Origin of the sequence: Citrobacter sedlakii NBRC 105722 (assembly GCF_000759835.1) — a bacterium.
In the GTDB taxonomy this organism is placed as follows: Bacteria; Pseudomonadota; Gammaproteobacteria; order Enterobacterales; family Enterobacteriaceae; genus Citrobacter_A; species Citrobacter_A sedlakii.
In genome coordinates, this window is sequence record NZ_BBNB01000006.1 from 1 (window position 1) to 113,327 (window position 113,327).

Genomic DNA, 113,327 nt, shown 5'->3' on the forward strand with positions numbered 1-113,327 from the left:
CAAAAAAACGTTTGCTGATGCCGACGTTAAGAATACGCGTGGCGCCGAACTCGTAAAAACTCTGGTGATGAGAACCCAGCGGGACAAACACAAAGTCCCCCCGCTCCAGCAGCACACGCTTACCATTAATCTCCTGGTAATAGCGGCCGGTGAGCACCAGCGTAAACTCATAGTAGTCGTGCTGATGCAAGCCGCAGGCGCTCTCTGTCTTGTTATAGATAAAGACGTGGAAATTTTTGCCATTAAACAGTTGCTGTTCGCGGGCGACGGTGATTTCCGGTACGGTAGCGGTAGCCTGCAGTTGCATCATCAACTCCTTACTTGCTCAGCTTCTCGTGAAGCTCTATCAATTCTGACACCAGTTCGCGCGCCAGCATTGAGGTCATCAGGTGATCCTGCGCATGCACCAGAACCAGACTGACTTTCATTTTACCTTCACCCTGATCGCCTTCAATCAGTTTCGTTTGCACCAGATGGGCTTCATTCAGCGCCATGCGCGACTGTTCCATCATCGTCTTCGCCGCCGCAAAGTCGCCCTGCTTTGCCTGCTTCAACGCTGCGTAGGCCAGGCTGCGCGCCTGTCCGGAATTGATGATGAGCCCCATCACCACTTCTTCAAGCTCTTCAGCCTCGGTTTGCGCATCGGTAATGCTATCAAGATCCATCATAAATCATTCCTCTTTGACGACCCGACATGCGTAACCACATGCCGGTTAAAATTTAGAATTTCAGGGCGTTGGCGATGTCTTCTTCGCTTTCTTCTTCATCAATGACGTTCTGCGCTTTGTTAGCCACCACAACAAACGGCAGGTAAATCAACGTCGCCACACCCAGGTTGAACAAGGCCACCAGCAGCGCAGCGACGCTGCCGTTGGTGTTAAAGAAGGCGCCCAGGCCGGTGGGCATGGTCCACGGCGCGATGTTGGTAATCGGCGGGATAATGCCCAGGTAGTACGCCACCAGCGTAATCGCGGCAAGAATCGGTTGTACCAGAATGAACGGGATAAACATCACCGGGTTCATGATAATCGGCAGACCAAACAGAATCGGTTCGTTAATCTGGAAGATGCCTGACGGCAGCGCGAGTTTTGCGACCTGACGATAATCGGCGCGACGAGACGCGATGAAGATAGCGATGATCAGGCCAAGCGTTGCGCCACTGCCGCCGAGGAAAATATAGGAGTCCAGCATCGGTTTTGCCCAGATGTGGAAGGTCTTACCGGCGGCCAGCGCGGCGTCAACGGAACCGTACTGCTGGTAAATAGCGATGTTCTCTAGCGCCCACGGGGTCATAATGCCGCTGTCCAGCGCGGTCAACGCCAGGGAGCCGTGAATACCGAAGAACCACAGCAGCGGAACGAAGATAACATAAGCCCAACCCACCACGCTGCCTAGCGACGCCAGCGGCGTAGAAATGGTATCCATAATGATCTGGTGGAAGTTCGTTCCCCAGGTGGTCAGCGCCCAGGCGATGATCCCCATGATAGAGAGGATAATAAAACCTGGAATTAACGCGGAGAATGAGCGGGAGACAGATGCTGGTACGCTATCGGGTAATTTGATCACCCAGTTACGGCGGACAATGAATGTGAACATTTCCGCAACCACCAAACCGATAATAATACCGGAAATGATATTCGCGCCGCCCAGCCAGTTTGCGCCGACCGCATAGGCTTCACCGACGCTATAGGGCGTAACGGTCATAAATGCCGCGACGGATAATAAGCCGGCTGCCAGGGCGTCGACTTTACGTTCTTCTGCCAGCGCCATACCGATAAAGAACGGCGCCATCAGGGACATAATGCCTAACGTACCGTTGTAGACGTTCCCACCGATGCCTTTCAGACTATTGAGATTCTCAATGGTAGACGCATCCAGCCGAATGCCGAGGGAATAAAAAAACGACCCCTCCCCAAAGCTCAGGAAAACGTTATTAATTAATACAAACATGGCCCCAGCGAGGGTCAACGGCATTAAACGAATAAAACCATTTTTGATTGCATTAACGTGTGGTTGCTTTCCTATTTTTACAGCAAAAGGAAGGAGTACCTTTTCAAGTGAAGCAATGACGTTACTCATAGAAAAATACCCTTAAAAACCGCAATGTGACATTGCGGTATATGTAAATGAAATAACTCTTTGACGGGAAAAAATTAAAATATTAATTCGCAGCGGCTTTTTTAATTGCTGCAACCGCAGCCTTAAGCACGCCTAAACCATCGACTTTGCCATACAGCAGCGAGTCAATCACTTCTACAGGTTTGTCAGGTAACAAACGCTGAATTTCGGGCAACATATAAGCAATTTGCGGTCCTAATAATACGACATCTGCCGCCGGGCCTTTTTCTCCGGCAAGGGTTTCCGGGAATGCTTCAATAATAACCGGTACTTCGTATTTCTCAGCCTGTGCGCGCATTTTCGACACCAGTAAAGAGGTAGACATGCCCGCAGAGCAAAACAGATAAATGTGTTTCTTTTCCATAAAACGTTCCTCAAGTGCGATTATCTGTTAACCAGACACGCCGCAAGTCTCAAACCTGCATCCATGCACTGGACAACTTGCGTAATCGAAAGACTTATTTCTGTGTCTGAAATGAGTATACGGTATCGGACCCGCGGATGGTATTTCCTTGACCAACTAAATTGTCTCTCATTGACCTGACGTTATGACCCCCTTCACATTTCAGGCAAATAATTCGCTCCAATAATTAAGATCATGCCGCTATAAAAAAACCGGCGCAATGGCCGGTTCTTCGTGCTGTTCAGGCTTTAGACAGTCATTACTGCTTCGGAGCCTGGGGGTCGGTGTCATACTCGGCGCAGGTTTGATAGCCAGAGTTAATGACATGCCCGGTATCGTCAAGGGCGACGAAATAGGTTTCAGCTTTACCATCACGTTGACCCAGAATGTAGGTCTGGCAGGTACCGCGAGCATGGATCATGCTGACTTCAGAAGAAGGTTTACCGGCAATCTGTTCAACCTGTGAACGGCTCATGCCTTTTTTCACGTCTTTTACTACCGGCTGAACGAATTGGTCTTTTGTACGATCGTAAGCCGTACAGCCTGCCAGCATAGTCAATACCGCCGCTGCGCTCAGAATTCCTGCTACGTTCTTGTTCATTTTCCGTCCTCTTGTTTTTCAGCGTGTTAAGTAAGCCTGGAATACATCTCCACTTTTTTCAAGCGACCACTCCACACGAAGTTGGTTTCGGATGATTCTAATAAGTCACCAGGATGTCGTTTTAAACGCCACACGGCCCGCCCCGACTTGTCGTTTGCGCGACAAAGGGTTAGCTTTATTACAGACTGCTTTTTTTATTTCATATTGGGGAGGGGTTACATGTCTCTGCAACAAGAGATCATCCAGGCGCTGGGCGCAAAGCCGCACATTAATCCAGAAGAAGAAATTCGCCGCAGCGTGGATTTTCTGAAAGCGTATCTGCAACGCTATTCCTTCCTGAAAAGCCTGGTGCTGGGAATCAGCGGCGGGCAAGACTCCACGCTGGCAGGAAAACTCTGTCAGATGGCGATCAGCGAACTGCGCGAAGAAACAGGTAATGACGCGCTGCAATTTATTGCAGTCCGCCTGCCTTTCGGGGTGCAGTTCGACGAGCAGGACTGCCAGGACGCGCTTGCTTTTATCCAGCCGGATCGTGTGTTGACGGTCAACATTAAGGGCGCGGTGCTGGCGAGTGAACAGGCGTTGCGCGACGCGGGGATTGAACTGAGCGATTTTGTGCGCGGTAACGAAAAAGCCCGCGAACGTATGAAGGCACAGTACAGTATCGCCGGAATGACCAGCGGAGTCGTGGTAGGTACCGACCATGCGGCGGAAGCTATTACTGGCTTCTTTACGAAATATGGCGACGGCGGCACCGACATTAATCCCCTGTTCCGCCTGAACAAACGTCAGGGCAAACAGTTGCTGGCCGCGTTAGGCTGCCCGGAACATCTTTACAAGAAAGCCCCGACCGCCGACCTGGAAGACGATCGCCCTTCTTTGCCGGATGAAACCGCGCTCGGCGTCAGCTACGACAATATTGATGACTATCTGGAAGGCAAAGCCGTCGATCCCGCCGTTGCCAATATCATCGAAGGCTGGTACCTGAAGACGGAACATAAACGCCGTCCGCCCATTACGGTGTTTGACGATTTCTGGAAACAGTAATTTTACCTGGCCGGATAATGTCGCCACGCGCGCTGTCCGGCCAGCCTCCACAAAATCGCCTCTTTTTTACTCTCCGCTGCGCTGCTATACTGGATGAATAACCAGCATCCGGAGTTAACCGTGGTACGGCGTCAATCAGCCCCTCGTCCAGAATTTGAAGCAGCAGCAATTTACAAATACCCCGAACATCTGCGCCCTTTCCTTGATGCGTTGCCCAGCGTACCCGGCGTGTATCTGTTCCATGGCGACAGCGACGCCATGCCTCTGTACATAGGCAAAAGCGTGAATATTCGCAGCCGGGTACTGTCACATCTGCGCACCCCCGATGAAGCCGCCATGCTGCGTCAGTCCCGACGCATTACCTGGATCTGCACCGCGGGAGAAATCGGCGCGCTGCTGCTGGAAGCCCGGCTTATTAAAGAACAGCAGCCGTTGTTTAACAAACGACTCCGGCGCAACCGCCAACTCTGCGCCCTCCAGCTTCGCGGGCAAAACGTTGACGTCGTTTATGCACGCGACGTCGACTTTTCACACGCGGCCAACCTGTTTGGTCTTTTTGCCAATCGTCGCGCCGCGTTGCAGGCCTTACAGACCCTCGCTGATGAACAAAAGCTGTGTTATGGACTGCTCGGTCTTGAGCCGCTGAGTCGCGGTCGCGCCTGTTTTCGCTCAGCGCTGAAGCGCTGCGCGGGGGCCTGTTGCGGCAAAGAAAGCCCTGACCAGCATGCGACCCGCCTGCTGGATTCGTTGGAAAAACTGCGTGTTGTATGCTGGCCGTGGAAAAACGCTATTGCGCTCAAAGAGAGCCGAGCGGGGATGACGCAGTACCACATTATTAATAACTGGCTTTGGCTGGGCGCGGTTGACTCTCTGGATAACGTGTCGACGCTGGTACAAACGCCGGCAGGTTTTGATCATGATGGCTACAAAATCCTCTGCAAGCCCTTGATTTCCGGCACCTGCGAGATCATCGACCTCAGCCCGGATGCTTTAATGAACAGCAGATAACTGGCGTCAGGGTGGAATGGCCTATTGCGGTAAAAAAAACCGCCGGGCCTGTCCATCGCCTCATGGGAGAGGATGAACAAGACCGGCGGTTTTCGGATCCGTTTGCTCAGCGATTACTCAGCAGGTACGGGCATTTTACCGTCTCGCGCCGGACGTTCTGTCAGACGCTTCTCAAAATTGGCATTAAACTGCTTTTTCTGTTCCGGGGTCAGAATGTTGTAGATCTTATTCTGTGTTTCCATGTGCGCCAGCATGTTGGCTTTACGCTGCTCTTCCATTTTTGCGATCTGCGCTTCAGCTTTGGCTTTATCGAAGCTGTCGCTGGCAATGATCGCGTGCATTGCGCGGCGCTCATCTAAAGACGGGCGTTTCATGTCAGCGCGTTTCTCTTTCATGATGTCGCGAATCTGCTGCTTTTGCGCATCGGTCAGATTCAGGTCTTTGAACATCATGTCATGATGCGGACCAAATTTGCCTTTATGGTGCATCATGGGTTTTGCATCCGCTGGCGCGGCGGCGGTGGTTTCGGCTGCGTGAGCCAGGTTAGCAGCGCCCAGAGCCAGGGTAGAAGCAACAAACAGTGCAGTTAATTTACGCATATTCTTTATCCTTCCTTTCAGTTATTTTTTACGGCTTTCTTAACTCTTACCAACAAGAGCCGTGCCGTGTTGACGAGATTAACTTTAGCGGCTTTATCGTCAATTAGTCAGAGTATCGGTAAAACAATGAAAGTATAAAAAACAACTTTTCGCCAATTGTGGAGGAAAAAAGAAATTATGGCGAAGAATGGCAAGAAAAAATGACAAGCGGATGATTTTGCAGGAAATATGAAGAACTATAACTCAGCAATGATGAATAATAAAGCAATTTGCCAGGAATAATCCGTAATATTTCACAGACGCACGATATAATAAGAACCGCAGGCAAAGAGAGCCTGCGGTAAATAGGTCAGTTGATTTTTTCCAGCATCAGTCCGGCGCGTAAACCGGGTGCGACGGCAGGGTTGGGAAAAAGAACGTACTCAACTTCGTGGCGTACAATAACGCGCTCGGCGCCGTCTTCGGCTAACAGTGTGCCTTTTTGAAACGGTGTAAAGTTCAGCGTCTGACGGTCAATATGCAGCACAAATGCTTCGCTGCGTCGCATAATTTGTGATACTACACGATAGCGAACCGGCTGCGCGCCGCTGCGCTTTTCTCCCTTCCCGGCCAGCAGAGCGGACAACGCGTCTGCGGTAGGCGCAAACTGGCGTAGATCGTTTTGCCCGAACGGTAATGCCTTTCCCAGCTCCAGCGTGCAGGAAAGCGCGCCGAAATGCGCTGCGCTAAAATGCGTAAACGTACCGCCTGGTGTTTGATGAAAGACCAGCGCCTCAAGCCCGGCGGCGCCGAGCCAGTCGAGAAAACCGTCATCCCACGGAATCGGACGCTGCGGCAACACGCCAAACCGCAGATGATGAGAACCACGGATGGCGGTATGAAGATCGAGATGCCAGCGGGTCGGGGTTGCTTCCCGACACCAGAAATCCTCCAGGCATCGTTCCAGTTGCCGCGCGCGTAGCGTTTCACCACTTTCTTCAAACTGCTGCCAGCGCCCGCCGAACATCCGGTTCATATCACTGTGACAGTAGCGCTTGCCCTCTGCCAGCGCCTGTGGGTTGCCCAGAATCAGCAACAGCCGCCAGCGCAGAGGGATCTCACCCGCCATTAATCTCGTCAGCAGCGCGCTAAGCATTTCCACCGGCGCCGTTTCATTACCGTGAATACCGGCCGAAATCACTAACGCCCGATCGGTCGCCTTTTCCGGGATCAGCTCAAGGATGCCCGGCGCCGTCTGACGCCAGTGAAAGCCCGGGCCTTTCCCTTCGGAGACCTTCGGTATCACGCCTGCCAGGGTGACAGCAAGGAAATCATCCATGTCGCTCTCCTGCCTGCTGAAACGGATAGACAGAACCAAGTTTCAGCAACTGCGTCAGGGTGTCCAGCGCTTCGCGACCTTCCCGCAGCAACTGCGGGTCCGCCAGGTCTGCGGCGGTCAGCCGGTCGCGATAGTAACGATCCACCCAGTCGTTGAGGGCGGAAAACAGGGTGTCGTTCATCATCACCGCCGGATTCACCGCCCGCAACTCCTCATCGGTCAACACGACCCGCAGGCGCAGACACGCAGGACCGCCGCCGTTGGACATACTTTCACGCAGGTCAAACACACGCATATCGCGGATCGGGTTGTCGCCTTCCAGCAGGTTTGTCAGATAACGCCATACCCCCGCATGTTCACGACACTCCTGCGGCAGCACCAGCATCATCGAGCCATCTTCACGGCTCAGCAGTTGGCTGTTAAACAAATAGGTGGCAACCGCATCGGAAACAGATACCTCTGACGCAGGCACCACGACAGGCGTAAAACCCGGCACGCGGGCGCGCAGCTGGTCCAGTACCTGATCCTGGCTGGCGAAAGCCTGCTCATGGCAAAACAGCACTTGCCGATTCGACACCGCAATAACGTCGTTATGGAAAACACCGAGATCAATCACATCAGGATGCTGCTGGGCAAAAATGCACTGCCGCGGATTAACCTGATTCAGCCGCGCGACCGCCTCGCTGGCCTCACGGGTCTGGCGCGCCGGATAATGAGAAGGCCGGGTCTGATTGCCCTCTTCACGCCCGTACACAAACAGCTGGATGCCAGGATCGCCATAGTTAGCCCCCAGACGACTGTGATTCGCCGCGCCTTCATCGCCAAGCATCGCCACCTGCGGCAGCGCCGAATGAAGCGAAAAATAACGATCATCGTGAAAAATGGCTCGCAGCAGCGCTTCGGTCGTCGGAGCCTCCAGCGATCGGTGAAACTTATTGTTGAGGTTTGCCACCGTCAAATGAACTTTACCATCCAGAGTATCAGCAGACGGTGCGACCGTGGCCGCATTGGCGACCCACATCGGCGACGCTGAACTGACGCTGGAAAGCCACTGCGGCGCGTGCCGGGCCACCTTTGCGAGGATCTGCTCATCGCTACCGCTAAACCCGAGCTGGCGAAGCGCCGGAATAAATGGCCGTTCATGCGGCGGGATCACTGCCTGCGGGTACCCGGCATCGGCCAGCGCTTTCATTTTCTGCAATCCTTGCTTTGCGGCCAGGCGCGGATTCGATACCTGAAAGCGGTGCTGCGTGGACGCCACATTACCAAACGACAACCCGGCATAATGGTGCGTCAGCCCCACCAGCCCGTCAAAATTAACCTCGCGCGCGTTCATAATCCTTCCTCACGAGAGAAATCAAGCCCGGGACTCAGGACGCCCGGCAGCGTCAATGTCGGTGATTCGAGGCTCGCCATCGGCCAGGCGCAGTAATCCGCGGCGTACCACGCGCTGGCGCGATGGTTACCGGATGCCCCCACTCCGCCAAACGGCGCGGTGCTCGCGGCTCCGGTCAGTGGTTTATTCCAGTTGACGATCCCCGCGCGCGCTTCCAGAAGCAACTGGTCAAACTGTGCACGATCGGGCGAGATAAGTCCGCACGACAGGCCAAAGCGTGTCTGGTTCGCCAGCGCTATCGCGTCCTCAAAACGGTCATAACGCCAGACGCCCAACAGCGGGCCAAACACTTCGTCGTCGGGCACATTTGCCACATCGGTCAATTCCACAATCCCTGGCGACAGCAGCGACGTGCCTTCCTCAATCAGACGCGGCGTCAGCAACGTCTTACCGCCAAGCGCCGCCAGACGCTGCCAGGCCATGTAGACGTGCTTCGCCGCCTGCGCTGAAATCAGCCCGCCGAAAAAAGGCTGCGGCTCAGCGTCCCAGCGCCCCGGCTGTAACCGCTGACTCACCTCGACCAGCCGCGCAAGAAAGGCATCGCCCTGCGCCCCTTTTTTGACCAGTAAACGGCGCGCGCAGGTGCAGCGCTGTCCGGCAGTAATAAACGCCGACTGTAAAGTCAGGTGCACGGCGGCGTCGATATCTGCCGGGTTTTCGACGATCAACGGGTTATTTCCCCCCATTTCCAGCGCGAGAATTTTTTCCGGCTGTCCGGCAAGCTGGCGGTGCAGTTGATAACCCGTATTCGCGCTACCGGTAAACAGCAGACCATCCAGATCGTCCTGCGCGCTCAGCGCTTGTCCCGTTTCGCGACCGCCCTGAAGCAGATTCACGACGCCGGGGGGCAATCCGGCCTGCTGCCAGAGTTTGATTACGGCTTCACCGGTCCACGGCGTGAGTTCACTGGGTTTAAAAAGCACCGTATTGCCAGCCAGCAGCGCCGGGACGATATGGCCATTCGGCAGATGTCCGGGGAAATTGTAGGGGCCAAACACCGCCAGCACGCCATGCGGACGATGGCGCAGCGTCGCTGCGCCGTCCGGCAACGCACTCTGCTGCTCTCCGGTACGAGCGTGGTACGCGTTGATCGAAATGGCGATTTTATTGATCATCGCCGTCACTTCCGTGGCCGCTTCCCACCGCGGCTTACCCGTTTCGCGGGCGATAATCGCGGTGAGCTGCGTTTTATTGTTTTCCAGCAGCCCGCCAAACGCCTCTACAATCGCCTGACGCTCGCTAAAAGGACGTTTTGCCCATGCCGGAAACGCCGCGCGGGCAGCGCGAACGGCCTGCAACACCTGATCGGCATCCGCGTCGTGACCTTCCCAAAGCACGTCCCCCTTCACCGGATCGCGTTTAACCCGACGCTCCCCCTGACCGCTCAGCCAGTCACCATTAATCCATAACGTCATACCGTTTTCTCCTCAGCGCAAAGACGGACAAAGCGCACGCTTTCCCCCGCCTGACATTTCAGGGCATCCAGCTGTGCTGCCGTGAGCACCAACCGCTGCGTATCCGGGTCCGCGCGCACCAGCATGACGCGGAAGTTCTGGTAATTCTCATTAGCCACCAGGCAGGCCGGATAATCCCCAGGGGCAGGCTGTCCTTCGACAACCTCCACCAGCCGACTTTTACGAATGGCGCGTACCCGGTCGATGTCACACTCGAGTGTCGGCCCGCCATCGAAAATATCGATGTAGTTACGGTAGCGAAATCCCTCTTTTTCCAGCACCGCGCGGGCAGGCGCCGTCTGCGGATGGACCTGACCTATCACCGCCTGCGCCTCATGGCTGAGAAAATGGGTATAAATAGGATGTTTGGGCATAAGTTCCGCGATAAACGCTTTTTGCCCGGTACCGCACAGGAAATCCGCGCGGCTAAATTCCATTGAGAAAAAGCGCTTGCCCAGGCTTTCCCAGAACGGAGAGTAGCCGTTCTCATCAATGACGCCGCGCATTTCCGCAACCACCTTTTCATTAAACCTGTCGCGAAACGCCGCCATAAACATAAAGCGCGATTTTGACAGCAGATAACCATTGCCTTCTTTGCGCCAGTCCGGATCTAGAAATAGCGTACACAACTCGCTGCTGCCGGTGTGGTCATTACTGAGAAACAGCGTCGGCAGCGCGTTATAGACGTTCAGCTCTTTCGAGGCATGCACCAGCGTCCCTACACGGTAGTTGTACCACGGATCATTCAGCCCGACCGCCACCTCGATGGCGCAAATCCCGCCCACCTCCCCGGTTTCGCTGTCTTCCAGTACAAACACGAACCCTTGTTCACTTTTCGGCAGTTCTCCCCGCCAGGTCTTAATTGAGCGATCGATGCGCGCTGCCAGCGTCGCTTCATTCGCCGGTAACGACGTCAGACCGCCGCCGGTTTTACCGGCAAGCTGCATCAGCGCAGCGACATCACCCTGTTCAGCAGGACGGATTACTCTCATGAGGAACCTCCAGCCTTGATCTGTGCGCAGGCCTGCGCGAAGCGATCCAGCCCAGTGGTCATTTCTTCTTCGGTGACGTTCAGTGCAGGGGCGAAACGTACCACGTTAGCCCCGGCAATCAGCACCATCACGCCCGCTTTCGCCGCTTCCTGCGCTATCTGTTTGGCTTGACCGGCATACCCGGCGTTCAGCACGCAGCCAATCAGCAGACCCAGACCGCGAATTTCGCTAAACAGGCCGGTATGCTGGTTAATGGCGTTCAGGCGCTCAACAAACCCGTCGTGGCGCTGTTTGACGCCGTTCAGCATCGCCGGGGTATTCACAATGTCCAGCAGTTTCCCGGCGACTGCGGTCGCCAGCGGATTGCCGCCGTAAGTGGTTCCGTGCGTACCGACGGTCATCACGCTGGCGCAGGCCTCACGTGCCAGCAGCGCGCCGATGGGGAATCCGCCGCCGAGCGCTTTCGCCGTGGTCAGCAGATCGGGCGTAACGCCGTAATGCATATAGGCGTACAGCTCACCGGTGCGACCGACGCCGGTCTGGACTTCGTCAAAAATCAACAGCGCGTTGTGACGATCGCACAGCTCGCGCAAGCCCTGCAGGAACGCAGGCGTGGCGGGCAACACCCCGCCTTCGCCCTGCATCGGCTCAACGATCACCGCGCAGGTGGTGTCGTCGATCAGGGTGCTGGCGGAGTTAATGTCGTTATATACCGCGTGGCGGATATCCGGCGGCAGCGGCGCAAAGTCCTGAGAATAGGCCGGTTGCCCGCCAGCACTGACGGTAAACAACGTGCGGCCATGAAAAGCATTTTTGAACGCCACAATGCCGCTCTTCTCGCTGCCGTAGCGATCGTGGGCATATTTTCGCGCCAGCTTCAGCGCCGCTTCATTAGCTTCCGCCCCGGAGTTACAAAAGAAAACGCGATCGGCAAAGGTGGCGTCGATGAGTTTTTTCGCCAGCCGCAGCGCCGGTTCGTTAGTGTAACCATTACCGGTGTGCCAGAATTTGCCAGCTTGTTCATTTAGCGCGTCTCGCAGTTCCGGGTGCGCATGACCAAGGGCATTGACCGCAATCCCCCCGGCGAAATCGATATACTCTTTACCCTGCTGATCCCACAAGCGTGAACCTTCGCCACGTACCGGAATAAAAGGCGCCGGGGCATAAACGGGCATCATCCATTCATCAAAATTTTCACGCGTAATTGACTGAGACATAGCAACCTCAACGGTAAATAAAAAGTTATTTATATGTTAATAAATAGTGTGTTTGCGCTGTAAATGTAGATTGCAGGCTTCATGCCAGCCAGCGAAAAAATGCATAAACGGGATGGAGAAACACAAAATCAATGGGTTATAGCCTGTCGATATTCATTTTTACTGCATAAAAAGTGAATATGTTTGCTGGAAAGGTGAATAAATGGATGAAAAACCGCAATATTATGCACATACCAAATATAATTCTGGAAATGTGATCGTCTGCGAAATTTACCGGAAATTGCTGCGCCATTCTGGCGCAATTCGCCCTGAAAGCGGGCAAATGTTGCACCATCGTTAACACCATTCGCATTCATTGCAGGAATCTGGCGACAAGTGGCAGTCAGCCAACGTAAATTCTGCTACCATCCTTGCACTATTCACCCAGCAAAGTGGCAGCGACTATGAAATTTGTCTCTTTTAATATCAACGGCTTGCGCGCCAGACCTCATCAACTGGAAGCCATTGTCGAAAAACACCAACCTGACGTCATCGGCCTTCAGGAGACAAAAGTTCACGATGACATGTTTCCGCTTGAGGACGTGGCGAAACTCGGCTACAACGTGTTTTATCATGGTCAGAAAGGCCATTACGGCGTGGCGCTATTGACAAAAGAGACGCCTGTCGCCGTCCGTCGCGGATTCCCTGGCGACGGTGAAGAAGCGCAGCGCCGCATTATCATGGCGGAACTCCCCTCGCCTCTGGGCAACGTGACGGTGATTAACGGTTATTTTCCGCAGGGTGAAAGCCGCGACCACCCCGTCAAATTTCCGGCGAAAGAACGGTTCTATCAAAACCTGCAGCAGTATCTCGACACTGAACTGAAGCGCGATAATCCGGTATTGATCATGGGCGATATGAACATCAGCCCGACCGATCTGGACATCGGTATCGGCGAAGAAAACCGTAAGCGCTGGCTGCGCACCGGAAAATGTTCGTTCCTGCCGGAAGAACGTGAATGGATGGGACGTTTGCTGAACTGGGGACTGGTGGACACCTTCCGCCACGCGCACCCGGAAACGGTGGATCGGTTCTCGTGGTTTGATTACCGTTCAAAAGGCTTTGATGACAACCGCGGCCTGCGCATCGATCTGCTACTGGCAAGCCAGCCGCTGGCGGAACGTTGCGTCGAAACCGGCATCGACTACGATATCCGCAGTATGGAAAAACCCTCCGATCACGCGCCGGTATGGGCGAAGTTTCACGTTTGATAGAGACCGGTGAACAGCCGAAAATACCTGTTAGCGGGTATCCTTGTCCTTTTCATAGCCGGGTTGATGTGGCTCACGCCCCCCGGCTTTCTCACGCTTGATACGCTCAGGCGCAACCACGCTCTGCTGGTGGACTGGCAGCGCCAGTGGCCGTTGCTTTGCGCGACGCTCTATTTCCTGCTCTATACCGCCGTAGCAGCCCTGTCTGTACCCGGCGCGGCGCTGTTAACCCTGCTCGGCGGCGCGTTGTTTGGTCTGTGGCAAGGGACGCTGTTGGTCTCATTTGCCTCGACGCTGGGCGCCACGCTCGCTATGCTCACCAGCCGTTATCTGCTGCGTGACTGGGTATCGCACCGTTTTTCCCGCCAGATGATGCCGGTGAATCGCGGGATCGCGCGCAACGGCGTCGGCTATCTCTTTGCGCTGCGCCTGATGCCGTTGTTCCCGTTCGTGGTGGTGAATCTGCTGGCGGGAGTCACATCCATTAGCGTGCGCCGCTACTGGTGGGTCAGCCAACTGGGAATGCTGCCCGCCACGTTGGTGTATCTCAATGCCGGCAGGCAACTGGGTCATCTGACATCCATGCGTGACATTATCTCACCCGCTATGCTGGCCGCGTTTGCGCTGCTCGGGCTTTTACCGCTGGCCTCGCGCTGGCTGGCAACACGTTTTTTTCAGGAGTAACTATGCGTTGGGGATGCGTTATTGCAGGCCTGCTGTTAAGCGCTCAGGTTCATGCCGCTGACAGCTGGCAGCAGGTTAAAGAAGAAGCCAAAGGCCAGACAGTCTGGTTTAACGCCTGGGGAGGCGATCCGGCGATCAACCGGTATCTGGACTGGGTCAGCGGTGAAATGAAAACCCATTACGCTATTGACCTGAAAATCGTCCGTCTGGCCGACGCTGCGGACGCGGTAAAACGTATTCAGACCGAAGCCGCCGCCGGGCGGAAAGACGGCGGTTCGGTAGATCTCTTGTGGGTAAACGGCGAAAATTTCCGCACGCTGAAAGAAGCGGGACTGCTGCAAACTCAGTGGGCGGAGACGCTGCCTAACTGGCGTTATGTCGATACGCAAAAGCCGGTGCGGGAAGATTTCTCCGTGCCTACCGACGGTGCGGAATCGCCCTGGGGCGGCGCACAGCTCACCTTTATTGCGGATCGAAACGTCACGCCGCAGCCGCCGCAAAGTCCGCAGGCGCTACTGGCGTTCGCCAAAGCCCACCCGGGTACCGTAAGCTATCCGCGTCCGCCGGACTTCACCGGTACGGCATTTCTCGAACAGTTACTCATCTCGCTGACCCGCACGCCGACAGCGCTAACCGTTGCGCCCGATTCCGCCCGTTTTGCGGAGGTAACCGCGCCATTGTGGCGCTATCTCGACGCGTTGCACCCGTATCTGTGGCGTCAGGGGAAAGACTTTCCCGCTTCGCCGGCGCGCATGGATGCGTTGCTGAACAGCGGTACGCTGCGCCTGTCGCTGACCTTTAACCCGGCCCACGCGCAGCAAAAAGTCGCCAGCGGCGAACTGCCGGACAGCAGCTACAGCTTTGGCTTTTCTGATGGCATGATTGGCAACGTTCATTTTGTGACGATTCCCGCCAACGCCCGTGCCGAAGCAGGTGCGAAGGTGGTGGCAAACTTCCTGCTCTCGCCGCAGGCGCAACTGCGCAAAGCTGACCCGGCAGTCTGGGGCGATCCTTCGGTACTGGACCCGCAAACGCTGCCTGTTGCCGAACGAGAAGCGCTGGCTGCGCGCTCGCCGGGCGGCCTGCCTGCCGTGTTACCTGAACCTCACGCCGCCTGGATCAACGCCCTGGAGCAGGAATGGCTGCGCCGTTACGGTACGCGCTAACGCTGCTGGCCTGGCTGTGCATGCTGGTTGTCTACGCGCCATTAGTGCCCGCCAGCGTACTGCTGATCTCCCCGGCCCTGTCATTCGCGCACTGGCAGGCGCTGTTTGCCGATCCGCAGTTACCGCAAGCGCTGCTGGCCACCGTGGTTTCCACGATCGTCGCCGCCGTCGGCGCGCTGTTCATCGCGCTGGCGATCGTCGTGTCGCTCTGGCCAGGCGATCGATGGCGCCGCCTGGCCGGTCGACTGCCGTGGCTGCTGGCCATCCCTCACGTCGCCTTTGCCAGCGCAACGCTCCTGCTGTTTGCCGAAGGCGGCTTACTCTGGCGCGCACTGCCAGCGTTCACGCCGCCGATGGACAGCTATGGCATTGGACTGGGGGTCACGCTTGCAGTGAAAGAGAGCGCTTTTGTACTGTGGATTTTGACGGTCCTGCTGAGCGAAACACGTCTCAGTGGTCAGGTCATTATCCTCGACTCACTGGGCTACAACCGTTACCAGGCGATGCGTTGGTTGATCCTTCCCTCAATGGCCCCGGCACTGGGCGTGGTGATGCTGGCAGTGGTCGCGTGGACGCTTTCGACAGTAGACGTCGCGATGATTCTCGGCCCTGGTAACCCGCCCACGCTGGCCGTACTAAGCTGGCAATGGCTAAGCCAGGGCGACAGCGACCAACAGAGTAAAGGGGCATTGGCCAGCCTGCTGCTGGTCATGTTACTCGCCCTCTTTGCGCTGGTTGGATATCTGATCTGGCGTATCTGGCGGCGAACATTGCCCTCCGTCAACGGTCTGCGTCAGCCTCACGTTCCGGCCCTGAGCGGAAAGGCGTTGTCGCGCGCACTGCCGCTGACGGGACTCGTGTGCGCGCTTTTGTTGGCTGTGCTCGCGCGAGATGCCACGCCCGACGTCGACGCGTTGCTCAACAGCCTGCAAATAGGCGCGCTCGCCAGCGTACTGGCGCTGGTTATGTTACTGCTCTGGCTGGAATGGGGGCCACGGCACAGGCATCGTTGGGTCTGGTTACCGATCCTGCTGCCCGCGCTACCGTTGGTGGTCGGTCAGTATGCTGTCGCACTGCGCACCGGGCATGACGGACAGTTTTCTACCCTCATCTGGGGCCACCTGCTGTGGGTTGCGCCATGGATGCTTTTCGTACTGCAACCGACCTGGCGGCGCATCGACCCGCGATTGATTCTGGTGGCGCAAACGCTGGGCTGGTCGCCAGTAAAAATTTTCTGCTACCTGAAATGCCCGCTGATGCTGCGCCCGGCGCTGATTGCGCTGGCGGTCGGTTTTTCTGTGAGCATTGCGCAATATATGCCGACGCTGTGGCTGGGCGCAGGGCGCTTTCCGACCCTGACGACAGAAGCCGTTGCCCTCAGTAGCGGCGGCAGCACCGGCATCCTGGCGGCGCAGGCTCTGTGGCAACTGTTGTTACCGTTGCTGGTGTTTATGCTGGCTGCCGGCATCTCAACCTGGGTCGGTCGTGCCCGTCAAGGAATGCGATAATGCTAACTGTTCGTCATCTTTCTCTGTACCTGAAACAGACCCCGTTGTTCGGCCCATTAACGTTTGAGGCGGCAAAAGGTGACATTGTCACGTTAATGGGCCCTTCCGGCTGCGGAAAATCCTCGCTGTTGGCCTGGCTGGTTGGTGCGCTGTCACTGCCGCTGACGGCTTCTGGCGAACTGTGGCTGGACGATCGGCGACTGGATCGGCTGCCCACCGCCGCGCGGCAGGTGGGTATATTATTTCAGGATGCCTTGCTGTTCGATCACTTCACTGTAGGACAGAACCTGCTGCTGGCGCTACCGGCCGCCGTGAAAGGCGCGGCGCGCGAACAGGCGGTACAACATGCGCTGGAACGCGCGGGAATGGCGGGGTTCACGTCACGCGATCCGGCGACGCTCTCCGGTGGCCAGCGTGGCCGGGTGGCGCTGCTCCGCGCCCTGCTGGCACAGCCACGGGCGCTACTGTTAGATGAACCGTTCGCGCGTCTTGACGCCGACCGGCGCGCTGATTTTCGCCAATGGGTCTTTGAAGAGGTCCGCCGCCTGAAGATTCCCGTGGTTCAGGTCACCCACGACCCGGAAGATGTGCCGGCCGGCGGACAGATTTTGCGGCTGACCAGCGCCGTATAAATATGCGCGCATCCTGTGTTAACGCAAAGTTTTTCGCCTCCAGGAAGCAGAAAATGTCGCCCTCTTATCTCAACGTCGGGCAATTCGATGAAACGTGTTTCTCAACTGACCGCGCTGGCAATGGCTTTAGGGCTGGCTTGCGCTTCCTCCTGGGCTGCTGATATGACGCAGGCGCTCACTTTCCACCAGCTCATGCAGAAAAATGGCATCGCCATTGACACCCGCCCCAGCGCTTTTTATAACGGCTGGCCGCAGAGCGCTAACGGCCCTTCCGGCCATGAACCATCGGCACTGAATCTCTCCGCCAGCTGGCTCGACGCCATGAGCGATGAACAGATCGAAGCGTGGATCCAACAACATCACCTTAGCGCCAACACCCCGGTCGCGCTCTATGGCAGTGAAACGGCGATTCAGGCGGTGAAAAACCGACTGGAAAAAGCCGGTCTAAACCCGGTTTCTACGCTCACCGACGCGCTTCAGGATCCCGCTCGCCTCCAGCGGCTGGCGCATTTTGAACAACTGGTGTACCCACAGTGGCTGCACGAACTGCAACAAGGCAACGCGGTCGCCGCTAAACCTGCCGGTGACTGGAAAGTGATCGAAGCCGCCTGGGGCGCGCCGAAGCGTTATCTTATCAGTCATATTCCGGGCGCGGGCTATATCGATACCAACGAAGTGGAAAGCGAGCCGCTGTGGAATAAAGTCCCCGATGCCGATCTTAAGGCGATGCTGGCCAGACACGGTCTTCGTCACGACACGACGGTGATTCTCTACGGGCGCGATGTCTATGCCGCCGCCCGCGTGGCGCAAATTCTGCTCTACGCCGGGGTGAAGGACGTTCGCCTGCTCGACGGCGGCTGGCAGAGCTGGTCTGACGCCGGGCTACCGGTGGAACGCGGGATGCCAGCGAAAGTCAAACCCGCGACGGATTTCGGCGTGACTATTCCGGCGCAGCCACAGCTGATGATCGACACACAGCAGGCGCGCAGACTGCTGCACAGGCAGGACGCCTCGCTGGTCAGCATTCGCTCCTGGCCGGAATTTATTGGCGCCACCAGCGGGTATAGCTACATTAAGCCAAAAGGCGAAATTGCCGGCGCGCGCTGGGGTCATGCGGGCAGCGACTCCACGCATATGGAAGATTTCCATAACCCGGACGGCACCATGCGCAGCGCAGACGACATTGCCGCAATGTGGAAGCAGTGGAACATTCTGCCGGATCAACAGATCGCTTTTTATTGCGGCACCGGCTGGCGCGCTTCGGAAACGTTTATGTACGCCCGGGCGATGGGGTGGCAGAACGTGTCGGTGTACGACGGCGGCTGGTATGAATGGAGCAGCGATCCGAAAAACCCGGTTGCCCGTGGCGAACGGGGTCCGCAAAGCAGCCTGTAACCGCAAATGGCCGGATGCGCGCATGGCCCATCCGGCGCAACCTTATTTCTGACGCTGAATCGCTTTCAGGGTCTGGTATCCACTCCAGATTCTGGTGAACGTGGTCAACCAGCAGAGCGCGCCAAAGATCCACGCCAACGGCGCAAAACAGGCCGGAAACAGACAGCACAGCACAAAAAGCAACAGGGTTTCCGTCCCTTCCGTTAGCCCGCCCAGATAATAAAACGATTTATGCGCGTAACCGGGATTATCGATATTGTGTTTCGCCGCGAGGGCGGCAAAGGCAAGAAAACTGCTGCCGGTGCCAATAAAAGCAAACAGCAGCCAGCCGCCCGCCAGCGCGTTTTGCTCCGGCTGTGCGAGGATAAAACCAAACGGCACCAGCGCGTAAAACAGAAAATCGAGCGAAATATCGAGAAATCCCCCCGCGTCGGTCAGTCCCCTGCGCCGGGCCAGCGCGCCGTCCAGCCCATCCAGCAGTCTGTTCAGCACGATGGCGACCAGCGCCGCAAAATACCATCCCAGCGCGAGAAACGGCAGCGCCAGTACGCCGATGGCAAAGCCAAACAGCGTTACGCCGTCCGCTGACACCCCTGGTTTGTCGAGCAGCCCGGCGCAACGGTGCAAAAACGGTTTGCAGCGCGGATGCAGATGACGGTCAAGCACGCGGCGCTCCTTTCAGGCTGTCACACAAGCCCTGTGAGGGGATATCCAGCGCGGCGTTAAAGCGCGCCGAAAGATTCTGAAACGCCAGCAGCGCGGTCATTTCGCTAATCACCTCGTCTGTAAAATGCGCCGTCATTTGCGCCTTTAGCGCGTCATCAACCTTCGGCGGCGTCGCGGTGACGGCTTCAGCATAGGCCAGCGCCACGCGCTCCTCCTCGCTAAACAGCGCGGACGTCTGCCAGTTTGCCACCGCCAGCACTTTATCCATCGCGCCACAGCGCTCCGCCAACCTCAGGCTGTTCGCATCAACGCAAAATGCGCAGTGACATATCTGAGAAACGCGGGTCATCAACAGCGCGCGCATGTCCGGCGTCAGCCGCGCCCGTTTGCGCTCCAGAAAACCGACAAACAGCGCCACCAGCCAGAACAGAAACGGCATCCGCCCCCACCAGCGCGTCGGGTGCAGTACCTCACCGTAATGTTTTTTCTGGGTTTGAACCAGCGGCTTAAGCGGTAAAGGTAAACGGGTCAGCGGCTTAACCCACGATTGCGGATCGTTCAAGGGAAACTCCTGGGACTTCAGGTCAAACAAAGATAACGATAGTATGTCACTTTATCCCGTTAGACATTGATGAATATGATGAAAACCCTCGACGTTGTCGCCGCCATTATCGAGCGTGATGGCAAAATATTGCTCGCCCAGCGCCCTGCCCATGCGGATCAACCTGGGTTATGGGAGTTTGCGGGTGGAAAAGTCGAACCTGGCGAAACACAGCCGCAGGCGCTTGCCCGTGAGTTACAGGAAGAACTGGGTATCTGCGCCACTGTCGGAGCCTACGTTGCCAGCCATCAGCGTGAAGTTTCGGGCCGCATCATTCACCTGCATGCCTGGCATGTTCCGGCATTCAGCGGCGCGTTAACCGCCCATGCGCATCAGCGGTTGGTATGGTGCGAGCCGCACGTCGCACAGGAATATCCGCTTGCTCCCGCCGATATTCCCCTGCTCAAGGCGTTTATGCTTTTACGCGACGCCAGACCAGCGGATTCGTGCTGATCGTTTTTTCATCGCGCTGACACTGCAACAGCACACCCTCCACTTTAATCACCGCGCCCTCCGAATAATACTGATCCTGATAAATGCAGCAATGTAGACAGGGCTGCACACGTTGGCCACCCGTACTGAACACCTCCGGCGGCACGTTGACCTCGACCTGCGGGTGAGAGATCGGGTTAGCTGTCGCGGAAAAAGCGAGGGTCATCACGGCGGCGGCGAGGGCGAAAGCGCGCATAGAAATTCCTTATTATTGCGGGACTGTTCTCACTATAACGGTCTTTCATGGCGAAAACTTTAATCCCGCCCGTCATCGCTTTTTGTTATGACCCACGCCCGGTTATTAATTTGCTTAGCGGCACCATTTTTTTCTTGCTTCCCGTCACATTCCTGGTGGTATAGTCAAAAACTGCAAATACATATTCATTAAAAACACAATTACAATCGTTTAAATATAAGGTTTATCTATGGATCAGACACGCTCTCTGGAATCATTCCTCAACCATGTACAAAAGCGCGACCCGAATCAAACCGAGTTCGCGCAGGCCGTTCGCGAAGTGATGACCACCCTGTGGCCTTTCCTTGAGCAAAATCCCCGTTACCGTGAAATGTCGTTGCTTGAACGTTTGGTTGAGCCAGAGCGTGTGATTCAGTTCCGCGTAGTGTGGCTCGACGATCGTAATCAGGTGCAGGTCAACCGTGCCTGGCGCGTCCAGTTTAACTCAGCGATCGGCCCCTATAAGGGCGGCATGCGTTTCCACCCGTCCGTTAACCTCTCGATCCTTAAATTCCTCGGCTTTGAGCAAACCTTTAAAAACGCGCTGACTACCCTGCCAATGGGCGGGGGTAAAGGCGGCAGCGACTTCGATCCAAAAGGCAAAAGCGAAGGCGAAGTGATGCGTTTCTGCCAGGCGCTAATGACCGAACTGTATCGCCATTTGGGTCCGGACACCGACGTGCCGGCGGGTGATATCGGCGTCGGGGGGCGTGAAGTGGGCTTTATGGCCGGGATGATGCGCAAGCTGTCCAATAACAGCGCCTGTGTGTTTACAGGTAAAGGTCTTTCGTTCGGCGGCAGTCTTATCCGCCCGGAAGCCACCGGTTACGGCCTGGTCTATTTCACTGAAGCGATGCTTAAACGTCATGGTCTGGGCTTTGAAGGTATGCGCGTGGCGGTGTCCGGTTCCGGCAACGTGGCGCAATATGCGATTGAAAAAGCGATGGAGTTTGGCGCCCGCGTCGTCACCGCCTCTGACTCCAGCGGTACAGTGGTTGACGAAAGCGGCTTTAGCAAAGAAAAGCTGGCGCGCCTGTGCGAAATCAAAGCAAATCGTGACAGCCGCCTGTCCGCGTATGCCAAAGAGTTTGGCCTGACCTGGCTGGAGGGTAAACAACCGTGGTCAGTCCCGGTGGATATCGCCCTGCCTTGCGCGACGCAGAACGAGCTGGATGTCGACGCCGCGCGCATGCTGATCGCCAACGGCGTGAAGGCGGTCGCCGAAGGGGCCAACATGCCAACCACCATCGAAGCGACCGATCTGTTCCTGGATGCGGGCGTACTGTTTGCTCCGGGTAAGGCGGCAAACGCTGGCGGCGTGGCGACCTCCGGTCTGGAGATGGCGCAGAACGCCGCGCGCATGAGCTGGAAAGCGGAAAAAGTGGATGCGCGCCTGCACCACATTATGCTGGATATTCACCACGCCTGCGTGGAGTACGGCGGTGAAAGCAAGCAGACTAACTACGTGCGCGGCGCGAATATCGCGGGCTTCGTGAAAGTCGCCGACGCGATGTTTGGTCAGGGAGTGATTTAATTCTTCCCCAACGAACTAGATGCCTGCCTCTGCTGATGGCGGGCTTTTTTTCGCCGCTCGCTTACGCGGCGCACCCTTTTTCTTCTCGCTGCTACCGCCGCCGCTACCCGGCGCGACGATCCCGCGGAAGCGACGCACCGGCGTGGACTTCGCCTGGTCGATCAATTGGTACAACGTACCGATTAACGGCTGCATAAAATCCTGATAGCGGCACTGTTTTTCACTGATTTGCGTCAGAATAGACTCCCAGTGCGCCGTCATGTCCGGACGGGTCGCCATCTCCGGCAGCGAATGGAACAGCGCCTTTCCGGCGTCAGTGGAGTGAATATAGCGCCCTTTCTTGGTGAGGAAACCGCGCTTAAACAAAAGCTCAATGATCCCCGCGCGGGTCGCTTCCGTACCCAGCCCGTCGGTGGCGCGGAGGATCTTTTTCAGATCTTTGTCCTGCACAAAGCGGGCAATCCCCGTCATCGCCGACAGCAGCGTGGCATCGGTAAAGTGGCGCGGCGGCTGGGTCTGACGTTCAACCACTTCACCCTTCTCGCACAGCAGTTCGTCGTCTTTCGCCACGACCGGCAGCGGCGTCCCGTCGTTTTCTTCGTCTCGCTCTTTGTTACCAAGCAGCGTGCGCCAGCCCGCTTCCGCCAGAAACCGCGCTTTGGCGACAAATTTGCCTTTGGCGATGTCGAGTTCGATCACACACTTACGGAAAACGGCGTCCGGGCAGAACTGCATTAAGTACTGGCGCGCGATCAGGCTATACACCTTCGTTTCATTGTCGGTAAGGTTAATCGACGCACTGCGCGCGGTAGGAATAATGGCGTGATGCGCATCAACCTTCTTATCATCCCAGCAGCGGTTGCGGGTATCAGGGTCAATGACCGGCTGCGGTAACAGATCCGGCGCATGTACGCCGATGGCGTTCATCACCGCATGGCGTCCGGCAAAGTGTTCCTCCGGCAGATAACGGCAGTCAGAACGCGGATAGGTGATCAACTTGTGGGTTTCATACAGCTTCTGACAGATATCAAGCACGTTTTGCGCGCTCAGGCCAAAGCGCTTTGCCGCCTCAATCTGTAACGCAGAAAGCGAAAACGGCAGCGGCGCGGATTCCGATTCCCGTTTATCGTTATAGCTGGTGACAATGGCCGGTTGACCGTTTATCCGATTCACCACATGCTCCGCCAGCGGGCGATGCAGTAAGCGCCCTTCTTCATCCTGATATGGCTCGCAGGCGTCGCTCGGCTGCCAGATGGCGGTAAACCGTTCGTCGACGGGGGTAACGATGTGCGCCTTCACCTCGAAGAAATCTTTTGGAATGAAATGCTCGATCTCTTCGTCACGACGCACCACCAGCCCGAGTACCGGCGTCTGCACGCGCCCAACCGACAGGACACCCTGATACCCGGCGTTACGTCCAAGAATCGTGTAGGCGCGGGTCATGTTGATACCGTACAGCCAGTCGGCGCGCGCACGCGCCAACGCCGAGACGCACAGCGGCACGAACTCACTGTTCGACCGCAACCGGTCAATGGCGCGCTCCACCGCCTGCGGGTTGAGATCGTTGATCAGGCAGCGCTGCACCTGCTGGCGTTTTTCCGGCGCCAGTTGCAGGTAGTCAAGCACTTCATCCACCAGCAACTGACCTTCGCGATCGGGGTCTCCGGCATGAATGACCTCACTGGCCTCGTGTAAAAAGCGCTTAATGACATTGAGCTGTTTGGTCACCGACGGACGCGGCTGCAATTGCCACTTTTCCGGCACAATGGGCAGATCAGAGAGGGTCCAGCGCGCATAGCGGCTGTCATACGCGTCGGGCTGCGCCTGCTCAAGCAGATGACCAATACACCAGGTCACCACCTGACCGTTTCCACATTCAATAAAGCCATCGCCTTTGCGGTGCGGCTTCGGCAGCACGTCCGCAATGGCGCGGGCCAGACTCGGCTTTTCGGCAATAAACAACCGCATTGAATTAACGGATCTCAACCATGGCACGACCGCCACGCGCGTCAACCAGTTCGCCAATCGCCGTCAGGTCGATGCCGAACTCTGCGGCGGCGAGTTTCACCTCGTCGACCGCATCCGGCGTCACCGCCAGCAGCAGACCGCCGGAGGTTTGCGGATCGCAAAGCAGATCGCGCACTTCACGCGGCATCTCGCCCATCAGATGCCCGTAGCTGGCAAAGTTTCGCTCGGTTCCGCCCGGTACGGCGCCAAGCCGGATATACTCCTCGACGCCCGGCAATTTCGGGATCGCGTCGTAGTGAATTTGTGCCTGAACGCCTGCGCCCTGACACATTTCGCTGAGGTGGCCCAGCAGGCCGAAACCGGTCACGTCAGTCATCGCCTTCACGCCGTCAATGTCCGCAAAGGCGGCTCCGGCAATGTTCATTCGACACATCACTTCCGTCGCCAGCCCCTGGTGTTCGGGTTTAAGCAGTGATTTTTTCTCTGCGGTGGTCAATACGCCAATACCCAGCGGCTTCGTCAGGAAGAGTTTGCATCCCGCCCGCGCGGTACTGTTTTTCTTCACCCGTTCGGTCGGCACGATGCCGGTGACAGCCAGGCCAAAGATCGGCTCTGGCGCGTCGATGGAATGGCCGCCCGCCAGCGCAATCCCCGCCTCACGGCAGGCGAAACGTCCGCCTTCGGTAACTTCGCGGGCGATATCGGGCGACAGCGTGTTGATGGGCCAGCCGAGGATGGCAATCGCCATAATCGGTTTCCCGCCCATCGCAAAAATATCGCTAATGGCGTTGGTTGCCGCAATACGGCCAAAATCAAATGGGTTATCGACGATCGGCATAAAGAAGTCAGTGGTGCTGATCACACTGGTGCCGTTGCCGAGATCGTAGACTGCCGCGTCGTCGCGGGTCTCATTGCCCACAAGCAGGTTCGGGTCGACAAACTTCGCCTGCTCGCTGTGCAGAATGGTTTCCAACACTTTGGGGGAAATTTTACAACCGCAACCCGCTCCGTGGCTGTACTGCGTTAAACGAATAGCGTGCTCGCTCATGGACATCTCCTGTCATTGCAATCGGGCTATGGTAGCGCTCATTCCCTGATGTGGTAAGAGAGAGTGTCTGAATTCCGGCGTCTTTGCTCAGAATCCAGACAGTTTTGCGGATTATTTTAAAAAACGGTCACGAATGGCGCGGTATCCGGCACGTTAATCGTCGTTGAGGCTTTCAGTTGCGGCGTGCCAAGATAAAGAAAACCGACGATCTTATCCTGCGGCCGGCAGTTAAACGCGTCACGAACCACCGGGCTTTCGGTGAGCGCGCCGCTGCGCCAGATACCGCCAAAACCCTGGGCCACCGCCGCCATCTGCATCGCCATCACCGCGCATCCGGCGGACATTTCCTGTTCCCAGACCGGTACTTTATGATTTTCCTGGCATTTGGCGACCACGGTAATAATCAGCGGCGCACGGAACGGCGCGCTGCGGGCTTTCTCGATCGCTTTTTCATCACCGTCAGCGGCGATGGCCCCTTTTTCCAGGACGGCGCTGAAGCGCTCGCGTCCTTCGCCCTCAATCACAAAGAAGTGCCAGGGTTGCAGGGTCTTATGATCCGGCGCGCGCATTCCTGCCCGCAGGATATTCTGAAGTTGCTCACCGGCAGGGGCAGGCTCTGCCAGACGAGAGGCGCTACGACGGTTAACAAGTAATTCAAGTGCATCCATTTGGTTAACTCCTGTCATGGTGAATATTCACAAAATTAACACGAGAGCAGAATTTGTTACAGCGCAGACGGTGATTCCTGCTGACAACTGCCTGTCGGGTCATTAGGATAGCCTCATCTCATACATCCTGACCGGATGTAGTATTGGTAATGATTGGGAGAAGACATGCGAACCTTGTGGCGATTTATTGCCGGTTTTTTTAAATGGACGTGGCGACTGCTCAATTTTGTCCGCGAAATGGTGCTTAACCTGTTCTTTATTTTCCTGATCCTTGTGGGTGTCGGGATCTGGATGCAGGTGAACAACGGGAATTCGGGGGAGAAAGTCAGTCGCGGCGCCCTGCTCCTGGATATTTCCGGGGTGATCGTCGATAAACCCTCCAGTACCCATCGTTTAGGCGTGCTTGGTCGTCAATTGTTTGGCGCAAGCTCCGATCGCCTGCAGGAAAACTCCCTGTTTGATATCGTCAATACGATCCGTCAGGCGAAAGAAGACAGCAACATCACCGGCATCGTCATGGATCTGAAAGATTTTGCCGGAGCCGATCAGCCGTCGATGCAGTATATCGGTAAAGCGCTGCGCGAATTCCGCGACAGCGGTAAGCCGGTTTATGCCGTTGGCGATAACTTCAGCCAGGGCCAGTATTATCTGGCAAGTTTTGCTAATAAAATCTGGCTTACGCCACAAGGGGCTGTCGATATTCACGGTTTTGCCACAAATGGCCTGTACTACAAATCGCTGCTGGATAAGCTGAAAGTGTCTACCCACGTTTTCCGCGTCGGCACCTATAAATCCGCTGTTGAGCCCTTTATTCGCGACGATATGTCTCCCGCCGCACGTGAAGCGGATAGCCGCTGGATTGGCGAGCTGTGGCAGAATTACCTGAATACCATCGCCGCCAACCGTCAAATTCCGGCTCAGCAGGTATTCCCTGGCGCGCAAGGTGTACTGGACGGGCTGACAAAGGCCGGCGGCGACACGGCGAAATATGCCCTCGACCATAAGCTGGTGGATGCGCTGCTCACCAGCACTGAGATGGAAAAAGCCCTGACCAAAGCATTTGGCTGGAGCAAGTCTGAAAATAACTATCGCGCAATCAGCTATTACGATTATTCCCTGAATCCCCCTGCGGACACCGGTAGCGCCATTGCCGTGGTGTTTGCCAACGGGGCGATTATGGACGGCGAAGAAACCCCGGGGAACGTTGGCGGCGACACGACGGCCTCGCAAATTCGCGACGCCCGACTGGATCCGAAAGTGAAAGCCATCGTCCTGCGCGTCAATAGCCCGGGAGGCAGCGTGACGGCTTCAGAAGTGATTCGCTCTGAACTGGCTGCGGCAAAAGCTGCCGGTAAACCTGTCGTGGTATCGATGGGCGGCATGGCGGCATCCGGCGGCTACTGGATCTCCACACCCGCCAGCTACATTGTGGCGAACCCAAGCACCCTGACCGGCTCTATCGGGATCTTCGGGGTCATTAATACCGTTGAAAATAGCCTCAACGCTATCGGCGTACATACGGACGGCGTGGCCACCTCGCCGCTGGCGGATATTTCGATGACCAAAGCTCTGCCGCCGGAAGTGCAGCAGATGATGCAGCTAAGCATCGAGAATGGCTATCAACGTTTTATCACCCTGGTTGCCACTGCACGCAAGTCAACGCCTGAGCAGATTGATAAAATCGCCCAGGGCCACGTCTGGACCGGGCAGGATGCGAAGGCCAACGGTCTGGTCGACAGTCTGGGCGACTTCGACGACGCGGTGGCGAAAGCCGCGGAGCTGGCGAAACTCAAACAGTGGCATATCGACTACTATCAGGATGAGCCGACTTTCTTCGACAGGGTGATGGACAGCATGTCCGGTTCGGTACGCGCAATGCTGCCGCAGGCTATTCAGGCGATGCTTCCCGCGCCGCTGGCCTCTGCCGCCAGCACGGTGAAAGCGGAAGGCGACAAACTGGCGGCGTTTAACGACCCGCAAAACCGTTATGCGTTTTGTCTGACCTGCGCTAACGTGCGTTAAACGGTGATGCCGGATACGTCGCGCAAGCGTCGCTATCCGGCACAAAAACACTCTTCACTTCGTAAGATCATCGCCATGCAGAAGAAATCTATTTACGTTGCCTATACTGGCGGTACCATCGGTATGCAGCGTTCTGAACAGGGATACATTCCGGTTTCCGGTCACCTTCAACGGCAACTGGCATTGATGCCTGAATTCCACCGTCCGGAGATGCCGGATTTCACGATCCACGAATACGCCCCGCTGATGGACTCCTCCGATATGACGCCTGAAGACTGGCAGCATATCGCGAATGACATCCACGCTAATTACGATGAATATGATGGTTTTGTGATCCTCCACGGCACCGACACCATGGCGTTCACCGCGTCCGCTCTCTCGTTTATGCTGGAAAATCTCGGTAAGCCGGTTATTGTGACAGGGTCACAAATCCCCTTAGCCGAGCTGCGTTCCGACGGACAAATTAATTTGCTCAACGCGCTGTACGTCGCCGCTAATTATCCGATCAACGAAGTTACGCTGTTTTTTAATAATCGCCTTTACCGCGGAAACCGCACCACAAAAGCCCACGCTGACGGCTTTGACGCCTTTGCTTCCCCTAACCTCCAGCCGTTGCTGGAAGCCGGGATTCATATTCGTCGTACGGGCACTCCACCAGCGCCGCAGGGCGATGGGCCATTTATTGTGCACCCTATCACGCCGCAACCGATCGGCGTGGTCACGATTTACCCGGGGATCTCTGCCGGTGTGGTGCGAAACTTCCTGCGCCAGCCGGTAAAAGCGCTGATCCTGCGCTCCTATGGCGTCGGCAACGCGCCGCAGAATAAAGAATTTCTTAAAGAGCTGAGCGAAGCCAGCGACCGTGGCATCGTGGTGGTAAATCTCACCCAATGTATGTCAGGTAAAGTGAATATGGGCGGCTACGCGACCGGGAACGCGCTGGCGCATGCCGGGGTGATTGGCGGTGCGGATATGACTGTTGAAGCCACGCTGACCAAGCTGCACTATCTGTTGAGCCAGGGTCTGGACACCGCGGCCATTCGCGTGGCAATGACCCAGAACCTGCGCGGCGAACTGACGCCAGACGACTAAGGAGGATCCTGTGACCCAGCGCGCTCTGTTACTGGTTGATTTACAAAATGACTTTTGCGCGGGCGGCGCGCTTGCCGTACCCGAAGGCGACAGCACTGTGGATGTCGCCAACCGACTGATAGCGTGGTGTCAGGCGCGCGGCGAAGCGGCGATCGCCAGCCAGGACTGGCATCCGGCGAATCACGGCAGTTTTGCCAGCCAGCACCAGGTGGAACCTTACTCGCAAGGCCAACTCGATGGGCTGGCGCAAACCTTCTGGCCGGATCACTGCGTACAAAACACCGAAGGCGCGGCGCTGCATCCGCTGTTAAACCAGAAAGCGATCGCAACCGTATTTTACAAAGGCGAGAATCCGCAGGTTGACAGTTACAGCGCTTTTTTCGATAACGGGCGCAGACAAAAAACGGCGCTGGACGACTGGCTGAAGGCGCACAGTATTACGGAGCTGATCGTCATGGGGCTGGCGACCGATTACTGCGTGAAATTTACGGTGCAGGATGCGCTCCAGTTGGGCTACCGCGTAAACGTCATTACCGACGGCTGCCGCGGGGTGAATCTGCACCCCCAGGACAGCAGCTATGCGTTTATGGAGATGGCGGCGCAAGGCGCTACGCTCTATACGTTGGATGACTGGGAAGAAACGCACCGCTGATGTGATGGCCGGATGGCGCTGCGTTTATCCGGCCAACGTCTCTCCCCCTCGCATAAAAAATCCCGTTTGTCTTCCGTCACATAAAGTGAACTGTATCGCAGCGGCAACGACACGCGGGTGCTACTCTTTGATGGCTGTTTTTTCGCCACGCCATTTCCGTGGCGTGTTTGCTTTTTAAACGTCAAAGAGGATCGATTATGAAACGTTTGCCTTTGCTGGCAGCATTACCCCTGCTCTGCGCGTCCGTCGCGTCCGCCAGTTCAATGATGTCCGTTGGCTATTTTAACGGCGGCGGGGACGTCACCGCCGGACCGGGCGGTGATATTAATAAGCTGGACGTGCGCCAAATCACCCACCTGAACTACTCCTTTGGCCTGATCTATAACGGCGAAAAAGAAGAAACCAATGTCGCGCTGAAAGATCCGGCAATGCGACATCAGATCTGGCTGTCGCCAAAAGTCCAGTCGGACCTCGCCCAGCTTCCCGTTCTGCGCAAACAAAACCCGAATTTGAAGGTGCTGTTATCGGTAGGCGGCTGGGGAGCGCGTGGATTCTCCGGCGCGGCGGCCACACCGGAAACCCGCGCGGTATTTATTCAGTCTGCGCAGGAGATTGTTAAAAAGTATGGTCTTGACGGAATCGATCTTGACTGGGAATACCCGGTCAACGGCGCATGGGGGCTGGTAGAAAGCCAGCCAGCGGACCGGGATAACTTCACGTTGCTGCTGAAAGAACTGCGCCAGGCGTTCGGCAAAGCCAAACTGGTGACCATTGCCGTCGGGGCGAATGCGGAAAGTCCGAAAAGCTGGGTAGATGTGAAGGCCATTGCGCCGCTGCTCGATTATATCAATCTGATGACGTATGACATGGCCTATGGCACCCAGTATTTCAACGCCAACCTGTACGATTCAAAGGCGTGGCCAACGGTGGCCGCTGCCGACAAATACAGCGTGGACTTTGTGGTCAATAACTATCTTGCCGCCGGACTTAAACCGCAGCAGATGAATCTTGGCATCGGTTTTTATGGCCGCGTTCCCAAGCGTTCCGTGGAGCCAGGAATTGACTGGAGCAAACCGGACGCGCAGAAAAATCCTGTCACCCAGCCCTATTTCGGCGAGCAGGAAGTGGCGTTGTTTCGCTCGCTCGGTATTGACCTGAAGAAAGATACCTACGTGAAGTACAACGATATAGTGAAAACCTTTCTTAACGATCCGCAAAAGCGGTTTACCAGGCACTGGGATGACGACGCGAAGGTTCCCTGGCTGTCGGTAAAATCCGCTGAAGGCAAAACGCTGTTTGCCCTCTCCTACGAGGATCCGCGTTCGGTGGCGATCAAAGCCGACTACATCAAAAAACGCGGACTGGCGGGCGCGATGTTCTGGGAATATGGCGCGGATGATAATAACCAGTTAGCAAAACAGCTGGCGGAATCCTTAGCGATTACTCCGTGATCCGGTGAGACGCCCCAGGATTTATTGTGGGGCGTCTCCCGCACTGTGCGACGCCGTGTCATTCGGGTTAAGATTGGCGTATCCGCTGCGGTATTTTTACGCCGCTTTTTCTTTCTCGACAGGAGGCATGGGGCTTATGGCTTTTATCCCTAAAAATTACGCCCGTCTGGAAGTGGGTTATCGCGAAAAGGCGCTTAAGCTCTTCCCCTGGGTTTGTGGACGTTGTTCACGTGAATTTGTCTATTCCAATCTTCGTGAGTTGACGGTACACCATATCGATCACGATCATTCCAATAACCCGGAAGATGGCAGCAACTGGGAGATGCTGTGCCTGTACTGCCACGACCACGAGCATTCAAAATACACGGAAGCCGATCAGTACGGCTCAACGGTCATAGCGGGAGAAGATGCGCAAAAGAGCGTCGGCGAGGCAACCTACAATCCTTTTGCCGATCTCAAGTCGATGATGAACAAGAAGTAACCCTTCACGCGTTCCGATCAACACCCGACGGCGCATGCTGTCGGGCGTTTTGCGGTATCAGGATTTAAATGTCGCGATCGGTTTCGGCGCAATACCGAAATCTTCTTTCAACTGCTGTTTGCTTTTCATCACCATCTGACCGTTGGTGTCGATGGTCATGTGTTGCGCGTCAGTGTTGTGCCGCGCCTGCCAGAGCATCACCAGTTGCAGACTGTTATCTTTTTGCTCGGGCGTCAGCGCCACGCCGTCCGGCCATTTTCCCAACTCAACGGCGGTTGATAAGCGCTGATACACTTCCGGCGTCATGCTGTTAATGATCTCATCAAGATTCATACGCTCCCCTCCTGTGGAATAAATTGCTGAATCGATTCTTCAACCCTTCACCTGATCGCCATTTTCATCGTCGGTAAAGCTCAGGGAGGCCGAATTAACACAGTAGCGCTCCCCGGTCGGCTGTGGGCCATCCGGAAAGACGTGGCCCAGATGGGCATCACAATTGCCGCAGCGAATTTCGATGCGTTGCATTCCGTGTGAATCGTCTTTCAGGTAGCGGATCGCGTCTTCGCTCAGCGGCTCGTAAAAGCTCGGCCAGCCGCAGCCGGAGTCGTATTTCGTTTGGGAGGTAAACAGCGGCGCGTCGCAGACCAGACAGTGGTACACGCCGTCACGCTTGTTATGCAATAACTGCCCGGTAAACGGCGGTTCGGTACCGTGATTCTGCGTCACGTAGAACTGCATTTCAGTCAGGTTTTTCTTCAGATCTTCTGCGGAAGGTTTGTTCGCCATTTTGCTCGTATCTCGCGTTTGGAACACTCACATTGCGTCACCGATTCTAACAAAACATTAACACCTCAGTCGCAACTTTTGTTCTAAACTTGATCCTTGCGAAATGGCAGCTCGTGAATCGTGATGAAAATCACATTTTTATCTCAGTTGCCCTTTAAAATTCGGGGCGCCGCCCCCATGTGGTTTCAAGCCCAAAGGAAGAGTGAGGCGAGTCAGCCGCGCAAAGCTTGTGCAGAGGATTGATTTGTCGCAATGATTGACACGATTCCGCTTGACGCTGCGTAAGGTTTTTGTAATTTTACAGGCAACCTTTTATTCACTAACAAATAGCTGGTGGAATATATGACTATCAAAGTAGGTATCAACGGTTTTGGCCGTATCGGTCGCATTGTTTTCCGTGCTGCTCAGAAACGTTCTGACATCGAGATCGTTGCAATCAACGACCTGTTAGACGCTGACTACATGGCTTACATGCTGAAATATGACTCCACTCACGGTCGTTTCGACGGCACCGTTGAAGTGAAAGACGGTCATCTGATCGTTAACGGTAAAAAAATCCGTGTTACCGCTGAGCGCGATCCGGCTAACCTGAAATGGGACGAAGTTGGTGTTGACGTAGTTGCTGAAGCGACCGGTATCTTCCTGACTGACGAAACCGCACGTAAGCACATCACTGCTGGCGCGAAAAAAGTGGTTCTGACGGGTCCTTCTAAAGACGACACCCCGATGTTTGTTAAAGGCGCTAACTTTGACAAATATGCTGGCCAGGACATCGTTTCCAACGCATCCTGCACCACTAACTGCCTGGCTCCACTGGCAAAAGTTATCAACGACAACTTCGGCATCATCGAAGGTCTGATGACTACCGTTCACGCGACCACCGCGACTCAGAAAACCGTTGACGGCCCGTCTCACAAAGACTGGCGTGGCGGCCGTGGCGCGGCTCAGAACATCATCCCGTCCTCTACCGGCGCAGCTAAAGCTGTCGGTAAAGTTCTGCCGGAACTGAATGGCAAACTGACCGGTATGGCGTTCCGCGTTCCGACTCCGAACGTATCCGTTGTTGACCTGACCGTTCGTCTGGAAAAAGCTGCTTCTTATGAAGAAATTAAGAAAGCAATCAAAGCTGCTTCCGAAGGCGAAATGAAAGGCGTTCTGGGCTACACCGAAGACGACGTTGTTTCTACCGATTTCAACGGCGAAGTATGCACTTCCGTGTTCGATGCTAAAGCAGGTATCGCACTGAACGACAACTTCGTGAAACTGGTATCCTGGTACGATAACGAAACCGGCTACTCCAACAAAGTTCTGGATCTGATTGCTCACATCTCCAAATAAGTTGAGATGAAGCCATAAATTGTAAGAGCGACTCCGGTCGCTCTTTTTTTTGTCTGAAATTAAAGGATTGCGTGATGATTACTAAAATTTTTGCTCTTCCGATAATCGAACAAATCACCCCTGTTCTGTCGCGCCGTCAGCTGGACGAACTCGAACTGATTGTTGTCGACCACCCGCAGGTCAAAGCCTCTTTTGCTCTTCAGGGCGCGCATCTTCTCTCCTGGAAACCCGCTGGCGAAGAGGACGTTCTGTGGCTGAGTGATATCACGCCGTTTAAAAACGGTGTCCCCCTGCGCGGCGGCGTTCCGATCTGCTGGCCCTGGTTTGGTCCCTCCACACAGCCGGGTTTTCCTTCCCACGGTTTTGCCCGTAACCTGCCCTGGACGCTGAAAGCTCACAATGAAGATGACAACGGCGCGGTGCTAACCTTTGAACTGCAAAGCAGTGAAGCGACCCGTCAGTACTGGCCGCACGACTTCACCCTGCTGGCGCGTTTTAAAGTGGGTCAAACCTGCGAAATCGAACTGGAAGCGCATGGCGATTTCGAAACAACATCCGCCCTGCACACCTATTTCAACGTTGGCGATATCGCGGCGGTGAAAGTAAGCGGTCTGGGCGATCGTTTTATTGATAAAGTGAACGATGCGAAAGAAGATGCGTTGACCGACGGCGTTCAGGCGTTCCCGGATCGTACTGACCGCGTTTATCTGAACCCGGAAGCATGCAGTGTGATTCACGACACCGCGCTAAACCGGAATATTAACGTTATCCATCATCACCATATCAACGTTGTTGGCTGGAACCCGGGCCCGGCGCTGTCCGTGAGCATGGGCGACATGCCGGATGATGGCTATAAAACGTTTGTCTGCGTCGAGACTGCGCATGCCAGCGCACCGCAAAAAGCGACGGAAGAAAAACCGTCCCGTCTGGCACAGACCATTCGCGTTGCGAAACGCTGACGGTAGCTGCGGCTGAACCTGGTCAGCCGTCATCTGGTCTGTAGGTTTATTACCGTTTTCGTCACACCATATCCAGCGCGGTTTTCCCCGTTGGCGCTGGATATGCCTTCTCCAGAGCGGCAATTTCGCCGGCGGACAGCGTCATCGTCAGCGCCGCCGCATTTTGCTTCACGTGCTCTACGCTTGCCGCTTTCGGAATCGCCATCACCCCCTGATGACTGATCACCCAGGCCAGTAAAACTTGCGCTACGCTGGCGTGATGCGCCTGCGCGATCGCCTGCACCTGCGGGTGATTAAATAAACCGTTGCGCAGACGGCCGGCCTGCGCCAGCGGACTGTAGGCCATCACAGGAAGGTGTTGCTGCTGACACCATGGCAGAAGATCGTATTCGATACCGCGCGAAGCCAGATGATAAAGCACCTGATTGGTGGCGCAGGCTCTGCCGCCCTCCACTTTCCACAGCGCCTGCATATCGTCGTAATCGAGATTCGACACGCCCCAACGGCGGATTTTACCCTGCGCCATCAGCGTCTCCATCGCCTCGACGGTCTCCGCAAAAGAATAGCTACCCGTCCAGTGCAATAAATAGAGGTCCAGATAATCCGTATTGAGCCGCCGCAAACTCGCCTCGCAGGCGGCAATAGCTTTCTGCCCTCCCGCATTCCAGGGATAGACTTTCGACACCAGAAACACCTGTTGACGCAATCCTCTCAGCGCCTCGCCAACCACTTTCTCCGCACCGCCGTCGGCATACATCTCCGCAGTGTCGATCAGCGTCAGCCCAGCCTCCACGCCCGCTCGTAGTGCAGCCACCTCCGCTTTGCGCATGCCAGCGTTTTCGCCCATATACCAGGTGCCCTGGCCGATTGCCGCCAGCGGCGGATGTCCGGCAAATACAATCTGTTTCTCTGTCATCGCACTCTCCTCCGTCATGCACTACCGTAAAGCAAAACAGGGCGCAAGCGCCCTGTTTTGATGCACAAAATGCATTGTGATGATGCACAATCAGAATTTATAGGTGATCCCGGTGGAGATCAGACCGGTCCAGGATTTGTCGATCATCGGGCTGTCGGTAATTTCATCAGACAGGCGGGTATAGCGCGCCGTGCCGTAAACGTTCCAGTCGCCCAGGAAGTTGTAACTGGCGCTCAACTCCAGATACGGGTTCCAGCTGTCGTTCGGGTTATAGTCACGCAGACCGCTACGGGCAGACTCTTTACGTGAAACACCGTAGTAGTATTCGTTCTGGTTTTCGCTGTTCCACTCAACCCCGATGCCTGGCGTCAGCGTTAAACCGCCGTTGGTGTAGCGGTACAGCCAGGCGAGATCCCAGACGATGCCGTTACTGTTGTCCAGCGTATCGCCTGACAGCATGGTGCGCAGAAAACCGTATTCCGTATTATGCACATACGACAAGCCCGCCATCACGGTGCTCTTACGTTTGTCCAGACGACGCATTTGATAATCATCGCTGTCGCCAGGCTTGAAGTACATCGGCGACCAGTAGGCGGTAATCGACAGTTTATCGGTCGTGTCATTCCACAAATAGTAACCGCCGCCAAGACCACGGAACCAGAAGTTATCGCCTTCATAGTTAATAACCGGAACCGGATAAACGTCAGCGTCATAGTCCTTATAAGGGTGTTCAACCACACCAACGCCTGCGCCCAGCGTCAGGTTGCTTTCAGCGTGCGCTACCGTAGCAGACGTTGCGATAAGCACGCCAAGTGCCAGAAGTTTGAGTTTGGTCACAATCCATCATTCCTTATTCAAATGTTTCGCGGCAAAAGTGTAACCGCCAATACGCAACAACCCAACTATTTTACAAATAACTGACAGAATGTAACCGTTTAATTTCCCTGGCAGAGATGACAGTCTGCTTGCAGCCGCGTGAATAACGCATGATCTTCTGCTGTTTTATTTACATTAGCTATGCACTTTTTGTGGATGAGTTATTGATATGCCATTGAAATTCATTTGCTCCCACAGGCAAGTTTTGCAAATGCCATCTACGCTTAAATTTAGAAGGTGTATCACCGGGCACGTTGATCTCCTGCTTAGCAAGATGGCATGAGAGTTGCTGTTTTTTCTGATGAGACAGTAAGTGACGTCGTTCAGTTTACCTCTTCCGGGAGCCTCTACTATTCATATGAACGGCTCTTAACCTGTGCTAAAAAACGAAAGGACGGCATACCATGAATATATTCGATCACTATCGCCAGCGCTATGAAGCTGCCAAGGACGAAGAGTTCACACTGCAGGAATTTCTTACCACTTGTCGGCAAGATCGCAGTGCTTATGCCAATGCGGCAGAGCGGCTATTGATGGCTATCGGTGAGCCTGTCATGGTCGATACTGCCCAGGAACCTCGACTTTCCCGACTCTTCTCTAACCGGGTCATCGCCCGCTACCCGGCGTTTGAAGAGTTCTATGGCATGGAAGACGCGATTGAGCAGATTGTCTCTTATCTGAAACACGCGGCTCAAGGGCTGGAGGAGAAGAAACAGATCCTGTATCTGTTGGGGCCTGTAGGGGGCGGGAAGTCGTCGCTGGCCGAGCGACTGAAATCGTTAATGCAGCGGGTTCCCATTTACGTACTGAGCGCGAACGGAGAACGCAGCCCGGTCAACGATCATCCCCTGTGCCTGTTTAACCCGCAGGAAGATGCCCAGATTCTGGAGAAAGAGTACGGCATCCCCCGCCGCTATCTTGGCACCATTATGTCGCCGTGGGCGGCGAAACGACTGCACGAGTTCGGTGGCGATATCACTAAATTCCGCGTGGTGAAAGTCTGGCCGTCGATTCTGGAACAAATCGCCATCGCCAAAACGGAGCCGGGTGATGAAAACAACCAGGATATCTCCGCGCTGGTCGGCAAGGTGGATATTCGTAAACTCGAGAACCACGCCCAGAACGACCCGGATGCTTATGGCTATTCCGGCGCCCTGTGCCGCGCGAACCAGGGGATCATGGAATTCGTCGAGATGTTTAAGGCGCCAATTAAGGTGCTGCACCCGCTGCTGACCGCGACTCAGGAAGGGAACTATAACGGTACCGAAGGGATCTCCGCCCTGCCGTTTAACGGTATTATTCTTGCCCACTCGAACGAATCGGAATGGGTGACCTTCCGTAATAACAAAAACAACGAAGCCTTCCTCGACCGTGTTTACATCGTGAAGGTGCCGTACTGCTTGCGCATTTCCGAAGAGATCAAAATCTACGAGAAATTGCTTAATCACAGTGAGCTCACCCATGCGCCCTGCGCGCCGGGCACGCTGGAAACGCTGTCGCGTTTCTCGATCCTGTCGCGTCTGAAAGAACCGGAAAACTCGAGCATCTACTCCAAAATGCGCGTTTATGACGGTGAAAGCCTGAAAGACACCGACCCGAAAGCGAAGTCTTACCAGGAGTACCGGGACTACGCTGGCGTGGACGAAGGAATGAACGGTTTGTCGACCCGCTTCGCGTTTAAGATCCTCTCGCGCGTGTTTAACTTCGATCATGCGGAAGTGGCGGCCAACCCGGTGCATCTGTTCTACGTACTTGAGCAGCAGATCGAGCGTGAACAGTTCCCACAGGAGCAGGCCGAACGCTATCTTGAGTTCCTGAAAGGCTATCTGATCCCCAAATACGCCGAGTTTATCGGAAAAGAGATTCAGACAGCTTATCTGGAATCGTATTCTGAGTACGGACAGAACATTTTTGACCGCTATGTCACCTATGCCGATTTCTGGATCCAGGATCAGGAGTACCGTGACCCGGATACCGGTCAACTGTTTGACCGCGAGTCGCTGAATGCTGAACTGGAAAAAATTGAAAAACCGGCGGGGATCAGCAATCCAAAAGATTTCCGAAACGAGATAGTCAACTTTGTTCTGCGCGCCCGGGCGAACAACAGCGGGCGTAATCCGAACTGGACCAGCTATGAAAAACTGCGCACGGTCATCGAGAAGAAAATGTTCTCTAATACCGAAGAGCTGTTGCCGGTCATTTCGTTCAACGCCAAAACGTCGACCGATGAGCAGAAGAAACACGACGACTTTGTCGACCGGATGATGGAGAAAGGCTATACCCGTAAGCAGGTGCGTTTACTGTGCGAATGGTATTTGCGCGTACGTAAATCGTCATAAACCGTTGCCCGGCGGCGCACGCTTGCCGGGCCTATTACAACGTTCCGTAGGCCGGAGACGCGCGAGCGTCCTTCGGTATCTACAGACACTGCGTGTTGGCAAATGCAGTACGGGGGGCATATGACCTGGTTCATAGACCGACGACTCAACGGCAAAAACAAAAGCACGGTTAACCGCCAGCGCTTTTTGCGCCGTTATAAAGCGCAAATCAAACAGTCGATCTCCGAAGCCATCAACAAGCGTTCGGTGACCGACGTAGACAGCGGTGAGTCTGTCTCGATTCCTACGGAAGACATCAGCGAACCGATGTTTCATCAGGGACGCGGCGGCCTGCGCCATCGCGTACATCCGGGTAACGATCACTTTGTGCAGAATGACCGCATAGAGCGGCCACAGGGCGGTGGCGGCGGTTCCGGCAGCGGACAGGGTCAGGCCAGCCAGGACGGTGAAGGGCAGGATGAATTCGTCTTCCAGATCTCGAAAGATGAGTATCTCGATTTGCTGTTCGAAGACCTGGCGCTGCCAAACCTGAAGCAAAACCAGCAGCGCCAATTGACGGAGTATAAAACACATCGCGCGGGATATACGTCAAATGGCGTTCCGGCCAATATCAGCGTCGTTCGCTCGCTGCAAAACTCGCTGGCGCGGCGCACGGCGATGACCGCCGGTAAGCGTCGCGAACTGCATTCGCTGGAAGAAGAATTAGAGACCCTCAGCAAACGCGAACCGGCGCAACTGCTGGAAGAAGAACGCCTGCGTAAAGAGATTGCCGAACTGCGGGCGAAAATCGAGCGGGTGCCGTTTATCGACACGTTTGATCTGCGTTACAAAAATTACGAAAAGCGTCCCGATCCTTCCAGCCAGGCCGTCATGTTTTGCCTGATGGACGTCTCAGGCTCAATGGATCAGTCTACCAAGGATATGGCGAAGCGCTTTTATATTCTGCTTTATCTGTTCCTGAGTCGGACCTATAAAAACGTGGAGGTCGTTTATATCCGCCATCACACCCAGGCGAAAGAGGTCGATGAGCATGAGTTCTTCTACTCGCAGGAAACCGGCGGGACGATCGTTTCCAGCGCCCTGAAGCTAATGGATGAGGTGGTTAAAGAGCGTTACGATCCCGCACAATGGAACATCTATGCCGCGCAGGCCTCGGACGGCGATAACTGGGCCGATGACTCCCCGCTGTGTCATGAGATCCTGGCGAAAAAACTGCTGCCGGTGGTGCGTTACTACAGCTATATCGAAATCACCCGCCGCGCGCACCAGACGCTCTGGCGCGAATACGAACATCTGCAGGCGAGTTTTGACAATTTCGCCATGCAGCATATTCGCGATCAAGACGATATTTACCCGGTGTTCCGTGAGCTTTTTCATAAGCAAGGCGCCACCAGCGCCAGTTAAACAATGACCCGCCAGGCAAATCTGCGCCTGGCGGGTTCATTTATTCTCTGTTACATCCTCTCCTTCCGGGGTCATTAGGTTGAAACTGGCGCGTGTGATAAAATAGAGTGTCTGACCAGGAGAGTTGCTGTTTATCATGAAATTGCCGCACAAAGCGCTCAGGCTCTTTATTTCTGCAAGCGTTGTTGTTTTAACCTCCTCGTTTCTGATTTATGAGCTTGTCAATAGCCACAAAATGATGAACGCCTATATGCGTTATCTGATAGAAAAGGCCGACTCCTCTTTTTTGTATGACAAATATCAGAATCAGAGTATCGCCGCTCACCTGATGCGAACCTTTGCCAGCCCACAAAAAACGCCGCCGCCAGAAAAACGTCGCGCGATTTGTCAGGCTTACGAACATGTGAATCAGGTATATGGCCTGAATTTGACGCGCCATAACTACCCGGCGCTTCACGGTACGCTACAAACGGCCTCAGCAGACTGCGAACAGATTGCCCCCGAAGCATTACGCTTAACCGCGTTTGATCGGGCCGTCCTGGTGAACTATAAACAAGCCGATTACGGTAACGGGTTAGCCACCCGGGAAACAAAATTCCGCTATTATCTGGATCTGCAGGACCACTATATTTATTTCTATCGACGGGTTAATACACGTCAGTTCGCCATGCATCACTGGCATTTCTTACAAAAAGGCTCGCTAGGAATAAATATGGCGGATATTGACGGTGTGTTTACCGGACGCACCGTGCTGTCGAGTATTTATCAGGACGATCGCACCGAACTGAACGTGATGAGCTTTTTAACGCCGGTCTACCTCGACGGCACGTTAAAAGGGATGGTCATGGTGGATATTAATAAACAGAACTTGCAGAATATTCTTTATCCCCACGATCGCCCCCTTGTCTGGCGCTATCTGAATGCCGCGGTGACGGATACCGATTCCGGTAAAACCATTATTATCCATCAGAGTGAAAATAATCTTTTCCCGTATGTCCGCTACGTTGTTGATCTCCCCGGCGGGCTCCATGTCGCACTGTCGCTCGATATTCTCTACTTCCTGATGTCGGCGTGGAAAATTTTTCTTTTTTACCTGATAGCCACCGCCCTGCTGCTTAATATGGTCAGGCTCCATTTTCGTCTTTATCATAACGTGACGCGGGAAAATATTAGCGACGCGATGACCGGTTTATACAACCGTAAAATTTTAACGCCCACCCTTGAACAGCGGTTGCAGCGGTTCGTCAGCGCGGGTACGCCGGTCACCTTCATTGCGATCGATCTCGATAAGCTTAAGCAGATCAACGACACCCAGGGACATCAGGAGGGCGATCGGGCCATTACCCTGCTGGCGAAAGCGATCGAGGCGTCAGTGCGCAAAAGCGACTATGCCATACGGCTGGGGGGCGATGAATTCTGCGTGATCCTGATCGATGCGGAACCTGACATGGCCGCGCGTTTACCAGAGCGAATCAGCCAGCATCTGCACACCGTCGCGCCGGAAAAAGCGATCCGTTTTTCGTCAGGCGTATACAGCATGCAGCCGGACGATACGCTTCATGACGCCTATAAAGCCTCGGATGAACAGTTGTACCGCAATAAACAGCAAAACCATCAGCGTTCGTGATAGTCTTTTAGCCTGTTTTTTCGCGCTAACAGGAGTGAAAAATGAGCGAATTAGTGAAGGGCAGCGTAACCCATCAGCGTTTGATTGATTTGCTGTCGCTGGAAGGCGCGCGTTATCGCATTGTCAGTCACGAAGCGGTGGGTAAATGTGAAGCCGTGTCGGAAATTCGGGGAACCGCACTGGGTCAGGGCGCAAAAGCACTGGTCTGCAAGGTGAAGGGCAACGGCGTGAATCAGCATGTGCTGGCGATCTTACCCGCCGACCAGCAAGCCGATCTTTCGCTTCTCGCCACCCATCTTGGCGGACTTCGCGCATCACTCGCCAGCCCTGCCGAAGTGGATGCGCTCACCGGCTGCGTGTTCGGCGCTATTCCACCGTTTAGCTTTCATCCGCAGCTTAAGCTGGTCGCCGACCCGCTGTTGTTCGAACGGTTCGATGAGATCGCCTTTAACGCCGGCGTGCTCGATAAATCGATAATCCTTAATACCCGCGACTACCTGCGTATCGCCCAGCCTGAACAGGTCGCTTTCCGTCGCCTAACCTGAGCACGTCGCTGTTTCGCCGCATTATGCATTTGCCAGAAATGGCCAACCGGGATGAAAAAAGTCTGTTCACTCACGCGTTTGAGCGTAGAGTTAACAGGCTTACTTTTTTTGGCAAGGAAACCACGATGTTTGATGTCACTCTGCTGATCCTGCTCGGACTGGCAGCTCTGGGCTTTATCAGCCATAACACCACTGTCGCCGTTTCAATTCTGGTGCTGATCATCGTCCGCGTTACCCCTCTCAACGCTTATTTTCCGTGGATAGAAAAACAGGGGCTAACCATCGGGATTATTATCCTGACGATTGGCGTTATGGCCCCCATCGCCAGCGGTACGCTTCCGCCTTCCACGCTTATCCACTCCTTTTTGAACTGGAAATCGCTGGTCGCCATTGCGGTCGGCGTAGTGGTGTCGTGGCTCGGCGGGCGCGGCGTCACGCTGATGGGCAACCAGCCGCAACTGGTCGCCGGTCTGCTGGTGGGTACTGTGCTTGGCGTGGCGCTGTTTCGCGGCGTCCCGGTGGGACCGCTTATCGCCGCCGGTCTGGTCTCGCTTATTGTCGGGAAGCAGTAGTTAATCCCGTCAGATAACGGCCTGGGGTCTGGCCCAGGCCTTTTTTAAACATCGAAATAAACGCCGTCGTGGAGTCATACCCCAGTAACTGCGCGACCTGCTGCACGTTATTTCCGTCCACCAGCGCCCTCAGCGCGAGAATAAGCTGCAACTGATGCCGCCACCGGCGAAAGCTGAGGCCGGTCTCTTTGACCACCAGCCTGGCAAGATTACGCTCGCTCATGGCAAAGGCATCCGCCCACTGTCCCAGCGTTTGCCAGCGGGCGGGTTCGCGCGCCATCGTGTCGACCATCCGGCGAATTTTAGGGTGGGCGGAAACCGGTAGCTGCAATTGCTCCTGCGGTTGCTGTGGCAGTTCGTCAAACAACACCTGGGTCAGACGCCGGGTGGGCGGCTCAGCCCGTTGGCTGTCGCTACGCGTCGCCAGCGCCAGAATAAGTTCCCGGCAAAGCGGCGTAATTTGTAACGTGCAGCAGCGATCCGGCAGCGTCACCGCGTCCGGTTCGATAAACAGAAAACAGAGCTCCGCGTTGGCCGTCGCATGGTTACTGTGCGGAATACCGCCGGGGATCCAGACGCCGTACTGCGGCGGCACCATCCACATCGCCCGCTCCACCTCACAGGTAATCGCGCCGTGCAGCGCCATAATCAGCTGCCCCTTACGATGCTGGTGCAGCTTACTGAACAGTTCCTCAGGCTGCACCCGAATACGAAATGCCACGGCAGGGTCATGGTGAAGATCGGGTTCATATCCATCAAGTCGCAGGCTGTACATCATTTTGTCCGTTTTTAGCGATAAACTGTCATTTTAGCTTGATTTGTTATTCCGGCAAACGCGGTATGGTACGCCCTCACCCGTTGATATGAGATAACAATGACTTTTTCTTCACCACGCGGCAAACACAGCGCCCTGATGATTGCGGGCATCCTGATGATTGCCACCACGCTACGCGTGACCTTCACCGGCGCGGCGCCGTTACTGGACGCGATTCGCGCGGACTACCACCTCACCACCGCCCAGACCGGCCTGTTAACCACTCTGCCGCTGCTGGCTTTTGCGCTGGTTTCACCACTGGCCGCAAACGTTGCCCGGCGTTTTGGGATGGAGCGCAGCCTGTTTATTGCGATGCTATTGATTTGCGCCGGTATAGCCGTGCGCTCATGGCCTTCCGCCCCGCTGCTGTTTGCAGGAACGGCGGCGATTGGCTGCGGCATCGCGCTGGGCAATGTACTGCTGCCAGGACTGATCAAGCGCGATTTTTCACAGCATGTCGCCAGACTGACCGGCGCCTACTCTCTGACGATGGGCGCGGCGGCGGCATTAGGTTCCGCGCTGGTGGTGCCGCTGGCGCTGAGCGGTTTTGGCTGGCGCGGCGCGCTGTGTACGCTGATGATTTTTCCCTTACTGGCCCTTCTGATTTGGCTACCGCAGTGGCGCAACGCCGCCACTGCAACCCTGACCTCCTCCCGCACCTTGCGCGCACGCGGTATCTGGCGCTCCGCGCTGGCCTGGCAGGTGACGTTGTTTCTTGGTATTAACTCACTGATCTATTATGTGATTATCGGCTGGCTGCCCGCGATATTAATCAGTCATGGTTTCAGCGAAGCGCAGGCGGGTTCCCTGCATGGTTTGCTGCAACTGGCGACCGCGGCGCCCGGTTTGCTTATTCCACTTGTCCTGCACCGCTTTCGCGACCAACGTTGCATCGCCGTACTGGCATCGCTGATGTGCGCCTGTGGCGCCGCGGGATTGTGGTTCATGCCCGTCCAGGCGGTTGCGTGGACGCTGCTATTTGGATTCGGCTCGGGAGCCACAATGATCCTCGGGCTGACCTTTATCGGCCTGCGCGCCAGTTCCGCGCATCAGGCCGCGGCGCTCTCTGGTATGGCGCAGTCCGTTGGCTATTTGCTGGCGGCCTGCGGACCGCCGCTGATGGGAAATATTCATGATGCGCAGGGCGACTGGCAGCTCCCGCTGTTGGCTGTCGCGGCGCTGGCGGTGCTGATGGCGGTGTTCGGCCTCTATGCCGGACGCAACAAGGAGATTGCCACAACGTAACGTATGGCCCCCGAGATTGCCGGACGACGACGCCCTCCGGCAGTTGAGGTTTACCCCCGCGCGGCGCGCAACATCGCCTGAACGAGCGGAACCGGTTTACCCGCCAGCGCGCCACGTTCATGCTGGAACAGCGTCGCCACAAAAAACGGATGCGTCACCAGCTCGACCGCGCGGATATCGCCATTGTCATCCCAGCCGGTCACCCGCAGATCGCCGCTTTCCAGCTCACGGGCAAACGCGTCCGCAATACCATAGTTACAGTGATAGCCTTCCGTAATGATCGGCTGACCATAGGCTTTGGCGATCAGCGTATTGGCGCGCAGTTCAATTGCATCCGTTTTTTCGACCAGCGAGCAGGTCAGCGGCATAATAACCATCCGCCCTTCGGTGTCGGTTTCAGCATGCGCCGCATCGTGCCAGCCCAGCACGTTACGGGCGTATTCCACTATCGCATGTTGAAACCCTCCGCAGGTTCCCAGGAAAGGAATGCTGTTTTCCCGGGCATAGCGAATGGCGGTCAGCGCGCCGTCGGTATTTTGATAAGGACTGCCCGGCACGACCCAGATTGCGTCATACCCCACCAGATCTTCTGCGCTGTTAATTTCCGTACTGGCAAGCCAGTCGTAATCCGCGATCAGCTCAAGGACCGCGGCGGCATCGTCGATGGCCAGGGGAATCGCCTGATGCGCCGTGACGCTGGCGTTATAATCACCGACCAGCGCGATCCGCAGCGTATCTTTTACAGGGGATATTTCCATGAAGAATTCCTTACGTCAGAGCAATTGGGGACAACATAAGGAACCTCAGCCTACCGATCTTTTCCCGCTATCACAATCCCTTAATTTAGGGATGGCGAGCCACGAAGTGCTATAGTGGTAACGTTTTTTTCGTTTTGACGCCTGAATCATGATGAAAAGTAAAATACTGATTAGCGCATGCCTGATGGGGTTTAAGGTTCGCTATAACGGTAGCGAGAAAACCCATTTAAACGCAGTGCTTTCGCGTCTGCAGGAAGAACAACGTCTGGTCGTTCATTGCCCCGAACTGGCCGCTGGCATGCCGGTACCCCGCCCACCGGCAGAAATTGTCTTTGCCAATGGCGATGCAGTCATGCAAGGGCGCGCAAAAGTACACGAAAAGACCGGCAACGATGCCACCGCGCATTATCAACTTGCCGCCTGGCTTGCCCTTCGCGCCGCGCAGGAAGCCGGATGTGTTGTCGCGTTACTTACCGATGGCAGCCCCACCTGCGGCAGCCAGTTTATTTACGACGGCACGTTTAGCGGCAAACGTCATCCCGGCATGGGGGTCGCTACCGCGCTGCTGCGTCAGCACGGCATTACCGTTTTTTCCGACCAGCAGTTAGCTGACTTTTGCGCCTGGATTGAAGAGAGAGATAAACATGAAAATTCAGTGTAAGCGCGTTTATGAACCCGCAGAACAACGCGACGGTTACCGCGTGCTGGTGGATCGCTTGTGGCCGCGGGGCATCAAAAAAGCGGATCTCGCTTTTGATGAATGGGTCAAAACGCTTACCCCGTCGACCGAACTGCGTAAGATGCTTCATGCCGCAACGATTGATTTTACGCACTTTGCCGGGCTGTATCGTGCGGAACTCGCCGCCGAGCGCCAGGAAGGGGAACGGCTGGCGAAGATTGCCCGTCAGCAAACGCTGACGTTACTGTACGCGGCCAAAAACGACGAACAGAATCACGCCCTTGTGCTGGCGGACTGGCTACGCGAGCTGTGATTCGCGGGCATTGACTGCATCAGGCTGCGCGTCGGGTAACAGTGGCATCAGGTGCTCCGCACGTACCCAGGCAAACCCCTGCTGCCCATTCGCGGCAACCACATCGCCTGTCACCAGCCAGAGCGCCCGCGGCGTCTCTTTTGGCAGCATGGTCGTAAAGCCATTTACCGGGTTGATAAACACCTCGCCCGGTTGACACAGGTGAAACAGTTCTACCGACTTGCCAATATTGCAACGTCCGGCGGACGTTTTCGCGCCAATAATCATCGCCAGCGTGCCTGGCTTTAACTGGAACATACTTCTCTCGTTACGCTCTTGTACTGTAGATTAAGACTAATCCGAGAGATGATAGCCTGCCAGGCCCCTGTTGTCACTTCGTGGATTGCGGATGATCGCGACGCCACAGTTCCCATTCGTCAATGACTTCGCCGCCCGGCAGTTTGCAATCGGAGCGCACGCCCTGCGGGCTTTGCACCGGCACTAACGTCCCGCCTTTTTGCTCACAATAGACCGCCGCAGGGTTTGCCATCCCCACCTTCGGTGGCTTTGGCGCATCAGGTTGCGATGCCGTCGTACAGGCTGATAATAAACAGGCGCATGACAGCGCGATAAGCAGTGATTTCATATTCCCTCCGTTAACGGTGATAGCGCACTAGCGTACCGCGACTGCCTTCCGGTCACCATGTTTTCCTGCGTCGTCGTTAAAAGCGTGCGGACATTCTCTTTTGTCACTCATTAACCCCTGTTATCCTTGCGGTTCTTTGCATACTTCTGACAGGTGATCGCATGAGACTGGGCATTCTGTTTCCCGTCGTCATTTTTATTACGGCCGTGGTTTTTCTGGCGTGGTTTTTTATCGGCGGCTATGCCGCGCCGGGAGCATAATTCATGAAAAAACAACCCTAATAATGATCGCCGTAGCGATGGTCGCTGTGCTGGGAACCGCGTTAGGCTGGTGGTGACGCTGGTCTAAATGACAAAGGCCACCCTGAGGTAGCCTTTTGTCTGCAAATTTTACCGTTTAGCTTTTGATTTTTCTGTAGATAACCAGCACGACAATCGCGCCGATTACCGCGACCGCGAAGCTGCCGAAGTTAAAGCCGTCCACTTTCCCGAAGCCCAAAAGCGTGCTGATCCAGCCGCCGACGACGGCGCCGACGATCCCCAGAATGATCGTCATGAAGAAACCACCACCATCCTTACCAGGCATAATCCACTTCGCCAGAATACCTGCAATAAGACCAAAAATAATCCATGAAAGAATGCCCATTTTTTCCTCACTTATGTTTTTACGTTAGCGGTTTAGTCGCCGTTAAAAAGCATAGCACATCATCAGGAAATTGAAATTTGTGATGAAAATCACTTTATTTACCCTGCGTTGTTCTCCTACAAAAGTTGGGGTTGCATATTCAAATGATAAAGATTATCTTTCTCATTACTGAATAGTTGAGCAAAAAGCTCAGGTATTCAGTACGACATTGCTCACATTGCTTCCAGTATTTCTTGCCCGCCTCTGTGCGGGCTTTTTTTTGACGTTGCCTCGTCATTTATGTCGAACGGGCTGTCATTTCCTCCCCCTTCCTGTTCCAGAACCGCGCCACTGCGGGTTTCTTCATTCTGGCACGCATTATGCTTATCGCCATGCGTCATAATGACAATCCGAAGCGTCGGCGACAGTGCTGACGCTTCCTCTACAATTCGCGCTATTTCAGCATTTAACAGGTCTGTTATTGATGAAAAAAATCACCAGTGTGTGCCCCTACTGCGGGGCCGGGTGCAAGCTCAAGCTTGTTGTTGAAAATAACAAAATCATCCGCGCCGAAGCGGCTGAGGGTGTGACCAACCAGAACCAGCTCTGCCTGAAAGGTTACTATGGTTGGGACTTCCTGAACGATACCCGCCTGCTGACGCCCCGTCTGACTCGCCCCATGATCCGCTATGAAAAAGGCGCTAAATTTACCCCGGTCAGTTGGGATGAAGCCATCCGCTACACCGCGCATCGTTTGCTGGCTATCCGCGATACCTTTGGTCCACGCGCCATTATGACGACCGGTTCTTCCCGCGGGACGGGGAATGAAACCAATTATGTCATGCAGAAATTCGCCCGTGCGGTTCTTCATACCAACAATGTGGATTGTTGCGCCCGCGTATGCCACGGTCCTTCCGTCGCCGGACTTCAGGAAACCCTGGGCAATGGCGCAATGAGTAACGCCATTAGCGATATTGAACATTCCAAATGCCTGCTGATCTTTGGCTATAACTGTGCGGACTCTCACCCTATCGTGGCGCGCCGGGTCATTAAAGCGCGTCAGAATGGCGCAAAAATTATCGTCTGCGATCCTCGCCGTATTGAAACTGCCCGCATTGCCGATCAGCATCTGCAGCTTAAAAACGGGTGCAATATGGCGCTGGTTAACGCCTTTGGCTACGTGCTGATTGACGAGCAGTTATACGACAAAGCGTATGTGCAGCAGCATACAGAGGGCCTGGATGCCTACTGGCAGACGGTGAAAGACTATTCCCCTGAAGCCGTGGAACATCTGACTGGCGTTCCGGCTTTGCAGGTGCGCCAGGCAATGCGCACCTTTGCCGCCGCCCCTTCGGCAACCGTGATGTGGGGAATGGGCGTGACGCAGTTCGGCCAGGCGGTTGACGTGGTGCGGGGGTTATCCAGCCTCGCTTTGTTGACCGGTAATCTGGGGCGCCCTTACGTCGGCGTCGGACCGGTGCGCGGACAGAATAACGTTCAGGGTGCCTGTGATATGGGCGTGTTACCTAATCTGTTCCCGGGGTACCAGAGCGTGACCGATCCGGTTATTCGTCAGAAGTTCGCCCATGCCTGGGGTATCAATCCTGAGCGGATGGACGAACGCGTCGGGACGCGCATCACCGAAGTACCGCATCTGGCGCTGGAAGGTAATATCAAAGCCTACTACATCATGGGAGAGGATCCGCTGCAAACAGAAGCTGATTTGAGCCTGGTTCGCAAAGGCTTCGAGGCGCTGGATTTTGTCGTGGTACAGGATATTTTCATGACCAAGACCGCAGAGATGGCCGACGTCATTTTACCGGCAACCTCCTGGGGCGAACACGGCGGCGTATTCACCTGTGCTGACCGCGGCTTTCAACGTTTTGAAAAAGCCATTGAACCGACCGGTGACGTGAAGCGCGACTGGGAAATTATCAGCCTGCTGGCCAGCGAAATGGGGTATCCCATGCATTATGACAACAATCAGCAAATCTGGGATGAGATGCGCGAACTGTGTCCGCTGTTCTATGGCGTAACGTACGAAAAAATGGGTGAAATGGGACACGTACAATGGCCCTGCCCGGACCTCGATCATCCCGGAACGCCCTATTTGTACGCCAACAGTCGCTTTGACACGCCAGACGGCAAAGGCAAGCTGTTTGCCGCACCGTGGCGCGCGCCTGCGGAAATTCCGGATGAGACGTACCCGATGGTGCTCTGTACGGTACGCGAAGTGGGTCACTATTCCTGCCGCTCGATGACCGGGAACTGTGCGGCGCTTCAGGCGCTTGCCGATGAGCCGGGCTATGTGCAGATTGCCGCCCAGGACGCACAGGAACTGGGGATCCGCCATCGCGATCTGGTGTGGGTCAGTTCGCGACGCGGCAAAGTGATCAGCCGGGCCGATGTCTCAGAGCGCATTAACCGCGGCACGGTGTATATGACCTACCAGTGGTGGATTGGCGCATGCAACGAACTGACGCAGGACAACCTCGACCCTATCTCAAAAACGCCGGAAACCAAGTATTGCGCGGTGAAGGTAGAAAAAATTACCGATCAACAGTGGGCTGAACGATACGCCGCGCAGACCTACAGCGAGATGAAAATGCGACTGTGTGAGGCGATCGCCTGACAGCGTTTGCACCTGAACCCGCAGTGCGGGTTCAGGCCGCGTTCAATAGCCGACGTGCTGCGGCTCGCCCAGCGACAGCACGCGCGCTTCCCGCCGTTTATCCTTCCGCATAAATCCCAGCGTGATAAAAAACAGCCCTGCCATAAAGGGCAATTCATACAACTCTTCAATCAAATCGGTATAGTTGACGTCGTGCAAAAAGAGCGGAGCCAGCAGACGGTGATGTTCGACAGTATCCGAAATCAAAAACGAACAGGCTGTCAGCGCAAACAGCCACACGGGAAGCGGTTCCTCACGCAGACGACGCGCAATCTCCCGGCGCAGTGAAGCAGACAGGCAAACCGGTAACACCAGCGCGGCAATCAGTATGACCGAGATCCCCCGAAACAGTATTCTGGGTTCGTCAGGAAAATAATCGCGTCCCCAACTGGTGCTTCGCCCCAGCAGCACTACCCACCAGACCACCGCCCATAACCAGAACTGTTTCGCGCCTTCAGGTCGGGAAAGCGGTCGGATATACCAGGCGGTGAACAACGCGCCAAACAGTAGCCATAGCGCCTGTCCGTTCTCAACCCACGCGACAAGCGCGCCATGAAAAAGCGGCAAATGCCAGTTTGCGGTGAACGGGATCGCGACGGCAGCTAGCGTAAGAAAGCCGGTTGTGGAGGAAAAACGTGCGTCAAGTTTCATGGGTATCAGTTCTGTTAAGGTTCTGTTACCCGATCATAAATTTTACGAATATTCTTACCTTAGCAATCCATGCGGTGAACTTAAGGTTTTCTTAAGGTTTCGTTTCAATTCATTTCTGTGATGTGTCAAACATTGCGAAAAGACAAAAAAAACCGTACTGCATCGCCTGTATGCAGTACGGTTGTTATTTCCGACGGTCTTACCAGCCGCAGACGTCGTGCTCGTTTTCCGTATCGTATGAACGAACCGTATTCACCAGATCTTTGACCACCTCAGCGGCCACTTCCGGCACCAGCAGGGTCATCGGCGCATCGGTTTCATAATCGACAGACACACCATTGCTGTTATTCGTCACGCTGACGGTATAGGTTGCTTTTCCCATGATTATTTCTTCCCGGTATGAATGACTTTTCGTTGGTTTGCGCTTTCCAGCAGAACCTCCGGCGCGACGAAAAAATCGATATTGAAATAGGTGTCATCGGTCATCACTTCGATGTTGTGCCACTTTTCAGGTGGAAAAACACCAAACTGACCGGCTTCGATGATCATCACTTTTTCCGGTTCCGGACTGTGTTCATCGGCATAGCCGAGATATTTGACCGCCCCCTGCATCACCGACAGGCGGGGATACACCCCCGGTCGGGTTCCTTTATCAAGGTGGCGTTCGAAAATTCCGGCAGGCGCGGTCTCTTTATTCCAGAACGGCGTGGAGCGCGTATGGATATGGTTTTGTGGAATCTGAAGCATGTTCTTCCCTCATCCAGTCGATAGATGCGGTTGTGTTTAACCCGCTGTTCCAGAAAGGTTACGCCTCATAACTGGCATTTTAAATACACCAAAAGGGGCACATGCTTCTTTTCCACTGTCGGGGCGACACGCCTACTTGTGCGCCTCGCCCCATGATATCATCTACCCGGCGGGATGAGCGGATTGCCGTATTGTTTCAGCCAGCTCTCTGCTAACTTTTTAGTGGCGTAATCGTTCAGATGCCCAACGTCACGGTACAACGGGATCCCGTTAATTTCTGTTTTGCAGATTCCGTCAGGGCATTGCACCCTTTTTGGATCGATAACGATCAGAGATGGAAACTTTGCCTGCAGCGTTGCGTACATTTTTTCTGTCCACACCGCCGGATTGATTTGCGGCTGCGGATTACAGGATTGATGTTCATACTCGCCCCGTGTTTTAAAATGCTCATAGAAACAAGTCAGATAATTTTCCGGCATCGGGAACATGCTTTTCACAAGAATCGGCTGCGCGCCAGCATCGATAATGGCTTGTACAGCCTGCCCGGTCGCGCGGGTCACAATATTTATGGACTCAGTTTGTGATGGGGTATCATTAATATGATCTCTCACCCTGAACGCCGCATAGTTTTCCCATACCTGAGAAATGATGACGTATTTATACTTATGGCTTCGAATAGCGTCATAATATTTTTCGACGTTTTCGTGGCAAATCTGATAATGATCGCCTTTATAAGTATATAAATCATCATGGTATACGTCCGGAATCGCCAGACACAACGAAGTCGCTTTCATATCCACAGCAACTTTTGCATTTTTTCCCATGACATCAAAAAAATTCCAGTACTGATTGGAATGCGAATCGCCCATCAGTATCGCACGTTCTGAAGACGTTTTATCCCCTACCACACACGCCATATCGGTTCCTGATACATTCGCATTCATACAGTCCTGCCGCTGTTTTAACTTTGTCTCTTTCAGAACGCTATTGATATGATGAAGCGTCTCACCAAACCGGAGATAACTAAAACCATCAAAATGCTTGCTGACAGGGATCAAAACGATAATGGCGAGCAGTGGCGCGACCAGCAAGATAATCAGCGTTTTTTTCAAAGACTGCCGGGGCTTTCTATAGGGTTTTTCAACAAAATAGTATGATCCCACCGCTAAAAGAATAGACAAACACAGGCCTGCCAGTCGGGCATAGACATGGGTAATCCCTATATAGTGCAATGTCGCGAAAATAGGCCAGTGGAAAAGATACAGTGAATACGAGATTTTACCGAGCCATACGAGAGGGGAGAATGATAAGCAATTATTGATTAGGATATTTTCCCGGGAGCCGCTAAAAATCACTATTGCTGTACTGAGACAAACCGCCAGCGTATAAACGTTGGGATAACCCAGAATGACATCCGTTCTGAAGCTGATAGTAAAAATAACAAAAATCGCAAGCAGTGAAATAATATTAAGCGCAACTATATTTACTCTCTTTGCCAATGGCAGATAAATACATACGCAGACACCAAGCATAAATTCAAAGAACCGGGAAGCGAAAAAATAATAGGTTTTCGTCGGCTGTGCAGACGTATAATGCCAAGTAATTGCGATACCCACTACCGTTATCAGCAGCGAGCCGTACTTAATCGTTCGCTCATTTGTTTTCTTACGGAAAAAATAATAAATAATCGGAAAAAAAAGATACCATTGCCACTCAATAGACAGTGACCAGGTATGAAGCAATAACATCGCGTTCGAGTCAGGCGCTGCATACGCGGTCGTTTCATCACCAAAATAGCGGTTTGAGACGATCAGTAAGGTCTGTTTTATGCTTTTAAGAAAAGGTGCGTAATCTTCAGGTAACCAGAATACCGAAGCCAGGACGAAACAAAAAGCCATCATCGCCAGCATAGCAGGCTGCAAGCGCCATAGCCTGCGTAGGTAAAAGTCGCTAAAGCTAAATTTACCCGCATCCATTCTGTCTTTGATTATCGAGGCAATGAGGAAGCCAGAAATAACGAAGAAAATATCAACCCCAATAAAACCGGATGCGAATACTGTAAACCCGGCGTGAAATAGCACCACCAGCAATACGGCAATCGCCCTGATGCCGTCAATATCTGAACGATATTTCATCCATTACCCTGCCAATAAAATATAAAGCACGGATTTTACACGAGTTTATTTAAAAGTGAACCGCTATGGCTCACTGTTTCTCTGCGCTTCCGATACAAAAAAGCCCGCTGTATAGCGGGCTAACAGATTTACGATTGCAGCGTTGCCAGTCGTGCCGCGAATCCGACGAAAATCAGGCCGATCAGTGAATTTCCCACCTTCGCCAGTTTCTTTTTTGTGCGGATGTACTGGGTGACAAACGCGCCGGAGAGGATCAGGAAAGTCAGATAGCAAAAGCTCACCACTTCCAGCGTGGCCGCCAGAATGAAAAATGACAGTCCCGCGTGCGGCGCGTTAACATCAATAAACTGCACAAAAAAGGAGACGTAGAAAAGAATCGCTTTTGGATTGGTCAGGCTCAGTACGAGCGCGCGTTTAAAAATCGCACCGAAAGGCACGGCGTCTTCAGAGGCCCCACTGCCCTTTGATTTAAGCGTGGACCAGAGGATCTTCGCGCCAAGATAAAGCAGATAAAACGCACCGAGATACCGCACGATATTAAACAGCACCGGCGTGGTTTTAATCAGCGTCGCAACGCCCGCATAGGCTAAAAACATCAGCACCGCATCGCCAATAAACACACCGCTCGCGGCAAGATAGCCGCCCTTTATCCCTCGCCCGACGCTGTTTTTTAAAACAAATATCGTATTCGGCCCCGGCACTAATACAATAAAAATCGCCCCCACCAGATAGGTCCAGTAATTCAGTACGCCATACTCTGCAAACACGTTAACCTCTTCCTGAAACAACACATACGCTTAGCTGCGAAACAATATGCTAACCAATGCACCTGATGATGGAAAGGGAAATCCCTTAAACGGAGGTTCCGCGTTGGCGGGTGTTTTATCTGACGACCAGCAGATCCGATACGCGCGTAGTGTAGCGGGGAGAGAGCATCTCCCGTTTCATTTGCCACTGCTGGGTGGTGCCTTGCCCGGCAAAATAGAGCGTTCCCCTTCCCTCTTGCGCATTAAGCTTATCCAGCACGCTCATCAACTTTTCACTGCCCGGACGGGGTGCGTTATCGTCAAACAGATTAAGCTGCGCCACGCCCTGGCTGAAAAAGTCGCCAAGCATCACACCCGCTTTTTGATAACGGTGACCGTCACGCCAGATCGCGTCCAGACAGCGGATCGCCGCGTTAATAATGTCCCGGCTGTCATGCGTTGGCGTCAACAATTCGACCGAGCCATAATTGCCGTAATATTTTTCATTTTCCGCAAACGGACTGGTTTTCACAAAGGCGGAAATATGCCGACAGTATTGATGCTCCGCGCGAAGCTTTTCCGCCGCGCGCGTGGCGTGGCTGCAAATGGCCTGACGCATCTGCTCGTAGTCACTCACCCGCTCGCCAAAAGAGCGGGAACAGATAATCTCCTGCCGGGCGGCTGAAAACTCCTCCAGCGCCAGACACGGTTCGCCGCGCAACTCGCGCACCGTTCTTTCAAGCACCACGCTGAAATTTTTCCTGATGAAGCGAATATCCGTCTCCGCCAACTGCAGTACGTTTTCGATGCCCATCGTTTCCAGCTTTTTCGCAATGCGCCGCCCAATGCCCCACACCTCGCTGACCGGCATTAACGCCATTAGCTTTCTCTGGCGATCCACGTTCGACAGATCCACCACCCCGCCTGTCTGCGGCCACTGCTTTGCCGCGTGGTTCGCCAGCTTCGCCAGCGTCTTGGTTGGGGCGATCCCGACACCAACCAGCAGATGCGTGCGCTGCAGCAGCGTGCGGCGAATCTCCATGCCGAAATCGGTCAGATCCCGGCAATGGCGTACCCCCGTCAGATCGCAAAACGCTTCATCGATACTGTATATTTCCACGCGCGGCGTCAGCTCTTCCAGCGTGGTCATTACCCGGTTAGACATATCGGCGTACAGTTCGTAGTTGCTGCTGAAGCAGACGACGCCATAGCGACGAAACAGATCTTTTTGCTTAAAGTAGGGATCGCCCATTTTCACGCCCAGCCGCTTTGCTTCTGCGCTTCGGGCGATGACGCAACCATCGTTGTTTGATAACACGGCCACTGGCTTACCTTTCAGATCCGGCCGGAAGGCGGTTTCGCAGGATGCGTAAAAGGAATTCACATCCACCAGCGCAAACATGATTACTTTGTCGCTTTGATGATGTGCGTAACCACGCCGAAAATATCCAGCGTATCCTCACTGCTCACGCGGATAGGCGACCAGGCGCTGTTCATCGGGTTTAACTGCACCGTGGGCCGCAGCTGTAGCTGCTTTACCGTAAACTCCCCTTCAACTGCCGCAATCACAATGTCACCGTGCGTCGCCTGAAGCGCGCTGTCCACCACCAGCAAATCCCCGTCGCCAATACCGCCCTCAATCATCGAGTCGCCAGCGGCGCGGACAAAATAGGTTGAACTGGGATGCTGAATAAGCAGTTCGTTAAGGTCGATCCGTTGTTCCACATAATCTTGCGCGGGAGAGGGAAATCCGCACTGAACGATATCGGCAAAAAGCGGAGTCGTTACAATCTGGCGCAAGTCAACGGGTCTGTAGAACATCATCATCACACATCCATATATTTACTGTATTTATATACAGTAGATTTAAACAAAGGCGAGATCAAGCGGCGAACAGCGCGTGTTGGCGGGCGTTAAACTGCAGCATGTTGATTTTATTTATTTACGGGGAGAAAAAAATTTTGTACGGCTCATTCGAATGATTATAAAAGCGCCAACTGAAAACCCGTCGGCATGCGACGGGTTCACAGGATTTAATGATGCAGCATTTCATCCACCACGGCCTGGGCCTTAAGCTGGTAAGGATAATAGGTTGGCCAGTTATCCATCTCTTCCAGCAGCGCCTGCTGTGAGGTATTGCCCATAAAGATATGGAAATGGCTCGACTTGCGCGGAGCGATGATATGATCGCTAAACTGCACATATTTCGGCGCGTTGCTGTTCGCCTCTTTGCACTCAAACAGATAACGGACGCCTTTCTTACCCGAGGTATAGGTGAGGATCTTGTGTCCAGCATAGTCATATTTACAGGAGGCGACCTGATCGCCGGTATGGAACTCCATCACGCCGTTTTCAATACCGATCGTTTCGACATCCGTTGCATATCCTTTGCGGTAATACGCTTTTATTTCCTCTGCTGATTTACGCTTATCTTTCTCTGCTTTCTGCGTAAACACCGGATCCAGTTCGCCGCTGACCAGATACGGGTAAACGGATTGCCACATACCGTCCCAGTCGGTCAACGCCCTGTCCCGAACGTTTTTATCGTCGAATACGCCTTCTGCCGCTTTCTGTTCCACCTCTGTCAGCGGAGCGCCATGTGAATGGTGACCGTGTGCGAAGGCATAACCGCTCGCCAGCAGCATTCCCAGAAACAGCGATAGTTTTTTAAAACGAATAACCACAATTGCACCCTCAGTTCATCCATAAAGATGCAATGTTATATTATAACAAAAGAAGATATTCAACTGTCCCGATGAAAACAACGAGGAAAAGCAGGCCGAAAATCAACGGCCACCGCGCGGGTGGCCAATGGCAGGAGGCTGTCAGGCAGCCATCTTCAGGCAGGCGTCGGCGCACGCATTGCAGGCCTGGGCGCACGCCTGACAGTGTTGGTGCTCATGTCGGGCACATTCCTCGGCGCAGGCCTTGCACAGGTCCACGCAAAGACGACACGCCTGACTGAGATAATCGCTGTCCAGGGCCATAAATTGCGCCGCCAGACGGCACATTGCGGCACACTGGGTATCCAGACGGATACACGCTCTCATCATATCGATATCTTGTTCATTCAGGCATGACGCAGCACAGTGATCGCATGCTGCCGCACACGCATAACACATATCAATACATTCACGGTGTTCTTGCTGCATAACTCACTCCTTATTTTTGTCAGAGGAGTAGATAAGTCTGCACAAAATTTCCCACCTCGCCAGGCGGTAAGGCGCATTCACTTTTTTCCGAATAGCAGAATCCTTTTCCATTTCGTGTCGGCAATCACATATTCCACGCCCCGTTGTCCAGAACTTTGATCGGGTCACTTTTTCTACAAAAACCGAATTCGGTATGATGGAGGCGGACATAAAAAACAGGAGGTAATACTATGTATCGTTCTGTTCTGGTTCCAATTGATATCTCTGAATCCGATCTGACCCGCCAACTCATCCCCCAGGTTGAGGCGCACACCAAAGCGGCAAAAGTCCACTTCCTGGCGGTGATCCCGTCAGTCCCCTTCTATGCTTCCATGGGGCTTGCCTACTCCGGTGAATTACCGGACAGGAACGGTTTACAGGCCAAAGCCTTGCAGAAGCTGGAAGAGATCGTGAAGCAATTCACTATCCCTGAAGGCAGAGTGCAAACGCACGTGGTGTATGGTCCACCTAAAGATCAAATCCTGAAGGTGGCGGAGGCGGTGAGCGCCGATCTGGTGATTATTGCCTCGCACCAGCCAGGCATCTCAACCTATCTGCTGGGCTCAACCGCTGCGGCCGTGGTTCGCCACGCGCACTGCCCGGTGTTAGTGGTACGCTGATCCCCGAACGGGAGTCCGCTGGCTCCCGTTTATTCGGCCTTTACAATCCAGTCCCGAAAGATTTCCATTGCCGGGGTCACTGGCTTCGATTTCAGGTGCGTGAGCCAGTAGCTGCCCATATCGACTTCATTAGCAAAAGGACGCACAAGCTGCCCGCTCGCCAGCTCACGGCTGAACATTTTTGCCGGAACCAGTGCCGCGCCGCCGCTCTGGATGACCGTTTCAACCATCAGGCGCGATGAGTCGAACATTGCGCCATTGATTCGCTCAGCGCTAACCCCTGCGGCCGCAAACCAGGTATCCCATTCATCTGCCCGGTAAGAGCGTAAAAGATTCTCTTGCAGGAGATCGGCGGGATGCGACAGTCGTTGCGCGGTATCGGGCGAACAAAGCACCGTCAGCGGCGCCTCGCACAGCATTTCGTTATGGGTGGCGGGCCACTGACCGCTACCAAAGCGGATGGCGAAATCCAGCCCTTCTGCGGCCAGGTTTACCACGTTGTTATTGGTGCGCAAACGCAGATCGACAAACGGATGCGCTTGCCGGAATTGTTCAATGCGCGGTAGCAGCCAGCCAACAGCGAAAGTCCCAACCGCCGCGACGGTGAGCACCTCACGGTATTCTCCTCCTTCAAACTGGCGAAAAATGGTGTCGATTTGCCCAAACGCATCGGTCAGCACCGCAAACAGCGCCTGCGCTTCATCCGTCATCTCCAGCCCTCTGGGCAGACGCTTGAACAGCACCCGGTTCAGGCGATCTTCAAGTATTCGTACCTGTTGGCTGACCGCCGCCTGCGTTACGCAAAGTTCAAGCGCGGCGCGCGTAAAGCTCAAATGACGGGCGGAAGCTTCAAAGGCGCGTAGCGCATTGAGAGGAAGATGAGAACGCATCGAAAAGACTCATAAGATTTTCTTTTGTCCAGGGTAAATTCTTCTCGCTTGTTAAGCAAGCGCTGAATGGAGATAGTGCATCACGCCGGCAACCGGGAAACATTTTATTTTTATTGATGTCTCTGGCCTGGATATTTCTGCACCAAAAACAAAAGTGTCCTTATTTACCCATTCATTGACGATTAAGAAGGTTTTGTATGCTTAAAGAACGGTTTCGCCAGACGGTATTTATCGCTGCCGCTGTTATGCCCTTCATTTTTAGTAGCACTTCACTGCATGCGCAGGCGACGTCAGACGTGCAGCAGGTTCAGAAAAAGCTGGCGGCGCTGGAAAAGCAATCTGGCGGACGCCTGGGCGTGGCGCTGATTAATACCGCGGATAATTCGCAGGTGCTGTACCGCGCAGACGAGCGTTTTGCGATGTGCAGCACCAGTAAGGTCATGACCGCCGCCGCGGTATTAAAACAGAGTGAAACCCATGACGGTATTTTGCAGCAAAAAATGACCATTAAAAAAGCCGATCTGACCAACTGGAATCCCGTAACAGAGAAATATGTGGGTAATACGATGACATTAGCTGAGCTAAGCGCAGCGACGTTACAGTACAGCGATAATACCGCCATGAATAAACTGCTGGCGCATCTTGGCGGCCCCGGCAACGTCACGGCGTTTGCACGTTCCATTGGCGACACGACGTTTCGTCTCGATCGCAAAGAGCCGGAATTAAACACCGCCATTCCCGACGATGAGCGCGACACAACATCGCCGCTGGCCATGGCCAAAAGTCTGCGTAAACTCACGCTGGGCGACGCGCTGGCAGGTCCCCAGCGCGCGCAGCTTGTCGACTGGCTGAAAGGCAACACCACCGGGGGCCAGAGCATTCGTGCCGGCCTTCCTGCACGCTGGGTGGTGGGCGATAAAACCGGGGCGGGTGATTACGGCACCACGAATGACATTGCGGTGATCTGGCCGGAAGACCGCGCCCCGCTGGTGCTGGTAACCTATTTCACACAGCCACGGCAGGATGCGAAATGGCGTAAAGATGTCCTGGCCGCGGCGGCGAAAATTGTGACGGAAGGAAAGTAATTTCTCTGAACAGAACCCTGCGCAGACACCTGACGGTGTCTGTGCGGAAAACAGCGCTTCGCTGGAAAATTGGTCTACACTAAAAAATGTGTGAATTCACTCTCACCAATCAACCTAACAAGGATGCGCGATATGAAAAAAATTGCTTTCGCTACCACACTGCTTGTCTCAGCCTTCTCTTTCAGCGCCATTGCCGCTGACCAGGTTTCAAAAGAAGAAGTTGATCATTTTAAACTGGAAAAAGTGGGGACGGTAAACGTTTCGCAGAGCGGCGGAGCCATCTCCTCACCAAGCGATCTGCGTGAAGAACTGTCGAAACTGACGGATGAAAAAGGCGCCAAATATTATCACATCGTCGCTGCCCGTCAGCATGGCCCGAATTTTGAAGCGGTCGCCGACATTTATAAAGATGCGAAAAAATAAGCCCGTCGTGAACAGTATTCACCTGCTGGTCTGACAAAAGAAAAAGGCCCGGACAAATGTCCAGGCCTTTAAAATTTGGGCCGCCATCGAGGCCTCGAACCCCGTTCCCTACAACAAAAGTCGTTCGCTCTTCCAGATGAGCTAATGGCGGTTAGCCGTTTATCATTATCTGATTGAGAATTTACTCATCAGTGATAACGGGCTGAATAATACATAACTCAAATTAACCCTGCAAGAGCTAAAGTCCTTTTGAAACGCCTTTAATTCACTGTTTGCTTATTATTTGCGCGCCGATAGCAAATCAAAAGCGCATCCGTATCCCAACAACACCCTGAATGGGTTCCTCAATATGGCGACCCTGTCGGTAATTCATTTCACCATACAGCGTGGCGGTGCGAGTTACGTCGGCAGACAGACCCAGGCCATACTTACCGGAGGTACCGTTAAGATTATTATCAAAACGATTCACATTATTGATTACCGTGCGATTCGATTTTGCTAATTCCTGTTCAACCTCAACCTGAATGTATGGCGCAATAACAGTGTCATGGCAGGAAAAATGGCCTCCCGTGCGTATACCCATCCCGGCAATAAGAGAACGCGCCGCGCCTGTCTTCGCCCTCATCCCGTTTGACAAACGAATATCCGCATCATTAATTTGCGTCCCGGTAAGGCGAAAAAATGGCTCAACGGTGATGGTATCATCCGGCTGGAAAAGTATTCCGCTTTCAGTCGCGGCGCTCAGACCATATTGATGCCATTCTCCCGTTGCATTACCGCCATTGGTCATACGCACCCTGAGGTTATTATTTAATCTATTCGCTTTAACCACGCCATCAATATAAACGCCGTTGTGATGATACCAGGTGGCGTAGCCGCCAATACCGTAACTGTCCACATGGCTTTTTCCGCCCCGGGCGTGCAGGACATGATTTTTGGTCAGCGTGATAAACGCGCCGCTGACAAGCGTTCCATCCTGATATTCCGCCATTCGGTCTCCGCCCAGTTCCAAACCGTTTTGGTGCAGCGTATATTCAGCACCGCTACTGACCGAAACGTGGCTCTTTTTACCCAGATAATGGCCCCGGACATTCCCCTCGCCCGCCTTTCGCTCACGGCCTGAGTGATTACGGTAACTGCGCAGGCCGTCCATTTCTGAACGCATAACATTCAGGCCGACGGTCGCCAGGCTCAGGACTGCATCCGTAGAGGGGGTCGTAATCAGCGAACCGCCGCCATTGCCATTGTTATTCCCATTATCTCCTTCGCTGCCGCCGTCGCCCTCGTTGCCCTCGTTATCTTCATTATCTTCATCGCCTTCGTTACCTTCATTGCCATCGGTCATCGCGCCGAGATACCAGACATTGCCGCTGTAGCCATCCTTATTCTGTTGATGATACAGCGTATAAAGATACGTACCGCCATCAATCGCGGCTGAGCGATGATAATTAGCGCTCACCAGAGAAAATTCCGCTTCACCGCGTTGATCGTGAATAAGATTCACCGTAAGGTCCCTGTCGTCGGCGATTTCATGCCCCGAGTCAAAAACCATGATAGTAAAGCTGCCAGCGCCCTGACCTATCTCGACAAAATTCGCGTTCTTTTTAGCCAGCGATGAGTTAAATAAAAAGTGACCTGAGCCGCTAAGATTATCAATGGTCAGAGCCGCATATTCGCCGTCACTGTCGAGCAGAAAACTTACGTTTCCTCCCTGGAGAGTGAGATTGCCGACATAAGCCGGGTCCAGATCCGCGGTGTCGTTATCAATGTCGGTAATGTACAGCGTACCGGCTAGCGTGATGTTATCGGCTACTGCACCGGCATCCATATAGACGCCTCCCGCCTGCCCGACATTCATAAAACCGGTCGCGCGTGCGCCATCATATAAATAAGAACGACCGCCATTGATTGTGGTGTCATTAATAATGGCATTATTCGACACCGACTGGATCCCGGCGTCAATCCTCGTTCTGTCCGCATAACCTTCGCTATAAACGATCTGATGGCCGCCGTTAATATGCGTGTCTTCGGCCTGCGAGCCGAAATAAATATACTGGCGCGACGTATCATTAAGCTGCGTTTTTTTCGCCGTGGAGGCGGAAAAGTAAACATACTGAACGCTGTTATCATTCAGTATCGTATTTTCCACGAAGCCCGGCGCCCAGGTCTGGAATTGAAGCGTCTGAACACTGTTTCCGTTGAGAGTGGTATTCACCGCCAAACCACCGGTAAGCTGCTGACGAGCCGTTCCGTTAAGGGTTGTACCTTCTGCAACCGCATTTAAGCCAGAAATATACTGCGCGCCGTGATTAATCGTGGTGTCTGTCACCCGCGCGCTGTCACTCAGGTATTGTGAAGAGCCTTCCTCTATCGTTGTGTTTTTTGCATGCGCGTTATCCTTGAGCCATTGCTGCCCGCCGTTATTGAGCTGAGTGCCGGTGATTAGCGCATTTTCATAACCATACTGGCGTCCGCCGCTCCCCTGAACAACGGTATCCACCGCTTCAGAATAAACGTTTTGCGTACCATTGCTGTTGATAATCGTCCCCCTGGCAACGGCGTTATCTCTGACATTTTCAAAACCTTTATCGTTAAGAACCGTACCGTAAGACGTGGCGTTATCCTGTAATTCTAAAACACCACTAATTTTTTGCGGAACAGACATTTCGACAACAATATTTTTTACGACAGCATCTCCATTGTATATTACTGTCTCGCCAGAAATGAGGCAGTTAATATTACAACGCTCATTCGTCGTTTCTGTTTCTACAGGAATTAATGATACCGCCCCGACAGCGGGCGACAACACCGCAAAACCGCAGGCCAGCGTAGAGGCAACAACATGATGAATAAGAGTGCTTGCGGAGGTATTTGCTGACCATCCTTGTGTGTTCATTTCATTTCTCACTTCAGGGACGCCACGGCAAAACCTGATATAATAACAGTAAACCAGACGTATCCTTTCATTAAAAGACAATTGACCTGCTGCGCATAATCACGCACGGGAGGGAATAAAAACCAATGACAGGCTTAAATCAAACGCGTCCATCTAAACACAGATAATGTAAACCAATAGTAAACCGTGACCTGCGCAACAAGGCAAAATAATACGGAAATTCCTTATTAACACAGCAACATTTCTCGAATTATGTTGCTTATACCGTATTCGCGACAATAAAAAACGAGAACCTTTTGGCTCTCGCTCTTATTAATTCCAGAAAGTAAGGTAGCGTAAAATGTGAAGACGCCGTTTACAGCGCCTGTGTCGTCGGACGGAAAATAACCTCTTTCACACCGACATCTTCCGGCTCGCTGATAACAAATGCCACCCTGCGCGCAGAGGTGTCCGGAGGGATACCGACTTGAGTACCATAATCCTGATTAGCCGCTTTTCATCACAAAAAGGAAGGGAAATAAAAATGCAAAAAGGCTCCCGGCGGAGCCTCAATTATTTTCGGTAGTCTACCGGTGTCTGACCGGAACGAATGTACTGTGTAATATTGTCAAATGTCACCATGACAGATTTGCAAAAAATGCATTTTGCGCCGAAAGGGTTTTTCTCGGTAACATCAAAAGCAGAGGTTCTGTACTGAGAACCATGACAACATGGACATCTGAAGTGGATATGAGGAGTCATAACGGTCACCTTAAAGTGCGGGCCTCTGGGGCCTTGGTCTACGCTAAATTCGACGTCCTGATCCTCATTTAACGTTTTAAAATTGTCGCTCTGTATTGCAGAAGAAGGGACAAACACATCTTTGCTGCCATCAGCCGGAGCAATAAAGCCGAAACCTTTTTCAGCGTTGAATTCTTTTACTAAGCCTGTCTTTTTAATTGACATGATCGATACCTTAATTTGGGCCTTCCGGCGTACAGGTTTTTACAGAAACGACGAAGTGAATAGTGGGAAGACTCAAAGAAGGGACAAAGAGAATATACCTGAAATGAGAACTGCTTGAGTAAACAACTTTATAGATCGTTTGTTCTTAAACCGATGATGTCATTAACGCATGGACGTATCCGTTAAGCAATGTTTATTTTAGCCATCCGGATATCCTTATAGCCAGAAAATAACTCTGGCGTTCTCTTTAAGCACGTGTATAGTGCACCCTGTAATTAGCATTAAGGAATTTGTTTGTCCCGTAAAATGACAGGAATTGTCAAAACCTTTGACTGCAAAAGCGGTAAAGGTCTAATCAGCCCCTCCGATGGCCGCAAAGATGTTCAGCTTCACATTTCCGCACTCAGCCTTCGCGATTCAGAAGTACTGACCCCTGGGTTACGCGTTGAGTTTTGTCGAATAAACGGTCTGCATGGCCCTTCAGCAGCGAATGTTTATCTTTCGTAATCTGTATTAACACCTTTCGCCCAGGAAAAACCGTGGTGCATCATTAGCCATTCGCTAACAGCCCGCAGTCAGTCTATACCTGGCAGACGTTATCGGAAAAATAAAAAACGGGAACCACTGGCTCCCGTTATGGTGTAACCCAGAATCTGAATTACATATTGGCGATGATCGCGTCACCAAACTCTGAACATTTCAGCAGCTTAGCGCCTTCCATCAGACGTTCGAAGTCATAGGTCACGGTCTTCGCGGCGATCGCCCCTTCCATGCCTTTAACAATCAGGTCTGCGGCTTCGAACCACTGCATGTGGCGCAGCATCATTTCAGCAGAAAGGATGATGGAGCCCGGGTTCACTTTATCCTGACCTGCGTACTTCGGCGCGGTGCCGTGAGTCGCTTCAAACAGCGCGCACTCGTCGCCAATGTTCGCGCCCGGGGCGATACCGATGCCGCCAACCTGCGCAGCCAGCGCATCGGAAATATAGTCGCCGTTCAGGTTCATACAGGCGATAACGTCGTATTCCGCCGGACGCAGCAGGATTTGTTGCAGGAACGCATCGGCAATGACGTCTTTAATGACAATCTCTTTGCCGGTGTTCGGGTTCTTGATTTTCACCCACGGACCGCCATCGATCAGCTCGCCGCCGAACTCATCGCGCGCCAGCTGGTAACCCCAGTCTTTAAACGCGCCTTCGGTGAACTTCATGATGTTGCCTTTATGGACCAGGGTCACGGAGTCACGATCGTTAGTGATCGCGTACTCGATTGCCGCGCGCACCAGACGTTTGGTTCCTTCTTCAGAACACGGCTTGATACCGATACCGCAGTGCTCAGGGAAGCGGATTTTTTTCACGCCCATCTCTTCGCGCAGGAATTTAATCACTTTCTCAGCGTCCGCTGAGTCCGCTTTCCATTCAATACCTGCGTAGATGTCTTCAGAGTTTTCACGGAAGATAACCATGTCGGTCAGTTCCGGGTGTTTAACCGGGCTTGGGGTGCCCTGGTAATAACGCACCGGACGCAGGCAAACGTACAGGTCAAGTTCCTGACGCAGCGCAACGTTCAGAGAGCGGATACCGCCACCAACCGGGGTAGTCAGCGGGCCTTTAATCGCCACGCGGTATTCACGAATCAGATCCAGGGTTTCAGGGGGCAGCCAGACGTCCTGACCATAAACCTGGGTGGATTTTTCACCGGTGTAAATTTCCATCCAGGAGATTTTACGCTCACCTTTATAGGCTTTCTCGACCGCGGCATCGACCACTTTGAGCATGGCAGGGGTTACATCAACACCGATACCGTCGCCTTCGATAAACGGGATAATCGGATTCTCAGGAACGTTGAGTTTGCCGTTTTGCAGGGTGATCTTCTTACCTTCCGCCGGAACAACTACTTTGCTTTCCATTCACCTCTCCTTCGAGCGCTTCTGGTTTGCTCGTCTGTCATCGCGCTGCATGTGCCATTGCGTCCTGCTGCACGAATGCGTTAGAGCAATTTTTTGTTAATGTTTTGTAATGAGCATGTCAATACTACCCTAATGTTCGCCGCCATGAAAGACGCTCGTGATTAGGCTATAATGCGGCAATTGCTATAATCTGAAAATACCATGCAGAAAACTTCTTTTAGAAATCACCGGGTTGAGCGATTCAGCTCGCGACAAGCCACTAAGCGGCGCAAAGAAAACCAGCCAAAACGCGTGGTTTTATTCAATAAACCTTACGATGTTTTGCCACAATTTACTGACGAGGCCGGACGGCGCACCTTAAAAGATTTTATCCCCGTACAGGGGATTTATGCCGCAGGCCGTCTGGACCGGGACAGCGAAGGACTGCTGGTGCTGACCAACGACGGCGCGCTACAGGCGCGCCTGACGCAGCCGGGCAAACGCACCGGCAAAATCTATTTTGTGCAGGTTGAAGGCGACCCTACGGCGCAAGCGCTGAACGCGCTGCGCGATGGCGTCACGCTGAACGATGGCCCCACCCTGCCCGCCGGCGTCGAACTTGTCGCGGAGCCTGACTGGCTGTGGCCGCGCAACCCGCCGATTCGTGAGCGGAAAACCATCCCCACCCGCTGGCTGAAGATCACCTTATATGAAGGGCGTAACCGGCAGGTGCGGCGTATGACCGCGCACGTCGGGTTTCCGACGCTGCGTCTGATTCGCTATGCCATGGGGGATTACACGCTGGATAATCTCGCTAACGGCGAATGGCGAGACGTCACCAATGCAAATAAAGGATAAAGTATGTTCAAACCACACGTCACGGTTGCCTGCATCGTCCATGCAGAAGACAAATTTTTAGTGGTCGAAGAAACGATAAACGGCAAAGCGTTGTGGAATCAGCCTGCCGGACATCTGGAAGCCGACGAAACGCTGGTGCAAGCGGCGGCGCGCGAGCTGTGGGAAGAAACCGGGATTAAGGCGCAACCTCAATACTTCATTCGTATGCATCAATGGATTGCGCCCGACAAAACGCCCTTTCTCCGCTTTCTGTTCTCTATTGAACTTGCCAATATGTGCGACACTGAACCGCATGACAGCGATATCGATTGCTGCCGCTGGGTCAGCGCAGAAGAGATTCTTCGCGCCCCGAACCTGCGTTCGCCGCTGGTGGCCGAAAGTATTCGCAGCTATCAGCGGCCAGAGCGTTATCCACTGGACATGGTCGGTGAATTTAACTGGCCGTTTACTGAGGGTGTCAACTAAAAGGGGTGCGTGATAGAATACGCCGCCTTGAAGTTCAATGTCGTGAGTATTCCAATGTCAGAAAGCCCAAAAAAAGTGATCGTCGGGATGTCCGGCGGTGTCGACTCTTCCGTTTCCGCCTGGCTGTTGCAACAACAGGGTTATCAGGTAGAAGGCCTGTTCATGAAGAACTGGGAGGAAGACGACGGTGAGGAATACTGCACCGCGGCGGCCGATCTGGCTGACGCGCAGGCCGTCTGCGATAAGCTCGGCATTGAACTGCACACCGTTAACTTTGCCGCAGAATACTGGGATAACGTCTTTGAGCTGTTCCTTGAGGAGTACAGAGCCGGACGTACGCCAAACCCGGATATTCTGTGCAATAAAGAGATCAAGTTTAAAGCGTTCCTCGAATTCGCCGCAGAAGATTTAGGCGCTGACTTTATCGCCACCGGCCACTACGTGCGCCGCGCTGATGTGGACGGCAAAAGCCGTCTGCTGCGCGGGCTCGACGGCAATAAAGACCAGAGCTACTTCCTGTATACCCTCAGCCATGAACAAATCGCGCAAAGCCTGTTCCCGGTAGGCGAACTGGCCAAGCCGCAGGTGCGTAAAATAGCCGAAGATCTGGGCCTGGTGACGGCAAAGAAAAAAGACTCCACCGGCATCTGTTTTATCGGCGAACGTAAGTTCCGCGAGTTTCTTGGCCGTTACCTGCCGGCACAGCCGGGTAAAATCGTTACCGTAGACGGCGAAGAGATTGGCCAGCACCAGGGGTTGATGTATCACACGCTGGGGCAACGTAAAGGACTCGGCATCGGCGGCACCAAAGAAGGGACCGACGATCCCTGGTACGTGGTCGATAAAGACGTTGAGAACAACGTCCTGGTTGTCGCGCAGGGCCATGAACACCCGCGCCTGATGTCCGTCGGCCTGGTGGCGCAACAGTTGCACTGGGTCGATCGCGAGCCGTTCACCGGCACAATGCGCTGCACGGTGAAAACACGCTATCGCCAGACTGACATTCCGTGCACCGTGAACGCGCTGGATGACGAACGCATCGAAGTGATCTTTGACGAACCGGTTGCCGCGGTCACGCCGGGCCAGTCGGCGGTCTTTTACCGTGGCGAAGTGTGCCTCGGCGGCGGCATTATCGAACAGCGCCTGCCGTTGCCGGTCTAATTTTTACCTCTTAAATACAAGGAAGCAGTGAACGTGGCAAAAAATTACTATGACATCACCCTCGCCCTGGCAGGTATTTGCCAGTCGGCACGCCTGGTGCAACAACTGGCGCACCAGGGACATTGTGATGCCGATGCGCTCCACGTCTCACTGAACAGCGTCATTGATATGAACCCCAGCTCAACGCTGGGGGTGTTCGGCGGTAGCGAAGCCAATCTGCGTCTCGGCCTGGAGACCCTGCTCGGCGTGCTCAACGCCAGCAGTCGCCAGGGGCTAAACGCAGAGCTAACCCGCTATACCCTGAGCCTGATGGTGCTGGAGCGCAAACTCTCCGCCGCCAAAGGCGCGCTGGATACCCTGGGCGATCGTATTAATGGCCTGCAGCGCCAGCTGGAACACTTCGATCTTCAATCGGAAACGCTGATGAGCGCCATGGCCGGCATTTATGTCGACGTCATCAGCCCGCTGGGACCGCGTATTCAGGTGACGGGTTCCCCCGCCGTACTGCAAAGCCCGCAGGTGCAGGCCAAAGTGCGCGCCTCGCTGCTGGCAGGGATTCGCGCCGCCGTGCTCTGGCATCAGGTTGGCGGAGGCCGCCTGCAGCTCATGTTTTCCCGTAATCGCCTGACCACTCAGGCAAAACAAATTCTTGCTCATTTAACCCCGGAGTTGTGATCTATGGAATTATCCTCACTGACCGCCGTTTCCCCTGTCGATGGACGCTACGGCGATAAAGTCAGCGCGCTGCGCGGGATTTTCAGCGAATACGGTTTGCTGAAATTCCGCGTACAGGTAGAAGTACGCTGGCTGCAAAAACTGGCCGCGCACGCAGCGATCAAGGAAGTTCCTGCTTTTGCTGCCGACGCAAACGGTTTCCTCGACGCTATCGTGGCAAACTTCAATGAAGAAGACGCCGCGCGCATTAAAACCATCGAGCGCACCACCAACCACGACGTCAAAGCAGTCGAGTATTTCCTGAAAGAGAAAGTGGCGGAGGTGCCTGAGCTGCACGCGGTTTCCGAATTCATTCACTTTGCCTGCACCTCAGAAGATATTAATAACCTGTCACATGCGCTGATGCTGAAAACCGCGCGCGACGAAGTGATCCTGCCGTACTGGCGCAAAATGATCGACGCGGTAAAAGATCTTTCCGTTCAGTATCGCGACATCCCCCTTCTCTCCCGTACTCACGGTCAACCGGCAACACCGTCGACCATGGGCAAAGAGATGGCAAACGTGGCCTACCGCATGGAGCGCCAGTTCCGCCAGCTGAACCAGGTAGAAATCCTGGGTAAAATCAACGGCGCGGTCGGCAACTATAACGCACACATCGCCGCGTATCCGGAGGTTGACTGGCACCAGTTCAGCGAAGAATTTGTCACCTCGCTGGGCATTCAGTGGAACCCGTACACCACCCAGATTGAGCCGCACGACTACATCGCCGAACTGTTCGACTGTATCGCCCGTTTCAACACCATTCTGATCGACTTCGATCGTGACGTCTGGGGTTACATCGCGCTGAACCACTTCAGGCAAAAAACCATTGCGGGCGAAATCGGGTCTTCCACCATGCCGCATAAAGTAAACCCGATCGACTTTGAAAATTCCGAAGGTAACCTGGGCCTGTCAAACGCGGTTCTGCAACATCTGGCCAGCAAACTGCCCGTGTCCCGCTGGCAGCGCGACCTGACGGATTCAACCGTGCTGCGTAACCTGGGCGTGGGTATTGGTTACGCGTTGATCGCCTATCAGTCCACCCTGAAAGGGGTAAGCAAACTGGAAGTGAACCGCGATCGTCTGCTGGACGAACTGGATCACAACTGGGAAGTATTGGCAGAGCCGATCCAAACCGTAATGCGTCGCTATGGCATTGAAAAACCGTATGAAAAGCTGAAAGAGCTGACCCGCGGCAAACGCGTTGACGCTGAAGGGATGAAGCAGTTTATCGACGGTCTGGCGCTGCCGGAAGACGAAAAAACGCGGCTGAAAGCGATGACCCCGGCGAATTACATTGGTCGCGCCGTGACAATGGTTGATGAGCTAAAATAAGCCACCCGCCTGTGCCGGATGATGATGCAGCAGCATCTTATCCGGCCTGCAATGACCAGACGTGTTTTCCGTGCCGGTGCGCTTCCGGCATTTCCCCTTCCCCGGTTTATTAAATGTTTATCCCCACAGCAACATAATCAGCGTTAAACTATTCATACCGTATATATAGGGAGAAAAGATGATGCGCGTACTGGTTGTTGAGGATAATGCGTTGTTACGCCACCACCTGAAGGTGCAACTTCAGGATGCAGGACATCAGGTTGATGACGCCGAAGATGCCAAAGAGGCCGACTATTATCTTAACGAACACGTGCCAGATATCGCGATCGTCGATCTCGGACTACCCGATGAAGACGGGCTGTCGCTGATCCGTCGCTGGCGCGGGAATGACGTTTCCCTACCGGTTCTGGTGCTGACTGCGCGCGAAGGCTGGCAGGACAAAGTAGAAGTGCTGAGCGCGGGGGCGGATGACTATGTCACCAAACCGTTTCACATTGAGGAAGTGGTGGCACGCATGCAGGCGTTGATGCGGCGTAACAGCGGCCATGCCTCACAGATTATCTCCATTCCCCCTTTCCAGGTCGATCTTTCTCGCCGTGAACTGTCGGTGAACGATGAAGTCATTAAGCTGACCGCCTTTGAATACACCATTATGGAAACGCTGATCCGTAATAACGGCAAAGTGGTCAGTAAAGATGCGCTGATGTTACAGCTCTATCCGGATGCTGAACTGCGTGAAAGTCATACCATTGACGTTTTGATGGGCCGTCTGCGCAAGAAGATTCAGGCGCTGTATCCCCATGACGTGATTACCACCGTCCGTGGTCAGGGATATCTGTTCGAACTGCGCTAATGAATAAACTGCTGCGTCACCTTTTCCCGCTGTCTCTGCGGCTACGCTTTTTACTGGCGACTGCAGGGGTGGTGCTGGTGCTGTCTCTGGCCTATGGCGCAGTCGCGCTGGTGGGCTATAGCGTCAGCTTTGACAAAACGACCTTCCGCCTGCTGCGCGGCGAGAGCAATCTTTTCTACACGCTCGCCAGGTGGGAGGACAACAAGATCCATGTCGAGATCCCGGAACATCTCGATATGCAAAGCCCCACGATCTCGTTGATTTATGATGAAAACGGCAAGCTGCTCTGGGCGCAGCGTAATGTGCCGTGGCTGGTAAAACTTATTCATCCCGACTGGCTGAAAACCAACGGTTTTCACGAAATCGAAGCCGATATTGACGCCACCAGCACGCTGGTAAACGAAGACCACTCGGTGCAGGCGCAACTGAAAGAGGTACGGGAAGACGATGACGACGCGGAAATGACCCACTCGGTCGCGGTAAACGTCTACCCGGCGACGGCGCGTATGCCGCAGTTGACGATTGTGGTGGTCGACACGATCCCCATTGAGCTTAAACGCTCTTATATGGTCTGGAGCTGGTTTATTTACGTGCTGGCAGCCAACCTGCTGCTGGTGATCCCGTTGCTGTGGGTGGCGGCCTGGTGGAGCCTGCGCCCTATCGAGGCGCTGGCGCGCGAGGTCCGGGAACTGGAGGAACACCATCGCGAACAGTTAAACCCGGAAACCACGCGCGAACTGACCAGTCTGGTGCGCAACCTTAATCGTCTGCTGAAAAGCGAACGCGAACGCTACGATAAGTACCGAACCACGTTGACCGACCTGACCCATAGCCTGAAGACGCCGCTGGCCGTGCTGCAAAGTACGCTGCGTTCAATGCGCAGTGAAAAGCTGAGCGTTAGCGACGCCGAGCCGGTGATGCTTGAACAAATCAGCCGTATCTCTCAGCAGATTGGCTATTACCTGCATCGCGCCAGTATGCGCGGCGGTGGCGTACTGCTCAGCCGGGAACTGCATCCGGTGGCCCCTTTACTGGATAACCTGACCTCGGCGCTCAATAAGGTTTATCAGCGTAAAGGCGTCACTATCAGCCTCGATATTTCACCGGAAGTGAGTTTTGTCGGTGAACAGAACGACTTTGTCGAAGTGATGGGCAACGTGCTGGATAACGCCTGCAAATATTGCCTCGAATTTGTCGAAATTTCCGCCCGCCAGACCGACGACCATCTGCATATTGTGGTGGAAGATGACGGTCCCGGCATCCCGCAGAGCAAGCGCGATCTGGTGTTTGATCGCGGTCAGCGGGTGGATACACTGCGCCCGGGCCAAGGCGTGGGACTGGCGGTCGCCCGTGAAATTACCGAGCAATACGACGGCAAGATTATCGCCAGCGACAGTCTGCTGGGCGGCGCCCGAATGGAGGTGATTTTTGGTCACCAGCAGCCGGGGCAAAAAGACGATTAACGCTGAAAATCACGGGACCTTCGCTAATAAATATGCGCTCACTACATTCATCCTGTTACGCATCCGTTATAATCGGTTGCAACGAACAGCCTGTGGATGCGCAATATGGAATACCAATTAACTCTCAACTGGCCCGACTTTCTTGAACGCCACTGGCAAAAACGCCCGGTGGTGTTGAAACGCGGCTTTAATAACTTCATCGATCCGCTCTCTCCTGACGAACTGGCGGGGCTGGCGATGGAAAGCGAAGTCGACAGCCGTCTGGTAAGCCATCAGGATGGCAAATGGCAGGTCAGCCACGGTCCGTTTGAAAGCTACGATCATCTCGGCGAGAACAACTGGTCGCTGCTGGTTCAGGCCGTTAACCACTGGCACGAGCCCACCGCCGCGCTCATGCGCCCTTTCCGCGCCCTGCCGGACTGGCGTATTGACGACCTGATGATCTCGTTCTCGGTACCCGGCGGCGGCGTGGGTCCGCATCTGGATCAGTACGATGTCTTTATCATTCAGGGGACTGGCCGCCGTCGCTGGCGCGTCGGTGAAAAGTTGCAAATGAAGCAGCATTGCCCGCATCCGGACCTTTTACAGGTCGATCCGTTTGAGGCGATCATTGATGAAGAACTGGAGCCGGGCGATATCCTGTACATCCCGCCGGGATTCCCGCACGAAGGCTATGCGCTGGAAAACGCAATGAACTATTCCGTCGGCTTCCGCGCACCGAATACCCGCGAACTGATCAGCGGGTTTGCCGACTATGTGCTGCAACGCGAACTGGGCAGCACGTATTACAGCGACCCGGACGTTCCCCCACGTGAGCACCCGGCTGACGTGCTACCGCAGGAAATGGACAAACTGCGCACGATGATGCTCGATCTGATTAACCAACCAGAACACTTTAAGCAATGGTTTGGGGAATTTATCTCCCAGTCTCGCCACGAGCTGGATATCGCCCCGCCGGAGCCGCCGTATCAGCCCGACGAAATCTACGATGCCCTGAAGCAGGGCGACGTGCTGGTACGCCTGGGTGGTTTGCGCGTTCTGCGCGTGGACGGTGAGGTATACGCCAACGGCGAGAAGATCGACTCTCCGCATCGTCCGGCGCTGGAAGCGCTTGCCAGCCACATCGTGCTCACCGCCGAAAACTTTGGCGATGCGCTGGACGATCCGTCCTTCCTGGCGATGCTGGCCGCGCTGGTCAACAGCGGCTACTGGTTCTTCGAAGGGTAAGTCGGCGCTTCGCTTATCCGGCCTGCAGGATCACCTCCCGTAGGCCGGATAATACGGCGCCATCCGGTCTCAACAAGACGACGGCTGCTTCGCCGTCAGCTCAGCGATACGCACAATCACCTGTACCGCTTTTTCCATGCCTTCCAGCGTCACAAACTCATGCTTGCCATGATAGTTGTAGCCGCCGGTGAACAAGTTCGGGCACGGCAGTCCCATAAACGACAGCTGCGCGCCGTCGGTGCCGCCGCGGATCGGCTTCATATCCGGTTCAATATCGCAGTCGCGCATGGCCTGCTGGGCGATGTCGAGGATATGCGGGTACTCAGCCACTTTCTCTCGCATATTGTAATAACTGTCCTCGATCACCAGTTCGATATAGCAGTCCGGGTGTAGCCCTTTGCCCACCTTTTTGGCGATCTCCATCATCTTGCGCTTCCGCGCTTCAAACTGTTTGCGGTCAAAGTCGCGAATGATGTAGTGCATATCGGCGCGATCGACGGTGCCTTTCATGCTCGCCAGGTGATAAAAGCCTTCGTAGCCGTCGGTGGTTTCCGGGCTTTCATCTGCGGGCACCTCGTTATGAATACGCGCCGCCAGCGACAGGGCGTTCACCATCACCCCTTTCGCGGTGCCGGGATGAACGTTATTGCCGACAATCTTGATGTTCACGGACGCCGCGTTGAAGTTCTCAAACTCCAGTTCGCCGACGCCGCCACCGTCAACGGTGTAAGCCCACTTCGCGTTAAACGCCGCGACATCAAAGTGCTTCGCCCCCTTGCCCACTTCTTCATCCGGGGTAAAGGCCACCCGAATATCGCCATGGGGGATGTTTTTCTCTTTCAGTACCGCCAGCGCGGTCATGATTTCCGCCACGCCCGCTTTGTCGTCCGCGCCAAGCAGCGTTTTACCGTCTGTGGTGATCAGCGTTTGTCCCAGCAACTGATGCAGCACCGGGAACATGACCGGCGACAGCACCTCATCGCCAATGCCGAGCGCAATATCACCGCCGCGATAATTTTCAACAATTTGCGGATTCACGTTTTTGCCGCTGAAATCTGGTGAGGTATCCACATGTGAAATGAAACCGATAGCAGGGATATCGCCGGGGATATTCGCCGGCAGCGTCGCCATCAGCGTCCCTTTGTCGCTTAACGTCACATTGACCAGCCCCATCTCTTCGAGCTGTTGTTTGAGCAAATGTAATAGCTTCCACTGTCCCTCTGTACTGGGAACCTGTCTCACACCCGCTTTCGACTGGGTATCCAACGAAACGTAGTGTAGAAAACGCTCAAGTAGTTTATCCATGCAGTCATCCTCACTATTTGTGACAACATTATCAGGAAGCCACAAAAGACAAATATTGCGTCAGGTCACTTTTATCCCCGCAAACGAGAATATTTCTCTTCAGACCCCTACTGACTATAACAAGGATTGGCGATTACAGTGGTTTGCCGTAGAATGACCGCCCTCTTTAAGAGTCACCAAGGTGGTCAACCACAAACCCCGTATCGGTCAGCCATCCGATACGTCTACATGGGACAGAGAAAAAAATTGAATAAACAACCGCGTTCGCTTTCACCGCTGGTTCTTTTATCAGGTATCAGCAAAAGCTTCGATGGCAAAGAGGTCATTTCCCAGTTGGATCTGACTATCAATAATGGCGAGTTCCTCACGCTGCTGGGTCCTTCAGGCTGCGGTAAAACAACCGTGCTTCGCCTGATAGCCGGTCTGGAAACCGTGGATTCCGGTCAGATTATGCTGGATAACCAGGACATCACCCACGTTCCGGCAGAAAACCGCTACGTAAACACCGTTTTCCAGAGCTATGCGTTATTCCCCCACATGACCGTTTTTGAAAATGTGGCCTTTGGGTTACGTATGCAAAAAACCCCGGCGGCGGAAATTGCCCCGCGCGTAACTGAAGCGCTGCGGATGGTGCAACTGGAAGAGTTCGCACAGCGCAAACCGCATCAGCTTTCCGGCGGTCAGCAGCAGCGCGTGGCCATCGCCCGGGCAGTCGTCAATAAACCGCGTCTTTTGCTGCTGGATGAGTCCCTCTCGGCGCTGGACTATAAACTGCGAAAGCAGATGCAGAACGAACTGAAAGCCTTGCAGCGTAAGCTCGGCATCACGTTCGTCTTCGTCACCCACGACCAGGAAGAAGCGCTCACCATGTCCGACCGCATTGTGGTCATGCGCGACGGACGCATTGAGCAGGACGGCACGCCGCGTGAAATTTACGAAGAGCCGAAAAACCTGTTCGTTGCCGGATTCATTGGCGAAATTAATATGTTCAATGCGACGGTCATTGAACGGTTAGACGAACAGCGGGTACGCGCGAACGTTGAAGGCCGCGAGTGCAATATCTACGTGAATTTTGCCGTTAAGCCAGGGCAACAACTGCACGTTCTCCTGCGCCCGGAAGATTTGCGCGTGGAAGAAATTAACGACGATTCGCCTGGCGAAGGGCTTATCGGCTACGTGCGCGAGCGCAACTACAAGGGGATGACCCTTGAGTCGGTTGTCGAACTGGAAAATGGTAAGATGGTGATGGTCAGTGAATTCTTCAATGAAGACGATCCCGACTTTGACCACTCGCTCGACCAGAAAATGGCCGTTAACTGGGTAGAAAGCTGGGAGGTCGTACTGGCTGATGAAGAACACAAGTAAATTCCAGAATGTGGTGATTATCACTATCGTCGGTTGGCTTGTGTTGTTTGTCTTTCTGCCCAACCTGATGATCATTGGCACCAGCTTTTTGACCCGTGACGATGCAAATTTCGTCAAAATGGTCTTTACGTTGGACAACTACACGCGTCTGCTCGATCCGCTCTATTTCGACGTGCTGCTGCACTCGCTGAATATGGCGCTGATTGCCACCCTCGCCTGTCTGGCGCTGGGTTATCCGTTTGCCTGGTTTCTGGCGAAACTGCCGCAAAAAGTGCGTCCGCTGCTGCTGTTTCTGCTGATCGTCCCCTTCTGGACTAACTCGCTGATCCGCATTTACGGGCTGAAAATTTTCCTTAGCACCAAAGGCTACCTTAACGAGTTTCTGCTGTGGCTGGGAGTCATCGACACGCCTATTCGCATTATGTTTACGCCGGGGGCGGTGATTATCGGTCTGGTCTATATCCTGCTGCCATTTATGGTTATGCCGCTTTATTCCAGCATCGAAAAGCTCGATAAACCGCTGCTGGAAGCGGCGAAAGATCTCGGCGCCAGCAAGCTGCAAACCTTTGTCCGCATTATCATTCCGCTGACCATGCCAGGCATTATCGCGGGCTGTCTGCTGGTGATGCTGCCGGCGATGGGTCTGTTTTACGTCTCCGATCTGATGGGCGGCGCGAAAAACCTGCTGATCGGTAACGTGATTAAGGTACAGTTCCTGAACATCCGCGACTGGCCGTTCGGCGCAGCGACCAGCATTACGCTGACCATCGTGATGGGCCTGATGCTGCTGGTTTACTGGCGCGCGTCGCGACTGCTGAATAAGAAGGTGGAACTCGAATGATCGGTCGACTGCTCCGCGGCGGTTTTATGACCGCTATCTACGCGTACCTGTATATTCCCATCATTATTTTGATTGTGAATTCCTTTAACAGCTCGCGATTCGGCATTAACTGGCAGGGATTTACCACAAAATGGTATGGCCTGTTGATGAATAATGACAGCCTGCTGCAGGCCGCTCAGCACTCGCTGACGATGGCGATCTTTTCGGCTACTTTCGCCACGCTGATCGGTTCGCTGACCGCGGTAGCGCTGTATCGTTACCGTTTTCGCGGGAAACCGTTCGTCAGCGGTATGCTGTTTGTGGTGATGATGTCGCCGGATATCGTGATGGCGATTTCGCTGCTGGTCCTGTTTATGCTGCTTGGCATCCAGCTCGGCTTCTGGTCGCTGCTGTTCTCGCATATCACGTTCTGTCTGCCTTTCGTGGTGGTGACGGTCTACTCGCGTCTGAAAGGATTTGACGTGCGAATGCTGGAAGCGGCAAAAGATCTGGGCGCCAGCGAACTGACTATTCTGCGTAAAATCATCCTGCCGCTGGCAATGCCGGCGGTGGCGGCAGGCTGGCTACTGAGCTTTACGCTGTCGATGGACGATGTGGTGGTCTCGTCGTTCGTCACCGGACCGGGTTATGAAATTCTGCCATTGAAAATATACTCCATGGTGAAAGTCGGCGTCTCACCGGAGGTGAATGCGCTGGCGACAATCCTGTTGGTGCTGTCGCTGGTGATGGTGATTGCCAGCCAGCTGATCGCTCGCGATAAAACGAAGAGCCTGTCTCGTCAGGCGTAAGTGTTGTTCAATCCGCCTGGAGAGTCAGGCGTTAATCTCAGGGGACGTTAAATGAAAAAATGGTCACGCCACCTGCTCGCGGCAGGCGCTCTCGCTATCGGTATGAGCGCCGCGCACGCGGACGACAGTAAAACGCTCTATTTCTACAACTGGACCGAGTATGTTCCGCCAGGTCTGCTGGAACAGTTCACCAAAGAGACCGGCATTAAGGTTATCTATTCGACCTATGAGTCGAATGAAACCATGTACGCCAAGCTCAAAACCTATAAAGAAGGCGCGTACGATCTGGTGGTTCCGTCCACCTATTACGTGGATAAAATGCGCAAAGAAGGCATGATCCAGAAGATCGACAAGTCGACGTTGACCAACTTCAGCAACCTTGACCCTGACATGCTGAACAAGCCATTTGACCCAAACAACGACTACTCCATTCCGTATATCTGGGGGGCGACGGCCATTGGCGTCAACAGCGACAGCATTGACCCGAAAACCGTCATCAGCTGGGCCGATTTGTGGAAACCGGAATACAAAGGCAGCCTTCTGTTGACCGACGATGCGCGAGAAGTGTTCCAGATGGCGCTGCGCAAACTGGGTTATTCCGGCAACACCACCGATCCGAAAGAGATTGAAGCGGCGTACAACGAGCTGAAAAAACTGATGCCAAACGTGGCGGCTTTTAATTCCGACAACCCGGCAAATCCGTACATGGAGGGTGAAGTCAACCTCGGGATGGTATGGAACGGATCTGCGTTCGTGGCGCGCCAGGCGGGTACGCCGCTGGAAGTCGTCTGGCCGAAAGAAGGCGGTATTTTCTGGATGGACAGCCTCGCCATTCCGGCAAACGCGAAAAATAAAGAAGGCGCGCTTAAGCTGATCAATTTCCTGCTGCGCCCGGATGTGGCGAAAGAAGTGGCGGAAACCATCGGTTACCCGACGCCAAACCTGGCGGCGCGTAAGCTACTCAGCCCGGAAGTCGCCAATGACAAATCGCTCTACCCGGATGCGGAAACCGTCAGCAAAGGGGAATGGCAGAACGACGTAGGCGCGGCCAGCGCAATCTACGAAGAGTATTATCAGAAGCTGAAAGCAGGACGCTGATCCTGCCCTGCGCCGGGCGGCGACCTCCCCTGCCCGGCCAGATCATCGTCCTCCCTCCTCCCCGCCCCGGTGCGGATATTTTTCCTCCTTCGCCACCAGAAACTGCATCAGTTCACAGTCCGACCTGAGCCTGAATTTATGCATGAGCGCATGGCGATGGGCCAGTACGGTTTTCTGACCAATGTTCATCTGCGCGCCGATCTGCCGGGACGTCAGGCCGGAGAGCAACAGGCGTATCAGATGCTGCTGCTTATCGGAAACGCGCTTATGGGAACAGCTGACGCAGGAGCGTTTAACGTCCTCATCTTTATCTTGCCGGGTTAACGGCCAGTGATGTGCTATCGTATTGCGCAGATGGTCAACCGTGGCGTTATGGGCCATCAACACAATTTGGCGCAGGCAATCCGGCAGTTCGCCGCGAGCGGGAACGTGACGCTGTTCGACAATGCCAATCATCAACCCGGCCTTACAATGTAATAATTCCGGATGGCACAGATAGGCCTCTCCCGGACGCAGAACAGCAACGAGAATATCCGCCGTCCTGATTTTATCTGGATGATAATCAGCAAAAATGACCGTCTGCTGTTCGTCTTCCTGCTGGAATATTTCCGCCAGCAGCGCGGTCAGCCCAAATTTATAAAAGCTATCATCACAGCGGATAATGATATTCATAAAGCGCCTGTCAACGTTTTACTGATAGGTCATTGAAACGGTTACGACAGCATTAACGGTGCCCGGCATGACATGTCCTTGCTGGCTCACGATGCGGGCGCGCAGTTGCCATGTATAACGCTGACTTTCCACCTGCCCGCTAAGTGATTTTCCATCCCCAAGCGGCTGTCCATCGCGACTCTGAAGCTGTACCGCCACCGGCGTCGCCGTTCCGACGTTTTGATATCGGTCCTGCGGTTGGTTTTGATCCGGACTGCCATTAAACATGACGGTTACCTGAGTAGTGCCAGCGGGACAGTTTTCCACACTCAAATCGAACGCCACCCATGGCGTGGTTGAGCCCGGGGTGTACATCGACGACGCGGTAACCGACTGATCGGCGGTAAGGTCGACCGTTTTCGTTACGCTGTCGCTGCTGATCTGACACGGCGCCGCTTTTACGTTGCCGGTGACGTACAGCGCCACCGGATCGCCAATGCTCCACGCCGGCGCAGAAAATAACATCGCTATTGCCAGTCCTTGTTTACCGGGCATTTTCATCACCTGCTATTGATACGTTACATTCAGCGTTGCCGTGGCATTCGCACTGCCCGGCTTAACAACAGCCCGGGTCTGGTAATAACGCGCCGTCAGGGGAAACGCTTCCTGCCCACCCGCCGATTGTTTCAGCAGGATGCGGTTGTTCAGCTGCAGCGGAATCGTGTTGTAAACCAGTTGCACCCCAACACCTTCCGCCGTGCCGGGCATCCCCTGCCCGTTGAGCGCCAGAACGCCGGAATCGCCGCTGACATCCGGGTTTGGCGTTCCGCTCAGTTCAATGTTGATATTGGTTGAAGGATCGCAATTCAATCCCAGGGTTTGCGTATCGCCGCGCGAGGGGATAAATCCTGGTCGGTCTGAAAATGCGCTGGCATTAATATCGCCGAGGTTAAAATTAATCACCTGGCTGGAAAGCGAACAGGCTAATACCGTGACCTGACTTGCGGCGTCCAGCGAAATTTGCACAAAGCGATTGTCCGGCGCGCCATACCAGCCCTGTGCAATTAATCCAGGCGTTAAGGGGCCAGAGGTGATGTTTCCGGTTTTATAAAAAATGACGTCATAATTACCGAGGTAATAGAGCGTCTTAATATTCGCGCCATAAGATGGCAGCATGAAATTACCGGCGTCGAACGACGTGCGGATCCCGACGCCGTCGAGGTTAGTGTTATACACTCCGCTCATGGACGCGGGCGTGGCGGATAAGTAATTAAACGTATAGCCGCCATTGCAACTCGCGACGCCAGTGGATGAAAACGACGCCAGTTCAACAAATCCGGAGACCCGGACGCGGGCAATTTCCGCGCCTGCGCCTGTATCACGCTGCACCAGAATATTGCCTGTCGACACGGTTCGAATCAGCGGCGCCGTTATTTCGCACACGTCGGCGGAACACAGACCGGAAAAGGCCAGGATTAACGCGCCGAATAAAAAATGAATTTGCCGCACGGTATTGTTCTCATTGCCGTAAGTGAAGTATTCAGCGACAAAAGCTGTTGGCGACGTTGACGCCGGAATACTGTTCTGTCGCATCCAGCGAATAAGCGGCGCGACAGCGCTGTCGCGGGCCGTCTCCCCAGACGACATCCAGCGTGCCCTGCCGTTCCATTCCGCTGAGATAAACCTGTCCGTCATCGCCCACAATAAACCCCGGCCCCTTTGCGCCGCTAACGCTGGCAACCGAACCAAACGGCACCGGTAGCCCGTTATCACGGCGTAAATTCAGCAACAGGCGCTGCCCGACGCTGGCGATAAACTCCGCGCGCACGACGGCGCCGCGCGTCGGCACAACGTTTTTATTGGTCAACGCCAGTTCCACGTTGTCGGGAACGGTTAGGGTATCCAGTCCGATATCGTTTTTACGATACGGCGATACGTTACTGGCCAGGGTATAGCCGCGAAAATCGGTTTTGACGCCGCTCTGATTTTTCACCCCGACACCGCCTGCGCCCGGCGCTTTAATTAACACGTTAGTTTCTCCCAGCGGCTGGGACAGCGTAACGCCGTCAGCGTGCGCCAATACGCCGCCGGCCAGGGCATAGTTCACCCGCTGGCTCGCGCGGTCGTAGCTGTAGCCGCCGCTCAGTTCCCCATAGGTTCCCTTATAATCGGCGTTCAGACTGCCGGTATAACCCGCGTCATCCGAACCGTATCCCTGCTGGATATTCCAGCTCAGGGCATTTCCTGCCAGCGCCATACCGCTGACTCCGATGCTTTGGGTCGTGCCGCCGCTGCGGCTGTGGTTCAGGCCAGAATGAGCCCAGGTATTTGCCATAAACGCCGTCAGCGGCATGCTGACGTTAAGGGCTATCTGGCGATCGCTCTCCGCATGACCGTGATTGCCTGACTGACTGTTTTGACTCTGCGTCCAGCTAATTCCGTAGCTGAGTTGCTTCCAGGTGTTGTTATAGCTGACACTCAGCGACTGCATGGGTTTACCTGAATGCCAGTAATCTTCCCGCACCGCAGTGAGCGACAGCGAACCTGCGCCTGCGCCAAGACTCTGGCTGACGTTAGCCTCCATGCGATTACGCCGCTTCTGCGACAGCACGTTACCGCCACCGTAAGTATCAAACACGTCCTGCATGGCGTAATAACCGCGTGTTGAGTAGCGATAACCCGCGATCGCGAAATTCGTTCCGGTCGCCACGCTGTTTTTGCTGTAGCGAATGCGCCAGGACTGTCCCTGCGCCTTCCCGGCCTCATGTGGTCGGGCCCATGACTGAATCACATCGCCAGAAACCGCCCCTACGACACCGAGGTTTTTGCCCACCCCTATCGCCATCGCGCGGTAGCGATCAGCGATCTGTATTCCCCCGTAAACGGTAAACGCGTGGGGTAAACCATACATCGCCGTCCCCTGGGAAAATGGAGCGCGCTCCACCCGGCTGTCGTAAGTACGGTAGCGGCCCGCGGTGAGCGAAAATTTGAAGCGTCCTTCACGCTGGAGTACCGGTAATGAGGCAAACGGCACGGTGAGATGCTGCTCGCTGCCGTCGGCTTCTTTCAGGGTCACCTCAAGATCGCCGGCCCCGCCAGTCGGGTACATATCGCTGATCTCAAACGCGCCGGGCGCGACGTAACTTTGATAAATCTGATAGCCGTTTTGCCGGATAATAATTTGCGCATGCGTACGGGCGATCCCCCGGACCACCGGCGCATAACCTTTCAGCGAATCCGGCAGCATGTCGTCATCTGACGCAAGCTGACCGCCGCGAAACGGAATGCTGTCAAAAACATCGGCGGGCGAGGCGCTGTCGCCCAGAACCACCTGCGCTTTCAAGGGAATAATGTTGCGCTGCAGATAGGTGTAAATCGTATCCCAGCGATCGTTGCCCTCGCTGTCGCGATTCCAGGTGGTGTAGTTACGCAGACGCCAGGGGCCGATATTCATGCCCGGTCGCAGATTGGCGTACTGACTGTTGCGGGTTAAGCCGGTATTTTTTTCCCGGCTATTGTCCCCGCTCAGGCTGTAATTCAGCATTGCCGCGGTTATCCCTTCGTCCCACAGTTCCGGCGCGACATAGCCCCGCGCGTGGGCGGAAAGCGCAGCCTGTGGCATACTTAGCATCAGTTTCTGGGAGGAAAATGACAGTTCACTGGATGCCTGAGGGATCGCTGACAGCTCCGCACAGTCGCCTTTCGCCATTAACCCCGGATAGACGTCAGTTCTCACCCCGTAGCGCTGTAAAATAACGTCGCTCAGGCAGGGTTGAAGGTTTCCGTCATCATCCCTGACAAAGTCGACCTCCCGGGTTTCCCGCAGCTCTCCGTTAAGGAGAATATCGACCCGATAGGTTCCTTCTGCCTGCTGACCCGTTTCAAAACCAGAAAGGTCAATTTCCCCGGATGCGCTTTGGGTTCGTTCAAGTAACGCCGGGTTGAAATAATCTCTTCCCTTCGCCTCATTCAGCACAGCTGAAATCATTAATGAGATAAACATCGCCAGTCGGATCGGGGGAAGGTGATTTCTGTAATTTGCTATCATCATTGACTTTATTCCCCGACAGCCATCCCTGGCTATATTGCAGCGCGATGCGCGTCGCCTGTCCCGCCATAATCGTTAATGATTTTAAAGGTGACGGCGCCGCCACTGACGCCGGACGGCAGCGCGAAACGGGCGGTACTTTCCGGCGCAACGAATGTCACATCGTTCACTTTTTTACCTGCCACGGTAATTTCATTAAAATTAATAAAGTATGCGGAAGGATTTTTTACCTGAATAAACTTTCCGTCCAGCCGCCAGATTAATTTCTCTGCCTGCGCTTCCGGCGTCGACTGACGCAGTTGACCGGGACGATAAATGAGCTTTATTCGTGTCTTTACGGCGATTTGCAACGTATTGTCCTTTCGCGCTGCCGACGGGATTGACTTAATGTTCAACCAGAACAACGATTCTTTATTTTCCGGCAAATTCCCGCTGCGGATAATTCGCATTACGTTTTGCTGACCGTTATCCAGACGATAAAGCGGCGGCGTAATAATAAACGGGGCTTTTGTTCGAGCCGCATCCGGTAATTCAATCCACGATTGAATTAAATACGGGATCGTATCGGGATTACTGACGCTCAAAGAGGCCTCTTTTTTTTCACCATCATAAATAACGCGCGTACCGCCAACGGAAACGCCAGCGTGAGTCATCGAAATACCCATCGCGAAAAACACGGGGAACAGGACGCAACAACGTAATGCATTCATACTAAACCTCTGAAAGGGCCAAATACTGGCCCTTAAACGGCGCAGGTAAATCAGTTATAGTTAACGGTAAAATTGGCGACAGCGTTAGCCGGCCCCGCCATCACCGTGGCGCTGGTAGCAACATAAGCCGCGTAAAAATCCAGATGATTATCCGCGGTACTGGATAACGGATACGAATAGCCGTTCACCTCGTTCAGCCCAAGGTTGCTTTTATCCGCTGTTTTCAGTCGAATCGCCACGCCACTCGCCGCACCCGGATCCGGGTTTATCGCCAGTAAACTGTTGTCAAACGCATCGACTAAGCCATCAAACTTGACCTTTGCCGACGTCACGCTGACCGGGCAATTGATCAATCTTAAAGTGAATTTCGTTGTCGATGCCTCATCGCCAACGCTGACAAAAGCCGTTTTGGAAACGCTGCCCATATCCACCATCAGGGTATTATTGGAACCAATATCCACGGTACATGCGGTATCGAGAATTTGTCCCATAAAATTAACCGTGCCGTCATAGGCGATGGCATTTGAAATAGTCAAAAGACCTGCGACGGATAACGCCATCACTACGCTATTTTTTTTCATCATTGCTATCCTTAACTTTTGTTTATTTATAATCCGGTTAATTTACCGGTGCGAAAACCGCCTCTTTAGCGAGAACATTTCCGCTATGTCTTTGAAAAATGCCAGGCCATAAGTCAAAACCACGTTATCGGGTTACACGTCATTCCGCTTTCTGCAAGCAGCAACCAAATACGTTGTCATATTGCTTAATGATGATTTTCATATAGCTGCATATATTCGCTCAAGTGATTTTTTGGTGTAATTTTACACTTTATTCCAGATTCACTTATTAATTTGCACTCCCCATAATTACTAAATCAAGCAGTAAGTTACGTTATTCCAATTATGATAATGCCATGGGAGAGCAATGATGCCTGCACGCAAAATAGCTACTGAATCAATTGCATATAAAGACCTGCCGATAAAACCGGTAAAACACATTGAGCGGATAATAGATAAACTTCTGCCACACGCTAACATATACGAAACAAAACCAAGACAAATAATTAACTATAAGAACAATAACTCCCATCAATGCTTACTCCTACTGAAAGGAACCATTTCAATATTCAGAACGCGGGATAGCTTTATGTTTAATTCCGAAGTCGCGCCGTTTGTCTTTGGCTTAAGTAATCAACTCTGTGATGCCAGTTATCTTTTTATGCGCAGTGAGGAGTGCTCGCGGGTGGCGGTATTACCCCTGACAAAAGTCAATGAGGTCATCACGAAAGAGAATCTGTGGGAAAGCCTGGCGTCACTGTTGGTTTACACCGCAGGACGGGTTTACGATCATTGTACGCGTATTACCGCGCCCAGTTCCTACGATATTATTCGCTCACAACTTTATGAGTTAATGAAGGAATCTGTTGAGTTCCGCCGCAACATTACCGCAGCGAACTACATTCAGAGCCGAACCTTTTTGTCACGCAGCAGCATTATGAAAATTCTTGCCGACCTTAAAAAAGGTGGCTATATCATCACGGAACGTGGCGTACTTCTCCAGATACAGCAAAATATTCCCCTGAAATATTAGCCGTAGACTATGCTCGTCAAAGTAAGAACCTGATACCGCAGGTTCTCAATGCGTTAATCATGACCGGACCGCCATCATGTCGCAGCAATCATCGTTTAATCTTCTCAAGCAGCCTTCCATTTATGCCCCGGAGCTGCTAAAGCAGTTGACGCAGGAGCAGGAATTTCGCTGCTATCCTAAAGGCAGTCGGTTTGTTTTTATTCGCGCGGGCGAGCACTGCTGTCAGTTTATCCGTAGCGGTGTGGTCAGCATTGAAAACCAGGAAAATCACCTGGCGCTCGGCATTGCATCCGCCCCTGTCTCGCTGGGTTTTACCAGCGCCTTATCCGAAAAGCTGCTGCTGCGTGCGCTGGAGCCGTGTGAGGTCGCCACCGTGCCCCTTGATACCGTCATGGCGCGCATTGAGGAGAAACAGCTCTGGGAAATCATGGCGAAGCATATGATCGTCGTGATGAATAAGCTGTTTATACAAAATGAGATGGCGACCGCGCCAACCGCCTATGATCTTCTTTGTAAGCAGTTGCTGGCGCTGAATCAGGAGCCGGACAGTATCCGGGAAAACGTGGCCGCTTATCAGTTTATTCTCGACAGAACGCATATCTCACGCAGCAGCGTCATGAAAATTCTCTCGGCGCTGAAAAAAGGGGGCTATATCGAACTGAGCCAGGGCAAGCTGATCGCGATTAACCATCTGCCATCACGCTTCTAATCGTTATCACGCAGCGATTTATACTGGCCGACGTCAATGCCATAGACCTTCATTTTTCGCCAAAGTGTCGTCCGGCCAATTTTTAACAGCGCGGACATCTCCTGTACCCGTCCGCCGGTAAGTCTGGCGGCGTGAATAATAGCCTCTTTCCCGGCATCCGCGAACGATAAGCTGGCAGACCGCCGCTCTTCCGCCAGAGGCGCATTTCGCCGTTCGTTGAAGACATAGTCCGGCAGGTGGCTGAGGTGAATGCGCCCTTTTTCACTGCGCAGCGCCGTATTCTCAATGACGCTGTTCAGTTCAAAATCATTTCCCGGCCAGTCGCAGGCGACCAGTTGCGCCAGCACGTCATCGTCCATCCTGAGCCGCGTGGAAAAGCGTTTCTCAAGACGGCGTAACCGGTGATCGACCAGCGAAGGAATGCTGCTGCGACGCATCCGCAGCGGCGGAATGGTGATCTCAAAAGCATGTAGCGCATAGTAAAGCTGACGGCTGAAGCGGTTTTGTTCCACCAGCAGCGCCAGATCCGCCGTGGTGGCGGCGATAACCTTCACATCGACCGGCACTACGCGCCTGGCATCGAGACGGGTAATCACGCCCTGTTTGATGACCTGCAACAGCGCCGACTGCAGTGCCGGGGCGAGGTATTCGATTTTTTCCAGATACAGCGTTCCACCGTTCGCCAGTTCCAGCCGACTCAGGCGTCCTTCGCCCTCCTCACCCGCCGTCGTTGACGCAAAATCCAGTGCCCGTTCGGCATACAGTTGACAGTTTACCGCAATGTACGGCCCTTCCGCCCGCTCGCTGTCATTGTGGATCGCCTGGCTCAGCAACTCCTTACCCACGCCTTCCTCGCCGCGCAATAGCACCGGGAAAGCGCCGCGCGCCGCCTGGCGGCCAAAGTGGACGAGCCGCTGGGTTTGCGGATCGTTCTGCGCCATTTGCGCAAAGGTAAAATTCACTTTGCCCAACTGACTGGTCATGAGCTGGCGCATTTTTTCCACCGGGTGCAACAATAAAATAAAGCCGGTGCCCTGTGCGTCCTGGATCGGTTTCAGGGTGATCACCGCATCCACAAACTGATGCTGGCTTTCGAACGTTGCCTCGACATGATGAAGTGGACGGTGTTGCCGGACGGCCCGCACCAGCACTGCGGGCAACGTGAATAACTCCGTCAGGCTTTTCCCCTGGGCTGCCGCTACGTCAAGATGCAGCAACCGCGCCGCCCTTGCATTGATAAACTGCACGTGGCCCTGGGCATTCCAGGTCATCACGCCATCGTCCATGCTTTCTAACAGACCATTCAGATGGTTAAGGTGACGGTTGGATTCCGCCAGCAGACTGTCGGTGAGCAGAGAATTAGCCACCTCGCGGGCTATCGCCAGCGTGAGCGGCAGATCGGATGAGGTATCGTCGCCCGCCCGGCAAACCAGCGCGATCGAACCGGTAAGACGTCCGTGATTATCAAAAACCGGCGTCGCGCAGACGCACCACGGGCGCAACGCGTGCCGGAAGTGATGGGAACCCCGGGTTTTTACCGGCTGCCCAAGCAGAGCGGCCAGAGACAGCGCACAGGCGCCAATAATGCTTTCCGCACAGTAGGTCCCCTCAACAAACCCAAGCGCCGCAAGCTGCTCAAGCGTCCCGGCATCGCCGCAGCAGCTCAACACGCAGGCGCTTTCATCAAGAATAAACAGCCCGCACCGACGCGGCATCATGTACTCCCACGCATCTTCCAGCGCCGCCTGTCCCAGCGTCAGCAGCGCCGCTTTACGCCGGCAAATGGTGTCAAAGGTCAGCCCCTGCGCCCGATGCGGCTTCGACCAGAAATCAGGGCGCATAATACTGGCGCAGCGCAACCATGAAGCGCGCAGAAACGCAGGAATCTCGTCATCAGGTGAAGCCATTGCCGGTTATCTCCAGTCAGGGTGCGCTCGCTCGCATTTTTGCGTGTTTTCCGTCAAATGCGTTCCAGAATGAAACATTTCTGCTCAGTTTCGTTCCATTATGAAACATAACACCGATGAATTTTCTTTTTCGCGCGCTGGGGCACAATTGCGCTATCGGCAGCGCGCGGTCGCCGTGATGTTGAACACGTCCTGTCCCTGGAGATAACCCGGAGCAAAAAATGAAAAAGCTAATTAACCGTGTGGAAGACGTACTGAGTGAACAACTGGCGGGCCTGGCGAAAGCCTACCCTACGCTGACCCTGCATCAGGATCCGGTGTATGTCACCCGCGCGGATGCCCCCGTTCAGGGCAAAGTGGCGCTGCTGTCCGGCGGCGGAAGCGGACATGAGCCGATGCACTGTGGCTATATTGGGCGGGGAATGCTCTCCGGCGCCTGCCCCGGCGAAATATTCACCTCGCCGACGCCGGATAAAATGTTTGAGTGCGCCATGCAGATTGACGGCGGCGAAGGCGTGCTGCTGATTATTAAAAACTACACTGGCGATATCCTCAACTTTGAAACCGCCACCGAACTGCTCCACGACAGCGGCGTGAAGGTCACCACCGTTGTGGTTGACGACGACGTGGCGGTCAAAGACAGCCTGTATACCGCCGGACGTCGCGGCGTCGCCAATACGGTCCTGATAGAAAAGCTGGTCGGCGCGGCGGCAGAGCGCGGCGACTCGCTGGAAGCCTGCGCTGAGCTGGGCCGCAGACTGAATAATCACGGTCATTCGATTGGCGTCGCTCTTGCGGCCTGCACGGTTCCCGCCGCCGGTAAACCATCTTTCACCCTGAACGACAACGAAATGGAGTTCGGCGTGGGTATTCACGGTGAGCCAGGTATCGACCGTCGCGCCTTTTCCTCGCTGGATGAGACCGTGGATCAGATGTTCGATACGCTGCTGGAAAACGGTGCCTATAGCCGTACGCTGCGCCACTGGGATCCACAGCAGGGCGTCTGGCTGGAAGACAAACAAAACAAGCAGCCTTTACAGCGCGGCGACCGGGTAATTGCGCTGGTCAATAATCTCGGCGCGACGCCGCTTTCGGAACTCTACGGCGTTTACAATCGCCTGGAAACGCGCTGCCAGGAGGCAGGAATGATTATCGAGCGCAATCTGATCGGCGCCTACTGCACGTCGCTCGATATGTCCGGCTTTTCCATCACCCTGTTGAAAGTGGACGACGACACCCTCGCATTATGGGACGCCCCGGTTCACACCCCGGCCCTGAACTGGGGAAACTAAGGAGAACGTTATGTCACTGACCAGAACGCAAATCGTCAACTGGCTCTATCGCTGCGGCGACATTTTCAACCAGCAAAGCGATTATCTCACCGGGCTGGATCGCGAAATAGGCGACGCCGATCACGGTCTGAATATGCATCGCGGTTTTAGCAAGGTGGTAGAAAAATTACCCGCTATTGCCGACAAAGATATCGGTTTTATTTTGAAAAATACCGGCATGACGCTGCTTTCCAGCGTCGGCGGCGCCAGCGGCCCGCTGTTTGGTACCTTTTTTATCCGCGCCGCCCAGGTGACGCAAGCCCATCAGAGTCTGTCGCTGGAAGAACTTTATCAGATGATGCGCGAAGGCGCAGATGGCGTCATCAGCCGGGGCAAAGCGGAACCGGGGGATAAAACAATGTGCGACGTTTGGCTGCCGGTGGTCGAGTCGTTGCGTCTGGCCTGCGAACAAAATCTGTCCATACCCGCCGCCCTGGACGCCGCCGCCGCGCAGGCGGAAGCCGCCGCGCAAAGTACGATTACGATGCAGGCACGCAAAGGGCGCGCCAGCTATCTGGGCGAGCGCAGCATTGGGCATCAGGATCCTGGCGCAACCTCGGTCATGTTTATTACCCAGATGCTGAGCGCAGCGGCAAAAGAGTAAGGACGGTGTGATGGTAAACCTGGTAATTGTTTCTCATAGCGCCCGGCTGGGTGAAGGGGTCGGCGAGTTAGCGCGGCAAATGTTAATGGGCGAAGATTGTAAGATTGCCATTGCCGCCGGGATCGACGATCCGCAAAACCCTATCGGCACCGACCCGATAAAAGTGATGGCGGCTATCGAGTCTGTTGCCGATGCCGACAACGTGCTGGTGATGATGGATATCGGCAGCGCGTTGCTGAGCGCGGAAACGGCGCTGGAACTGCTCGAACCGGCTGTTGCCGCGAAAGTTCGCCTGTGCGCCGCGCCGCTGGTGGAGGGTACGCTGGCGGCCACGGTGAGTGCTGCGGCAGGCGCGGATATCGATAAAGTCGTTGCTGATGCGATGAATGCGCTGGAGGCGAAACGTGAGCAATTAGGTTTACCTTCCCCAGCCCCCCAGACGCAGGCCACGCCCTCGCTCGCGCTTGCGGACGGCGAAGCGAAGTCGGTTTCGGTAGTGGTAAAGAATCACAACGGGCTGCATGTGCGTCCGGCGTCGCGGCTGGTTTCGACGCTGTCCGGCTTTAACGCCGCCCTTCTGCTGGAAAAGAACGGCAAATGCGTGACCCCGGACAGCCTGAATCAGATTGCGTTGTTGCAGATACGTTGTAATGACACTATTCGCCTGTTAGCCCGTGGCGAGCAGGCGGATGACGCGCTGGCGGCGTTCAGCCAACTGGCGGCCGCGAATTTTGGCGAGTCGGCAGCAGCGCCGGCAATGCAGACTGCGACGGCGGCGGTAACGGGAAAAGCATACCGCTATGCGCCGACGCTGCCCCCCGTCGTTAAAAAGAGCGTATTGAGCGTCACGGCAGAACAGTCACGTCTGCGCAACGCGTTGGATCTCACCCTGCTGGATTTGATGTCACTGGTAACCCGCGTCGAGGCGAGCTGGCCGGGCGATCTGGCGGCGATCTTCTCCGGCCACCATATGCTGCTCGACGACCCGGAGCTGTTTACCCGCGCTTGTGAATTACTGCGAAGCGAGCACTGTACCGCAGAGTACGCATGGCAGCAGGTATTAACGGAGATGAGCGCGCAGTATCGCCAGCTTGATGACGCTTATCTGCGGGCGCGCGATATCGACATTGACGATCTATTGCAGCGTAGTCTGCGTCATCTGCAACAATGCCCGCTTACGTTGCCTGAGTTTACTGCTCCGGCGATTCTGGTGGCGGACGATCTCTGCCCTTCCACCGTGGTGGCGCTTGACCCTGCGGTGGTGAAAGGCATTTGTCTGCGTGGCGGAAGCCCGCTTGCGCACGGCGCGCTTATCGCCCGTGAAATGGGCATCGCCTGGGTTTGTCAGCAGGGCCATGCGCTGGATGCAGTACAAACCGGCGAGGCGCTGACGCTCGACGTCGCGGGGCAGCGCGTCTTACGACAGAAATGACCCTGCCGGTATCCGGTCCGCAGTGTTCAGTGGGCCGGATACACGCTTACCCTACCGTTAGCCCGCAAACTGACCTTTTTGCAGATCCTGAACCACAGCATGCATTTTGTCGGCAGTGAGCTGGTAAAACTTAATCGACACCGCGGTGAGTAAATAAAACAGCGCGGGCAGCAGCGTAAACAGCATTATCACGCCATCCACGGCGCCGTCCGGCTGGGTGTCGCTGTTGGTGGCGTAACCGTAAAACGCCAGTACCCAACCGATAATCGCACCACCAACCGCAACGCCAAGTTTGATGACAAAAATGTTCGCCGCGACGTTCATTCCGGTGATTCGCCGACGGGTTTTCCATTCACCGTAATTATTAGCATCAGTGATCATCGACCATTGAATCGCGCCATTGCCGCCCTGAATAATCTGGATCGCCAGATGCGCCAGCAGCGGGACAATCCACCATGCTACCGGCAGGAAATAACAGGCTACGCCGAGCGCGGCGTTGAGAATATTGATCCAGAAAGAGAGCTTAATTTTGCAAAAGCGGGTGCCAAACGGTTTCGCCAGCACCGAACCGAGCATTGATGCAAACATCCCGCCAAGCATAAACCAGGTGATCACATCCGCACCTTTGTTCAGCACCGTGTTAACGTAATACACCACTGCGCCGCCGCGGATCACTACCGCCACCAGCATCATAAAGTTATAGACCGACAAAATACGCCACTGCTCGTTTTGAAAAAGGATTTTCACATCGCGGGCGATGTTCATATTCTCCTCTTTAATCGGCTGAACGCGTTCTTTGGTGGTCAGAAAGCAGATCAAAAACATAACGCAGCCAATCGCGCCAAACAGCGCCATCGCCAGTTGAATACCGCTCGCTCTGTCGCCCGGCGAGAGGTAATCCGCCACCGGCAGAATAAAGGCGGTGCCTAACGCGCCGCCAATCGGCGTAATGGCGAACCGCCAGGATTGCAGCGATAAATTCTCATTGGGATCGGCGGTTAATGCCGCGCCTAACGAGCAGTAAGGAATATTAATGGCGGTATACATTAATGTCATAAATATATAAGCCGCGACGGCATAGGCTATTTTACCGCTGTCGCTAAAATCTGGCGTGGAATAGACCAGTACGCAGCTCACGGCAAAAGGGATACAGATTGCCAGCAGCCACGGACGAAAGCGGCCCCAGCGCGTCGCGGTCGCATCGGCAATTGCGCCCATCACCGGATCGGTAATGGCGTCCAGCAGACGGACCAGCAAAAACATGGTCCCCATTACGGCGGGCGGCAGGCCATAAATATCGGTATAAAAATAGGCCAGAATGGCAACGGAAGAGTCAAAGACAATATGGCTTGCGGCGTCGCCCAGGCTATAACCTATTTTTTCTTTTATGGGTAATTGTTCCACTTCAGACATAATTTATCCTTAATAAAATAATAAAAGCAGCACACAACATCCCGGTGCGTGCATTTCTTCACAGATGCTTTTTTCGGTCTATTATGTTTTTTGATTCATTTCTTATGTTTTTTATCTTCTGTGATCGCTCTTCATAACCTGCGTGCGCTTCGGCTATTGTTATTATTTTGGTGAATATATTTTCCGCCATTACGTCATACCCGGATAACAAAAATGTCTGTAGCTTCGCAAAATGCGGCTTCAACGACGCGCAGCAGGCGATCCTGAACTACGATTTTCTCATGATAAATGCCGTAATCCGGTACGCACTAAGGAGATTATTCAATGCTTACCCCTGCTGTTCGCCATACAGGCGCGCTATCCTGGGCCATTAAACTGGCGCTGACCGGCACCCTTCTCACCTTTGCCTCATTGTCGGCCAATGCAGAAGAACCGATGACCAACCCGCCGCAGCCGCCCGACATTTTGCTCGGTCCCCTGTTTAATGATGTGCAAAACGCAAAATTGTTTCCCGATCAGAAAACCTTTGCTGACGCCGTACCGAATAACGATCCGCTGACCATCCTTGCGGACTATCGGATGCAGAAAAACCAGTCCAGCTTTGACTTGCGCCACTTCGTCAACGTCAACTTCACCTTACCGAAAGAAGGGGAAAAATATGTCCCGCCAGCGGGACAGTCGCTGCGCGAACATATTGACGGACTGTGGCCGGTACTGACCCGTTCAACCGAAAGCGCGGGTAAATGGGACTCCCTGCTGCCGCTGCCTGAACCTTATGTGGTGCCCGGCGGGCGCTTTCGCGAGATCTACTACTGGGACAGCTATTTCACCATGCTGGGGCTGGCCGAAAGCGGTCACTGGGACAAAATTGCCGATATGGTGGCGAACTTCGCCTGGGAAATTGACGCCTTCGGGCATATCCCGAACGGTAACCGCACCTATTATCTGAGCCGCTCGCAACCGCCCTTCTTTTCTTTGATGGTCGAATTACTGGCGCAGCATGAAGGCGATGACACGCTGAAAAAATATTTGCCGCAGTTACAAAAAGAGTACAGCTACTGGATGGAAGGCGTCGACACGTTACAGCCAGGCCAACAGCATAAGCGGGTGGTGAAACTGGATGACGGTGCCGTACTCAATCGCTACTGGGACGAACGGGATACGCCGCGCCCCGAATCCTGGGTGGAGGATATCGCCACCGCGAAAAGCAACCCCAATCGCCCGGCCACGGAAATCTACCGCGATCTGCGTTCGGCTGCGGCCTCTGGCTGGGATTTCAGCTCGCGCTGGATGGATGATCCGCAGCAGCTCGGTACGATTCGGACCACCAGCATTGTGCCCGTGGATCTCAACTCCCTGCTTTACAAGATGGAAAAAATCCTCGCCCGCGCCAGCAAAGCAGCAGGCGACGACGCACAGGCCAGTCATTATGATCGGTTAGCGAACGAACGTCAGAAAGCCATCGAACATTACCTGTGGAACGACAAAGAAGGCTGGTACGCCGACTACGATCTTAAGAGCAAACAGGTACGTAATCCGCTTACCGCCGCTGCGCTGTTCCCGCTGTACGTCAATGCCGCCGCGAAAGATCGCGCCCACAAAATGGCCGTCGCTACCCAGGCGCACCTGCTCCAGCCTGGCGGCCTTGCCACTACGTCGGTGAAAAGCGGTCAGCAATGGGATGCGCCAAACGGCTGGGCGCCGCTCCAGTGGGTCGCCACCGAAGGATTGCAGAACTACGGGCAGGAAAAAGTGGCGATGGAGGTGACCTGGCGTTTCCTGACTAATGTTCAGCACACCTACGATCGGGAACAGAAGCTGGTAGAGAAGTATGACGTCAGCAGCACTGGCACCGGCGGTGGCGGCGGTGAATATCCGCTGCAGGATGGGTTTGGCTGGACGAACGGCGTCACGCTGAAAATGCTCGACCTGATCTGTCCGCAGGAAAAACCCTGCGACAGCGTCCCCTCCACCCGGCCTGCCGTTCAGCCGACAAGCGCTGAAAACGCGCAAACACAAGCCACGCCGTAATCATGGCGCTAACCGGCCTGGGGCGCCAGGCCGGTGCGCAGATCTCTGTCAGAAACTGTAGCTGGCGCCAACCTGAACAGTCCGGTCGCGCCCGATCCAACAGTTGGTGCTGTCGTAGCAACTGAAGGTCTCTTTATTGGTGACATTCTGCGCGCTGGCCTTTAGCGTCACGCCGCTGAGCGAAGGTAGCGCTTCGCCCAGGCGGTAAGACATTGCCAGATCGTACTGCGTCGTGCCGCCCAGCTTCCCGGCTGTGTTATCCGGCGAAATCTCCATCGGTCCGCTGTAGCGCGCGCCAGCGCCCAGCGTGAGCCCGCGTAGCGCAGTGCTATCGAAGGTGTAATCGCCCCACAGCGTAAAGGCGTTTTCCGGTACCTGAGTGGGCCGTTTTCCTTCGTAGCTTTCATCTTTCGTATTAATCGCATGGGTGTAGGCGTAGTTGGCGATCAGCGTGACGTTGTCAGCAGGACGACTGATGAGGGACAGCTCAGCGCCTTTTGACTCAATTTCGCCAGTCTGGCGGTAATCCCACGTTGGCGTTGCCGAAAGGACATTTTTCTGACGAATAGTGAATACCGAAGCGGTAAAGGTGGTGGCATAGTCAGCCAGCAGATACTTCACCCCGCCCTCCACCTGTTTGCTGGTGGTCGGCTTCACGTCTTTGGTCGTCAGCGAGCCCTGCGGCGAAATCGGCCTGAAGCCTTCAGAATAGCTGATAAACGGGGATAGTCCGTTAGCAAAAGCGTACAGCGCGCCAATACGTTTGGTCACCCGATCCTGGGAGATCCACGTTTTCTCGCCGTTCTGCAGCGCGTCAGTGGTCGTCGAGCGATAGTCATCGTAGCGGATACTGGCCAGCAGGTTTACGCCGCCAAAGACGATCTGGTCCTGGAGATAGTAACCATTTTGTTGGTAAGAAAGACGATTTTTTTGCGCGGTGTACAGGCCGAGATCGTCAGTATGAATCTGGTGGAAATCCGGATGGCGCATGTCAATGCCCGGCGTGGCGCTGGCATAACGATAGAAATAATGGCTGTCGAGTTTCTGGTAGTCGAAACCGGCCAGCAGGTGATGCTGCCAGTCGCCCAACAGCACCGTTTTGGTTAACTGGTTATCAATGTTAACGCTCTTAAGATCTTCATCAGTGGTGTAGGCAAAGCGATCGAGCATCCAGACCGGGTTGACGCCATTGCCGGTGGCATAGACGCTGCGCTGGTGGGTATCGACGTCAAAATACCGCGCTTTCTGGCTGAATCCCCAGCCGCTCTCGAACGCATGTTCGAGATGATAACCCAGCATCCACTGACGTTGTTTGAAGCCGCTCCACTTATCGCCTGCAAAGTCCCGACGGTCGGCATAACCGGAGCGCAGATATGCGATGGGTAATGGATTCGACGGCGACAGCGAGGGCGTATTTTGTACCAGCGCATCCAGCGTCAGACGCGTTCTGCCGTCCGGCTGCCAGCTCACGGAGGGTGCAAGCAGGTAATCTTCATAGCGCGTGGTATATGGCTGATCGTTCCCTTCCGTCGCTTTCCCGAGCAGGCGATAATTCCAGTCGCTGTCACGGATGTTTCCCGTTGCGTCCAGATACCCTTCTTTCAGGTTGCGCGTACCGGTCATAACACCCAACTCCGTTTTCTGCTCCGCCTGCGGCGTCTTGCCCTGAATATTCACCAGCCCGCCCGGCGAGCCGTTGCCGTACAGCACCGACGCGGGGCCTTTGAGAATATCGACATGTTCAATGAGCAGCGGATCGATGCGCGCTTTAGTGTTGCCCGTGACGTTATACGGCAACTGTAAGCCGTTGTAGTACTCTTGATCGACGGTGAAACCGCGGATTTTGTACTCGCTCATGTAGGTCGTATTGCCGCGCATTTCCGTTGACACGCCCGGTGCGTAGCGCAATATCTCGTTAACCGACGTTGCATGGCGCAGCGTGATTTCTTTTTTATCGAGAGTATTAATCACCTGCGGCGTCTTACTTTCAGGCGCTGCGGATTTGGTCGCGCTGTTGGTCCAGGCAGGCAGCAGGCTCTCCTGCCCCGATGCGGACACCACGATAGTGGCTTCGTCTGCCTCTGCGGCATAACAGGAAGTGGTCAGAGCCAGTGAGATACAGCCAGAGAGCGCGCGCAAGCGAAAGCGTGAAGGGGTTATCATCATGAGAATCGTTATAATATGAAATAGGAATAGCAATTATTCTCATTTTTATTTGCAAATCAACAACACCCTTTCTACGGTATATTTTTTCGCATAAAACAACGGCTCCCGCAGGAGCCGTTGTGCCGAGGGTTAGTCGCGCCGTACAAGCCGGAAAACGCCCAGCACCACAACGGCGCCCACCACCGCGACGAGGAAACTGTGCAGATTAAAACCGCTGATGCTGCCGCCAATGCCGAACATGGTCGCCAGCCAGCCCCCCACTACCGCCCCCACAATACCGAGTATGCAGGTGAGAATAAACCCGCCGCCGTCGCGCCCCGGCATCAGCAGTTTGGCAATAACACCGGCAATCAGACCGAAAACAATCCAGGCAATGATCCCCATGTTGAGGCCCTCTGTTCAGTGAAACCACACGCAACACCTTCTTGCGCCCGTAAGCTAAGTATAGGCAAGTCGTTGATCCACGCCGAACCGGGCAGTGCAATTATTCCTTGTGGTGTAGATAAGGGTTGTCTCAGGTTCTGCCGCGCCCTGCCGATAACCCGTCGAAATCCAGCAACCTGGGCACATAATTACATCGCGTCCAGCGCGCGTTGTAGCTTCCAGATATAGCGCGGCGCCTGCGGCGCGGGATGGTTATCGACGACATGCTCAAAAAATTCGTCCGCATCCAGATCGTTAATTTTTTCGATCGCCTTTTTACGGTCGGAGGAGAAGGTACGCAGCAGCGCACCCGCGCCGTTCGCATACGAAACCACCAGCGCGTACTGCATCACCTGCGGGTCTTCGATGCCTGCGAGCGGACCGTTTTCCAGAATGCTCAGGTAAGCGGCGCCCATCGAAATGTTACGCTCAGGGTTTTTCAGTTCGCTGGTGGAAGGCTCGCCGCTCCACCCCATACGGCGGTACACATCGCGCCCGGAGGTGGACGCCTTAAGCTGCATCAGCCCGACGGCGTTGGATTTGCTTACCACACTGGGGTTGCCGCCGGATTCAATGGCGATAATCGCGGTAATCAGCTTCGGGCTGACACCCCAGGCTGCGCCGGCTTTCTCACTGATCGGCATCCACTGCATTGCCCGTTTTACCGGCACTTCCGGGTTCCACGGCGGATTTTTATAATCGGGTTTTGAACTACAACCAGCAAGCAGCACAATCAAAAAAGCAAACCATCTCAATTTCACGTCATCTGTCCTTATGGCCGACGCATCGGGCGTTTATTCGGCGTCATTACAACAATGCAGGCCGGATAAGCCAGGCGTTATCCGGCAAAACGTTCTACTATAGGCGGCATGATATACATTAGGTTTCTGTTGTAGCAAGGAATTGCCATGTCCCGGTTTCACTTAATTGCCCCTTCGGGCTATTGCATTAATCAGCAAGCGGCTTCACTGGGTATTCAACGTCTGGAACAGGCTGGTCACCAGGTAGAAAATACCGCCGTGGTTGGACGACGTTATCAGCGTTTTGCCGGTACCGAAGCGGAGCGCCTGGCGGATATCACTGAACTGGTTAACCTGACGATGCCCGGTACTATCGTCATGCCGGTGCGCGGCGGGTACGGCGCGAGCCGTCTGCTGGCGCATATCGACTGGCAGGCGCTGGCCGCGCGTCAGCAGCAGGATCCGCTGCTTATATGCGGACACAGCGATTTTACGGCGATCCAGTGCGGTTTGCTGGCGTTGGGTAAGGTCATTACCTTTAGCGGTCCGATGCTGGCAGGCAATTTTGGCGCGCCGGAGCTGGACCGTTTTACGGAAGATCATTTCTGGCGGGCGCTACGTAACGCGGTGTATTCAGTGGCGTGGCGCAGCGAAGGCCCGGCGTGTCATACCGAAGGCACTCTCTGGGGCGGTAACCTGGCGATGCTGATTTCCCTCATCGGCACGCCGTGGATGCCGAAAATTGAAAACGGTATTCTGGTGCTGGAAGATATCAACGAGCACCCCTTCCGCGTTGAGCGTATGCTACTGCAACTTTTTGACGCGGGCATTCTCAACCGTCAGAACGCCATTGTGCTGGGTAGCTTTAGCGGTAGCGCGCCAAATGAGTATGACGCGGGATACGATCTCAACGCCGTCTATGCGTTCTTACGCGAACGCCTCGCTATTCCACTCATCACCGGGCTTGATTTTGGCCACGAACAACGCACCGTGACGCTGCCGCTGGGTGCGCATGCGGTTTTGCGTAATGACGCCAATGGCGCTCAGCTTACGCTGTCCGGTCATCCGGTGTTGAAATCTTAAAAAAAGCGCTGGCGAGGGCTAACTAATCCGCGGGAACGGTCGTTAATATGTTAGGCTTAATGAATAAAAAAGCATAATTGAGGAGAATACGACCGTTGGACGCCACTGCAATAATCAGTCTTTTTATCCTGGGGTCCGTCCTCGTCACCAGCAGTATCTTACTCAGTTCATTTTCGTCACGTCTCGGTATCCCCATTCTGGTTATTTTCCTCGCCATCGGCATGCTGGCAGGCGTTGATGGCGTGGGCGGTATACCGTTCGACAACTATCCGTTTGCATATATGGTCAGTAACCTGGCGCTGGCGATTATCCTGCTGGATGGCGGGATGCGTACCCAGGCCAGTTCCTTTCGCGTCGCGCTGGGTCCGGCGCTGTCGCTGGCGACCGTCGGCGTGCTGATCACCTCTGGCTTGACCGGCATGATGGCGGCGTGGCTGTTTAAGCTGGACCTGATCGAAGGCTTGCTGATTGGCGCGATTGTCGGCTCTACCGACGCCGCAGCGGTTTTTTCGCTGCTCGGCGGCAAGGGGCTGAACGAACGCGTGGGCTCAACGCTGGAAATCGAATCCGGCAGTAACGACCCGATGGCGGTATTCCTCACTATTACCCTGATTGAGATGATCCAGCAGCATGAGACCGGCCTGAGCTGGATGTTCGCGGTCCATATCATTCAGCAGTTTGGTCTCGGGATCGCGCTTGGCTTAGGCGGCGGCTACCTGCTTCAACAGATGATCAACCGCATCTCCCTGCCCGGCGGACTGTATCCGCTGCTGGCCCTGAGCGGAGGGATCCTGATTTTCGCCTTAACCACCGCGCTGGACGGCAGCGGGATCCTGGCGGTATACCTGTGCGGCTTTTTGCTGGGCAACCGCCCGATCCGCAACCGTTACGCGATACTGCAAAACTTCGATGGCCTGGCCTGGCTGGCGCAAATTGCCATGTTCCTCGTACTGGGACTGCTCGTTACGCCGTCTGACCTGCTGCCCATAGCCGTCCCGGCGCTGATGCTGTCGGCGTGGATGATTTTCTTTGCCCGTCCCATTTCGGTTTTTGCCGGGTTACTGCCGTTCCGCGGCTTTAACCTGCGCGAGCGGGTATTCATCAGTTGGGTTGGACTGCGCGGCGCGGTTCCCATCATTCTTGCAGTGTTTCCGATGATGGCTGGTCTGGACAACGCGCGCCTGTTTTTCAACGTCGCCTTCTTCGTGGTGCTGATCTCGTTGCTGTTTCAGGGCACCTCGCTCTCGTGGGCGGCGAAAAAAGCGAAGGTCGTGGTGCCGCCCGTGGGTTGGCCGGTTTCCCGGGTGGGACTGGATATTCATCCGGAAAACCCCTGGGAGCAGTTTGTCTACCAGCTCAGCGCCGACAAATGGTGTGTGGGCGCGGCCCTTCGCGATCTGCATATGCCGCAGGAGACGCGCATTGCTGCGCTGTTCCGCAACAATGAGCTGTTTCACCCAACCGGCAGCACCCGTTTACAGGAAGGCGATGTGCTCTGCGTGATAGGACGCGAACGCGATTTGCCTGCGCTGGGCAAACTGTTCAGCCAGTCACCGCCGGTGGCGCTGGACCAGCGTTTCTTCGGTGATTTCATTCTGGAAGCGAGCGCGAAATTCGCCGATGTGGCGCTGATTTACGGGCTGGAAGACGGAACCGAGTATCGTGACAAACAGCAGACGCTGGGTGAAATTGTCCAGCAGTTGCTCGGCGCCGCGCCAGTCGTGGGCGACCAGGTTGAATTTGCCGGCATGATCTGGACGGTCGCCGAAAAAGAAGATAACGCAGTGCGCAAAGTCGGGGTGCGCGTGGCGGGAGAAGAAGACGAAGAATAACGATGGCGATGCCGGACACGCGTAGCCGTCGCCCGGCATCGTTCAATAAGTTACACCGTCACAACCGGCACGCGCAGCGCCAGAGCGCACATTAGCTCATAACCGACTGTGCCGGCGGCAGCGGCGACGTCGTCAATCTTAATCTCTTTGCCCCAAAGCTCAACCGGCGTGCCAATCCCCGCCTGCGGACAGGGCGTTAAATCCACCGCCAGCATATCCATAGAGACCGTACCCACCGTCATCGTGCGCACGCCGTCAACCAGAACCGGCGTTCCCGTTGGGGCGTGGCGCGGATAGCCGTCGGCATACCCCGCCGCGACAATACCGATCCGCTGTTCGTGCTGGGCTGTGAAACGCCCGCCGTAACCAACCCGGTCGCCGGCTTTCAACGTCTGTACGCCGATGATTTCGCTGCAAAGGGACATGACGGGTTTCAGCCCGGTATTGGCGATATCACGCCACTGGCCGGAAGGCGACGCTCCGTACAGAATAATCCCCGGTCGCACCCAGTCGCCGTGGGCTTCCGGATGCCACAAGGTTGCCGCAGAATTCGCCAGCGAACGGCGGCATTCCAGCCCTTCCGTCGCCTGCGCAATCCGCGCCATCGCCTCATTGATGCCGTCAGGGTGTTCAGCATCGGCAAAATGCGACATCAGCGTCATCTCGCCGACGTTCGGCATGGCCCGCAGTTGTTGCCAGACTGTCTGCAACCGTTCCGGTAGAAAACCAAGACGGTTCATCCCGGTATTCACTTTCACGTACACGTCCAGCGGCGCGTTGAGTTTCGCGTTCTGGATTGCCTTCAACTGCCAATTGCTGTGTACGCACGTTGTCAGCCTCCAGGTATCGTATACGGTCAGATCGTCTGCATGAAAGAAGCCTTCCAGCATCAGGATCGGTCCTTTCCAGCCGCGCTCTCGCAGGGTTATCGCTTCTTCTAAATTGAGCAGCGCAAACCCATCGGTGCCGCCTAACGCATTCCAGATACGCTCAATGCCATGTCCGTAGGCGTTGGCTTTAACCACTGACCAGACGCGGGCGTCCGGTGCAGCCTGACGGACAATACTCAAATTCTGCTTCATCGCCTGCAGGTCAAGGCTGGCCAGTATAGGGCGGGTCATTTCGCATCCTTATCAGTGATGTGCGCCATGAAGTTGCTGTGGCCGGGATGGCGTATACCCCGGGCTGTAACGCGCCACGCTCAAATCCTCATACGGGATCGCGGGCGTGCGGCCAGAGAGGATATCGCTCAGGAGCTGTCCGGAGCCGCAGGCCATGGTCCACCCCAGCGTCCCGTGTCCGGTATTCAGCAGCAGATTTTTAAAGCGGGTTCGCCCCACGACCGGCGTACCATCCGGCGTCATTGGGCGCAGCCCGGTCCAGAATGTGGCCTGTTCAATGCGTCCACCGCGCGGATAGAGATCGCGCACCACCATCTCCAGCGTTTCCCGACGCGGCTGGAGCAGTTCGGTATTAAAGCCGACGATTTCCGCCATGCCCCCGACACGAATGCGCTGATCGAAACGGGTAATGGCGATTTTGTAGGTTTCATCAAGAATAGTCGAAACAGGCGCGCCGTCCTCTTCCGCCACAGGGATCGTCAGCGAATAGCCTTTCAGCGGATACACCGGAATATCGACAATGCCTTTCAGCATCGCCGTGGAATAGGAGCCAAAGGCCATCACATACGCATCGGCTTTGATGATTTCGTCGCCGCACTTCACGCCATAGATACGCTCGCCTTCACAGAGCAGCTTGTCCACCGGCGTGTTGAAACGGAACGTGACGCCAGCCTGTTCAGCCATTTGCGCCAGTCGCTGGGTAAAAAGCTGGCAGTCGCCCGTTTCGTCGTTCGGCAACCGCAGCCCGCCGGTCAGCTTATGCGCCACTTCCGCCAGCGCCGGTTCCACTTCCGCCAGCCGGGCAGATTCCAGCAACTGGTACGGCACGCCCGCGTCTTCCAGCACCGCGATGTCCCGGGTGGCGTTTTCATACTGCTGTTCGGTGCGGAAGAGTTGTAGCGTCCCGCCCTGACGTCCTTCGTACTGAATGCCGGTTGACGCACGCAGCGCTTTCAGACAGTCGCGGCTGTACTCCGCGAGACGCACCATGCGGCCTTTGTTTTCCATGTAGTGGCGGGTGTCGCAGTTCCGCAGCATTTGCCACATCCATTTAAGTTGAAACGGCGAACCGTCCAGACGCACGGCCAGCGGCGCGTGGCGCTGGAACATCCATTTAATTGCCTTTAAAGGAACGCCTGGCGCCGCCCAGGGGGCGGCATAGCCTGGTGAAATCTGTCCAGCGTTCGCGGCACTGGTTTCCAGCGCCGGACCGGGTTCACGATCAATGACGGTCACCTCATGCCCGGCCTGACATAAATACCAGGCGCTGGTCACGCCAACGACGCCACTTCCCAGTATGACAACTCGCATAGCCACTCCGTTAACAGTAAAAGAACAATCTTCTAATTACATCTTGATAACCCAGATGAAAATATTATTCAACATATGGCTTTTTTATGGTGACCTGCCTCACAGATAGCCGATTGCAGGGTGATAGCGATTGTTTGGCATCTCCTGCTATGCCGCATTTTTATCCAGCATAAAATAGCGTAGCGATGGCAATTTCTGGCGGGATAACCAGCAGAAATCGCGAAGAAAAGATCGCATCGCCAACACGGTTTTTAACAGGGTGTTCTATGCTTGAAATGAGGTGCTCCACACAGAGAGCGCCGCCAACAATGAGGGTGCGCGAATGGCTACGATTGATTCCATGAACAAGGACACCACACGGTTGAGCGATGGACCCGACTGGACGTTTGATCTGCTGGATGTTTACCTGGCAGAAATAGACCGCGTGGCAAAACTCTACAGACTGGACACCTATCCGCACCAGATTGAGGTTATCACCTCCGAGCAGATGATGGACGCCTATTCCAGCGTCGGGATGCCGATCAATTATCCGCACTGGTCATTTGGCAAAAAGTTTATCGAAACCGAAAGATTGTATAAACACGGGCAGCAGGGTCTGGCCTATGAGATCGTCATTAACTCGAACCCGTGTATCGCTTATCTGATGGAAGAGAACACCATTACCATGCAGGCGCTGGTAATGGCTCACGCCTGCTACGGGCATAACTCTTTCTTCAAAAACAATTATCTGTTCCGCAGTTGGACCGACGCCAGCTCGATTGTTGATTACCTGATTTTTGCCCGCAATTACATCACTCAGTGCGAAGAGCGTTACGGCGTTGATGAGGTGGAAAAATTGCTGGACTCCTGTCATGCGCTGATGAATTACGGGGTTGATCGCTACAAGCGTCCGCAAAAAATCTCTTTGCAGGAGGAGAAAGCCCGTCAGAAAAGCCGTGAAGAATATCTGCAAAGCCAGGTAAACATGCTGTGGCGTACACTGCCGAAGAAAGAGGAAGAAAAAACGGTGGCCGAGGCGCGACGTTATCCGTCGGAGCCGCAGGAGAACTTGCTCTACTTTATGGAGAAGAACGCGCCACTGCTGGAGTCCTGGCAGCGTGAGATCCTGCGTATCGTACGCAAAGTGAGCCAGTATTTCTATCCGCAGAAGCAGACCCAGGTGATGAACGAAGGCTGGGCCACCTTCTGGCACTATACGATCCTGAATCATCTTTATGACGAAGGCAAAGTCACCGAGCGCTTTATGCTGGAATTTTTGCACAGCCACACTAACGTGGTGTTCCAGCCGCCCTATAACAGCCCGTGGTACAGCGGCATTAATCCCTATGCGCTGGGCTTTGCGATGTTCCAGGACATCAAGCGCATCTGTCAGTCGCCAACGGAAGAAGATCGCTACTGGTTCCCCGATATGGCGGGATCAGACTGGCTGGAGACGCTGCATTTCGCGATGCGCGACTTTAAAGATGAAAGCTTCATTAGCCAGTTCCTGTCGCCAAAGGTGATGCGTGATTTCCGCTTCTTTACGGTGCTGGACGACGATCGGCATAACTATCTGGAAATCTCTGCGATTCATAACGAGGAAGGCTACCGTGAAATCCGCAATCGCCTGTCGTCACAATATAACCTGAGCAATCTTGAGCCAAATATCCAGGTGTGGAATGTCGATCTGCGCGGCGATCGCTCTCTGACGCTACGCTACATTCCGCACAACCGCGCGCCGCTGGACAAGGGTCGTAAAGAGGTGCTGAAGCACGTGCATCGGCTATGGGGATTTGACGTGACGCTGGAACAGCAGAACGAAGACGGCAGCGTTGAGCTACTGGAACGCTGCCCGGCGAGGGTGAACAGTTTGTAATCGCCCTGTCGCCCGCAGGGGAAACCGCCGGGTTGGATAAACGCAAAAAACCTCTCTGCAGAGAGGTTTTTCTTTTATTTCCTATCGCCCCTGAATCGCGAGATCGCCCGGCAGGTTTTTCTGCATCCGGTGCCAGATCTCGCCGCTGTCGTGACCGTAGCGGCGTACCGTTTCATACACCTGATCGTGCGCGCCTTGCAGGCAGAGTTGCGACAGCTTGTGATAGAACCCCAGCGCCAGGCTGCGCGCTTCCGGATTAGCGAAATAGTGACGCCCGATACGGGTGTACAGCCCTTTCATGCCGTTGAGGATCAGGCCGTAAATCGGGTTGCCGGAGGCAAACGCCAGGCCGCGGAAAATGTTGTAATCAAGTTCCGCAAAGGCGTCGGCGTGGTCGGCAACTTCCTGCGCTGTCGCCAGCACTTCCTGAGCTTTGTCAGGATGCTGACGAAATGCGGTGCGGATAAAGATCGTTGAGATGTTGGTTCGCACCGACAGCAGATTATCAATCAGTTGCGGAACGCTTTCATGATCGAGACGCGCCAGGGTTTCAAGAATGTTCAGCCCGGACGTTTCCCAGAAATTATTCACCTTCGTCGGTTTGCCGTGCTGAATGGTCAACCAACCATCACGCGCCAGACGCTGAAGCACTTCACGCAAAGTGGTACGCGTCACCCCGATCAGTTCGGAGAGTTCACGTTCAGCAGGCAGAATAGTGCCCGGGGGGAAGCGGTTATTCCAGATACTTTCAATGATGTACTCTTCCGCGAAACCCGCCGGGCTCTGCGCCTTAATGACCATAGTGAGATTTCCATTACACAGCAAAACATAGTTACACTCATCATACCAGACGGGTTACAACCCCGATAGCGCAGGCAACAAAGAAAAAGGGGATCAAGGCTTCATTTTCCGGATAACGCCGCGCCGGTATATAAGGTTAAGGACTTGCCTGGTTTACCGCTGACCGCTAAGCTTTGCGGCTAAACATAAAAACATCATTTCATTTAATTAGGTAAGGGAAACCGCCATGGAGATCTCCTGGGGTCGCGCATTCTGGCGCAACTTTTTAGGCCAGTCGCCAGACTGGTACAAACTCGCTCTACTAATATTTCTGATCGTTAACCCGCTGATTTTCATGATCAACCCCTTCGTAGCGGGATGGTTGCTAGTGGCGGAATTTATCTTCACGCTGGCCATGGCGCTGAAATGCTACCCGTTGCTGCCGGGCGGACTGCTGGCGATTGAAGCGGTGATGATCGGCATGACCAGCGCCGCCCATGTGCGCGAAGAAGTCGCGGCCAATCTGGAAGTCCTGCTGCTGCTGATGTTTATGGTGGCGGGCATCTACTTTATGAAGCAGTTACTGCTGTTTATTTTTACCCGCCTGCTGTTGAGTATTCGCTCCAAAACCATGCTATCGCTGGCCTTCTGCATTGCCGCCGCCTTTCTTTCGGCTTTCCTTGATGCGCTTACCGTGGTTGCCGTCGTTATCAGCGTTGCCGTTGGCTTTTACGGTATTTATCACCGTGTGGCCTCCGCGCGCGGTGAAGATAACGATATTCTGGACGACAGCCATATCGATCAGCATTACAAAACGGTGCTGGAGCAGTTCCGCGGCTTTTTACGCAGCCTGATGATGCATGCAGGCGTTGGGACCGCGCTTGGCGGCGTGATGACCATGGTGGGCGAACCGCAGAATCTGATTATTGCAAAAGCCGCCGGCTGGCACTTTGGCGACTTCTTTCTGCGCATGTCGCCTGTCACCCTCCCCGTGCTGATTTGCGGCCTGCTGACCTGCGTATTGGTAGAGAAAATGCGCTGGTTTGGTTATGGCGAAACGCTGCCGGAAAAAGTGCGTGAAGTCTTGCAGCAGTTTGACGATCAAAACCGCCATCAGCGCACCCGTCAGGACCGACTGAAACTGGTGGTGCAGGCGATTATCGGCGTCTGGCTGGTAGTTGCCCTGGCGCTGCATCTGGCGGAAGTGGGGCTGATTGGCCTGTCGGTCATTATTTTAGCGACCTCGCTAACCGGCGTTACTGACGAGCACGCCATCGGCAAAGCGTTTACCGAGTCACTGCCCTTTACCGCCCTGCTGACCGTGTTTTTCTCAATTGTCGCCGTGATTATTGACCAGCATCTGTTTACGCCGATCATCCAGTATGTCCTGCAGGCGTCGGAGCATGCCCAGTTAACGCTGTTTTATCTGTTTAACGGGCTGCTCTCTTCGATCTCCGATAACGTCTTCGTCGGCACGATTTACATCAACGAAGCCAAAGCGGCGATGGAAAGCGGCGCGATCTCACTGCAACAGTTTGAACTGCTGGCGGTGGCCATTAATACCGGCACCAACCTGCCGTCGGTCGCCACACCAAATGGCCAGGCGGCCTTCCTGTTCCTGTTGACTTCTGCCCTTGCGCCATTGATTCGCCTCTCTTATGGTCGGATGGTGTGGATGGCGCTGCCTTATACCGTTGTTCTGACGCTGGTGGGTCTGCTGTGCGTGGAGTTCACTCTCGCCCCGTACACCGAATGGATGACCCGGATCGGCCTTTTAGCTACACTTCCATAACAACTTACCGGGCATTTCACTGCCCGGTTTGCCTTTTTGCGTGATAATTATCCAATTACACAATATTTCATTTTCTCCTGGTGGCGCAGTTATTGAATTGGTTTACACTGCCGTGTCTACGCATATTGCAGGGAAATAACTATGTTGCGATTTTTGAACCAGTGCTCACGGGGTCGGGGCGCATGGTTACTGATGGCATTGACTGCCCTGGCGCTCGAACTGGTCGCGCTGTGGTTTCAGCATGTCATGCTACTTAAACCGTGTGTGTTGTGCATTTACGAACGCTGCGCGCTGTTTGGCATCATGGGCGCCGGGTTAGTCGGCGCCATCGCGCCGAAAACGCCGTTACGCTATGTCGCGCTGGTGATTTGGATCTACAGCGCCATCCGCGGTGTTCAACTGGCATGGGAACACACCATGATTCAGTTACATCCTTCCCCCTTCATGACCTGTGATTTTATGGCGCGCTTCCCGGGCTGGCTGCCGCTGGATAAATGGTTGCCGCAAGTGTTTGTTGCCTCTGGCGACTGTGCGGAACGTCAGTGGGAATTTTTAAGCCTCGAAATGCCGCAGTGGTTGTTGGGCATTTTTGCCGCTTATCTGGTGGTGGCGATTCTGGTGTTAATCGCGCAGCCGTTTAAGCCGAAAAGACGCGATCTGTTTGGTCGTTAATCCGCAACGCTCCCACCCGGGGGCGTTTTTTTTGCCGGAAAATCATTGCGTGCGACGCTTTATAAGATGTATATTGAATACATCTTATAAAGCCCACCAAGGGGAGTCCTTATGTCACATCTACGCATCCCGGCAAACTGGAAAATCAAACGTTCAACCCCATTTTTCACCAAAGATAACGTCCCCGCAGCGCTTCTCTCCCACCACAACACTGCCGCCGGCGTTTTCGGTCAATTGTGTGTCATGGAAGGGACGGTCACCTATTACGGTTTCGCTAACGAAGAAGCAAAAGAACCGGAAGTGAAAGTGGTGATCAACGCCGGCCAGTTCGCCACCAGCCCACCGCAGTACTGGCACCGGGTCGAGTTGAGCGATGACGCTCAGTTTAATATCAACTTCTGGGTCGATGAAGATCACGAAGGCGAGCAGATGTATCAGGCGAAAAACGCATAACATCCGCTCTCAGCATGGGCGGCTCAGTCCGCCCATTCAGGTTTATTCAGAATATGGTCCTGCCAGTCGCGGACTTCTGACTCTTTTACCGCAACATGGCGCACCGAGATGCGTTCGCCGTGCATCGCCGCTTTTGACCCCGTCAGCAGCGGGTGCCACGCCGGTAACCCTTTCCCTTCCGCCAGCAAACGATACGCACAGGTCATCGGCAGCCATTCAAAAGTCGGCAAATTATCACGCGTGAGTTTAATGCAGTCAGGCTCGTATTCGAAACGGCGTTCGTAGTTGCGACACTGGCAGGTTTTGATGTTTAACTGTCGGCAGGCGACATTGGTAAAATAGATTTCGTCAGTGTCTTCGTCCATCAGCTTATGCAGACAGCACTGACCACAGCCATCACAGAGCGACTCCCATTCGGCATCGGTCATTTCATCCAGGGTTTTACTTTGCCAGAAAGGTAAATCGCTCATCAGGGTATCCGCCATTGCTGTAAAGCTGCACCTTATAACCAGTCTGGCACGCTGATGCAAGTTTTGCCGCCCGAAAAAGGCGGCAAAGGGCTTTTACAGAACGCGAGTCGTAAGGGAATGGCCGTTGAAATGAATCTCCAGCTCGTCGCCGCTGGCAAGCGGCCCGACGCCTTCCGGGGTACCGGTCAACACAACGTCTCCGGCCTTCAGGGTAAAGAATTTACTCATATACGCAATCAGCGGCACGATTTTGTGGATCATGTCGGCGGTCGTGCCCTGCTGGCGGACCTCGCCGTTTACCGTCAGGCTAAGCGGCGTATCCTGCGGATCGCCGTTAAATTCAGCAGCCGGAATAAACCCCGACAACGGGCAGGAATTATCGAAGCCTTTGGCTTTTTCCCATGGCTGCCCCGCCTTCTTCATTTTGCCCTGTATGTCGCGCAGCGTCAGATCGAGCGCCACACCGTAACCGGCAATGGCTTTACGCACATGATCTTCCGTCGCCTGGCGTAACGTAGCGCCAATCAGAACCGCCAGTTCGACTTCATGATGCACCGCGCCCATCGCCGTTGGAATCGCCAACGGCTGGCGCAGATCGCAAAGCGCTGTTTCCGGTTTGATAAACAGCACCGGCTCATCCGGCGTCGCGCTTCCCATCTCTTTAATATGCTTTGCGTAGTTGCTGCCTACGCAAACCACTTTGCTTGCCGGGAAGTCGAGCAGCGCGCCCTGCCAGTTATGATGTTGATACATGCTTTTCCCCTAATCTGTCATCCTGGATGGTCAGTAATGGCACCGGCAAGGCTTAACGCCGGATACCGTTTATTTATCCGTTTCTGGAGCGTGCTGCGAGGAGGCTGAAAGATGTTGCTTCAATAAATCTTCCGGCGGCGGAGGCAATTGTAAATAATATCCCTGCTCCGCTAAGGCTTGCTTTACTTTATCCAGATCGGCGTTGACTAACTTCTTACGACCATCCAGCGGCAATATCATTGCCAGTTTTGGCTGGCCAAATCCTTTCATCAGCTCTTCAGGTACGCGTGAAAAATCGTCTTTTTTTTCGACATATAAATAGGTCTGGTCACGTCGGGTACTTCTGTAGATCACACAAAACATACATTTTACTCTGAATTAAACGGTTGGCGACTTGCCTCAATATAATAGTGACTATAACATGCCTTCTGGACTTCGGAATATCATCCCATATCGGGGATGATAAATAGCAAATTGAGTAAGGCCAGGATGTCAAACACGCCCATCGAACTTAAAGGCAGTAGCTTCACCTTATCAGTGGTTCATTTGCATGAAGCCGAACCCGAGGTTATTCGTCAGGCGTTAGAAGACAAAATCGCTCAGGCTCCCGCTTTTTTAAAACACGCCCCGGTGGTGATTAACGTCAGCGGTCTGGACGCGCCGGTAAACTGGCCGGTTCTGCAGGAGGTGGTGACCTCCACAGGACTGCGGATTATCGGGGTCAGCGGCTGCAAAGACGCCCGTTTAAAAGCGGAAATCGACCAGATGGGCCTTCCCTTATTGACTGAAGGGAAAGAAAAAGCCGCGCGTTCCGCGCCAGCTGAACCCGTCGCCCCTGTAGCCCCGGCGCAAAACGCTGGTTCCGTCACAAAAACGCGATTTATTGATGTGCCGGTTCGTTCCGGTCAGCGCATTTATGCACCACAATGTGATCTGATTGTTACAAGTCACGTCAGCGCTGGCGCAGA

Annotated in this window: 112 protein-coding genes, 1 tRNA gene and 4 pseudogenes (1 of these 117 running past the window's edge); 57 read left to right on the forward strand and 60 right to left on the reverse strand. The window is 54.4% G+C overall.

Annotated elements, in window-relative coordinates; genetic code table 11:
* The 5 genes from CSE01S_RS09765 to osmE all read right to left on the reverse strand — a co-directional run.
* The coding region (locus CSE01S_RS09765) for a cupin domain-containing protein (protein WP_167333855.1) at positions 1-307 on the reverse strand (307 nt) is incomplete at its 3' end.
* 10 nt (positions 308-317) lie between these two features.
* Positions 318-668 carry a PTS N,N'-diacetylchitobiose transporter subunit IIA gene (chbA, locus tag CSE01S_RS09770; protein WP_042287495.1) on the reverse strand — a complete coding sequence of 117 codons (351 nt, stop codon included), beginning with the start codon at positions 666-668 and terminating at the stop codon, positions 318-320.
* Between the two features lie 52 nt (positions 669-720).
* The gene (gene chbC, locus CSE01S_RS09775; RefSeq protein ID WP_042287498.1) at positions 721-2,079 is read right to left on the reverse strand and encodes a PTS N,N'-diacetylchitobiose transporter subunit IIC; all 1,359 of its coding nucleotides are present in this window, start codon (positions 2,077-2,079) and stop codon (positions 721-723) included.
* Positions 2,080-2,161: 82 nt separating this feature from the next.
* Positions 2,162-2,482, reverse strand: coding sequence for a PTS N,N'-diacetylchitobiose transporter subunit IIB (gene chbB, locus CSE01S_RS09780; RefSeq protein WP_042287501.1), 321 nt, complete (start codon positions 2,480-2,482; stop codon positions 2,162-2,164).
* Positions 2,483-2,780: 298 nt separating this feature from the next.
* Positions 2,781-3,122, reverse strand: a complete 342-nt coding sequence (osmE, locus tag CSE01S_RS09785) for an osmotically-inducible lipoprotein OsmE (RefSeq protein ID WP_042287504.1) — start codon at positions 3,120-3,122, stop codon at positions 2,781-2,783.
* A gap of 219 nt (positions 3,123-3,341) precedes the next feature.
* Here osmE and nadE point away from each other — a divergent pair, with 219 nt between their 5' ends.
* Entirely contained in the window at positions 3,342-4,169 is an 828-nt protein-coding gene (gene nadE, locus CSE01S_RS09790; protein ID WP_042287506.1) for an NAD(+) synthase, read from the forward strand.
* 120 nt (positions 4,170-4,289) lie between these two features.
* Entirely contained in the window at positions 4,290-5,177 is an 888-nt protein-coding gene (gene cho / locus CSE01S_RS09795) for an excinuclease Cho (RefSeq protein WP_042287733.1), read from the forward strand.
* Positions 5,178-5,290: 113 nt separating this feature from the next.
* On the opposite strand, the gene spy is transcribed toward cho, so the two are convergent.
* From spy to astC, 6 genes are all read right to left on the reverse strand, one after another.
* A complete protein-coding gene (gene spy, locus CSE01S_RS09800) occupies positions 5,291-5,776 on the reverse strand; it encodes an ATP-independent periplasmic protein-refolding chaperone Spy (protein WP_042287508.1) in 486 nt (161 codons plus the stop codon).
* Positions 5,777-6,125: 349 nt separating this feature from the next.
* Positions 6,126-7,094 (reverse strand): succinylglutamate desuccinylase, encoded by a 969-nt coding sequence (gene astE, locus CSE01S_RS09805; protein WP_042287510.1) that lies wholly within the window; start codon positions 7,092-7,094, stop codon positions 6,126-6,128.
* Positions 7,087-8,430 carry an N-succinylarginine dihydrolase gene (gene astB, locus CSE01S_RS09810; protein WP_042287512.1) on the reverse strand — a complete coding sequence of 448 codons (1,344 nt, stop codon included), beginning with the start codon at positions 8,428-8,430 and terminating at the stop codon, positions 7,087-7,089. Before astB ends, astE begins: the two co-directional genes overlap by 8 nt.
* Positions 8,427-9,905 carry a succinylglutamate-semialdehyde dehydrogenase gene (gene astD / locus CSE01S_RS09815; protein ID WP_042287515.1) on the reverse strand — a complete coding sequence of 493 codons (1,479 nt, stop codon included), beginning with the start codon at positions 9,903-9,905 and terminating at the stop codon, positions 8,427-8,429. The genes astB and astD overlap by 4 nt, the downstream gene beginning before the upstream one ends.
* Positions 9,902-10,936 (reverse strand): arginine N-succinyltransferase, encoded by a 1,035-nt coding sequence (gene astA, locus CSE01S_RS09820; RefSeq protein ID WP_042287518.1) that lies wholly within the window; start codon positions 10,934-10,936, stop codon positions 9,902-9,904. The genes astD and astA overlap by 4 nt, the downstream gene beginning before the upstream one ends.
* On the reverse strand, positions 10,933-12,153 hold the full coding sequence (gene astC / locus CSE01S_RS09825; RefSeq protein WP_042287521.1) for a succinylornithine/acetylornithine transaminase: 1,221 nt from the start codon (positions 12,151-12,153) through the stop codon (positions 10,933-10,935). The genes astA and astC overlap by 4 nt, the downstream gene beginning before the upstream one ends.
* Before the next feature lie 202 nt (positions 12,154-12,355).
* Here astC and CSE01S_RS23060 point away from each other — a divergent pair, with 202 nt between their 5' ends.
* The 7 genes from CSE01S_RS23060 to CSE01S_RS09855 all read left to right on the forward strand — a co-directional run bounded on the left by CSE01S_RS23060 (position 12,356) and on the right by CSE01S_RS09855 (position 18,788).
* The gene (locus tag CSE01S_RS23060; RefSeq protein WP_157449580.1) at positions 12,356-12,493 is read left to right on the forward strand and encodes a hypothetical protein; all 138 of its coding nucleotides are present in this window, start codon (positions 12,356-12,358) and stop codon (positions 12,491-12,493) included.
* Between the two features lie 103 nt (positions 12,494-12,596).
* Positions 12,597-13,403, forward strand: coding sequence for an exodeoxyribonuclease III (gene xthA / locus CSE01S_RS09830; protein ID WP_042287522.1), 807 nt, complete (start codon positions 12,597-12,599; stop codon positions 13,401-13,403).
* Positions 13,404-13,412: 9 nt separating this feature from the next.
* Positions 13,413-14,087 carry a TVP38/TMEM64 family protein gene (locus tag CSE01S_RS09835; RefSeq protein ID WP_042287524.1) on the forward strand — a complete coding sequence of 225 codons (675 nt, stop codon included), beginning with the start codon at positions 13,413-13,415 and terminating at the stop codon, positions 14,085-14,087.
* A gap of 2 nt (positions 14,088-14,089) precedes the next feature.
* Positions 14,090-15,253 carry an ABC transporter substrate-binding protein gene (locus CSE01S_RS09840; RefSeq protein WP_042287527.1) on the forward strand — a complete coding sequence of 388 codons (1,164 nt, stop codon included), beginning with the start codon at positions 14,090-14,092 and terminating at the stop codon, positions 15,251-15,253.
* Positions 15,226-16,761 carry an ABC transporter permease family protein gene (locus tag CSE01S_RS09845; protein ID WP_042287530.1) on the forward strand — a complete coding sequence of 512 codons (1,536 nt, stop codon included), beginning with the start codon at positions 15,226-15,228 and terminating at the stop codon, positions 16,759-16,761. The genes CSE01S_RS09840 and CSE01S_RS09845 overlap by 28 nt, the downstream gene beginning before the upstream one ends.
* Entirely contained in the window at positions 16,761-17,393 is a 633-nt protein-coding gene (locus tag CSE01S_RS09850) for an ATP-binding cassette domain-containing protein (protein WP_042287533.1), read from the forward strand. Before CSE01S_RS09845 ends, CSE01S_RS09850 begins: the two co-directional genes overlap by 1 nt.
* An 87-nt stretch (positions 17,394-17,480) precedes the next feature.
* Entirely contained in the window at positions 17,481-18,788 is a 1,308-nt protein-coding gene (locus CSE01S_RS09855; RefSeq protein WP_042287535.1) for a rhodanese-like domain-containing protein, read from the forward strand.
* A gap of 42 nt (positions 18,789-18,830) precedes the next feature.
* Here CSE01S_RS09855 and CSE01S_RS09860 read toward each other — a convergent pair whose 3' ends face one another.
* Both CSE01S_RS09860 and CSE01S_RS09865 read right to left on the reverse strand, forming a co-directional pair.
* Complete coding sequence (locus CSE01S_RS09860) at positions 18,831-19,454, reverse strand: CDP-alcohol phosphatidyltransferase family protein (RefSeq protein ID WP_042287538.1); 624 nt, start codon at positions 19,452-19,454, stop codon at positions 18,831-18,833.
* Positions 19,447-20,016: a carboxymuconolactone decarboxylase family protein gene (locus CSE01S_RS09865; protein ID WP_042287541.1), complete on the reverse strand. Its 570-nt coding sequence runs from the start codon at positions 20,014-20,016 to the stop codon at positions 19,447-19,449. Before CSE01S_RS09865 ends, CSE01S_RS09860 begins: the two co-directional genes overlap by 8 nt.
* Before the next feature lie 75 nt (positions 20,017-20,091).
* Between CSE01S_RS09865 and CSE01S_RS09870 the strand changes: the two genes are divergently transcribed.
* Entirely contained in the window at positions 20,092-20,508 is a 417-nt protein-coding gene (locus CSE01S_RS09870; protein ID WP_042287735.1) for a pyrimidine (deoxy)nucleoside triphosphate diphosphatase, read from the forward strand.
* Here the strand turns inward: CSE01S_RS09870 and CSE01S_RS09875 are convergent.
* Positions 20,468-20,713 (reverse strand): YnjH family protein, encoded by a 246-nt coding sequence (locus CSE01S_RS09875; RefSeq protein ID WP_148365392.1) that lies wholly within the window; start codon positions 20,711-20,713, stop codon positions 20,468-20,470. The genes CSE01S_RS09870 and CSE01S_RS09875 overlap by 41 nt on opposite strands.
* 259 nt (positions 20,714-20,972) lie before the next feature.
* Between CSE01S_RS09875 and gdhA the strand changes: the two genes are divergently transcribed.
* Complete coding sequence (gene gdhA, locus CSE01S_RS09880) at positions 20,973-22,316, forward strand: NADP-specific glutamate dehydrogenase (RefSeq protein ID WP_042287545.1); 1,344 nt, start codon at positions 20,973-20,975, stop codon at positions 22,314-22,316.
* Between the two features lie 15 nt (positions 22,317-22,331).
* Here the strand turns inward: gdhA and topB are convergent, their stop codons facing one another.
* The 3 genes from topB to CSE01S_RS09895 all read right to left on the reverse strand — a co-directional run bounded on the left by topB (position 22,332) and on the right by CSE01S_RS09895 (position 26,000).
* Positions 22,332-24,284, reverse strand: coding sequence for a DNA topoisomerase III (gene topB / locus CSE01S_RS09885; RefSeq protein WP_042287548.1), 1,953 nt, complete (start codon positions 24,282-24,284; stop codon positions 22,332-22,334).
* Between the two features lie 4 nt (positions 24,285-24,288).
* The gene (gene selD / locus CSE01S_RS09890) at positions 24,289-25,332 is read right to left on the reverse strand and encodes a selenide, water dikinase SelD (RefSeq protein WP_042287550.1); all 1,044 of its coding nucleotides are present in this window, start codon (positions 25,330-25,332) and stop codon (positions 24,289-24,291) included.
* Positions 25,333-25,448: 116 nt separating this feature from the next.
* Entirely contained in the window at positions 25,449-26,000 is a 552-nt protein-coding gene (locus CSE01S_RS09895) for an NAD(P)H nitroreductase (protein WP_042287553.1), read from the reverse strand.
* 165 nt (positions 26,001-26,165) lie between these two features.
* On the opposite strand from CSE01S_RS09895, the gene sppA reads away from it, so the two are divergent.
* From sppA to yajD, 5 genes are all read left to right on the forward strand, one after another.
* Positions 26,166-28,022: a signal peptide peptidase SppA gene (gene sppA / locus CSE01S_RS09900; RefSeq protein ID WP_042287555.1), complete on the forward strand. Its 1,857-nt coding sequence runs from the start codon at positions 26,166-26,168 to the stop codon at positions 28,020-28,022.
* Positions 28,023-28,097: 75 nt separating this feature from the next.
* A complete protein-coding gene (gene ansA / locus CSE01S_RS09905; protein ID WP_042287737.1) occupies positions 28,098-29,114 on the forward strand; it encodes an asparaginase in 1,017 nt (338 codons plus the stop codon).
* A 10-nt stretch (positions 29,115-29,124) separates the two neighbouring features.
* On the forward strand, positions 29,125-29,766 hold the full coding sequence (gene pncA / locus CSE01S_RS09910; protein WP_042287557.1) for a bifunctional nicotinamidase/pyrazinamidase: 642 nt from the start codon (positions 29,125-29,127) through the stop codon (positions 29,764-29,766).
* Positions 29,767-29,963: 197 nt separating this feature from the next.
* Complete coding sequence (gene chiD / locus CSE01S_RS09915; protein ID WP_042287559.1) at positions 29,964-31,217, forward strand: chitinase ChiD; 1,254 nt, start codon at positions 29,964-29,966, stop codon at positions 31,215-31,217.
* Between the two features lie 136 nt (positions 31,218-31,353).
* Positions 31,354-31,698, forward strand: coding sequence for an HNH nuclease YajD (gene yajD / locus CSE01S_RS09920; RefSeq protein ID WP_042287562.1), 345 nt, complete (start codon positions 31,354-31,356; stop codon positions 31,696-31,698).
* A gap of 57 nt (positions 31,699-31,755) precedes the next feature.
* On the opposite strand, the gene CSE01S_RS09925 is transcribed toward yajD, so the two are convergent.
* Together CSE01S_RS09925 and msrB are read right to left on the reverse strand one after the other, a co-directional pair.
* Positions 31,756-32,031: a YeaC family protein gene (locus tag CSE01S_RS09925; protein ID WP_042287565.1), complete on the reverse strand. Its 276-nt coding sequence runs from the start codon at positions 32,029-32,031 to the stop codon at positions 31,756-31,758.
* Between the two features lie 39 nt (positions 32,032-32,070).
* Entirely contained in the window at positions 32,071-32,484 is a 414-nt protein-coding gene (gene msrB / locus CSE01S_RS09930) for a peptide-methionine (R)-S-oxide reductase MsrB (protein ID WP_042287567.1), read from the reverse strand.
* Positions 32,485-32,826: 342 nt separating this feature from the next.
* Here msrB and gapA point away from each other — a divergent pair, with 342 nt between their 5' ends.
* Complete coding sequence (gene gapA / locus CSE01S_RS09935) at positions 32,827-33,822, forward strand: glyceraldehyde-3-phosphate dehydrogenase (RefSeq protein WP_012905550.1); 996 nt, start codon at positions 32,827-32,829, stop codon at positions 33,820-33,822.
* A 74-nt stretch (positions 33,823-33,896) separates the two neighbouring features.
* A complete protein-coding gene (locus CSE01S_RS09940; RefSeq protein WP_042287570.1) occupies positions 33,897-34,781 on the forward strand; it encodes a D-hexose-6-phosphate mutarotase in 885 nt (294 codons plus the stop codon).
* A 61-nt stretch (positions 34,782-34,842) separates the two neighbouring features.
* Here CSE01S_RS09940 and CSE01S_RS09945 read toward each other — a convergent pair whose 3' ends face one another.
* Both CSE01S_RS09945 and CSE01S_RS09950 read right to left on the reverse strand, forming a co-directional pair.
* Positions 34,843-35,697: an aldo/keto reductase gene (locus tag CSE01S_RS09945; protein ID WP_042287572.1), complete on the reverse strand. Its 855-nt coding sequence runs from the start codon at positions 35,695-35,697 to the stop codon at positions 34,843-34,845.
* 90 nt (positions 35,698-35,787) lie between these two features.
* Positions 35,788-36,534, reverse strand: a complete 747-nt coding sequence (locus tag CSE01S_RS09950) for a MipA/OmpV family protein (RefSeq protein ID WP_042287574.1) — start codon at positions 36,532-36,534, stop codon at positions 35,788-35,790.
* Between the two features lie 443 nt (positions 36,535-36,977).
* On the opposite strand from CSE01S_RS09950, the gene yeaG reads away from it, so the two are divergent.
* The 5 genes from yeaG to CSE01S_RS09975 all read left to right on the forward strand — a co-directional run bounded on the left by yeaG (position 36,978) and on the right by CSE01S_RS09975 (position 43,060).
* Positions 36,978-38,912: a protein kinase YeaG gene (gene yeaG, locus CSE01S_RS09955; protein WP_042287576.1), complete on the forward strand. Its 1,935-nt coding sequence runs from the start codon at positions 36,978-36,980 to the stop codon at positions 38,910-38,912.
* A gap of 120 nt (positions 38,913-39,032) precedes the next feature.
* Positions 39,033-40,316 (forward strand): YeaH/YhbH family protein, encoded by a 1,284-nt coding sequence (locus tag CSE01S_RS09960; RefSeq protein WP_042287579.1) that lies wholly within the window; start codon positions 39,033-39,035, stop codon positions 40,314-40,316.
* 136 nt (positions 40,317-40,452) lie between these two features.
* Positions 40,453-41,943, forward strand: coding sequence for a diguanylate cyclase DgcJ (gene dgcJ / locus CSE01S_RS09965; RefSeq protein ID WP_042287739.1), 1,491 nt, complete (start codon positions 40,453-40,455; stop codon positions 41,941-41,943).
* Positions 41,944-41,984: 41 nt separating this feature from the next.
* Positions 41,985-42,488, forward strand: a complete 504-nt coding sequence (locus CSE01S_RS09970; protein WP_042287581.1) for a YbaK/prolyl-tRNA synthetase associated domain-containing protein — start codon at positions 41,985-41,987, stop codon at positions 42,486-42,488.
* Between the two features lie 125 nt (positions 42,489-42,613).
* A complete protein-coding gene (locus tag CSE01S_RS09975; RefSeq protein ID WP_042287584.1) occupies positions 42,614-43,060 on the forward strand; it encodes a DUF441 domain-containing protein in 447 nt (148 codons plus the stop codon).
* Here CSE01S_RS09975 and CSE01S_RS09980 read toward each other — a convergent pair.
* Positions 43,043-43,835 (reverse strand): annotated as a pseudogene (locus tag CSE01S_RS09980) (AraC family transcriptional regulator); the annotation flags it as partial. The gene CSE01S_RS09975 and the pseudogene CSE01S_RS09980 sit on opposite strands and share 18 nt — an antisense overlap.
* 99 nt (positions 43,836-43,934) lie before the next feature.
* On the opposite strand from CSE01S_RS09980, the gene CSE01S_RS09985 reads away from it, so the two are divergent.
* Positions 43,935-45,119: a CynX/NimT family MFS transporter gene (locus CSE01S_RS09985; protein WP_042287588.1), complete on the forward strand. Its 1,185-nt coding sequence runs from the start codon at positions 43,935-43,937 to the stop codon at positions 45,117-45,119.
* A gap of 50 nt (positions 45,120-45,169) precedes the next feature.
* Here the strand turns inward: CSE01S_RS09985 and CSE01S_RS09990 are convergent, their stop codons facing one another.
* Complete coding sequence (locus CSE01S_RS09990) at positions 45,170-45,877, reverse strand: CTP synthase C-terminal region-related (seleno)protein (RefSeq protein ID WP_042287590.1); 708 nt, start codon at positions 45,875-45,877, stop codon at positions 45,170-45,172.
* Positions 45,878-46,028: 151 nt separating this feature from the next.
* Between CSE01S_RS09990 and CSE01S_RS09995 the strand changes: the two genes are divergently transcribed.
* Both CSE01S_RS09995 and CSE01S_RS10000 read left to right on the forward strand, forming a co-directional pair.
* A complete protein-coding gene (locus CSE01S_RS09995) occupies positions 46,029-46,538 on the forward strand; it encodes a 2-thiouracil desulfurase family protein (protein WP_042287593.1) in 510 nt (169 codons plus the stop codon).
* Entirely contained in the window at positions 46,522-46,869 is a 348-nt protein-coding gene (locus CSE01S_RS10000; protein WP_042287596.1) for a DUF488 domain-containing protein, read from the forward strand. The genes CSE01S_RS09995 and CSE01S_RS10000 overlap by 17 nt, the downstream gene beginning before the upstream one ends.
* On the opposite strand, the gene CSE01S_RS10005 is transcribed toward CSE01S_RS10000, so the two are convergent.
* The gene (locus CSE01S_RS10005) at positions 46,855-47,166 is read right to left on the reverse strand and encodes a hypothetical protein (protein WP_042287599.1); all 312 of its coding nucleotides are present in this window, start codon (positions 47,164-47,166) and stop codon (positions 46,855-46,857) included. The two genes, CSE01S_RS10000 and CSE01S_RS10005, sit on opposite strands and share 15 nt — an antisense overlap.
* Before the next feature lie 73 nt (positions 47,167-47,239).
* Positions 47,240-47,494 carry a putative hemolysin gene (locus CSE01S_RS10010; protein WP_042287602.1) on the reverse strand — a complete coding sequence of 85 codons (255 nt, stop codon included), beginning with the start codon at positions 47,492-47,494 and terminating at the stop codon, positions 47,240-47,242.
* Positions 47,495-47,655: 161 nt separating this feature from the next.
* Between CSE01S_RS10010 and CSE01S_RS23065 the strand changes: the two genes are divergently transcribed.
* Complete coding sequence (locus CSE01S_RS23065) at positions 47,656-47,754, forward strand: YoaK family small membrane protein (protein ID WP_042287604.1); 99 nt, start codon at positions 47,656-47,658, stop codon at positions 47,752-47,754.
* A gap of 136 nt (positions 47,755-47,890) precedes the next feature.
* Here CSE01S_RS23065 and CSE01S_RS10020 read toward each other — a convergent pair whose 3' ends face one another.
* Positions 47,891-48,139 (reverse strand): GlsB/YeaQ/YmgE family stress response membrane protein, encoded by a 249-nt coding sequence (locus tag CSE01S_RS10020; protein ID WP_042287607.1) that lies wholly within the window; start codon positions 48,137-48,139, stop codon positions 47,891-47,893.
* Between the two features lie 463 nt (positions 48,140-48,602).
* Here CSE01S_RS10020 and fdhF point away from each other — a divergent pair, with 463 nt between their 5' ends.
* Positions 48,603-50,750: a formate dehydrogenase subunit alpha gene (fdhF, locus tag CSE01S_RS10025; protein ID WP_042287609.1), complete on the forward strand. Its 2,148-nt coding sequence runs from the start codon at positions 48,603-48,605 to the stop codon at positions 50,748-50,750.
* Between the two features lie 42 nt (positions 50,751-50,792).
* Here the strand turns inward: fdhF and CSE01S_RS10030 are convergent, their stop codons facing one another.
* The 9 genes from CSE01S_RS10030 to CSE01S_RS10070 form a co-directional block, all read right to left on the reverse strand.
* Positions 50,793-51,440, reverse strand: a complete 648-nt coding sequence (locus CSE01S_RS10030; RefSeq protein ID WP_042287611.1) for a hypothetical protein — start codon at positions 51,438-51,440, stop codon at positions 50,793-50,795.
* 199 nt (positions 51,441-51,639) lie between these two features.
* Positions 51,640-51,822, reverse strand: coding sequence for a DUF1869 domain-containing protein (locus CSE01S_RS10035; protein ID WP_042287613.1), 183 nt, complete (start codon positions 51,820-51,822; stop codon positions 51,640-51,642).
* A gap of 2 nt (positions 51,823-51,824) precedes the next feature.
* Entirely contained in the window at positions 51,825-52,187 is a 363-nt protein-coding gene (gene yeaR, locus CSE01S_RS10040) for a DUF1971 domain-containing protein YeaR (RefSeq protein WP_042287615.1), read from the reverse strand.
* Positions 52,188-52,345: 158 nt separating this feature from the next.
* Positions 52,346-54,322 carry an acyltransferase family protein gene (locus CSE01S_RS10045; protein WP_042287617.1) on the reverse strand — a complete coding sequence of 659 codons (1,977 nt, stop codon included), beginning with the start codon at positions 54,320-54,322 and terminating at the stop codon, positions 52,346-52,348.
* Between the two features lie 128 nt (positions 54,323-54,450).
* Entirely contained in the window at positions 54,451-55,089 is a 639-nt protein-coding gene (leuE, locus tag CSE01S_RS10050; RefSeq protein ID WP_042287620.1) for a leucine efflux protein LeuE, read from the reverse strand.
* 115 nt (positions 55,090-55,204) lie between these two features.
* The gene (locus CSE01S_RS10055; protein WP_042287622.1) at positions 55,205-56,470 is read right to left on the reverse strand and encodes a Y-family DNA polymerase; all 1,266 of its coding nucleotides are present in this window, start codon (positions 56,468-56,470) and stop codon (positions 55,205-55,207) included.
* A gap of 2 nt (positions 56,471-56,472) precedes the next feature.
* Positions 56,473-56,892, reverse strand: coding sequence for a translesion error-prone DNA polymerase V autoproteolytic subunit (locus CSE01S_RS10060; protein ID WP_042287741.1), 420 nt, complete (start codon positions 56,890-56,892; stop codon positions 56,473-56,475).
* 209 nt (positions 56,893-57,101) lie between these two features.
* A complete protein-coding gene (zinT, locus tag CSE01S_RS10065) occupies positions 57,102-57,752 on the reverse strand; it encodes a metal-binding protein ZinT (protein ID WP_042287624.1) in 651 nt (216 codons plus the stop codon).
* A 141-nt stretch (positions 57,753-57,893) separates the two neighbouring features.
* A complete protein-coding gene (locus CSE01S_RS10070; protein WP_042287626.1) occupies positions 57,894-58,220 on the reverse strand; it encodes a four-helix bundle copper-binding protein in 327 nt (108 codons plus the stop codon).
* 230 nt (positions 58,221-58,450) lie between these two features.
* On the opposite strand from CSE01S_RS10070, the gene uspF reads away from it, so the two are divergent.
* Positions 58,451-58,879, forward strand: a complete 429-nt coding sequence (uspF, locus tag CSE01S_RS10075; protein ID WP_042287629.1) for a universal stress protein UspF — start codon at positions 58,451-58,453, stop codon at positions 58,877-58,879.
* A gap of 29 nt (positions 58,880-58,908) precedes the next feature.
* Here the strand turns inward: uspF and sedR are convergent, their stop codons facing one another.
* A complete protein-coding gene (gene sedR, locus CSE01S_RS10080) occupies positions 58,909-59,769 on the reverse strand; it encodes a beta-lactamase transcriptional regulator SedR (RefSeq protein ID WP_042287631.1) in 861 nt (286 codons plus the stop codon).
* 197 nt (positions 59,770-59,966) lie between these two features.
* On the opposite strand from sedR, the gene blaSED reads away from it, so the two are divergent.
* Both blaSED and CSE01S_RS10090 read left to right on the forward strand, forming a co-directional pair.
* Positions 59,967-60,854: an SED family class A beta-lactamase gene (blaSED, locus tag CSE01S_RS10085; protein WP_042287632.1), complete on the forward strand. Its 888-nt coding sequence runs from the start codon at positions 59,967-59,969 to the stop codon at positions 60,852-60,854.
* Between the two features lie 132 nt (positions 60,855-60,986).
* Complete coding sequence (locus CSE01S_RS10090; protein WP_042287633.1) at positions 60,987-61,277, forward strand: YdgH/BhsA/McbA family protein; 291 nt, start codon at positions 60,987-60,989, stop codon at positions 61,275-61,277.
* A gap of 76 nt (positions 61,278-61,353) precedes the next feature.
* On the opposite strand, the gene CSE01S_RS10095 is transcribed toward CSE01S_RS10090, so the two are convergent.
* The 4 genes and pseudogenes from CSE01S_RS10095 to CSE01S_RS23375 all read right to left on the reverse strand — a co-directional run.
* Positions 61,354-61,428: transfer RNA gene (locus tag CSE01S_RS10095), tRNA-OTHER, on the reverse strand.
* 150 nt (positions 61,429-61,578) lie between these two features.
* Positions 61,579-63,942: an autotransporter outer membrane beta-barrel domain-containing protein gene (locus tag CSE01S_RS10100; RefSeq protein ID WP_042287634.1), complete on the reverse strand. Its 2,364-nt coding sequence runs from the start codon at positions 63,940-63,942 to the stop codon at positions 61,579-61,581.
* Between the two features lie 783 nt (positions 63,943-64,725).
* The gene (gene ymcF, locus CSE01S_RS23370) at positions 64,726-64,914 is read right to left on the reverse strand and encodes a cold shock small protein YmcF (RefSeq protein ID WP_042287743.1); all 189 of its coding nucleotides are present in this window, start codon (positions 64,912-64,914) and stop codon (positions 64,726-64,728) included.
* Positions 64,915-64,932: 18 nt separating this feature from the next.
* Positions 64,933-65,118: pseudogene (locus CSE01S_RS23375) on the reverse strand (cold shock domain-containing protein); the annotation flags it as partial.
* 294 nt (positions 65,119-65,412) lie between these two features.
* On the opposite strand from CSE01S_RS23375, the gene cspF reads away from it, so the two are divergent.
* Positions 65,413-65,625 (forward strand): cold shock-like protein CspF, encoded by a 213-nt coding sequence (gene cspF / locus CSE01S_RS10115; protein WP_042287635.1) that lies wholly within the window; start codon positions 65,413-65,415, stop codon positions 65,623-65,625.
* Positions 65,626-65,776: 151 nt separating this feature from the next.
* Here the strand turns inward: cspF and icd are convergent, their stop codons facing one another.
* Positions 65,777-67,027: an NADP-dependent isocitrate dehydrogenase gene (icd, locus tag CSE01S_RS10120; protein ID WP_042287636.1), complete on the reverse strand. Its 1,251-nt coding sequence runs from the start codon at positions 67,025-67,027 to the stop codon at positions 65,777-65,779.
* Positions 67,028-67,228: 201 nt separating this feature from the next.
* On the opposite strand from icd, the gene rluE reads away from it, so the two are divergent.
* The 8 genes from rluE to roxA all read left to right on the forward strand — a co-directional run bounded on the left by rluE (position 67,229) and on the right by roxA (position 75,082).
* Positions 67,229-67,864, forward strand: a complete 636-nt coding sequence (rluE, locus tag CSE01S_RS10125) for a 23S rRNA pseudouridine(2457) synthase RluE (RefSeq protein ID WP_042287637.1) — start codon at positions 67,229-67,231, stop codon at positions 67,862-67,864.
* Between the two features lie 3 nt (positions 67,865-67,867).
* On the forward strand, positions 67,868-68,329 hold the full coding sequence (locus CSE01S_RS10130; protein ID WP_042287638.1) for an NUDIX domain-containing protein: 462 nt from the start codon (positions 67,868-67,870) through the stop codon (positions 68,327-68,329).
* Between the two features lie 54 nt (positions 68,330-68,383).
* Complete coding sequence (gene mnmA / locus CSE01S_RS10135) at positions 68,384-69,490, forward strand: tRNA 2-thiouridine(34) synthase MnmA (RefSeq protein ID WP_042287639.1); 1,107 nt, start codon at positions 68,384-68,386, stop codon at positions 69,488-69,490.
* A 33-nt stretch (positions 69,491-69,523) separates the two neighbouring features.
* Entirely contained in the window at positions 69,524-70,165 is a 642-nt protein-coding gene (hflD, locus tag CSE01S_RS10140) for a high frequency lysogenization protein HflD (RefSeq protein WP_042287747.1), read from the forward strand.
* Positions 70,166-70,168: 3 nt separating this feature from the next.
* Positions 70,169-71,539 carry an adenylosuccinate lyase gene (purB, locus tag CSE01S_RS10145; protein WP_042287640.1) on the forward strand — a complete coding sequence of 457 codons (1,371 nt, stop codon included), beginning with the start codon at positions 70,169-70,171 and terminating at the stop codon, positions 71,537-71,539.
* A 181-nt stretch (positions 71,540-71,720) separates the two neighbouring features.
* The gene (gene phoP, locus CSE01S_RS10150) at positions 71,721-72,392 is read left to right on the forward strand and encodes a two-component system response regulator PhoP (RefSeq protein WP_042287748.1); all 672 of its coding nucleotides are present in this window, start codon (positions 71,721-71,723) and stop codon (positions 72,390-72,392) included.
* Positions 72,392-73,855, forward strand: a complete 1,464-nt coding sequence (gene phoQ, locus CSE01S_RS10155) for a two-component system sensor histidine kinase PhoQ (protein WP_042287641.1) — start codon at positions 72,392-72,394, stop codon at positions 73,853-73,855. Before phoP ends, phoQ begins: the two co-directional genes overlap by 1 nt.
* 105 nt (positions 73,856-73,960) lie before the next feature.
* On the forward strand, positions 73,961-75,082 hold the full coding sequence (roxA, locus tag CSE01S_RS10160) for a [50S ribosomal protein L16]-arginine 3-hydroxylase (RefSeq protein ID WP_042287642.1): 1,122 nt from the start codon (positions 73,961-73,963) through the stop codon (positions 75,080-75,082).
* A 69-nt stretch (positions 75,083-75,151) separates the two neighbouring features.
* Here the strand turns inward: roxA and pepT are convergent, their stop codons facing one another.
* Positions 75,152-76,387, reverse strand: coding sequence for a peptidase T (pepT, locus tag CSE01S_RS10165; protein WP_042287643.1), 1,236 nt, complete (start codon positions 76,385-76,387; stop codon positions 75,152-75,154).
* A gap of 228 nt (positions 76,388-76,615) precedes the next feature.
* On the opposite strand from pepT, the gene potA reads away from it, so the two are divergent.
* From potA to potD, 4 genes are read left to right on the forward strand one after another with little or no spacing between them, the layout of a single operon-like run.
* Positions 76,616-77,752 (forward strand): spermidine/putrescine ABC transporter ATP-binding protein PotA, encoded by a 1,137-nt coding sequence (gene potA / locus CSE01S_RS10170; protein WP_042287644.1) that lies wholly within the window; start codon positions 76,616-76,618, stop codon positions 77,750-77,752.
* The gene (potB, locus tag CSE01S_RS10175; protein WP_042287645.1) at positions 77,736-78,593 is read left to right on the forward strand and encodes a spermidine/putrescine ABC transporter permease PotB; all 858 of its coding nucleotides are present in this window, start codon (positions 77,736-77,738) and stop codon (positions 78,591-78,593) included. The genes potA and potB overlap by 17 nt, the downstream gene beginning before the upstream one ends.
* Entirely contained in the window at positions 78,590-79,381 is a 792-nt protein-coding gene (gene potC / locus CSE01S_RS10180; protein WP_042287646.1) for a spermidine/putrescine ABC transporter permease PotC, read from the forward strand. Before potB ends, potC begins: the two co-directional genes overlap by 4 nt.
* Positions 79,382-79,432: 51 nt before the next feature.
* The gene (gene potD, locus CSE01S_RS10185; RefSeq protein WP_042287648.1) at positions 79,433-80,479 is read left to right on the forward strand and encodes a spermidine/putrescine ABC transporter substrate-binding protein PotD; all 1,047 of its coding nucleotides are present in this window, start codon (positions 79,433-79,435) and stop codon (positions 80,477-80,479) included.
* A gap of 42 nt (positions 80,480-80,521) precedes the next feature.
* Here the strand turns inward: potD and CSE01S_RS10190 are convergent, their stop codons facing one another.
* From CSE01S_RS10190 to CSE01S_RS10215, 6 genes are read right to left on the reverse strand one after another with little or no spacing between them, the layout of a single operon-like run.
* On the reverse strand, positions 80,522-81,151 hold the full coding sequence (locus tag CSE01S_RS10190; RefSeq protein WP_042287650.1) for a helix-turn-helix transcriptional regulator: 630 nt from the start codon (positions 81,149-81,151) through the stop codon (positions 80,522-80,524).
* An 18-nt stretch (positions 81,152-81,169) separates the two neighbouring features.
* Positions 81,170-81,685 (reverse strand): fimbrial protein, encoded by a 516-nt coding sequence (locus CSE01S_RS10195; RefSeq protein WP_052406284.1) that lies wholly within the window; start codon positions 81,683-81,685, stop codon positions 81,170-81,172.
* Between the two features lie 12 nt (positions 81,686-81,697).
* Positions 81,698-82,777 (reverse strand): fimbrial protein, encoded by a 1,080-nt coding sequence (locus tag CSE01S_RS10200; protein ID WP_233422698.1) that lies wholly within the window; start codon positions 82,775-82,777, stop codon positions 81,698-81,700.
* A complete protein-coding gene (locus tag CSE01S_RS10205; protein ID WP_148365391.1) occupies positions 82,671-85,181 on the reverse strand; it encodes a fimbria/pilus outer membrane usher protein in 2,511 nt (836 codons plus the stop codon). Before CSE01S_RS10205 ends, CSE01S_RS10200 begins: the two co-directional genes overlap by 107 nt.
* 29 nt (positions 85,182-85,210) lie before the next feature.
* Positions 85,211-85,888 (reverse strand): fimbrial biogenesis chaperone, encoded by a 678-nt coding sequence (locus tag CSE01S_RS10210; RefSeq protein ID WP_042287655.1) that lies wholly within the window; start codon positions 85,886-85,888, stop codon positions 85,211-85,213.
* A gap of 50 nt (positions 85,889-85,938) precedes the next feature.
* Positions 85,939-86,469 (reverse strand): fimbrial protein, encoded by a 531-nt coding sequence (locus CSE01S_RS10215; protein WP_042287657.1) that lies wholly within the window; start codon positions 86,467-86,469, stop codon positions 85,939-85,941.
* Positions 86,470-86,818: 349 nt separating this feature from the next.
* Here CSE01S_RS10215 and CSE01S_RS10220 point away from each other — a divergent pair, with 349 nt between their 5' ends.
* Positions 86,819-87,481, forward strand: coding sequence for a winged helix-turn-helix transcriptional regulator (locus tag CSE01S_RS10220; RefSeq protein ID WP_042287756.1), 663 nt, complete (start codon positions 86,819-86,821; stop codon positions 87,479-87,481).
* A gap of 76 nt (positions 87,482-87,557) precedes the next feature.
* The gene (locus CSE01S_RS10225; protein ID WP_042287659.1) at positions 87,558-88,190 is read left to right on the forward strand and encodes a winged helix-turn-helix transcriptional regulator; all 633 of its coding nucleotides are present in this window, start codon (positions 87,558-87,560) and stop codon (positions 88,188-88,190) included.
* On the opposite strand, the gene dhaR is transcribed toward CSE01S_RS10225, so the two are convergent.
* On the reverse strand, positions 88,187-90,097 hold the full coding sequence (dhaR, locus tag CSE01S_RS10230) for a dihydroxyacetone kinase operon transcriptional regulator DhaR (RefSeq protein WP_042287662.1): 1,911 nt from the start codon (positions 90,095-90,097) through the stop codon (positions 88,187-88,189). The two genes, CSE01S_RS10225 and dhaR, sit on opposite strands and share 4 nt — an antisense overlap.
* 221 nt (positions 90,098-90,318) lie before the next feature.
* Here dhaR and dhaK point away from each other — a divergent pair, with 221 nt between their 5' ends.
* Genes dhaK through dhaM form a run of 3 tightly spaced genes read left to right on the forward strand, consistent with a single transcriptional unit; the run spans position 90,319 to position 93,464 of the window.
* Entirely contained in the window at positions 90,319-91,389 is a 1,071-nt protein-coding gene (dhaK, locus tag CSE01S_RS10235) for a dihydroxyacetone kinase subunit DhaK (protein ID WP_042287664.1), read from the forward strand.
* Positions 91,390-91,399: 10 nt separating this feature from the next.
* Positions 91,400-92,032 carry a dihydroxyacetone kinase subunit DhaL gene (gene dhaL, locus CSE01S_RS10240; RefSeq protein ID WP_042287666.1) on the forward strand — a complete coding sequence of 211 codons (633 nt, stop codon included), beginning with the start codon at positions 91,400-91,402 and terminating at the stop codon, positions 92,030-92,032.
* A gap of 10 nt (positions 92,033-92,042) precedes the next feature.
* Positions 92,043-93,464 carry a dihydroxyacetone kinase phosphoryl donor subunit DhaM gene (dhaM, locus tag CSE01S_RS10245; protein ID WP_042287669.1) on the forward strand — a complete coding sequence of 474 codons (1,422 nt, stop codon included), beginning with the start codon at positions 92,043-92,045 and terminating at the stop codon, positions 93,462-93,464.
* Positions 93,465-93,521: 57 nt separating this feature from the next.
* Here dhaM and CSE01S_RS10250 read toward each other — a convergent pair whose 3' ends face one another.
* Entirely contained in the window at positions 93,522-94,877 is a 1,356-nt protein-coding gene (locus CSE01S_RS10250) for a glycoside-pentoside-hexuronide (GPH):cation symporter (protein WP_042287672.1), read from the reverse strand.
* 324 nt (positions 94,878-95,201) lie between these two features.
* Here CSE01S_RS10250 and CSE01S_RS10255 point away from each other — a divergent pair, with 324 nt between their 5' ends.
* Positions 95,202-96,908: an alpha,alpha-trehalase gene (locus CSE01S_RS10255; protein WP_042287674.1), complete on the forward strand. Its 1,707-nt coding sequence runs from the start codon at positions 95,202-95,204 to the stop codon at positions 96,906-96,908.
* A gap of 48 nt (positions 96,909-96,956) precedes the next feature.
* On the opposite strand, the gene CSE01S_RS10260 is transcribed toward CSE01S_RS10255, so the two are convergent.
* The 3 genes from CSE01S_RS10260 to emtA all read right to left on the reverse strand — a co-directional run bounded on the left by CSE01S_RS10260 (position 96,957) and on the right by emtA (position 100,258).
* Positions 96,957-99,068, reverse strand: coding sequence for a TonB-dependent siderophore receptor (locus tag CSE01S_RS10260; RefSeq protein WP_233422699.1), 2,112 nt, complete (start codon positions 99,066-99,068; stop codon positions 96,957-96,959).
* A 135-nt stretch (positions 99,069-99,203) separates the two neighbouring features.
* A complete protein-coding gene (locus CSE01S_RS10265) occupies positions 99,204-99,458 on the reverse strand; it encodes a GlsB/YeaQ/YmgE family stress response membrane protein (protein ID WP_042287677.1) in 255 nt (84 codons plus the stop codon).
* Positions 99,459-99,646: 188 nt separating this feature from the next.
* Entirely contained in the window at positions 99,647-100,258 is a 612-nt protein-coding gene (gene emtA / locus CSE01S_RS10270) for a membrane-bound lytic murein transglycosylase EmtA (protein WP_042287680.1), read from the reverse strand.
* A gap of 147 nt (positions 100,259-100,405) precedes the next feature.
* Between emtA and ldcA the strand changes: the two genes are divergently transcribed.
* Positions 100,406-101,320, forward strand: coding sequence for a muramoyltetrapeptide carboxypeptidase (ldcA, locus tag CSE01S_RS10275; RefSeq protein WP_042287682.1), 915 nt, complete (start codon positions 100,406-100,408; stop codon positions 101,318-101,320).
* Positions 101,321-101,415: 95 nt separating this feature from the next.
* A pseudogene (locus CSE01S_RS10280) lies at positions 101,416-103,134 on the forward strand (potassium/proton antiporter); the annotation flags it as partial.
* Here CSE01S_RS10280 and CSE01S_RS23610 read toward each other — a convergent pair.
* The 3 genes and pseudogenes from CSE01S_RS23610 to CSE01S_RS10290 form a co-directional block, all read right to left on the reverse strand.
* A pseudogene (locus tag CSE01S_RS23610) lies at positions 103,087-103,191 on the reverse strand (hypothetical protein); the annotation flags it as partial. The pseudogenes CSE01S_RS10280 and CSE01S_RS23610 overlap by 48 nt on opposite strands.
* Before the next feature lie 11 nt (positions 103,192-103,202).
* Positions 103,203-104,273, reverse strand: coding sequence for a catabolic alanine racemase DadX (dadX, locus tag CSE01S_RS10285; RefSeq protein WP_042287687.1), 1,071 nt, complete (start codon positions 104,271-104,273; stop codon positions 103,203-103,205).
* A 12-nt stretch (positions 104,274-104,285) separates the two neighbouring features.
* A complete protein-coding gene (locus CSE01S_RS10290; protein ID WP_042287690.1) occupies positions 104,286-105,584 on the reverse strand; it encodes a D-amino acid dehydrogenase in 1,299 nt (432 codons plus the stop codon).
* A 322-nt stretch (positions 105,585-105,906) separates the two neighbouring features.
* Between CSE01S_RS10290 and CSE01S_RS10295 the strand changes: the two genes are divergently transcribed.
* Positions 105,907-107,439 carry a SpoVR family protein gene (locus tag CSE01S_RS10295; RefSeq protein WP_042287691.1) on the forward strand — a complete coding sequence of 511 codons (1,533 nt, stop codon included), beginning with the start codon at positions 105,907-105,909 and terminating at the stop codon, positions 107,437-107,439.
* Positions 107,440-107,520: 81 nt separating this feature from the next.
* Here CSE01S_RS10295 and fadR read toward each other — a convergent pair whose 3' ends face one another.
* Complete coding sequence (fadR, locus tag CSE01S_RS10300; protein ID WP_042287694.1) at positions 107,521-108,240, reverse strand: fatty acid metabolism transcriptional regulator FadR; 720 nt, start codon at positions 108,238-108,240, stop codon at positions 107,521-107,523.
* A gap of 226 nt (positions 108,241-108,466) precedes the next feature.
* Between fadR and nhaB the strand changes: the two genes are divergently transcribed.
* The 3 genes from nhaB (at position 108,467) to CSE01S_RS10315 (ending at position 111,136) form a co-directional block, all read left to right on the forward strand.
* Positions 108,467-110,011: a Na(+)/H(+) antiporter NhaB gene (nhaB, locus tag CSE01S_RS10305; RefSeq protein ID WP_042287696.1), complete on the forward strand. Its 1,545-nt coding sequence runs from the start codon at positions 108,467-108,469 to the stop codon at positions 110,009-110,011.
* 141 nt (positions 110,012-110,152) lie between these two features.
* Entirely contained in the window at positions 110,153-110,683 is a 531-nt protein-coding gene (gene dsbB, locus CSE01S_RS10310) for a disulfide bond formation protein DsbB (RefSeq protein ID WP_042287698.1), read from the forward strand.
* 111 nt (positions 110,684-110,794) lie between these two features.
* The gene (locus CSE01S_RS10315) at positions 110,795-111,136 is read left to right on the forward strand and encodes a TehB family protein (RefSeq protein WP_042287700.1); all 342 of its coding nucleotides are present in this window, start codon (positions 110,795-110,797) and stop codon (positions 111,134-111,136) included.
* 23 nt (positions 111,137-111,159) lie between these two features.
* Here CSE01S_RS10315 and ycgN read toward each other — a convergent pair whose 3' ends face one another.
* From ycgN to CSE01S_RS10330, 3 genes are all read right to left on the reverse strand, one after another.
* Complete coding sequence (ycgN, locus tag CSE01S_RS10320; RefSeq protein WP_042287760.1) at positions 111,160-111,606, reverse strand: cysteine cluster protein YcgN; 447 nt, start codon at positions 111,604-111,606, stop codon at positions 111,160-111,162.
* Positions 111,607-111,699: 93 nt separating this feature from the next.
* Entirely contained in the window at positions 111,700-112,359 is a 660-nt protein-coding gene (locus CSE01S_RS10325; RefSeq protein ID WP_042287702.1) for a fumarylacetoacetate hydrolase family protein, read from the reverse strand.
* A gap of 69 nt (positions 112,360-112,428) precedes the next feature.
* Positions 112,429-112,722: a YcgL domain-containing protein gene (locus CSE01S_RS10330; RefSeq protein WP_042287705.1), complete on the reverse strand. Its 294-nt coding sequence runs from the start codon at positions 112,720-112,722 to the stop codon at positions 112,429-112,431.
* Positions 112,723-112,848: 126 nt separating this feature from the next.
* Between CSE01S_RS10330 and minC the strand changes: the two genes are divergently transcribed.
* Positions 112,849-113,327 carry the 5' portion of a septum site-determining protein MinC gene (minC, locus tag CSE01S_RS10335; RefSeq protein ID WP_042287708.1) on the forward strand. 229 nt of this gene lie beyond the right edge of the window, so 479 of the gene's 708 nt are visible here — the first part of the coding sequence; its start codon is at positions 112,849-112,851; its stop codon lies off the right edge, out of view.

Excerpts from the sequence above, each read along its gene's own strand:
- CSE01S_RS09990 (WP_042287590.1), bottom strand. The coding sequence starts at position 45,877 with ATGGAAATATCCCCTGTAAAAGATACGCTGCGGATCGCGCTGGTCGGT.
- dadX (WP_042287687.1), bottom strand. The coding sequence starts at position 104,273 with ATGACCCGCCCTATACTGGCCAGCCTTGACCTGCAGGCGATGAAGCAG.
- chbC (WP_042287498.1), bottom strand. The coding sequence starts at position 2,079 with ATGAGTAACGTCATTGCTTCACTTGAAAAGGTACTCCTTCCTTTTGCT.
- astE (WP_042287510.1), bottom strand. The coding sequence starts at position 7,094 with ATGGATGATTTCCTTGCTGTCACCCTGGCAGGCGTGATACCGAAGGTC.
- rluE (WP_042287637.1), top strand. The coding sequence starts at position 67,229 with ATGCAGAAAACTTCTTTTAGAAATCACCGGGTTGAGCGATTCAGCTCG.
- CSE01S_RS09855 (WP_042287535.1), top strand. The coding sequence starts at position 17,481 with ATGAAACGTGTTTCTCAACTGACCGCGCTGGCAATGGCTTTAGGGCTG.
- phoQ (WP_042287641.1), top strand. The coding sequence starts at position 72,392 with ATGAATAAACTGCTGCGTCACCTTTTCCCGCTGTCTCTGCGGCTACGC.
- CSE01S_RS10060 (WP_042287741.1), bottom strand. The coding sequence starts at position 56,892 with ATGATGTTCTACAGACCCGTTGACTTGCGCCAGATTGTAACGACTCCG.
- purB (WP_042287640.1), top strand. The coding sequence starts at position 70,169 with ATGGAATTATCCTCACTGACCGCCGTTTCCCCTGTCGATGGACGCTAC.
- ymcF (WP_042287743.1), bottom strand. The coding sequence starts at position 64,914 with ATGACTCCTCATATCCACTTCAGATGTCCATGTTGTCATGGTTCTCAG.
- CSE01S_RS10210 (WP_042287655.1), bottom strand. The coding sequence starts at position 85,888 with ATGAATGCATTACGTTGTTGCGTCCTGTTCCCCGTGTTTTTCGCGATG.
- CSE01S_RS09845 (WP_042287530.1), top strand. The coding sequence starts at position 15,226 with ATGGCTGCGCCGTTACGGTACGCGCTAACGCTGCTGGCCTGGCTGTGC.
- CSE01S_RS09840 (WP_042287527.1), top strand. The coding sequence starts at position 14,090 with ATGCGTTGGGGATGCGTTATTGCAGGCCTGCTGTTAAGCGCTCAGGTT.
- mnmA (WP_042287639.1), top strand. The coding sequence starts at position 68,384 with ATGTCAGAAAGCCCAAAAAAAGTGATCGTCGGGATGTCCGGCGGTGTC.
- astC (WP_042287521.1), bottom strand. The coding sequence starts at position 12,153 with ATGTCTCAGTCAATTACGCGTGAAAATTTTGATGAATGGATGATGCCC.
- ldcA (WP_042287682.1), top strand. The coding sequence starts at position 100,406 with ATGTCCCGGTTTCACTTAATTGCCCCTTCGGGCTATTGCATTAATCAG.
- sedR (WP_042287631.1), bottom strand. The coding sequence starts at position 59,769 with ATGCGTTCTCATCTTCCTCTCAATGCGCTACGCGCCTTTGAAGCTTCC.
- CSE01S_RS10215 (WP_042287657.1), bottom strand. The coding sequence starts at position 86,469 with ATGAAAAAAAATAGCGTAGTGATGGCGTTATCCGTCGCAGGTCTTTTG.
- CSE01S_RS10090 (WP_042287633.1), top strand. The coding sequence starts at position 60,987 with ATGAAAAAAATTGCTTTCGCTACCACACTGCTTGTCTCAGCCTTCTCT.
- CSE01S_RS10295 (WP_042287691.1), top strand. The coding sequence starts at position 105,907 with ATGGCTACGATTGATTCCATGAACAAGGACACCACACGGTTGAGCGAT.
- chiD (WP_042287559.1), top strand. The coding sequence starts at position 29,964 with ATGAAACGTTTGCCTTTGCTGGCAGCATTACCCCTGCTCTGCGCGTCC.
- icd (WP_042287636.1), bottom strand. The coding sequence starts at position 67,027 with ATGGAAAGCAAAGTAGTTGTTCCGGCGGAAGGTAAGAAGATCACCCTG.
- selD (WP_042287550.1), bottom strand. The coding sequence starts at position 25,332 with ATGAGCGAGCACGCTATTCGTTTAACGCAGTACAGCCACGGAGCGGGT.
- potA (WP_042287644.1), top strand. The coding sequence starts at position 76,616 with ATGGGACAGAGAAAAAAATTGAATAAACAACCGCGTTCGCTTTCACCG.
- pepT (WP_042287643.1), bottom strand. The coding sequence starts at position 76,387 with ATGGATAAACTACTTGAGCGTTTTCTACACTACGTTTCGTTGGATACC.
- ycgN (WP_042287760.1), bottom strand. The coding sequence starts at position 111,606 with ATGAGCGATTTACCTTTCTGGCAAAGTAAAACCCTGGATGAAATGACC.
- CSE01S_RS10225 (WP_042287659.1), top strand. The coding sequence starts at position 87,558 with ATGTCGCAGCAATCATCGTTTAATCTTCTCAAGCAGCCTTCCATTTAT.
- CSE01S_RS10290 (WP_042287690.1), bottom strand. The coding sequence starts at position 105,584 with ATGCGAGTTGTCATACTGGGAAGTGGCGTCGTTGGCGTGACCAGCGCC.
- uspF (WP_042287629.1), top strand. The coding sequence starts at position 58,451 with ATGTATCGTTCTGTTCTGGTTCCAATTGATATCTCTGAATCCGATCTG.
- CSE01S_RS10035 (WP_042287613.1), bottom strand. The coding sequence starts at position 51,822 with ATGGGAAAAGCAACCTATACCGTCAGCGTGACGAATAACAGCAATGGT.
- dhaM (WP_042287669.1), top strand. The coding sequence starts at position 92,043 with ATGGTAAACCTGGTAATTGTTTCTCATAGCGCCCGGCTGGGTGAAGGG.
- nadE (WP_042287506.1), top strand. The coding sequence starts at position 3,342 with ATGTCTCTGCAACAAGAGATCATCCAGGCGCTGGGCGCAAAGCCGCAC.
- dhaR (WP_042287662.1), bottom strand. The coding sequence starts at position 90,097 with ATGGCTTCACCTGATGACGAGATTCCTGCGTTTCTGCGCGCTTCATGG.
- CSE01S_RS23065 (WP_042287604.1), top strand. The coding sequence starts at position 47,656 with ATGAGACTGGGCATTCTGTTTCCCGTCGTCATTTTTATTACGGCCGTG.
- topB (WP_042287548.1), bottom strand. The coding sequence starts at position 24,284 with ATGCGGTTGTTTATTGCCGAAAAGCCGAGTCTGGCCCGCGCCATTGCG.
- fadR (WP_042287694.1), bottom strand. The coding sequence starts at position 108,240 with ATGGTCATTAAGGCGCAGAGCCCGGCGGGTTTCGCGGAAGAGTACATC.
- CSE01S_RS09925 (WP_042287565.1), bottom strand. The coding sequence starts at position 32,031 with ATGAATCTTGATGAGATCATTAACAGCATGACGCCGGAAGTGTATCAG.
- gapA (WP_012905550.1), top strand. The coding sequence starts at position 32,827 with ATGACTATCAAAGTAGGTATCAACGGTTTTGGCCGTATCGGTCGCATT.
- chbB (WP_042287501.1), bottom strand. The coding sequence starts at position 2,482 with ATGGAAAAGAAACACATTTATCTGTTTTGCTCTGCGGGCATGTCTACC.
- sppA (WP_042287555.1), top strand. The coding sequence starts at position 26,166 with ATGCGAACCTTGTGGCGATTTATTGCCGGTTTTTTTAAATGGACGTGG.
- CSE01S_RS10010 (WP_042287602.1), bottom strand. The coding sequence starts at position 47,494 with ATGAAATCACTGCTTATCGCGCTGTCATGCGCCTGTTTATTATCAGCC.
- astA (WP_042287518.1), bottom strand. The coding sequence starts at position 10,936 with ATGAGAGTAATCCGTCCTGCTGAACAGGGTGATGTCGCTGCGCTGATG.
- CSE01S_RS10205 (WP_148365391.1), bottom strand. The coding sequence starts at position 85,181 with ATGATGATAGCAAATTACAGAAATCACCTTCCCCCGATCCGACTGGCG.
- CSE01S_RS09985 (WP_042287588.1), top strand. The coding sequence starts at position 43,935 with ATGACTTTTTCTTCACCACGCGGCAAACACAGCGCCCTGATGATTGCG.
- CSE01S_RS10100 (WP_042287634.1), bottom strand. The coding sequence starts at position 63,942 with ATGTCTGTTCCGCAAAAAATTAGTGGTGTTTTAGAATTACAGGATAAC.
- phoP (WP_042287748.1), top strand. The coding sequence starts at position 71,721 with ATGCGCGTACTGGTTGTTGAGGATAATGCGTTGTTACGCCACCACCTG.
- CSE01S_RS10000 (WP_042287596.1), top strand. The coding sequence starts at position 46,522 with ATGAAAATTCAGTGTAAGCGCGTTTATGAACCCGCAGAACAACGCGAC.
- yajD (WP_042287562.1), top strand. The coding sequence starts at position 31,354 with ATGGCTTTTATCCCTAAAAATTACGCCCGTCTGGAAGTGGGTTATCGC.
- CSE01S_RS09895 (WP_042287553.1), bottom strand. The coding sequence starts at position 26,000 with ATGGATGCACTTGAATTACTTGTTAACCGTCGTAGCGCCTCTCGTCTG.
- CSE01S_RS09975 (WP_042287584.1), top strand. The coding sequence starts at position 42,614 with ATGTTTGATGTCACTCTGCTGATCCTGCTCGGACTGGCAGCTCTGGGC.
- chbA (WP_042287495.1), bottom strand. The coding sequence starts at position 668 with ATGATGGATCTTGATAGCATTACCGATGCGCAAACCGAGGCTGAAGAG.
- xthA (WP_042287522.1), top strand. The coding sequence starts at position 12,597 with ATGAAATTTGTCTCTTTTAATATCAACGGCTTGCGCGCCAGACCTCAT.
- msrB (WP_042287567.1), bottom strand. The coding sequence starts at position 32,484 with ATGGCGAACAAACCTTCCGCAGAAGATCTGAAGAAAAACCTGACTGAA.
- CSE01S_RS09970 (WP_042287581.1), top strand. The coding sequence starts at position 41,985 with ATGAGCGAATTAGTGAAGGGCAGCGTAACCCATCAGCGTTTGATTGAT.
- CSE01S_RS10030 (WP_042287611.1), bottom strand. The coding sequence starts at position 51,440 with ATGAAACTTGACGCACGTTTTTCCTCCACAACCGGCTTTCTTACGCTA.
- yeaG (WP_042287576.1), top strand. The coding sequence starts at position 36,978 with ATGAATATATTCGATCACTATCGCCAGCGCTATGAAGCTGCCAAGGAC.
- CSE01S_RS09875 (WP_148365392.1), bottom strand. The coding sequence starts at position 20,713 with ATGACCCTCGCTTTTTCCGCGACAGCTAACCCGATCTCTCACCCGCAG.
- CSE01S_RS10005 (WP_042287599.1), bottom strand. The coding sequence starts at position 47,166 with ATGTTCCAGTTAAAGCCAGGCACGCTGGCGATGATTATTGGCGCGAAA.
- roxA (WP_042287642.1), top strand. The coding sequence starts at position 73,961 with ATGGAATACCAATTAACTCTCAACTGGCCCGACTTTCTTGAACGCCAC.
- dsbB (WP_042287698.1), top strand. The coding sequence starts at position 110,153 with ATGTTGCGATTTTTGAACCAGTGCTCACGGGGTCGGGGCGCATGGTTA.
- CSE01S_RS09850 (WP_042287533.1), top strand. The coding sequence starts at position 16,761 with ATGCTAACTGTTCGTCATCTTTCTCTGTACCTGAAACAGACCCCGTTG.
- CSE01S_RS09960 (WP_042287579.1), top strand. The coding sequence starts at position 39,033 with ATGACCTGGTTCATAGACCGACGACTCAACGGCAAAAACAAAAGCACG.
- CSE01S_RS10055 (WP_042287622.1), bottom strand. The coding sequence starts at position 56,470 with ATGTTTGCGCTGGTGGATGTGAATTCCTTTTACGCATCCTGCGAAACC.
- CSE01S_RS10190 (WP_042287650.1), bottom strand. The coding sequence starts at position 81,151 with ATGAATATCATTATCCGCTGTGATGATAGCTTTTATAAATTTGGGCTG.
- CSE01S_RS10220 (WP_042287756.1), top strand. The coding sequence starts at position 86,819 with ATGCCTGCACGCAAAATAGCTACTGAATCAATTGCATATAAAGACCTG.
- CSE01S_RS09945 (WP_042287572.1), bottom strand. The coding sequence starts at position 35,697 with ATGACAGAGAAACAGATTGTATTTGCCGGACATCCGCCGCTGGCGGCA.
- CSE01S_RS09995 (WP_042287593.1), top strand. The coding sequence starts at position 46,029 with ATGAAAAGTAAAATACTGATTAGCGCATGCCTGATGGGGTTTAAGGTT.
- astB (WP_042287512.1), bottom strand. The coding sequence starts at position 8,430 with ATGAACGCGCGCGAGGTTAATTTTGACGGGCTGGTGGGGCTGACGCAC.
- CSE01S_RS10325 (WP_042287702.1), bottom strand. The coding sequence starts at position 112,359 with ATGTATCAACATCATAACTGGCAGGGCGCGCTGCTCGACTTCCCGGCA.
- CSE01S_RS10070 (WP_042287626.1), bottom strand. The coding sequence starts at position 58,220 with ATGCAGCAAGAACACCGTGAATGTATTGATATGTGTTATGCGTGTGCG.
- potB (WP_042287645.1), top strand. The coding sequence starts at position 77,736 with ATGAAGAACACAAGTAAATTCCAGAATGTGGTGATTATCACTATCGTC.
- gdhA (WP_042287545.1), top strand. The coding sequence starts at position 20,973 with ATGGATCAGACACGCTCTCTGGAATCATTCCTCAACCATGTACAAAAG.
- fdhF (WP_042287609.1), top strand. The coding sequence starts at position 48,603 with ATGAAAAAAATCACCAGTGTGTGCCCCTACTGCGGGGCCGGGTGCAAG.
- CSE01S_RS10255 (WP_042287674.1), top strand. The coding sequence starts at position 95,202 with ATGCTTACCCCTGCTGTTCGCCATACAGGCGCGCTATCCTGGGCCATT.
- spy (WP_042287508.1), bottom strand. The coding sequence starts at position 5,776 with ATGCGTAAATTAACTGCACTGTTTGTTGCTTCTACCCTGGCTCTGGGC.
- CSE01S_RS10045 (WP_042287617.1), bottom strand. The coding sequence starts at position 54,322 with ATGAAATATCGTTCAGATATTGACGGCATCAGGGCGATTGCCGTATTG.
- CSE01S_RS10315 (WP_042287700.1), top strand. The coding sequence starts at position 110,795 with ATGTCACATCTACGCATCCCGGCAAACTGGAAAATCAAACGTTCAACC.
- yeaR (WP_042287615.1), bottom strand. The coding sequence starts at position 52,187 with ATGCTTCAGATTCCACAAAACCATATCCATACGCGCTCCACGCCGTTC.
- potC (WP_042287646.1), top strand. The coding sequence starts at position 78,590 with ATGATCGGTCGACTGCTCCGCGGCGGTTTTATGACCGCTATCTACGCG.
- CSE01S_RS09870 (WP_042287735.1), top strand. The coding sequence starts at position 20,092 with ATGATGAAAACCCTCGACGTTGTCGCCGCCATTATCGAGCGTGATGGC.
- dhaK (WP_042287664.1), top strand. The coding sequence starts at position 90,319 with ATGAAAAAGCTAATTAACCGTGTGGAAGACGTACTGAGTGAACAACTG.
- potD (WP_042287648.1), top strand. The coding sequence starts at position 79,433 with ATGAAAAAATGGTCACGCCACCTGCTCGCGGCAGGCGCTCTCGCTATC.
- dhaL (WP_042287666.1), top strand. The coding sequence starts at position 91,400 with ATGTCACTGACCAGAACGCAAATCGTCAACTGGCTCTATCGCTGCGGC.
- blaSED (WP_042287632.1), top strand. The coding sequence starts at position 59,967 with ATGCTTAAAGAACGGTTTCGCCAGACGGTATTTATCGCTGCCGCTGTT.
- CSE01S_RS10195 (WP_052406284.1), bottom strand. The coding sequence starts at position 81,685 with ATGCCCGGTAAACAAGGACTGGCAATAGCGATGTTATTTTCTGCGCCG.
- CSE01S_RS23060 (WP_157449580.1), top strand. The coding sequence starts at position 12,356 with ATGGATGAAAAACCGCAATATTATGCACATACCAAATATAATTCTGGA.
- CSE01S_RS10130 (WP_042287638.1), top strand. The coding sequence starts at position 67,868 with ATGTTCAAACCACACGTCACGGTTGCCTGCATCGTCCATGCAGAAGAC.
- osmE (WP_042287504.1), bottom strand. The coding sequence starts at position 3,122 with ATGAACAAGAACGTAGCAGGAATTCTGAGCGCAGCGGCGGTATTGACT.
- nhaB (WP_042287696.1), top strand. The coding sequence starts at position 108,467 with ATGGAGATCTCCTGGGGTCGCGCATTCTGGCGCAACTTTTTAGGCCAG.
- CSE01S_RS10020 (WP_042287607.1), bottom strand. The coding sequence starts at position 48,139 with ATGGGCATTCTTTCATGGATTATTTTTGGTCTTATTGCAGGTATTCTG.
- astD (WP_042287515.1), bottom strand. The coding sequence starts at position 9,905 with ATGACGTTATGGATTAATGGTGACTGGCTGAGCGGTCAGGGGGAGCGT.
- dgcJ (WP_042287739.1), top strand. The coding sequence starts at position 40,453 with ATGAAATTGCCGCACAAAGCGCTCAGGCTCTTTATTTCTGCAAGCGTT.
- CSE01S_RS10265 (WP_042287677.1), bottom strand. The coding sequence starts at position 99,458 with ATGGGGATCATTGCCTGGATTGTTTTCGGTCTGATTGCCGGTGTTATT.
- CSE01S_RS10330 (WP_042287705.1), bottom strand. The coding sequence starts at position 112,722 with ATGTTTTGTGTGATCTACAGAAGTACCCGACGTGACCAGACCTATTTA.
- CSE01S_RS10250 (WP_042287672.1), bottom strand. The coding sequence starts at position 94,877 with ATGTCTGAAGTGGAACAATTACCCATAAAAGAAAAAATAGGTTATAGC.
- CSE01S_RS10200 (WP_233422698.1), bottom strand. The coding sequence starts at position 82,777 with ATGTCGTCTGGGGAGACGGCCCGCGACAGCGCTGTCGCGCCGCTTATT.
- CSE01S_RS09940 (WP_042287570.1), top strand. The coding sequence starts at position 33,897 with ATGATTACTAAAATTTTTGCTCTTCCGATAATCGAACAAATCACCCCT.
- ansA (WP_042287737.1), top strand. The coding sequence starts at position 28,098 with ATGCAGAAGAAATCTATTTACGTTGCCTATACTGGCGGTACCATCGGT.